This is a genomic window from Serratia sp. JSRIV002 (assembly GCF_019968725.1).
Classification (GTDB): domain Bacteria; phylum Pseudomonadota; class Gammaproteobacteria; order Enterobacterales; family Enterobacteriaceae; genus Chania; species Chania fonticola_B.
The window spans coordinates 5,001,043-5,116,385 of sequence record NZ_CP074143.1 but is presented as its reverse complement, the minus strand read 5'-3'; the positions used below and the strand labels follow the sequence as shown (position 1 = coordinate 5,116,385).

Here is a 115,343-nt window from a genome sequence, read left to right as displayed (position 1 = left end):
TCATCAGCGTGATGACCAGACGGCGGCAAGTCTTGGAGAGCCCCAGTCGTTTGAGTTGCAACACCGGATGGCTCCAGGCATCCAGGCGTATCAAATATCCGGTCCCCGAAAAGTGGATCCACTCACCATCACTGAACTCATCCTGACAGTGTGAGATCCTGTACAGCAGTGTATTGTCGTCCTCACTGATATGGGCCGAACTGCATTGCAGACCACGAAGTATCATGGGTGTGGTGACTAACATAGCAACCACCCTCGTTCGGCCAGTGAGATCAGATCTCCGTCCCCCACAATCAGGTGATCCAGCACGCGGACATCAACCATGTCGAGCGCATTGATCAGCCTATCGGTGAGCGTACGATCGGCCTCACTGGGAGTGGGATCTCCCGACGGATGATTATGGGCCAGTATCACCGCGGCAGCCTGGTGGTGTAATGCTCGGATCACTATTTCACGAGGATGGACGATGGTGGCATTGAACGTTCCGACCGAGACGGTTTCACTGGCCTTCAGCCTATGGCGATTGTCCAGGTACAGCACCATAAAGCATTCGCGACTTTGGGATTGAAGATGGAGTCGAAGCCAGGCCTTGACCGCCTCTGGTGAGCTAAAGGTATAGGGCCGGTGCTGCAACTGGGTTTCGAGTATTGCTAACGCCTGGCTGATAACCTGTTGTTGATCGGCGGTGAAGTGCGGCGGGGATGTGAGCATCTGGGGGGGGAGCATGATAAACCTCCGGAAGTTCAGTCGATTAGGACGAAGATGGCACGGCTTTCAGGATGGTGCAGCGCGTATTCTCGTAACCGGTAGAAGTGATCGGTCATGGCCTCGCTTTCGGTCCGGCAAGCATGGTAGCTGTAGGCCATTAGGCAGGCGGTAATACCCGCAGCCTCCTGGCCCACTGTAGCCCCGTTGCCGTTGAGGGCATTGAACAGCACATACTCCTTATCGGTATCTGGCATCAGGAAAGCACCGCCGTTACTGAGCATGTAGAAATCCCACAGTCCACCGTGGTAATTCACACAAAGTCTGTCCAGCCAGCCGAAAACGCGGGGCTCCAGAACGAGCCATTGCGGTATGCTGCCGAAGTGCTGCGGCCAGAAACGAGAGCGCTGGTCGCCTGGTACCCTAGTGGCGATCACCGAGCTTGCCGTAGACGGGGCAGAATGCGTATTCATGAAAAATATCCTTATTTATTATCGATAAATAATAAAACAGGCCTCGCCGGAAAACCGGGGCCTGTTCATGATGTGTGTGATAAAAGTCAGTGGGCGCTTACGGGGACGGCTCACCCGAGGTCTGGCATATGAAAATCTAAGCCAGTTATGATGCCTTACTCCCGGCAACCGATACCGGTAGTGGCTGGTAATATTGTGGATCGAATATAGACAGCGGCAGGTCAACCTGATAACCGTTACGCTCTTCTGTTGCCTTCATGACTTCGACTGAACTGACGTTTTCCACGCATTCGTTTTCCAGTGATGCTTCCTGAGAGCGCGTGGTATCACTGTCACCAAACGCGGCTACCTCCATGTTCCCCATCGCCAGTGTGTTGCCACTTTTGTCTTTCAGACGCAGGGAAAGGGTCAGCGGGCCGAAGCCCTCGCCGCTGCCGCCGTTATCCAGACGGAACTGGTAGACGCAAACATTGCCTGGCACCCAGACCGTATCCGTGTTGCGGATACTGATATAGCGTTGTTCATTGGCCTGCGCCTGTGCCAGCAAACTCAGAGTCAGGACTGTAACTGAGGTCATGCCTTTCAGCTTCTTATTCATGGATTTTTCTCCTGATTCTCCGGCAGATAGAGTTTTCCCATTTCCTTGCCATCATGCGAATACACTACCGATTTTTCGCCAGTGTAGCTGTCGGTCTCAATCCGGAAAGTCAGGGTGATATTATCTGCCAAGCACAAGGCAGCCATCAGAGGCTGCACCGTTTTCTGCTGCATATCAGCAATGTAGTAATAATTACCTGACTTACAGTCCTCCGGTGACTGACGGGTTTTCAACACTGTGTATTGCGGTGTGCCAAAGGCATCCTTTTTCACCCACTCCTGAGCAATATCGGATTGATGCGATACAACCTTGCTGAATGGTGGTGGAGTGAGGTCCTTAAATCTGGCTATCGCTTTCACTCCAGCATCTTCTTTACTGTCGCAGCCAGAGATACTCATGGCACCGATAACCGCCAGAATAGCAAGCATATGCGGGTACAATTTCTTCATGGTGCTCATTCCTTGTTTTCAGTCTTGTTTCCGTTGCGTCAGCAATTGCCAGTGCGGCGACACAGTTCAGCCAGACTCTGTTGGGTTACCCATTGCTGCAGTTTTTGCTCTGGTGCAGAACGCTTCGCAGCCAAAGCAGCCTGTTGCTTTTTGTTGACGCAGTTTTCTGGAATTGCGGCAAGCACCTGAGTGTTGTGCGGTTCATTCGCCAGTTCCAACTGATACTGAGTGTCGATGATGGTGAAATAGCACCCTTTCCCCTGATCCTCGCCCTGATAGACGGAGGTCAGATCCGAGTAGTAGCCGCTGGCAGGTTTTACATTCAGCTTGCGAACAGTATGCGTTTTCTTGTCGGCGAGAAAATAGGCACCGCCGCCACGTTGGCGAAGCAGGAATTGTTTTGTCCACGGATAGTTATCGATCACCGTGGCCTGATAGAGCATGTTATGCAGGGTGTTGTTGTCCATGCCATCGTCAGATTTCCAGCCATCCGCTTGCATATAAGACCAGGCTTTGACTGTACCCACGGTGTTTTCAGCGGCAGCCGAGAAGACAGCGCCGGTACAGAGACTTAGAGCAAATGCTGTTGTAGCCAGTAATTTCATCATCATGATTCCTTTTGAGGTAAAAGACTGTCGCCGGTGCTGGCGAGCAGTGAGTGAAAAACGCGAAAGTGAGGCAGAGCCCTGAGAAAACCCGGGTCAGCGAGTACGTTGCGAATCTGAATTTCCGGCACAAACAGTGCCGGATGGAAGGTAACAGCATGGATATCGTTTAACGGAAACACCGCCACGCGATGCTGATGCTCACCTGTCAGGTACCAGTACCCGTTACAGAGTACGAGGCGGTAAGGCGCAAGCCCTGAGCAACGACAACCCTCAGCTAGCAGCGTCACTCGACGGTGCTCTGATATAGCTCTGACAAGCCTCGTAAAGATACCTGGCCGGGATGGTGACAATGGCACCGACTCTGACCATATAAGGCATGGAGACTCACCAGGCCCACTCAACAGTGAGCTAACCATATGGTTATCCATATCAGGAAACAAAGCCTCCACTCCCGACTGGCGAGCAAAAGTCATTACCGCCAGTTCACGTTGATGACTGCCAGAGAGCAGGCGACAAGTACCGTCGCGATATTCCAGATCCAGATACATCAGCCGCTCACGAAAATCCCGGCGGAGGGTACGGACCGACACGCCAAACTCTGCTGCCAGAAGGCGCATATCCAGCGTTTCGCCTGCTACCAGACGACTGATAATGAGAGACAACCGGACCGCCAGCCGTTCATGGCGACGCTCAGTCTGGGACATGAGAGGTATTCTCCATCCTGTTAATAGGCTGAAAATTAAGTGATTAGTGTAACGAAGGGGGAGGACAGGGTATGGACACAGGAAGGCGTATTTTTTCAGTACAACGAATACAGTTGTGATGCGCCCTTAAGCGTTACCAGAGGATTATCCGCTTATTAATTGAGCGCCAATCGGACAGGGAGTGTCCGTCATGCGAGGTTTGTCAGAAGAAAATCCAGTCCCAGACGGTACGGGCGAGCGTCACCACTGCTTCCCGCACAGTGCGAATAACAGTTCGAACAGGAGCAGGCAGAAAAGACGACGACTCCACAGTACCAAACACCTCACTCACTGCACTCCCAAAGCCCTCACGTGCCTGCTTTTTTACCGATTCACTGCATAACTTCCCCTGCAGTTGCATCGCCAGTGGGCTGGTAGCACGGTCCGGCAGGCAACCCATCATGGTTTCGACCATTGACGGCAAATTCCATTCTGTCCTGGCGGAAACGGCGCACACCGGATGATGCGGTGAAAATAGCTGGCGAATGGACTCCAACCTTGCCTCAATATTCACCAACTGATGCGGTGATGGCGCATTGCCGGTGACATACCATTCATGGCTTGGCTCTATTTTGTCGGCCTGGTTAACGACAAACAGTATTCGCTGTTGGTAACCCGTCATCACTCGTCGGTAGAAGTGTTCATCCACTGAAAAAGCACGATCATCAGCTTTTATAACCCACAGGATGAGATCCAGCTCAGGGAGAATATTGCGATATAGAGATTCATATTCTTTATCCCGTTGCTTACTCTCGCCTACACCGGGTAGATCTACAAGTATCAGGCTGTGGTCACTGCTGCTCAAACGCAATCGCAGCATTTCACGTGTGCAGGCGTCGACATCGCTGACGGGCGTGACCTCCCCCTGGAACAGCGCATTGCAGAGCGACGATTTTCCCGCACCTGTTTTACCCATGATGCCGATGACCGGTTCGTAGTGAGTGAGCTTTTGAATATGGTCAAGAATATGTTTTCCAATGGCATAAGGGAGCGATGCCAGCGGCTTTTCGATGGCCTGAAAACCTTCTGATTTTTTCATGAAACGACCTCAGACAGAAAAACAAAACACCCAATACAATGACGTATTGGGTACGGTTCACAAAGGTAATATCTGTCTGAGATTTTTTTAAATCGAGGGGCGGGATAATCACATGGCGTTATATTTCTCCGTAATAAGCATTTCCAGCACGTCACTCAGTCTCAGGTTATATTCTTGGGCGATGTTATCGAGCATCTCCTTGACCTCTTTCCTGATGTAGGTGTTGATGGCTTTTTTATCGTCCTTCCGATATTTTTCTTTTTGTTTTTGCTGATGCCATGAGTGGTTTATTCGTGACTTGAACAGTTCCCGAGTGTCTTCCGGAGCCTGCCATAAATCCCAGGCAGCGAGGGCGGACAGATAATAGTCACGGGAGGAGGATGGGGTAAAAAACTGCGTGACAGGTAGGATTTTCCCAGGTGTCTCAGCCTGTTTTTCTTTTATTCTCGACCAGAACCAGCGGCACATGTCTTCATCATCGGCATTAAGCCAAGTAAAGCGCTGAGGCCTGCGGCAATTATCTAACCACTGTTGTTTCAGTATTTCCAGATGCGCCATTTTACCTCCCTGTTGATTCAGACTATGAGCACCATCGAAATAGTCTCTGAGGGTGCGAAGTCGTTCCTGATGTGTGGCCGGGGACTCCCCCAGTCCGAGAGCTTTATAGGTGTTTATCTTCGTGTTGCCATTATTCAAAGTCGGCTTCCTTACTAAAGTTTGATTTGGAGCGGGATGAAGGAAAGGGGCATAATTGTTAGTGTCAAGATAAATCACTGCCCAGAGATAGAAGGTTGCCTGTTCGTTGTTTTTCAGCCATGAAAATGCCTCATCAGGCAGAATGGCGTAGCCCGCCATAATTTCGATTTCATTGACTTCTTGATTATGTGAAACCTCAAATGTGTATTTTTTTTCCAGGAACGCATTCACGTTTCGCAGGCAATTCTCAGCATTGCCCGGATCGTATGTGGGAAACTCACCAGGGTACTTATTCGCTAGGTGCTGTGCGTAAAAACGACAGACCCGCCCGTCCTTGCTTCTGACTTTTGCCTTCTCTTCCGCCATCATTTTTCCCTCAGTGTTCGTATTCAGATTCCTTATCTTACACATAAAAAGGTGTGCTCTGCATAGTCACTAAGTGATTAATTGCTAATTGATTGATGAGAAATAGGTATTGATATCTTTGTTTATCGTGATTAACAACTGATTAGTTAATGATTTTTAGCTGTTTTTATCCTGTTGCCAATCGTCAAAAACCAGGCAGGGTAAGGGTTACGCCCTGATTATGTTATCGGAAGGGGGATTGTGACGTTGTTGTTCCGGGTAGGGGAAAGGAATGAGCTGAGCCTGCGCTTACCGTTGTGGGGTGTCCAGCGGCCTCTGTGGTCGGCATGCTGACCGGATGGGAAACAGGGAACGTCAGTGGTTTTTTTGCGATGGCAGAAACGACCGAGAACGGTTAGTGGCAAAGGTATGGAATTAAGGTTAATTAATATTATTAAAAGAAGTACATATACCTATCGCATCCCGTATACGTAAAAGATTATAAGCATGTACTGGATAAACCTATCGACTTATCCAAGTAAAAATTACAGGACTACCTCTTCCTTTGAACCAATACCAAGGAGGAAAAATGAAAAGACCCTATAACGCCAACCCAAAGTATGAAATGGATGGTCTATTGTTGACTGATATCAATACGCATATGGAGGCGATGTTCCAACGTTTTTCAAAACTACTACCTTTCAGGATCGACTTTGCATATAAAAAGAGTTCAGCAAGCTTTGGTCATGCTTGCAGACACTCAATGTATAACGAGGTCCTAATGTTGATTAAAGAGTTCGAAAAATCTCTTCCGATAGTGGGCTATTACTGGGTGATAGAGTACACGAAGAGAAAAGGACTTCATGTCCATTTTGTTTGCTATCTGAATGGGCAGTTTCAGAACTGTCATTATCCGATATCCCGAGCGATGGGCAGCATCTGGAAAAAAGTAACAGATAATGATGGATATCATCACCTTTGCGTCCCTAAAGATATTTACGAAGTCAAAATTGGCAAGGTGATCCGACATTTTGATACGGACGAGATCGATGATTTGTGTTATGTCATTAGCTATCTGGCTAAATGTGAGCAAAAGGAAAATGGTATCATCGCGGGTAAAAGCGTGATACCGGTAAAAAGCAAGCGAGGTAGACCACGCATACGCTGAACAACCTTCACTAACTTTTTACAGATTCACCGGTTGGTATGTCGGAGCAGGGGTAACAGTCATTCACAACCACTCCGACTTACCTTTTAAATCGGAGAACTCAACCATGACAATCAAACCCTCCCTGCTTGAAGACCAGTTTGTCGACATGGCATTTATCACAACCCTGACCGGACTCACCGATAAGTGGTTTTATAAACTGATTAAAGATGGTCTCTTCCCGAAGCCAATTAAGCTGGGTCGTAGTTCCCGCTGGTTAAAAAGTGAAGTGGAAGCCTGGCTTCAGGACCGCATTAACCAGTCCCGCAAATAAACCTCTCCCCTAACTAAACCCGCAGCATGAAAATAATTATCCGGCTACCCCGGAGGTTTTCTGCTGCCTGTCATTCCAGTCATGAAGGAATATGCACCATGAAAGACAATAAATCCCGTTACGAAGAACTCCACAGATATTACCAGACCTGGCTGACGGATTTTACGAAGCTGACAGTCAGGTCGGGCATGTGTCACCAGAATATATACCACCATCATACCCTGACGGTTGGCCGTCTAACGTTCCCGGGGAAAGCGCCAGCTATTGCGATTGTTCCGCAGTGCCTGCACCGAATCATTTACGGTAAAGCAGCGGTAGCACCACTATCCCTGGAGGATGATCTGAGTGTCAGTCTGTGTACACAGGAGCACCTGCTGGCTCATCACCCCATGCTGGAGGGGGTTCTGCTTTCTGAATGCGTGCGTTTAAAACAACGCTCGCTGGCAAATGAGCTTATCAGCCTATTCAGGCAATTTAGCGGAACAGAGTTGCGTCTGAAGCTTGTCTGGCTGTGCTGGTACGATTTGATGCTGGGGAATGGTTTTGCTGACTGGACTGAAAATTTGAAGATTAAAACTGAAGAAGAAGTGAATCACTGGATTAACGAACGGCAGTCTGAGCACTACGCGTTAACCGGCATCGTGGATGAGTACATCACTTTTGCCTACCGCACTGCCCTCGATCCGCTGACTTGAGTTTCATGCCTTGTTCTGCTCAGGGAGTTAAAATTAATATAATTAATAGTCACTCCCTTTTTACAACCATCTCAGTAACTCCTTGCAGATCATCCTGTCAATCGCACCTCCTCAAGGGGTTGGCTTCATCTCTCCTACTGGTATCAACCAGCTATCAAGAGTTAATCATATGAATACTAAACTAACCTGGACGCCAGACTGGTTTTTGTCGTCTGTCCTGAACTGGCATACAGACAGCATGATAAATCGGTATGCCTGCCTGCGGGCTATCCGCATAGATCTGTTCTATCAGAACGGAACAGCTAAATATTATCAACAATCTCACCGTCAACTGGAAAAGGATATCCACTTGCTGATGGACAAAATGATGAGCCTGCGAGCCGTAGTAGGATACTTCTGGGTCATCGAGTGGACTGAGGATCATCACTTCCATGGTCATGTGGTCTTCTGGCTGGATGGTAATCGAACCCAAACTCCCTACCCCTGGGCAGAGAAAGCGGGTGAGTTCTGGAGCGTTATTACCGATGGCGATGGCTGGCATCATCGCTGTGAATTTAAAGAGCATTACAGGGCCAATATCAATATCCCGGTGCACTACAACGATCCAGACAGCATCACTAACATCCGGCTTGTACTGGAATATCTGACTAAAACTCAGCAGAAAGAGGGATTGTTACTTCACGGCTGTAACGAGGTGCCTGAACGCCCGCTAACGGGTCGTCCACGGCTTCCGCCAGCGATCAGCTAAATATGCTAAAGGCCTGCAGTGGCGTGACTACGCCACTGATATCCGCTGTCAGCGTAGCTGCTTCAGGAAGCCTGGGGCATATCGACGTGCTCACGATTTAATTACGTAGCACTCCCTTCTTTTGACCCCGACCAGAGATATCCCATGGAACGACTTAATGAAAAACTGACAGATGTGCAGTTGATCCATCGTGAACTACAGTCAGCCATTGACCATTATCCACGACTGGCGGCTTTTCGGTTTAGCTTGCGACAACCCGAAGTTGACGCATTGCGACTTCCTGAAGAGGCTGTCGTGCAATTTATTCATGCGCTTCAGCAGATGACCCATCAATACATCGAGATACGGCAATCAGAAGGCAAAGCAGTACCACCCACTATGCTCAGGATATTATGGGGGGTGGGTTCCTCACGCGATATTCAGGTCATGCTGATGCTCAATCTCAGTACGTTCTGTTGCAGGCAACAGCAGGAAGGCGAGGAAACGGTCCTGGCTCTCATTCGCCAGGCATGGGCTGCTACCCACGGTGATACACCGTTTACAACGGAGCCGCAGGTTTTCTTTCCATCAGAACCGTGTTTTTTGGCCTGTCGCACAATACCGGCCAAATTTACTGCGCAACACGAAGTACTGAGAAGTATCGCCAGGCAACTTCCTGCGCCTGTTGCCTTCTACCGGAGCAACGTGTAACGCAGACCAACAGTAATCGGTTTATCTGAATTGTCATGATCAACGGTCGCAGACCCGGTAATGCAACAGAGGGTGAGGTGTACTGGCAATTGCGGACACTGTCATTTGTTCTTTTTTTAAGAATAAATTCGATAATCGTTCTTGGCGAAGTCTGACGGTGAGAGATTATCCTACCGGGAATAACGACGTGCGGGGAAGGTTATCTGCGTGAGTTGTGCTTATCCACGTTACACGCTCATTGCTCTACCGTGTCGTTAATATCTATGATGAGAGGTGTAGCGACCTGCAACGCTGTAGTGGAATGAAAGTAACGCTAAATGAAAAATGGGTATCTGGGGGCCGTGGGCGGTCAGGGTATTTCCCCTGACAAGGGGGGCGGTGTTGACACACAGGCCTAGTCGTTCTTCGAATTGAGCAGAAATGTTGTAACGATCAGACCATACCCGCCCCCGATTTTGATGCAATTGACGCCATAGACCCGTACCCATTGTTTTAAATCAGGCTATGATTTAACAACAACGGCACGAGAGCCGGTAAAATACAAGGGAGCATCATGCAACAAGCACCGACATCGCGACGGACATTCTGGCATTTCCTTTCACTTTATCAACCGCTGTCTTTGCGGTGCCTGCATATACTGATAGCCTTTTTGATCGTGGGTCAAATACTCAACAGTAATGGTATGGAATTGACAGCAACAGAGCAGCTGGCCAGCGCGACGATACCACGTTTCTTTACCCTGATGCATACCAGTATTGGCCTTACGTTACTTGCGCTCAGTGTCGTACTGATTGGGTATTGTTTGAGACGACGCGGTTTACGTTATTTTTATCCTTACCTGTGGGGCGATATTGCCCAGCTCCAGCAGGATATCCATACCTTGTTGAAACGCCAATTGCCCGAAGCCAACCCCAAGGGATTGGCGACCAGTGTACAAGGATTAGGTCTGGGCGCGCTCAGTCTGGTGGTGCTTTCCGGAGCAAGCTGGTTTGTACTGTGGCAAATGGGCTCCCCGTTAGCTTCCATCGTCAAGGATTGGCATCAGACATTAACCGGACTGATTGAGGTTTATTTGATTGCGCATGGTGGGATGGGGTTACTCCACTTTGCCGTGTGGTATTGGCAGCGTCGGCCACGCGAGCTCTTTTAATGCCCGGAATGGTGGTTCATTTGATGTATTTAAACGCCACCGAGAAGGCTGTATTAACTTGAGTCTCATCAGGAATCATATCAGCACAGACCAATACCTATTCTCCGGTGTTGGTCGCATGCCCTCAGCCTCATTGGTGACAGTGTTACGGGGGGAACCAAGTCGTAAGCTGAAGTAAACAGTAAGAATGCCATGTGTAATCCGTTTAATGGAGATTGCCATAGGCAACCGGCCCCATTACCCTTGACACCCATTTCACTCCACAGTGGAGAAACAAAGGATCCCGACAGAGTTCGGGATCCGAACTGTTACGTACGTAGTTTTACACAGTGTGTAAAAGATACGTACGTAGGGCCGTCAAGCAAGAGTGAGCCTCGTCTGCGTTGGCCGTCAGCGTTGGTTGCGGCGGACAGGGATAATGTGGAACCACAATTGCGCGCATTGCCGGAGCCATTGGGGCAGCAAGTTCTGGATGACGTGGCGGAGCGCGTTGGTACCGGTGAGATAAAAAATGTGATTGCCTACCTGCTAGCTACGTTGAAGCGAGCGAGAAACGGGCAATTTAATTCGACAGCAAGTGTGGCAAAGCGTGCGCAACAACCGCACTCACCACAGAGTCACACTGGTACAGAGCCTGCTCAGCGTGTTGTTCAGCAGGAGCGTAAACGAGCATCCGTGGAACAGATTGCACAAGTGATGGCGGAGATCCGGGCTGATTACAGGCAGTGATTGCGGGGCGTACTGTGTTTCGTATTTGTCGGTTAAAAAACATACACCGTTGCGGGGCGCAACACTTTTTGGAACAAGCTGTGATGGTTTCTAGTGAGCTCTCTATTTATCGAAGTTTCGGTAGCCGAAGCAATACGGATTGCTTATGACCGACGCTGAAAATAGGGTTTAAATCCTGTCCAACCCTATCGGTAATCCCCCATTTTTAACAGAGGCAATATCGAATCGTTGCATTTCGGTTAACTGGTGTCGGAGCACCTGTTTGGTGAGCGGCACAACCTGAAAGAAGACGAGGTTATCAACCAGGCGCAGCAGATGCTGGGCCTGGGCCGCGTGGTAGCCACCCGTCGAGATGAATCAGAACCACCGGAGAGTTGATGGCCTGGTAGCACGATGTAGCACTGTTGTTTTATCTACCCGAGCGGGAAACCTTTTGCCACACGGGATAGGTGTTTTTCCGCTCATTTTTATCTGATGAAGGAGAAGGCACCATCGTACCTCCTGGTTCCCGGAGGGCCTGGAGTTTGAAACCTGTGATTTTCTGGGTTCCATCTTTATGGGTAGGGTTCCAAACGGACTTACCAGTATTTTAGTTCTTGTGGGCTTTAGCCTGAAGAAAATTACCGGTCACGACTATGGCATTGACTTTTTCCTGGTGTAAGACCAGAAGATCCGCCGGTCAGAACAACTTTTACGGGTGTTTTACGGCTAATACGACTGAGGTTGTTAACATTCTGATCGGCAAGGAATACCTTTCCCCCCCTTCCTATCAAAAAATTAACATTCAATCATGGTTGAATATTAATGGCTATGTGTTTTATCATCACCGATTCTTGAACCATGAAAGTGAAAATTACACGAGAGATTTGGTAACCTGCTGAAATGGAGCTCCACAATGTCCCAATTGCAACTTAACGCTATATTAGAACAAAATGAAAAGAATCTTCCGCCGGAAAACGCCACACCCGACGAGTTGCGTAGTTGGTGGGAAACAGCGATGGCGCAGATACCTGTCGCAGATGTTGCTTCAATCGAGCGTCTGAGTTTGGCTGGTTTTAGCGCAGAGTTTCTACGGCCCCATGGGAAATATACCGATAACCTGATCATTTATGCGCATGGTGGCGGTTTTGTCATCGGTTCAAGCAGCACCCATCGTGTGATCACCAGCTATCTGGCCCAGATAAGCCACAGTGCGGTCTTGGTACCCGATTATCGTCTGGCACCTGAAAATGCTGCGCCGGCGGCGCATGACGATATCTTTACTGCATATTGCTGGGCATTAGAGCAAGGCTATCCAGCGCGAAAAATCGCCTTGGCCGGTGACTCTGCTGGTGGCAATTTAGCGCTGGCTGCAGCGGTTCGCGCGAAGGCTGAGGGCTTACCTATGCCCGGTGCCTTATTCCTGATCTCACCAGGGCTGGATTTAGCATGTGAAGGCATCTCCCACCAAGAGGTAACGGATGATCCGTTCTTGACTCCTCAACTGCTCGAATTCTTATTCCAATCCTATGTTGGGATTGGGGGCGATCTCAAATCATCACATGTAACTCCGTTCTATGCGGATTTCGCTGGCTTACCTCCAACGCTGGTTCACGTGGGGAGCTGGGAAATGCTAAGGGATGATTCGGTGACAGTCGTCGAACGGATGCGCGAAGCAGGTGTCGATGCAACTTTGCAAATATTCGATGGTATGCCTCATGTATGGCAACTGTTCGCTCCCATCCTGGAGGAGGGCATGGCTTCATTGGAGCAAGGTGCTTATTTTATCCAAAAACACTTACATGAATAAAAATACGTATTGATAAAGTAAAGGGTGATAACCAGGAAGTTACCACCCTTTACAGGCAGGGAAATTATAGGTATGGAAATAGCCTTTATAACCTCAAAATATCATAAGAAAAGGATTGCCTGCTAAATACCGAAACGATGAAAGCGCCTGTGTAGACATCTGCGGCTGCAAAGCTACCGGCAGCATTTGCAGAAAATACGTTTATTATAGTTTCTCTGTTGGTATGGGATGTGAGGGTTGTTGTATGATTGGCACTGGTAAGTGCAGAAGTCACTGCTCCTCCTGAGGTTCCTATTCTAAAGGGGAGAAGGCTTCCTGTAGTCGCCCCGAGCAGTTGATAATTATTACCGATGACGGGCTTGATAGTGATAGTACCAATGTAACCTGCACCAGTGGTAAGAATTTCGAGATTTCCGATCTGCGTACCCCTGGTTACCTTTTTTAAACCACTAAGTGGAGTGAAGGATGTGGTTAGCGTTGACAATGCAGCAATAGGTACAGAAATATCCAGGTTAGATGCCTTTCCTATTTAAGATGCGTTCACTGAACTTATGGGGAGTAAAAAAACGGCAATAAGTAATGCTATTTTATGCATGGACATCAAGTTTTCCTTTGATTGAGTATGGTATGAGGTAATATATATATGCATAAGAAAAATTGAAGCATATAAATTGCTCTTTTTTAATCAATTTATATAATTGACATTTTGTGTGGTGAGTTGTTGAATGATTATGGCGTTAGAGATGCGTTAGCTAAATACATGATTGCCATGCTGCGCTCTAGTATTATTAATGTTGGCGGTAGTGTTGGAATTAAAGTGAGCTATTGTGCGTACGGAGTTCTTCAGTGATTTTGATAATCTAAGGATATATAGTGGAAGAAAGATATAGCGTACTCCTTGTGGGGTGGAATCCGCGAGTTGTAGATTATAGCAAGTGGCCGGGCCTTACCGCTGAGAAACTATTCGCAGTTTTTGATGCGGATAAAGAAAGACTTGAATCTCTTGGCTATGAGGTCGAACTGGGCCTAATCGATAGTGCTCGGACTGCTGAAGCTACACTCTTAAGCCTTCTCATGGAAAGGCGTCGTCACTGTGTTCTGATTGGTGCTGGTGTTCGTACTGTTGAAGAATACCTTCCGCTCTTCGAACGACTTGTCAATGCAGTACATACACATGCCCCAGCAGCGAGAATATGTTTTAACGGCGGACCGTTCGATTCTGTCGATGCTGTTTTAAGACAGATACCAACTGCTCCGTTAACTCCGTTACCTTAGGGGGACTTAAATAACTTAAGCCAGCGGGTGTGTGATTATCGATTTGATATGAATGATTAACGTTAGCTTGTGGAGCTTGAAATGAAGGCCACTATTATCAGTTCATTCTCTCCATTATCTATACCGAGTGGTAGTGTTTATGCTAAAAGCCTGATAGCTCCTGGTACTGAACAGGTTATGTCGAGTACCAATTTGACTGTCTAATCATTAGTACAATTGGCTTATCTTGATGTAATAGAACAAAGGAAAGATGCAAGGTTCATATCTGAACTAAGATTTCTCGCTGGTTATTGAAAACTAAATCAATGTTGGCTGGTTATATCGGTAAAGGTTAAGTATCCCAAAACCCTCTAAAGGCTTTGGGATTTTTTTTGATTTAAGATACCAAGATTATCTTCAATGTTTTCGATGAGTGCACTTTTAATTGTTAAGGGGTGTTTCTTTAACTGCTATTCCTAAATAAATCTTTGGCAAAGTAAAAAATCACAAAACCATAACTTATCTTTACACTTCCAGTAAAAAAAATACTCATTTTCAGGTATAAATATCCCTCTTGGTATGCCGAAGATACCAAGACACCCCTTTTGGTTTTTATTTTTCCAGTGCAGGCAGTTATTGCCTGTTTTTTTACGTTAAACAAGCATATTCCTATTGCTAAATGCAATTATGGAGAAAGGGCAAGTTATGAGTTTTTGAAATTCAGGATAAGCATTGTGATACACAACAAACATAGCTGAAGGGCATATTCTAGTTTGGAGATCTCAAAATCTTGATCTCGCTGATATATGAGTATACCCTTCGATGTGATGTGCAACATTGTTATGCCGTTGAAAAATACGGTTTAGAAACGAAATATACTTTAGTTAAAAAATCAACACTCATGAAATGGAAAGGTTTTATGTCACGCACCGGTCGACTGTCTGTATTTTTCTCTGCCATATTTCCCCTGTTGACTCTGACTAATATGGCGGAGGCTGCGTCCCAACCCCCACAAGTAACAGTGGATAAATTGAAAAGGTTGGAAAATGATTTTGGAGGGCGAATTGGGGTTTATGCTATTGATACTGGCTCAAATAAAACTTTTGGTTATAGAGCTAACGAGCGTTTTCCTCTCTGTAGTTCATTTAAAGGCTTCCTTGCTGCGGCAGTATTATCGAAAAGCCAGCAGCAAGAGGGCTTACTGAACCAGCGAATTCGCTATGACAATCGAGTTATGGAGCCTCATTCTCCTGTGACTGAAAAACAGATTACGACCGGCATGACAGTTGCCGAGTTGTCTGCTGCCACTCTGCAGTACAGTGATAATGGAGCCGCCAACCTGTTGCTCGAAAAGCTTATTGGTGGCCCTGAAGGAATGACGTCGTTTATGCGTTCTATTGGCGACAATGTATTTCGTCTGGACCGATGGGAACTGGAGTTGAATTCCGCCATTCCTGGTGATGATAGAGATACATCAACACCCAAAGCTGTTGCAGAAAGTATGCAAAAGCTGGCATTTGGAAATGTGCTTGGATTAATGGAGCGCCACCAACTGATGGATTGGTTTAAAGGGAATACAACAGGAGGAGCAAGAATACGTGCAAGCGTACCTGCAAACTGGGTGGTTGGAGACAAAACGGGTACTTGTGGTGTCTATGGTACAGCCAACGATTATGCAGTGATCTGGCCTGTAGGGCATGCGCCAATTGTTCTGGCTGTCTATACATCAAAACCAGACAAAGAATCCAAACACAGCGATGCTGTTATAGCAGATGCATCGCGCATTGTTCTTGAAAGCTTTAATATTGACGCATTACGTATGGCTACAGGAAAGTCTATCGGCTTCTAAAAATCAGGTGCCGGGTCTTCTTTCGGCACCTGCAAGTGCTGTTTCAGCTGAGTTAAAGCCGCAGTCAAGTGGCTTTAACTCATTTGTTTGCAGTCACTAGAAATTTTAATCAGCGTTGCTTGATAAACTGAGCCGATTTAAACAATAAACATGGCGTTACTTTGAGGCTCACTAGATCATTACACCATCAAATTGTGCGGTGGGGGGCACAGCAACTCCAGCTCAATCGCGAAAGACAAATGACGCATAACTTCTGCTTCGGGAAAACCTGAGCTATCAAATGACAGTAAGCCGTCCAATCCACACACCAGCCCGATCAAACGCCAGGCGATATCATCAGCGTTGGCGCTAGAGCGAAAGATTTTCTCATTTCTGCCTTCAACAATTACGTTGGCTGTCGCCTGGTGCCAATCTGATATTGCAGTAGCATAAGCCTCACCCATCACCGGATCACGCTCAGCCAGCAGCATCATCTCATTCCACAGATGCGTTTCCCGCATACCTTCCTCATCCAACGGATATCCTAACACCCTTTGTAGCCGTTCAACGGCTGGGTAACTCTTACTGATCGCGGCAAATGAAGATAACGATTGCCGGGTTAATTGCAAAAAAGCCTCAGCGCGTAGGTGTGTTGCGGAGGAAAAATGATGATTCACCTGACCGACGGCTATTCCTGCTTCCGCTGCAATGCGCCTGACGGTGGTAGCCACAATCCCTTCCGCCAAAGTTACACGTATGGCCGCCTCCAAAATGGCAGCATGACGTTCTTCACGTTTGAGGTAGCTCATTTGGTTTCGCTTTTCTTTGACCGATGTTATTAGCAATACAGCATAGAATTAGTTGGACGTTTGTTCAATTTATTTGTATTCTAATTGAAATGAACGCGTGTTCAAGTTTTTGCTCTATTTGGTGTAACAATATGTCTCAGAAATGGTTAATACTTTACGTTATTATTTTAATGTACCTTCCAGTATCTATCGACGCGACTGTCCTGCATGTGGCCGCGCCGCGCCTCGGTGTCGCTCTGTCAGCAACCGGGGATCAGCTGCTATGGATCATTGATATCTATTCACTGGTGATGGCTGGTTTGCTACTCCCAATGGGAGCACTTGGCGATCGTATCGGCTTTAAACGCCTGGCACTGCTCGGTTCCAGCCTTTTTGCTCTCGCCTCGCTGGCTGCGGCACTAGCGTCTTCTGTTGCTGCGCTGGTTGCGGCTCGTGCTTTCCTCGCGGTTGGGGCCGCGATGATCCTGCCTGCCACGCTCTCAGCTTTGCGCCATACCTTTACCCTGGAGCGGGAGCGAAATTTCGCCTTGGGGATTTGGAGTGCGGTTGGGACCGCAGGAGCCGCAATGGGCCCACTGGTTGGTGGATGGTTGATGGAGTATTTCTATTGGGGATCCGTATTTTTGATCAATCTGCCAATTGTGGCGATCGTACTGGTTGCCACTATGTTTGTGATGCCCAAACAGCCTTTGCGGCCGGAAAAAACATGGCAGATCAAGCAGGCGTTGGTGCTTATCTCGGCCATTCTATTGCTTGTTTACGCGGCTAAAAGTGGCATTCGGGGTACATCCGCTGCGTATGTGACCCTGATGATCGCGATCATGGGCAGCAGCCTGCTCATTTTCTTCGTGCGCCACCAACTGCGTGCTGCGGCACCTATGATTGATGTTCGGTTGATCACCCAGCGTGTGATTGCTGTTGGCATTGTCATGGCATTGACAGCAATGATTGCTCTGGTCGGTTTCGAGCTATTACTGACGCAGGAATTACAGTTCGTGCTCGGTAAAACGCCTCTTGAAGCTGGATTATTCCTGTTGCCTCTGATGATCGCCAGTGGTGTTTGCGGCCCGATTGCTGGCAGGTTGGTCACTGCATTTGGTCTTCGAGTGGTCGCTACTTTGGGGATTTTCCTCAGTGCCGTGAGTTTTTTCATTCTTGCCGTTACCGATTTTACGCATCAAATCTATTTGGCGTGGACTGGCATGGTGCTATTGGGATTCAGCGTTGAAGCCTCAATGCTAGCTTCAACGGCGGCTATCATGACCTCTGTACCGAAGGAGAAGGCAGGGGCTGCCGGTGCACTGGAAGGTATGGCCTATGAATTAGGAGCAGGGCTCGGGGTGGCGGTCTTTGGTCTGCTGCTGTCAGGTACTTATGCTGCCACTATCATGTTGCCTGGCGAGTTACCAGTGGAACTGGCAGCACAAGCGCGAGCGTCGATCAGTGAAACCGTTCAGGTTGCACAAAATATGGATAATAATATTGGTGAGCAACTCATGAAGGCTGCGAAAGTTGCTTTCTCTAGCTCACACAGCCTGGTTCTTGGTTCTGCAGGCGCTATGTTGCTTCTGCTGTCCGGTATCATCTGGCGCATTATGCCCCGAAAGGTTTCTGCTGTTGAAACGGCGTAAGGCTGAGAGTCAGCATCAACAGGTTCACCCTCGTAACTGGCCATGGATGGCCCCCCTTTGAACGGCTTCTGCGCTCGAGGTTTATATTCAACGGCGCAAAAGTGGAAGCAGGCTGTCTTCGTGAGCATTAATCTGGCATTGGGTTCCACACGAGCAGCTATCAGCTTGTTAAAGCACCAGTAAACCTGAAGCGAACATTACCATATGATTTACAAGCTTTATAAGATGGGAGCCATAAAGTCATATGGCATGATTCCTATTGATTTCGACTGTTTTTTTCACCACACAACAAATAATCAGCCTTGACTGTTTGTTTGTTGTGTGGTGGAATGGGTGGGAATTTAATCAAACCTAATGGGGCACCTGTCTCAAAAAGTTTGAATCCTTATAACGCTTGCTTTGGAAAAGTTATGAAATTAATTAAAAATCTTCTTATGGCATCAGCATTGTCGCTGGTTTCTTTTGGCAGCTATGCGCAAAGTATTACTGCAACCGCTTCAACTTTGGATGAAGCTACAGCAAAAATCGCGGCCATGGCCAAAAAAGAAGGAGCCTCTTACAAAATTACTGGGGCTTTCAACGGCAACTTTGTGTACATGACTGCCAAACTTGTTAAGTAATTGAAGTACCAAAGATCGGGGTTGATATAAAGTCCTGGTTGTAAGGCTTGGACTTTTTTTAAGGATAGTGCTGAGAGGAATTAAAGAAATTGATGGGTAGGAATTGTTCCCATGTAATATGTTATCGGTTGGCGCTTTAAAATATTAGCTACCAAGTGTTGATGTGAAATTAGAATTACTTACCAGCACACCTGGTCATGATCCAAGGTGCGTTCGGTGGTAGAAGCCCCTCAGAGCATATTTATGAATGAGAGGAGTGGTGATAAAAAGATAGAGGTGGGTCGGAGTGGCAAGTGCAAGGCCGTGTGTTAGGTAGAGCTAAGAGTAGTTTGCCTGTTTAGTGCCGCGTCTACTATTCGTAATAAAGTCATCTGTTAATGATGGGAATAAACGAGTATGGAAAATAATGGAATTTGTCGAATGCTAAGCAGAGCGCTAAAAGGTAGATGGTGCACGAATTGCCATTTTATACATGAAAAAATATCTTCGAACACCTGGTGGCAACGAAAAGCGATTTACTTGGCGGGATTTTTTCTGTCATTGATGTATTCATTTCGACAAATGGTTGTAATGTTTCATCTCGTAACCTCAATGCAGACTTGGTTCTGTGCCACAAGATGTTAGGTTGTTTATTTGTCGCCCCAGCCGAATGAGGAGTATTAGTTATTTCCTTGGAATTGTGACTTGGAATAGTGTTAATAATGCATTTGATAATATAGTTACAGGCTCGCCTGCTTATAGGGTGGGCGTTCAGATGCTGGATGTTAATAATAATCCTATAGTGCCGAATAGAGATATTAATGTGGGTGATGTAGATGGAGCACCTGTTAATATTGGTCTCAAGGAAAACTATAAAATTATTCCTGGAAAGTCGGTTACTGCAGGCAGTGTTCAGTCTCTCATTGAAGTAAATTTCACTTACCAGTGAATATTTGACTCTAATGGAATGGACGGTGCGCTGGGCAAAGTTGCACTGGTCTTGAGGGTGAATCGGCTTTGTTGAATAAATCGAACTTCTGACTGCAATCAGGATCAGATCACCACACTCTTGATCCTGTAGCGGTATGGGTATGTGCACATCAAGATGTAAGTGCAGTGCATCAAGGAGTAAGGTGGTATTGAGACTATAATTTCATAGCGACAATGTCCATCATGAATGATCTGCGCCCCAGATCTTGGACAACCTTATGCAGCTTGCCTTAGTCGGTATTCTATCGGACTAAGACTTCCAAGTTTTTCCTTTATCCTCAATTTGTTATAATAAGCAATGTATCCGATGATGTCTCGCCTCAAGTCGTTCACATTTTTATATTCATTCAGGTAATAACATTCAGATTTCAATGTTCCAAAAAACTGTCTATAGCCGTATTTCTGCCATCCCTTCCTAGTTACGTAAACTCAGTGAGTAAGCCAGAGACTAGCGAACACATTGCGTGATAATACAATGGGATAATGCAGGCGACAGAAGGTGTTTCGAATCAGAGGTATGGGTAGGTAACATCACAAAAAATGGCATGTTACCTAACCATGCCTAAATGCAGCAGCGCCGTACTAATCGGAATTAGTACCGATATTTTTTAGAGAACTCACCCGTGGTATACTTTCCACGCGATATATTAACAGCACCAGAAACTCTTATCTCTGGCCGAAAGAAAGAGTTTATGATGTTGTTAAGCTGTTGAGTGTCACTAGTCGTGAGAATCAATGTTCTATCCTCATCAGAAAGAAGTCTGCTCGCACTGATTATATTATAGGCCAGGCCATAAATTGATGCGTCTCTACCATGGAACATAACATCGAAGATGCTAAGACTTTGCCTTCCACTCTGTAGTATTTGTTTTCCATTACTACTGATACCCTCAATGTGTACATTTACCCATTCCATGAGTAATTGATCTAATAACGTCATTGATGCATATTTCAAAGACTCGTGATTGAATTTTATTTTGTAATATAAATTTCCGAATCGACTACATGATTTCCAGATCGGCTCTCCAGCTTCTAAAGAAAAGAAAACGTAATCCTCATTTTTTAATGAATCAATATCAGACTCAGAGTTACTTAAGTATTTTACATTATCCTTTAAAAGTCGAGTTCGTGATTTTAAACATATATTTTCATGGCTATCCTCAATTCTAATTTTAGTCGCATGTACAAGATAAAAATCCTGCCGCATAAAAAAGTCCAAGAATGATTTTTCCCCTTTACTAAGTTGCTTTGTTTTCATGAAGCTGTCTGCAAAGTTGTATCGCGATATCATCTGAAAATCGAGCTGTTCATAATGCTTTATTCTTTCAGCATCTTTTTGGTATTTTTTGACAAAGTCAGAGATGGAGTCGGCCCAAAGAGGATCGCTATATCTATGAATTTTCTTTCGGTCATCTTGAAAATACTTGCCAGAACGCATGGTTGTGTAGGCTGATTTTGCAGACTGTAAACGTTTCTTTTCCAAAAAATTAATGAAAAAACGGGTTATTATTTCACTTGCTTGGTTCTCTGTCATTAATCAATCGTTAAATTTGTGGTGAAAAGTATGCATGAAGTTACATATTTCTCCGTGAGAAGTCAACAATCAGTCTTGAGTGATTATTACTGTGCGCGTTAACGGGCTATATCCTCGTAGTCAATGAAGAGGCTCCGTCGCATTAGTGACATGACGCTGGAAAAGTTGTATCGATAGTAACCACCTCGAGTTTGCCTCGATGGTCAATAGCCTTGCAAAAGAAGCGCCGCAATGCAGCTGCAGCGCCGCATTTGGTGGTCAGCAAAAAGTCGATGGTTTGAGCAGCAGCATGGAATGACCAACAACAATATCGCGCTCTACCATCATCTTTCCCTGGTTGCGTAAACTCAGTGAGTAAGCCAGATAACAGTGAGTATATTACGCGATGATATCGGTGTGGATAATGTTGGAGTGACCATATTCCAGTAGACAGTTTCTGTCCTCACGGCGAGGCCTTTTCGAAGTCCTCCGGACTTACGCCACCGAGATGACTGTGGCGCCGGGTACGGTTGTAGAACACTTCAATATAATCGAAGATATCCGCCCGGGCCATGTCCCGGGTTTTATATATTCGCTTTCTGACACGTTCTTTTTTTAGCGAACTGAAGAACGATTCTGCCACAGCATTGACGCTCCTATGTCAACGGCCGCAGTTGGGCTCGCCTCAAATCAGTTAAAATAAGCGGATAAAGCTCTCGTACGATGTAGCGTTTAAGGCAACGTAAAATTTCTTTTGTCGACAGTCCTTCTCCTGTTCGACGTTGCACATAGACCTTTGTTCGAGGATCGCTGCGCATGCGTACCAGGGCGATTGTACACAGCGCATTATTCGCCTCACGTGAACCACCGCGATTCAGGCGATGCCTGATGGTTTTACCTGAGGATGAACTCCCGCTGCACACGGTTAGGGGCTATCAGTGACGGCCGTCCTCTGGTTCCACGAGCTATCTTGTAACCATTTACGGCACGTATCCTGTTTTGTTTCATGATCTTGGCTACCCGGTTTCTACTACACGCCTCACCGACTTCACGCAGATCGCAGTGAACCCTGCGATAACCGTAAACACCGCCGCTCAGTGCATAAGAGTTTCGGATTAATTCCAATAATCGCTGGTTATCCTTTTCTCCAGCAGAGACAGGGCAATGAAGCCAGACGTAAAATCCGGCACGGGCAACTTTTAGAACTCGACACATAGCTGCGATCGACCAGACATCACGGTGATCGTTGATGAAGCGGTACTTTAGTCGGGCTCCCTTGCAAAGTACCGCGCTGCCTTTTTCAGAATATCTCGTTCTTCCTCAGTACGTTTAAGCTGCGCTTTCAGCTTGAGGATCTCCGTTCTGGCCTCCAGTAAATCCTGGGCCTGATGTCCGCTGTTATCAGGTTTTACGGAACGCAGCCATTTATAAAGACTGTGTGCTGACACGCCAAGGCGTTCTGAAACGTCGACAACGGAATAGTCCCGCTCAGTGATCTGGCGGACAGCTTCTTCCTTAAATTCAGGGGTAAATCGTGGTGTGCCTATAGACTCCTCCTATGCTCAAAATATAGGCCAGATTTGTCTACGGGTTCGGGGTCACTCCATTACTAAGTGAGCGTTGTATCTAATCCTGGGGGCAGGTCATCCTGATTGGCTGCTATAGGAACCAGCATAAGCAGTTCCGGTAAGTGAGTTCAGTAACTATATATAACATCTTAAAAAATAGCTGATTACTAAACTGCACTTTAACGTAACTCATCTGTGCAAAGGCTTGCTGCGGGATTACTTACACTTCTTTAAATTAATCAGTCTTGATTGATTTAAAATATATACTATAATGCACAAGCAAGTATGCCTACGCGTTCCGTCTTATGGCCACTCAATGTGAGAGTTTTGGTTGGATGTTAAATTCGGTATGTTCTTAATTTTATTGTTTTAATCAATGTTATGGTGAAAAAATGCAACTGAACAAAATCATGATGGCAGCTGTACTGAGTCTGTCTGCCGTTTCTGTCGCCCATGCCAACCAGGGGCAAGGTGACATCCTGTTCACTGGCTCCATTGTTGATGCGCCTTGCTCGATAGCAGCGGACTCCATCGACCAGACTGTTGAGCTAGGGGCTATTTCCAATGCTGCGTTGAGCGCTAACACTAACACCGGTGAATCAAAGCCGATGCCGTTTACCATTCAGCTGGAGAACTGCATCGTTACAACTGGCACTACCCCAGCCAGTGCCAGCAAGGTTCAGGTTAAGTTCCTGGGGACCACATCCAGCTATGACGCAGATAGCCTGGCACTGGTCGGTGGTAATGCGGCTGGCGCTTACATCCTCCTTAAGCAGGCCGACGGAAAAAAAGTAACGGTTGGTACGCCGACCACCTTGCAGCAGTTTACTGACGGCGCATCTCCGGCTCTGACCTTTACGGCGAGCCTGAAAGGCAATGGTGGTACTGCAGTCATTACGCCGGGTAGTTTTAGCGTCCCCGTCCAATTTCAACTTGCCTACCAGTAAATCTCAATATTTGTTTGACCCGTCCCGTGGCCTGCCGCCACGGGCTATTTCACCAATTGGAGTCAGCCGATGACGTGGATTCAGTGGGGACAGAATCGGGTGGCGCCTTTCCTGTTGATAAGTTTGACCGTCGGTTTCGCGAGTGAGGCCTTCGCCCGTGATGCCGGCCATGGGCGTGTCAGCATGAAAGGGGCTATCGTCGAGCGCCCCTGCGCCATTGATGTGGGGGATCGTGACCAGACGCTGGTAATGGACACAATTCCTGTTAGCCAGATTGTGCGTGACGGGCGAGGCCCTCAGAAGGCCTTTTCCATTCGTCTGGTGGATTGTGTGCTGTCACGGCTTGACCCACATAAACCCGACTGGCAGGGCTTTACCGTGACCTTTGACGGGGAAGGTGACCGGGGGCATTTTGCGGTGTCCGGTGAGGCGAAGGGGGTTGCGGTGGCAATAGCCGACGAGGTGGGCAACCAGGCCCAGCCGGGGCGGATGATGCCCCCGGCCGCTATCATCCCCAGCGAGATGCTCTTGCGTTATACCGTGAATCTGGTTGGCAATCGGGAAACGTTACGTGCTGGGGACTACCACTCGGCAATACGTTTCAGAATGGATTATTACTAAGAGTTTCTCTATGGTGCATTTTTTCCCCCGTACCCTTTCTGCCATGCTCTGTCAAGCGGGGCTCGGCTCCACCCTGTTGCTGGGGTCGGTGGTGTTCGCCCATGCCGATGATATTCAGTTCAACAGCGACATCCTGGATTTGAAGGACCGCAGCAATATTGACCTGAGCCAGTTCGCGCAAAAAGGCTTTATCCTGCCCGGAAGTTACAGTCTGGCGGTGAGTCTCAATACCCAGGTGTGGCCCGAGCAGTCCGTGGATTTCATTGCACCAGAGAATGACCCCAAAGGCAGTCAGGTTTGCCTGACTCCTGCACTGGTTGCCCAGATGGGGCTGACCGACAAGGCGTTGTCCGAACTGACGTGGTGGCACCAGGAGCAGTGCCTGAATGTGGAAAGTCTCAAGGGAATGGAAGTGCGTACTGACCTGGGCACCTCCACCCTGTATCTGAGTATGCCGCACGCCTACCTGGAGTACAGCAGCCCGGACTGGGACCCGCCAGCACGCTGGGAAGAGGGGATCCCGGGGATACTGCTCGACTACAACGTGAACATGCAAAATCAGCAACAGACCCGCGGGGGGGGTGGCAGCGGCACCCGCGTTAGCGGTAACGGGACCACCGGGGCCAACCTGGGGGTATGGCGTTTACGGGCCGACTGGCAGGCACGCTATGACAGTCGTTCGCAGGGCCGGGGTGAAAGCCGTTCGGGGGGGAATGGTGTCAACCTGGACTGGAGTCGTTATTACGCCTATCGCGCCTTGCCGGCGTGGGGCGCAAAACTGACCTTGGGGGAGGATTATCTCAATTCGTCCATTTTTGACAGCTTCCGCTTTACCGGCGCGAGCCTTGTCTCTGATGACAACATGCTGCCGCCGAATCTGCGGGGGTACGCACCGGAGGTGAGTGGTGTGGCACGTCGCAATGCCAAGGTCGTCATCAGTCAGCAGGGCCGCATCATCAAGGAAGTCCAGGTGGCAGCCGGGCCATTCCGTATCCAGGACCTGGACAGTGCCGTATCAGGGCGACTGGATGTGCGGGTTGAGGAGCAGGATGGCAGTGTACAGCGCTTCCAGGTGGATACAGCCACCATTCCTTACCTGACACGGCCTGGACAGGTGCGCTTCAAGACCACGGCGGGCCGGGCTTCCGACTGGAACCACCGTGTCAATGGGCCGACGTTTGCCAGCGGCGAGTTCTCCTGGGGCGTCAGTAACGGGTGGTCACTGTACGGCGGGGGGCTCGCCGGCGGGGATTACGCGGCCGCGTCACTGGGTATCGGGCGTGACCTCCTGGCGCTGGGGGCGCTGTCTGCCGATGTGACGCAGTCACGTGCGCGCCTGCCGGGGGAAGGCAATCAGACAGGGGGCTCTTATCGTCTGAGTTACTCCAAGCGCTTTGTCGAGATCGGCAGTCAGGTGACCTTTGCCGGTTATCGCTTCTCAGACAGTACGTTCATGTCGATGAGCGAGTACCTGCAGGCGCGTGACACAGGCATTAGACAGGGCCGCAACAAGGAAATGTACACCGTTTCCTTCAACCAGTCCTTTGAGTCTCTGGGGTTGAGCACGTACCTGAACTACAGTCATCAGTCCTATTGGGATAAATCGACGACGGAACGCTATGACCTGACGGCATCACGGAACTTTGATGTGGGTCGGTTCAGGAATGTCAGTCTGTCGCTGACGGCCTACCGCAACCGGTTCAATAAAACCGACGACGACGGGATGTACATGTCGCTGTCCCTGCCGTTCGGTGGGTCTGGCCGTGTCAGTTATAACGGCTCGTATTCCTCAGGGGATACGCGTAATTCTGTCGGTTATTACGACCGTCTGAAAAACGGCGATACGTACCAGGTGAGTGCGGGGACGGCGAGAACCGGGGCCGACCTCAGCGGTTATTACGCGCGTCGCGGCTCTCAGGTGGATATTAATGCTTCTGCCAGCTACCGTGAGGGGCAATACAGTGCCGTGGGCTTGTCCGCCAATGGCGGGGCAACGCTGACACGGGAAGGCGGGGCATTGCATCGCAGCGGTCTGATGGGCGGAACCCGCATGCTGATTGACACCGACGGAGTGGCCGGTGTACCGGTCGGTGCCAATGGCAATCCGGTCTACAGTAACCGGTTCGGCAAGGCCGTGGTCGCGGATGTAACCAGCTATTATCGCAACAGCGTGCGTATTGATATTGACAAGTTGGCGGACAATGCGGAGGTGCCGCGCTCGGTGGTACAAAGCACCCTGACGGAAGGGGCGATTGGCTATCGCAAGTTTGAGGTGATTTCCGGCGAGAAAGCCATGGCAGTGATACTGCTGGCTGATGGCAGCGTCCCTCCGTTTGGGGCTAGCGTGCTGAACCAGAAAAAACAGGACGCCGGTATCGTGAGCGACAGTGGTCACGTTTACCTCAGCGGGATACGTCCGAATGAGAAGATGGCGGTGAATTGGAACGGCAGTGTCCAATGTCACGTGACCCTGCCGGCGGTGATACCGACAGGTATGACGACGAATCTGATGCTACCTTGCGTAAAAGAGGCTGCATTACTGAATGATTGAGCCCGGGATACATGGGTCCCGGGGGTATCCCTTACTATTTTTGATGAGCAAGATGAAAATGAAACACAATTTACTAAGAGCCTCCCTTGCGGGTGCGCTGATGCTGGTGCTGATGCCGTCGGTCCATGCCGCGATTTCGCTGGACAGGACCCGCGTGGTGTTTCCGGGGAGCGAAAAGTCAGTGAGTCTGAACGTGAGCAACCAAAATCCGTCACTCCCTTATCTGGCTCAGGGCTGGATTGAGGATGCGAATGGCAACAAGCTGGAGGGGGGCGGACCGCTGACGCTGTTGCCGCCGGTACAGCGCATTGAACCGAAAGGTAAGGGACAGATAAAAATCCAGGCCATGCCGGGGCTGAGTCTGTTGCCACAGGATAAGGAAACGCTGTTTTATTTGAACCTGCGTGAAATTCCGCCAAAGAGCAACAAGCCGAACACATTGCAGATTGCGCTGCAAACGCGCATCAAGCTGTTCTACCGCCCGGCAGCGTTGGCGCAGGCGGCAGCTGAACAACAGACCTCGCCGTTCCAGAATAAATTGACGCTGAGTAAAAGCGGGGACACCTATACGGTGAACAATCCGACGCCCTACTACATCACCCTGATTGGTGCCAGTGCCAAGGCAGGCGGTGACCTGCTCAAGGGGTTTGAGGCCATGATGGTGCCACCAAAAGGCTCAGCACCGTTGGGGGGAAAGGCTTCAGACCTGGGGAACAGCCCGGCACTGGTGTATGTGAATGACTACGGCGGCCAGCCTACGCTGACCTTCCGCTGTGATGGCACTCAGTGCAAGGTTGATGAAAGTCGTCGAGACAAGAAATAGCCATCGGGTGGCCTGTCGCAGGGGAAGGGAAGGAGAAAAAATGAACAGAATGAAGAACCAGGCCTTGTCGCGCACAACGGGAGGCGTGATGTGTGGCCTGTCTGGACTGGTACTGATTGCCCTACTGGCTCCCGTGGCGCAGGCCGGCCTCACGGATGGATTGGTTGAGGGGGACCACGGGGTACTGCATGTGTTCGGTGTTATGACCGAAAGCGCCTGTCGGCTGGAGATGCCGTCGGCCGACCAGACGGTGGACATGGGTAATATCGCGACCGGTGACCTGCAACAGGCCGGTGACCGGGGAACTCCGGTAGCGGTCCAACTGCGCTTGCGTGACTGCATTCGCGGTGCTGCAAACAACCAGGATACGCAGGGCAATGTCAGTTGGAGTCCCAACCAGCCCGCCATGTCCCTGACCTTTGTCAGTGAGCAGGATGGCGCCAACCCGCAACTGGTGCGCGCGAAAGGGGTCAACGGGATGGGGCTGCGCCTCAGCGACAGTGCACAGCGCGACATGCTATTGGGTCAACTGGCGAAGCCGGTGTTTCTGACCCCGGGTAGTGACGTGCTGACGTATTACATCACGCCTGAGCGTACCGGAGCCCCGTTGCAATCGGGAGCCTATTTTGCCAACGTCAATTTCAGGTTGAGTTATGAGTAGAGCACGGCATGGACACAAACAGGGGCAGGAAGCGCGGCGCAGCCTGCTGATGGGGGCGCTGGTCCTTGCGGTCGCGATGCCGTCCGCCATGGCCGCCCCACTGGACGTGAATATCCGGGGTGTGGTCGTGAGTGTGCCGTGTCAGATTAACAATAATACCGATATCAGCGTCAATCTGGGCAATGACCTGCTGACCACCCGAATTCCGGCCAGCAACAGCATCTCAACCGGGAACACCTATGAAACGGAAATCCCCTACACCCTGGATTGCACTGTCGCGGCAGGGGCAGGCCAGCAGGTGAGGATGCAGTTGTACGGGACGTCAGCCGGTTTTGACAACGGGGTATTAATGACTAGCAACACCAATCTGGGGCTGGAATTACGCCAAAATGGCACCAGGGTCAGTCCGAACCAATGGTTTAACCTGACGTCTGCAGCGGCAACGCCCAAACTAACCGTGGTGCCGGTAAAGAACAGCGGGACTACGCTCTCCGGTGGTGCCTTTAGGGCCACGTTGACCTTGAAGGTGGATTTTCAATGAGGGCCAATAGCATGAAAAGACCGCTTGCCGTCGCCACCTGGTTGGCGGGCACCCTCTTCACCGGCGTGGCCGGTGCGGTTGACGTGAGTATTACCGGCAACCTGGTGGAGTCCCTCCCCTGTAAAATCAATAACGATGACCCTATCGATGTGGATTTCGGCGATGACCTCATCATCAACAAGATTGATGGGACGGCTTACAGTGTGACAATCTCGTATAACGTTGCCTGTGCTGACACCACCGGCAACGTCAGGCTCAGCTTCCAGGGGAGAGCGGCGGCCTTTGACGCGACGGCTGTGGAGACAAGCAGGGCGGGGCTGGGTATTCGCCTGCTGTTGGGGGGGCGTGTCCTGGCGATAAACAGCACGGCAGGTACGGTCATCAACCCAGCGGCGCTGCCAGTGTTGTCTGCCGTGCCGGTTGTCAATGGCGGAGCGGGCCAGGAGCCTACCGACGGGCCGTTCACTGCCACGGCGACGCTGCTGGCGAGTTATGACTAGGAGAAGCCGGTGAGAGAGAGAAAACACAGTCTGCTGTGTGTCGGTCTGGGGGCGCTGCCGTTGTTGAGTGCGTTGTGGATGGCACCGGCTCAGGCGACGGTCATGGGATTCAGAGGGACGCTGGTGTATGCACCGTGCAAAATCCAGGCGGGTGATGAAAACCTGAGTGTGGATTTTGGTGCGGTGGTGGACAAGTACCTGTACACGAACACGCGGACGTTGGGCAAGACGTTCTCGCTGAACCTGGTGGACTGTGATACGGCGGCATCGAGCTGGGTCAAGCTGACGTTCAACGGGATGGAGAACCTGAATTTGCCGGGTTTGCTGGCGGTGACGGGGGTGAGCGGGATTGGTGTGGGGATAGAGACGGCGGGGGCGAGTGCGGTGCAGTTGCCCCTCAATGAGCAGGGTCCTCAGAACCTGCTGTCGACAACGAGCACGACGACGACGCTGAGCTTTAAGGCCTATGTGCAGGGAGAGCCGTTTGCACTGGCGAACAAGACGATAACCCGTGGGGCATTCAGTGCGACGGCGACCTTTGTGCTTGAGTATGAGTAGGGCTGATTGAATCGGGATAGCCGCGAGACAATCCCGCAGCGTGGTTGTTCGCCCAACAGGGTATGGGTTAAGAGTGACAATGAGCCCTTGCCGAACGGCCTTGGTCAAGAAGATTAATTATCACCTGATAAAGACGATTATTGGGGGTGTGGTGGAACATGAAGAAGATTATTAGATTACTGATACTGAGTGCTGTGAGTCTGCACACGCTGTCGTCTTGGGCAACTGAATGTAGAGTAAATAGTGGCGCTTCATTTGGTGTACATGGAGCAGCCTATACGACGATAGCCGTCATACCTATTCCCAGTTTGGGGCAAGTATACACTTATGGTGATCTTAAGCTAGAGTGCAGGTTTGAGGGGTCTGGTAATACAAGTCGTCGTGATTTCATTAAGACTAGATATGATTCTTTATCTTTACCTTTTGGGGGGAACTTTACAGGAGGGTTGGTGTTGGCCAGCGGCATAAAAGATATGCCCATTCCTGCAGATTTAATTTTAGCGACGCTACCCGATGCTAACGGTGGTCCATGGACTAAAGTCGACTTAACACCATATATAACCGCAGTTAATAGTCCTCAGTCACTGAATGTTTCGTCTGGCGGCACTATTGCAGAATTACGCCTTTATCAGAGCAATGATTATAACGGTAGTCGTAGTGATCTTAATATAAAACTAGTAGCCCAAAATAGCGTGACGTTTTGGCCCAACACCTGCACCATCAATGGCGGTGGTTCTCTGGATGTTGATTTTGGTAATGTGGTTGACTCTAAAATATCCACCGATCCGACGGCCCCCGGTAGCTACTCTGTAACCAAAAATCTTACCTATAGCTGCTCGGATAAAACGGTGACACAGGGCATTGGTATTACCCTGCAGGCACCACGGACTGCATCGTTCGATAACCGTTTAATCGGTACCAGCAACTCTGGCCTGGGTGTCTCCCTGGTCAAGGGCAGCAGTGTTGTCGGCGTGAACGGCAGGTACACCGCCCAGATGGTGAATGGTGAAGGTACTGATGCAATCACCTTCAATCTGGTGAGAAAGCCATTAGCGTTGCCCGCGACAGGCAGTTTTGCAGGTACGGCAGTCCTGCAAATCGGACTGCCCTGATTGATTACAGGTCTTTGTGAGCGTAAGCGGCTCATATAGACCGTCTGTCGGTATCCCTCCGGTTCCGGGAAAATAATGTCCATCATCTATATAATGGACATTATCGCTATGAAATATCGGACCCAGCTCTTCGACGCACTGCGCTTACATTTTGATGAACACCTGTCCAGACTCGACGTTGGTCGGCGGCTTGGGATCCCCAAAAGCACCATCTGCGATCTCTTTGTTCGCTTCAAAAAGCTGGGAATTAGCTGGCCGCTGCCTGACAGCATGACTCCCGATAAACTTGAATCGCTGCTCTATCCTGCTCTATCCTGCTCGTATCGCGGCAGACATAATCGAGATACCTGATATCCCGGAGCCAGCTTTGGTGGAAGAGCGGCTCTGTCGCGTTAAGGCGGCGTCAGGTAATATGCTGTTTTTTTGTAATGTTGCCTATTAATGTCTCTGATCAGAAATGCCTTTAAACGCTTGCATTATCCCATCGATATCATCGCGCAATGTGTGCGTTGGTATCTGGCTTATGCCCTTAGCTTGCGCAATCTCGAGGAAATGATGGCTGAACGCGGCATTGCTGTTGACCATTCCACACTGCATCGCTGGGTTATCCGTCTGGTGCCGTTGTTGGACAAGGCATTCCGCCGGCATAAACGTTCGGTGGGTCGTCGATGGCGAATGGATGAAACTTACATCAAAATGAACGGGCAGTGGAAGTATCTGTACCGGGCTGTTGACACATCAGGCCAGACAATCGACTTTCTGCTCACTGCCAAACGTGATGCCGCCGCCGCATTGCGCTTCTTCCGCAAGGCCATACGTCATCATGGCGAATCTGAGGGGGTCACTATCGATAAAAGTGGGGCCAACACAGCGGCTTTGGCCACGCTCAACGCCGACAAACCCGATGAGGAAACGATTACAGTGAGGCAAAGTAAGTACCTAAACAATCTGGTTGAGCAAGATCACCGCAATATCAAACGCCGGATAAGACCGATGCTGGGATTCAAATCGTTTCGACGGGCACAGGGGCTTTTGGCGGGCATCGAATTGATCCACATGATACGCAAAGGACAATATCAGCATCCGGAAGTGAGGTATTGTCACCTGCGGAACAATTTTATCTGTTGGCTGCCTAAATAATCGGCAACACCCACTTTGGCTGGCCTGTGGCCGTTAATGCGACAGAGCCGGTTACCCCAGTCGCGGGGACAACCTGAAAGAAAACCAGAATGCGATTCTGCCTCAGCATCAAGACGCTGTGCCACCTGGCATAAATGATTCCTCACCGTTGAGGCATTCAGGCTATCCCCCATCGGCAGAACATCCTTCAGCAGACGGGTCGTCATTTCATACGAGATCATTGAGGCCCTGCGGGTTTCTATATATTTCAGGGCAGGATGAGTGTGATCGCCCGCCCAGTCACTGAGAAGGCTGACGGTCTTTGTTGTACTTTCTTCACAGCGGCATCGGTACACCCGGAGCCCCGATACGGGAATAATGCCAAACAGTGTCCGGTACTGCATTTTCTGCTGCCCTTTGATTCTGCGCGCTGCAAGGCAGTGAGGACACGGGATATGCTGGTGAGTGTATTCGTCCGCCTGCTGCTGAACCATTGACTGCTGGACGGTGTTCAGCAAGCTCTTCGACTCTGAAAGCGATAATCCGATATCATTTTGGGCATATCCTGACTTCTGTAATGTCATCAGTTCTTCTGTTCGACTCACGCCTGACTCATCGGTTATAACTATCTGGAGCGTCAATTTCATCGTTGCCTCCTGCGGTGGTGGGAATATCTCCTGGGTACTGGTTTTTCATATGGTTGCGAAGTTTATAATATATTGAAATGCCAAGGCTTACGTGGTCGCAGGCGATCCTGAGTCTGACACCTCTGGTCCTGGGCGCGCCAGTTTCCTGAATTAGAGAAGGATACCTTTATAGATATCCGTCAGCGGCGGCGACCCAACCAGATCACTTCAGGTTCCAGTGCTGGCGCCGCCAGGTCGAGTTTGCTCAATTGCTTGTTGATTTTATTGCGATTGAACCGAACAGCATCCAGGTCGTCAACAAAGATCCGGATTTCTCCGACCGTTGTTGCATCATCCGCATTAACGATGGCCTCCAGAAAAGCCAGCGTCTTATCCGCTTCATCCGCAGCCGTTGCTCCGGACATGCCATGGCCGCTCATACAAAATGGTGTTTTCAGCGTCGAATTTTCGTGAATGGTCTCGACACGAATGTCGTGAAGCCAGTGCTCAAAGAAATTGTATTCATAGGTAAAACGATCGCCAACATCAAAAGCAAAATCATCAATCACAACCCGAAACGGGTTATCCGGAAAACCAACGCCCCCTTCGTAGGAGATACCGTAATCTTTGCCATGAATATGAAACTGATGAAGGTGATCATCGCTCCAGCCCTGCACGATCTGGATTATGTAGTGAAGCGCGGCCAATGACGTATCAGCAGCGATTCTTAGCCGACGCCAACCATGGGACTTACGCCACGAACAGTAATTTTGATGACGTAGATCTTCATAGCCAGATAGCAGGTATTGTTATGAAATAATGTTGGATATTCTAGCCCCAGCAGACAATACATTCGGTGACTGCCCCACACTTTTTCATGCTCTCCAAGATTGCATCGCAACGGCTCGTTGCGATCTAAGCCACAGTGGAGTGTCTAGCTATGTCAAAAGCTTTGTCTAGCAGGATGGGGGAGGATCCTTCTTGATCCTTTCTAAATTAACTGGTCTGAGATCAGGGGGCAATAAAGCCAAATAGTAGTACTTTGTCAAACTAGCCAGGCTCATCGGAGAGCTTCTATCCACTCGTAACTGACCTGGAAAATACTTATTAGTTGTGCTGTTCTTTTATATGCATTAACATTTTTTATGTATACATACAAAATTTTTTTATTTAACGGAAACATATTCACGCCATAAATAAGGAAGCCGGATGGCAAGCTTGAGCAAGGAAGCCAGTGGGCTTCGCTTTACGCTGAGTGTGGGCAGTCTGGAACCAGAAACTTTCGTGGTATCAGGCTTTACGTTGCATGAACAGTTCTCTACGCCATTTATCCTTGAACTTGAGGCTGCCAGTGCCAATCCCAGCATCGAGTTCGCTGCTATTTTGGATAGAACCGCCACGCTGACTATCTGGCGCGATACCGAGGTACAGCGGATCGTCAATGGCATCGTGGTTGAAGTGGAACAGGGAGACACTGGACTCCATCAGACACATTACCGCCTGAGTATACGCCCCGCACTCTGGCGCGCGGGATTAGTCAGAAATTCACGCATCTTTCAACAGCGGAATGTTCAGGAGATCCTGGAAACGTTATTGAAAGAACATCATATCAGTCACTATGCTTTTGCTTTGCGTGATACCCATGCCAGGCGTGAATTCTGCGTCCAGTACCAGGAAAGTGACGCAGAATTTCTCGATCGCCTTGCCGCTGAGGAAGGGATTTTCTATTTCTTTGAGCATAAAGATCAGCAACACACGTTGGTCTTTGCCGATGATTGCGCCGCACTGGATACCGGGCCAACACTCCCTTACCATCCAGCCAAAAGGGCAGATTCGGACGAGTTGTGTATCAGTACTTTTCGTCGCAAAGAAAGTCTGCGCTCGTCTGAAGTCTTGCTGAAAGATTACACCTTCAAAAATCCAAGTTGGCAGGCAGAATCCCGTGAGTCTGCCAATGACCTTGAACACCAGGCTTTCGATTATCGCCATTATGACTATCCTGGTCGCTTCAAAGGCACTGGCCCAACAGGCGATCAATTTGCCCGCTGGCGCGTCCAGGCGTTGCGTAACGACGCGCATCAGGGAGAAGGCGCGGCCAACAGCCCGGCGCTCCAACCTGGTGTGTGGTTTAGATTGGAAAATCATCCGCTGGAAACCCATAACGCACGGTGGCAAATCACCGGGGCTACGCACACCGGCAGACAGCCGCAAGCATTGGAAGAGGCCACCGGGGAACAGGGCACCACGTTGGGATGCCAGTTTACCTTTATACCCGACAAGCAAACCTGGCGTCCCCTTTCGCTGCCAAAACCGCGCATCGATGGTGCACAGGTGGCGATCGTCACCGGAGCGGGGTCTGAGGAAATTTATTGCGATGAGTACGGCCGGGTCAAGGTGCGCTTTCCCTGGGATCTCTCTGGCAGAACGGATGATACCAGCTCCTGCTGGGTACGGGTTTCGCATCCTTGGGCGGGAGCAGGCTGGGGCATGTTAGCTATTCCGCGTGTTGGTCATGAGGTCATTGTGGAGTTTCTCAATGGTGATCCCGATCAGCCCGTGATTATTGGCCGTACCTATCATGCTAACAATCTGCCACCCGGTGACTTACCGGCGACCAAAACCCAGATGGCCCTACGCTCAAAAACCCATAAAGGCGACGGCTTCAATGAGCTGCGGTTTGAGGATCTTCGGGGCGGTGAAGAAATTTATATTCATGCGCAACAGGATATGAATACCGACGTACTGCGGGATCAGACGACTACCATCAACCGGGATATGACACTGACGGTCGATAATAACCGCACCTCGGTGATCAAAGTCGATGATGACGAGTCTATCGGCGGATATCAGACGCTCACGGTGGCGAAAGATCAAAACGTCACCCTCGAAGGCCAGCAGACCACGGTCGTGAAGAAAAGCCGCTTTCTTGACATTGCAGACAATGACTCCCTGAAGGTTGGCAAACATATCTCGATCCACTCTGCCAGCGGCCAGATTGAGATCGGCAATGCCGGGGGCCGCATTGTGATTGATCCCATGGGCCATATCCGCATTGAAGGGCTGAGTATTACGCTGGCCGAACACGCTTCCGGTGTCATGCCCACCACTCCGCTGTTTAATTACTCTGCCCGTTATACGTTGCTGCATGAACGCACGGGAGCGCCACTGATTAATACGCCCTACACCATCAAGGGGGCCAACGGTCAGGTGGTTTCAGGCAAAACCGATGCACTGGGCAGAACTCTGATGGTGCGTTCCGAAAAAGAAGACAATCTGGAACTCGGCCTACCGGAAACCCAAAAACCGGCGAAAGAAACCTATTACCAGGCCAGCGACAATGCACCGGTAGAACGTGTCATGGAATTCAAGGAGTAAGAAGATGAGCAATCCAGGCAATATTTGTCCGACAGTGACCTCGATTACCTGCACGATGGAACTCGGGAGATTTCCTGGCGATGAAGACCCCTGTTACCTGGCACAGAAAGCCGAAATTGCCATGCGCCTGCCACTACGTATTGTCACCAAAGCCGGTTTGGTGCGTTTTTTAAACCAGTTGATTATGAGCGGTCTTATCCAGAAGGAAGAGGAAAAAGAGGAATATCGCTGGCCCTATAAAGCCGAGGTCGTCTTTGCGATGGCGAAACCCGTCCCTCTGCCCATGCTGGCTACCAGTAAAAAATCAATAGAGAAATATAAAGACGATCTGCCACAATCCCGCAACCCGTTTGCTCGGCCTTCACGCGAAGATTGGATAAAACGTAATGTAAAGCGAATACGCCGCCCGGACATCATTCTGGTTAAAAAAACCGACAAGCGTTGGCCTGGACGCGAAGCCACCTATTTTGATGATAAGTTCCATGCCGATAACTTGAAGATGTTGATCGAGGTGAAGTTTCCAGGCGATACCTTATCCAAAGATCAGCGGAGAGATTATATTGCGATAGCGACAAACGCCCGTTTTGGTGTTCTGCGTATTGAGGATAACCGTACTGAGAAACAAAAGCAGTACGACAAACAATACAATGCCGCTTTCAGCCCCAGTGCAGAAAAATATGCCTTACTGCCGCCGTACCAGGGAGATCAGCCGCGTCCTGTCCCTGTTCCACCACCTGAAGGGGTGCCGGGAACCCTTCCGCAGCCATTACATAAAAATCTGCCGTTATTGAGCACGTCCCCCTGGGATTTTATGCCGTCGGTGGAAGACTGGGTGATGTTAGGTAATGAGGTTTCCAGCCTGGCAGAAGAGGGCTGGGAATATGTCAGCAAGAGCACTCGTCAGATGTTTCACCAGTTTGGTGCCTGGGTCTCCGAGAAAGGGGATTGGTTCTGCCAGCAAGTGCTCGACCCCCTCACTCAGCAAACCCACTATGTGTTCTCCTGGATGAGCAAGCAAACCGGTGAAATCATCACCTGGAGCGTTGCGCAGTGCCAGGACTTATGGCGAACCGTGCTGTTAGGGTCGGAGATAACCCTGGAGTATTTAAAACAGATCGAATGGGTACAGATATTGTCCGATATTGGCAATGGCACGGTACAACTGGTTATCCAAGCCGCAGTGACTGGGGCTGTCATTATCGTGACGCTCGCCGTGGCCGCCGCCGTGGTGGCGTTGGTTGCGATTGTCGCTGCGGCTGTCGCCGCAGGGGGAGCCGCAGCTGCCGGGCTGTTCGCCGCACTGGCGGCGGTGGGCGGCGGTACCTTGGTCGTCGCGCAATAATTTATCAGGAGTCACAATGCAACACACTGAATACACGGCATTACTGGAACAGCGGGTGCCTGAATTTACCTTTACCGACAATAACGATGTTGTTGTTAGCCGGTTGGGTCTGTCGATCACCCTGTTTTTTAAACAGGGTTACACCCTGGAAAAACGGGAGAAGATACTGGCCTGTTTTAGCCGCTTCCGTGCAGAATTCGGTACACATTTACGCTTTCACACGCATTCCTTTAAAGGAATGAAAAAATACAGTCCTGAAAATATCGCTAAGGTGGAAGACAGCATCCGCAATAAAGGCATTCATGACTACGGTGGCTGGGAAATTAGCGATGCGAAAAATATGTCTGAAGCCCCCAACTGCCTTATGGGGTATCTGGATTCGGGTGATGACGATGATAACGAAAACTCTTATCTGAGTTTGGTCTTGCCCTGGTTTTACCTTAAAGAAACACAGGGTATGGCGCGTTTTAATGACTGGCTGACTTACCTGTGCCAACAACTGGAACCCGATAGCGGGGACTGTGGGTATTGTCTGAGCATGCCATTTGATTTTGATGACTACTGTCCTCTTGAATATGAACTGGCTAAACGCTATCCCCCACTACAGGTGAATGCAAACGTCTTTGCCGACGCCATGCAGTACACGGATAGCAGTCGTGGCGTTAACTGGATCACCATTTTAGATAATCGTTATATCAAGCGGTTAGGCGGTGAGGACTGGGTACGTCAGGTGCTCTCCCATGACCCAGAGATCGGCGTTGAACATTATCCCGGCGGGCTGTTAATCCGCGCCGGACAATACCCGGACTTGACCCCGTTGACGGCAGGATTATCACCGCAATATCTGGCCGTCAACCAGTTGATCCGCCCGATACGTGTCCAGCCACAGGAAGGGCACTCCCTGCATTCTTACGGGGTCAATCAATTCGATGAACAATCGACTCTTGCCTGGTATTCCCGTTATGACCAGGGGCCATTATCACTGTCGCCATTAGAATCGGGCACTCCGGCGCTGGTGACCGGCAACTGGACGACTCCCTCATTCCCTCACACCATGCGCATTATTAAGCAAGGCGAAATGGCCCCGGCCGGAAAAGCGGGAGAGGTCATTTGGTGGGATCTGGCCAGTGAAGCGGAAGATGATGGTAATGTCCAGGCTCCACGGGCATGAGAACGGTCGTACAGGGGAAAAAGGTTATCCTGGTGGGGGATACCACTACCACCGGGGGTAAAGTGCTCAGTGGCTCCCCCTTGGCCAATCAAACTCAGGCGCTCGCCCGCAAGGGCGACCCGGTTTTCTGCCCGGTTTGTAAGGCACCAGGCGTGATCAGTGAAGGCAGCTCGCTGGCCAATATTGCAGGTGTGGAGATTGCCCTTGAAGGACACAAAGTGACCTGTGGTTGCCCTGGTGGCTGCAAGTTGGTGGCATCAGCATAGTACCGGGAAGGAGGGAGTGACCATCTCATTAAATATCCTACGCTAAGCCTGCTTTTTGGGCTCTGTCGCGTTAAGGCGGCGTCAGGTAATATGCTGTTTTTTTGTAATGTTGCCTATTAATGTCTCTGATCAGAAATGCCTTTAAACGCTTGCATTATCCCATCGATATCATCGCGCAATGTGTGCGTTGGTATCTGGCTTATGCCCTTAGCTTGCGCAATCTCGAGGAAATGATGGCTGAACGCGGCATTGCTGTTGACCATGCCACACTGCATTGCTGGGTTATCCGTCTGGTGCCGCTGTTGGACAAGGCATTCCGCCGGCATAAACGTTCGGTGGGTCGTCGATGGCGAATGGATGAAACTTACATCAAAATGAACGGGCAGTGGAAGTATCTGTACCGGGCTGTTGACACATCAGGCCAGACAATCGACTTTCTGCTCACTGCCAAACGTGATGCCGCCGCCGCATTGCGCTTCTTCCGCAAGGCCATACGTCATCACGGCGAACCCGAGGGGGTCACTATCGATAAAAGTGGGGCCAACACAGCGGCTTTGGCCACGCTCAACGCCGACAAACCCGATGAGGAAACGATTACAGTGAGGCAAAGTAAGTACCTAAACAATCTGGTTGAGCAAGATCACCGCAATATCAAACGCCGGATAAGACCGATGCTGGGATTCAAATCGTTTCGACGGGCACAGGGGCTTTTGGCGGGCATCGAATTGATCCACATGATACGCAAAGGACAATATCAGCATCCGGAAAGTGAGGTATTGTCACCTGCGGAACAATTTTATCTGTTGGCTGCCTAAATAATCGGCAACACCCACTTTGGCTGGCCTGTGCCCGTTAATGCGACAGAACCCTTCCGCCTCCGGCAAAGCTTTCCTGGATATGTTGGGCGTCTTTGCCGAGTTCGAGACACGCCTGCGCCAGGAACGCCAGCGGGAAGGCATTGCCCGGGCAAAAGCCAAGGGTGCATATAAAGGAAGAAAACCGACGGCCCAGGCGAAAACGCAGCAGGTCATTGAATTAACGATGGCCGGATTAACCCGCGAAGCAGTTGCCGAGCAATTGGGCATTGGCAAGGCCAGCGTCTACCGGATATTAAAAGCCTGGCGACTGCAACATCCTGGCGCCATCCTGCCCGGTGAGCGAGTGAAGCCTCTGCTCAGCCATAGTGAACCGGTGACCGAACGTGCTACGATAACCCCATGAAAAAAAATCCCACACCCCATGATGCGACATTCCGGCAATTCCTGACGCAGCCCGAGATTGCCCGCGACTTTATGGACATCCATCTGCCGACAGAGCTGCGGGCCATCTGCGACCTCAGCACGCTGAAACTGGAGTCAGGCTCCTTTGTCGAAGATGATCTGCGCCAGTATTTCAGCGACGTGCTCTACAGCCTGAAAACCACCGCCGGCGCTGACGGTTACGTGATGGTACTTATCGAACACCAATCGAGTCCTGATAAGCACATGGCGTTTCGCCTCATCCGATATGCCGTCGCCGCCATGCAACGCCACCTCGACGCCGGCCATAAAACGCTGCCGTTGGTCATTCCGGTACTTTTCTATACCGGCAAACGCAGCCCATATCCTTATTCGACCAACTGGCTGCAGGAATTTGATGATCCGGCGCTGGCGGAGAAACTGTATACCGGCGATTTCCCGCTTGTTGATGTAACGGTCATCCCCGACGAGGAAATCATGGGTCACCGCAGTATGGCCGCGTTGACCCTGCTGCAGAAACATATTCGCCAGCGTGACCTGGCGGAACTGACGGATAAACTGGCCACCATACTGCTGGCCGGCTATCTCTCTTCGCCACAGGTAATTTCACTGGTACACTATATTATCCAGGCCGGTGAATCGTCGGATGCCGAAGCTTTCATACGTGAACTGGCACTGCGGGTTCCGCAAAACGAGGATGAACTCATGACTATTGCACAACAGCTTGAACAAAAAGGCATCGAGAAGGGTATCCAGCTTGGTGAACAACGCGGTATAGAGAAGGGCATTGAGAAGGGCAGGCAGGAAGAGGCACTCAAAATTGCCCGCACCATGTTGCAGAACGGCCTCGACCACAACACCGTCATGAAAATGACCGGGCTGACCGCTGACGACCTGGCGCAGATCCGCCACTAATCCTTTGCGTCAACGGGCAGGGTAGCCATTGTTAGATAAAACCGAATCCGTTACCACAGAGAACACTACCTCAGCGCTCAGCCATCTGGCGTTCTGCGCCTTGGTGGCGTTGGGGCTGGCGCGCCAGGACGGCATCGCCGGCACGCCCTATGCCGAAAACCTGTTTCTGATCCGCTGGCTGGCCACCGCCCAAAAGCAAAAACGCTTCCCCAGGGGCTCTGTCGCGTTAAGGCGGCGTCAGGTAATATGCTGTTTTTTTTGTAATGTTGCCTATTAATGTCTCTGATCAGGAATGCCTTTAAACGCTTGCATTATCCCATCGATATCATCGCGCAATGTGTTCGTTGGTATCTGGCTTATGCCCTTAGCTTGCGCAATCTCGAGGAAATGATGGCTGAACGCGGCATTGCTGTTGACCATGCCACACTGCATCGCTGGGTTATCCGTCTGGTGCCGTTGTTGGACAAGGCATTCCGCCGGCATAAACGTTCGGTGGGTCGTCGATGGCGAATGGATGAAACTTACATCAAAATGAACGGGCAGTGGAAGTATCTGTACCGGGCTGTTGACACATCAGGCCAGACAATCGACTTTCTGCTCACTGCCAAACGTGATGCCGCCGCCGCATTGCGCTTCTTCCGCAAGGCCATACGTCATCACGGCGAACCCGAGGGGGTCACTATCGATAAAAGTGGGGCCAACACAGCGGCTTTGGCCACGCTCAACGCCGACAAACCCGATGAGGAAACGATTACAGTGAGGCAAAGTAAGTACCTAAACAATCTGGTTGAGCAAGATCACCGCAATATCAAACGCCGGATAAGACCGATGCTGGGATTCAAATCGTTTCGACGGGCACAGGGGCTTTTGGCGGGCATCGAATTGATCCACATGATACGCAAAGGACAATATCAGCATCCGGAAAGTGAGGTATTGTCACCTGCGGAACAATTTTATCTGTTGGCTGCCTAAATAATCGGCAACACCCACTTTGGCTGGCCTGTGCCCGTTAATGCGACAGAACCTTACGGATGGCCGACCTAAATGCAAACACACTAGCGCACTCACAATATTACATGGTTGAAAAAAATTATGCGTATACCAATTCTCGTAAAAACCCTGAGTGCTTTTGCCATCCTTGGCTGCGCTTATCCAGCACAAGCGTTCATTTGTAAAACACCTTCCATGCCAAATTGGCTGTTTCTTAACAGTGGTGGGACCATTGATCTTCTTGTGGATATTGTTCCTGGTAGTGATGGCAACTCGGTAACATACGGGCCTATCGAACTTTCTTGCAGGTATGGAGAGGATCTCCCGATTTCATCAAGGCGTTGCTCCAATAACAGTGACAACGATATGTATGTGGATCCTAATGGACTAACGATTCCTTTAGTGAATTCCGTTTCGGGTCTCACAGGGGGATTGTTGCTGAATGGTACAAAAATACCTATTCCAATACCATCGACCACCAAGATTTTAAGTGCTCCTTGTTATGCATCCGTCGGTGGCTCCGTGTCCGGGGGAGCTACAACAGGTCCGGCAGTGACCCCCAATATGACTTTCTACATCGAGAGGTCTGCGAGGCCTGTTTCGCTTCAGGTTAATAATGGGGATATTATTGGTACATTCAGAACAACGACATATAACGTCATTGGTGGAGCTTTATTAAGCCCCGCTCCCATGACTCTAAACCTTATTGCAAGAAGTTCGATAACCCTTTGGCCGAACACCTGCACCATCAATGGAGGTGCTTCTCTGGATGTTGATTTCGGTAACGTGGTTGACTCTAAAATATCCACCGTTCCGACGAACCCCGGTAGCTACTCTGTAACCAAAAATCTTTCCTATAGCTGCTCGGATAAAACGGTGACACAGGGCATTGGTATTACCCTGCAGGCACCACAGACTGCATCGTTCGATAACCGTTTAATCGGTACCAGCAACTCTGGCCTGGGTGTCTCCCTGGTCAAGGGCAGCAGTGTTGTCGGCGTGAACGGCAGGTACACCGCCCAGATGGTGAATGGTGACGGTACTGATGCAATCACCTTCAATCTGGTGAGAAACCCATCAGCGTTGCCCGCGGCAGGCGGTTTTGCAGGTACGGCAGTCCTGCAAATCGGACTGCCCTGATTAATGTCAGGCCTGAGCGAGCGGTTTCATCCATAGTATCAACGTAGTGAGGGTGTCTTTCCTCACTACGGCAGAGCGGCCAATGAGCCAGCAGGTAAAAGGCAGTGAAAAGACAAGGTTTTGTGCATATAGCCACGATGGCGGCAAAGGCCGAGAGGGCGATGTCCTGGCAAGAGGCTGCCAGTCTATGGGGCCAGGCAGCAGGGGGGGCTAAAAACAGCGACAATGGCCGATGGGCGGAGCTTCGTAGCGACCATTGTCGCGTCAGGGAAAGGGCCAAGTTGCCGATGACAGGGGATGCCGGTGATGTCGCCGTGGGTGAGTCAACGACGTAGTGTGAGCATGGCTTGCAGTGGCGCACTTCCTCTCTCTGTTGCGGAGCCTGGTAAACAGAGCGCTACAGGGAGAGTGCACCATAGCGGCCAACGGGCGGTATTTTCACGCCATGGTCGCCCAGGTGTTGTTTTTTGGCTATCTAACAGGCCACACGCTTATCGGAGAACAATGTCATGGCAACAGAAAACCTCGACCATACCCTCCTGCGCAGTCTGGTTGGTGCTGGTGCCGTCAGCGCCACGCGAGTGTTGTATGCTGGATACTGAGGGTCAGATACGGCGTCGTTGAGCGCACGCTGATATCACGCAGCCAGCAGGTTAGGCAGTTTAAAAAACTGGAAACCCTGGTGGGCTATCTGAAAAAGGTGGGTATTGTTCATTTTGAAGTGGATGCATCACGCTTCTCGGCAGAGAGCATGAGTCGCATTACTCGCCCGGATCGGTCTGCAGCGATGAAACGGATCCACGAGGCAGCGTATGAGGCGGGCCTCAAGGAGAAAGCCTCTCTGGATGACGAGAAAGTCGTTGGTCATGTCGACGAATGGAAAGCCGAGTCACCTGAGGAGTAGACGTGAGGTGTACTGGCAATAGCGGACACTGTCATTTCTTCTTTTTTATGCAGCTTTCTTACCGTTGTTAACGCGACAGAGTCCAATAAGTACGTCAAAGTCAGCACGGGTGTCGATAACCTGTTCAACAAGGATTACAGCGAACACCTGAACCTTGCTGGAAACAGCAGTTTCGGCTATTCCGCGAATACGTCTGTTAATGAACCGGGCCGCACCTTGTGGGCAAAAGTTAACGTGAAGTTCTGACGCAGTCTGAGACAATGGCAGTCGGCCCTGAGAGTTGCCAGGGCCATCACATTCAACATAAACAATAAATTATCTCCTTAGCGTGGTTTTTTACATCATTGGCCCTCAAACCCCTATCACTCCAGCTCGGCTGGCCTAGCGATGACTTCCTGGCGAATCACAGAGCCGTTTGGCGTCCGGTGTTTCCGGCGTAGCCCCCTTCCAGGTACCATCTTGCCTAAGGGGGAAGCCCCGCTCAGCCATAGTGCGCCAATCACTGAACGTGCTACGATAGCCCCATGAAAAAAAATCCTACCCCCCATGATGCCACATTCCGCCAATTTCTGACGCACCCCGAGATTGCGCGCGACTTCATGGACATCCATCTGCCGGCTGAACTGCGCGCCCTCTGCGACCTCAGCACGCTGAAACTGGAGTCCGGCTCCTTTGTCGAGGATGACCTACGCCAGTATTTCAGTGATGTGCTCTACAGCCTGAAAACCACCACCGGCGCTGACGGTTACGTGATGGTGCTGATCGAGCACCAATCAACACCGGATAAACACATGGCTTTCAGGCTGCTCAGATACGCAGTGGCCGCCATGCAGCGTCATCTTGAAGCAGGTCACAAAAAGCTGCCATTGGTCATCCCCGTCCTGTTCTATACCGGCAAACGCAGCCCGTATCCGTATTCCACCAACTGGCTGCAGGAGTTTGATGACCCCACACTGGCCGGGAAACTGTATAGCGGCGATTTTCCGCTGGTTGATGTAACGGTCATCCCCGACGAAGACATCATGAACCACCGCAGCATGGCCGCCCTGACCCTGCTGCAGAAACATATTCGCCAGCGCGACCTGGCTGAACTGACGGACAGACTGTCCGCCATTCTGCTGGCGGGCTATCTGTCTTCGCCACAGGTCATTTCGCTGATACACTATATTATCCAGGCAGGTGAATCGGCGGATGCACAAGCATTTGTTCGCGCACTGGCCCTGCGGGTACCGCAACATGAGGAGGAACTGATGACCATCGCACAACAGCTTGAACAAAAAGGCATAGAGAAGGGTATCGAGAAAGGTATCCAATTGGGTGAACAGCGCGGTATGGAAAAAGGGCGCCAAGAAGGTGAGCGTGAAGCATCACTGAAAATTGCCCGTGCCATGCTGGCCAGCGGTCTCGATCGCGATTCGGTAATGAAAATGACCGGTCTGACCGCTGACGACCTGGCGCAGATCCGCCACTAATCCTTTGCGTCAACGGGCAGGGTAGCCATTGTTAGATAAAACCGAATCCGTGACCACAGAGAACACTACCTCAGCACTCAGCCATCTGGCGTTCTGCGCCCTGGTGGCGTTGGGGCTGGCGCGCCAGGACGGCATCGCCGGCACGCCCTATGCCGAAAACCTGTTTCTGATCCGCTGGCTGGCCACCGCCCAAAAGCAAAAACGCTTCCCCAGGAGCGTCGCGATTGACATCCAGTGGTTACTCGAACGTGGCCGCAAACACGGCCCGGCTGGCAAACGGTTCTGTCGCATTAACGGGCACAGGCCAGCCAAAGTGGGTGTTGCCGATTATTTAGGCAGCCAACAGATAAAATTGTTCCGCAGGTGACAATACCTCACTTTCCGGATGCTGATATTGTCCTTTGCGTATCATGTGGATCAATTCGATGCCCGCCAAAAGCCCCTGTGCCCGTCGAAACGATTTGAATCCCAGCATCGGTCTTATCCGGCGTTTGATATTGCGGTGATCTTGCTCAACCAGATTGTTTAGGTACTTACTTTGCCTCACTGTAATCGTTTCCTCATCGGGTTTGTCGGCGTTGAGCGTGGCCAAAGCCGCTGTGTTGGCCCCACTTTTATCGATAGTGACCCCCTCGGGTTCGCCGTGATGACGTATGGCCTTGCGGAAGAAGCGCAATGCGGCGGCGGCATCACGTTTGGCAGTGAGCAGAAAGTCGATTGTCTGGCCTGATGTGTCAACAGCCCGGTACAGATACTTCCACTGCCCGTTCATTTTGATGTAAGTTTCATCCATTCGCCATCGACGACCCACCGAACGTTTATGCCGGCGGAATGCCTTGTCCAACAACGGCACCAGACGGATAACCCAGCGATGCAGTGTGGCATGGTCAACAGCAATGCCGCGTTCAGCCATCATTTCCTCGAGATTGCGCAAGCTAAGGGCATAAGCCAGATACCAACGAACACATTGCGCGATGATATCGATGGGATAATGCAAGCGTTTAAAGGCATCATTTCTGATCAGAGACATTAATAGGCAACATTACAAAAAAACAGCATATTACCTGACGCCGCCTTAACGCGACAGAGCCCTGTCATTGCGACACCGACTATTGAAGCAGGATTCTCTCCGGAAGGCAGCGCACTGCAGTTGGTTCTGAACACCTTAGATTCAGCAAAACAGAGCATCCGCATGATGGGCTACTCTTTCACCTCACCGGAGGTCGTAAAAGCACTGGTCAATGCACATCAGCGCGGAGTGGACGTAAAAATCGTGCTTGATGATAAAGGAAACCGGAATAAGGCTAATCAGGCCGCAATAAACATCGTGGTGAACGCAGGAATTCAGTTACGGACGAACGGTCACTACGCCATTATGCACGATAAGGTAATTATTCAGGATAATCATACTGTTGAAGTAGGAAGTTTTAACTACACGAGAGCTGCGGCCCGGGCCAACTCAGAAAGTGTCTTGGTCATACGCGAGATGCCTGCACTGGCTCAGTCGTACCTGGCACACTGGCAGTCACGCTGGGATGACGGTACAGACTGGCAGTCGTCATACTGAGCGTAAGGAAACCGCCCCAATATAGGGGCGGTCACCTGGCTTACTTGTCTGCTGCGTTGATGATCACCGAAATTGAGTTGTTGGAAATACTCCAACCCCCATTCCCAGATGACAACAATGCACCAGATACAACGATGACAATACAAATGTACCGTTTCATTGTGCGGTCCTTTGCGAAGACCGCTTCACGATGCCACCACCGGAGATGAAACCGCGAATACAAGCACTTGGATGCGCTTGCGTTTACGGCCGTTGGAAATCCCTCCCTGAATCCGATGCCCGTTGCTACACAGCGGGAAGGCCCCACCATATTGTACACTAACCTTTCGCGAACAGGCACTTGACAGTGCATGTAAAGCAGCCCAAAATATAGGCACTTGGATGCGCTTGCGTTACGTTGGTAACACAGCCCTGCTGGGAAGGCCGCTAACCTGAACAGCACAAAAAAACCACCTTTTTTGGTGGTTTTTTTGTTTCTGCCTCGCTAAGACCAACCACCTAATCATCAAGATGTTTCTTCCTGATCTGCAGTATTGGTAGCGTCATCGCGGCAAAGATCCCATAAATGAACATCAGAATGGTAAGCAAAAAACCGCCCATTGCTCAGTATGGACGCTGGTACCAACACCCCCTATCTATTATTGATAACCGTCAACTTCGCTGATATAGGCTTTTTGCGTTTTTTTATTGAAAAGGCAAAGTTCCCGCCCCTTTTGATTTTCCATATGTTGTTGAGGATAAAAACCCTGTAATAATAGTGCCGTATAACCAACTTCATCTGAAAACCCCATCAACCTGCTTACAACTGGCGTTATTTCCTTAAAGTTGCTTGCTTTAATACAGCTAGCTATAACCATTTTATTATGTTCGTCCCATACATCCGGAGTTGATGCGACAGCGTTAGATGTTAATATCGATAACCCGCCGACAACTAAAAAAGTAAATGAACGTAGTTTTGTACTTAGCTTCATAAGAACCACACCAAAATAGTTTAAAAATAACGGGATAAACAAATAAACGTCAGCTGTCGCCTATAGGGATTGGGATCACAACCGCAGGGAAAAACACGGCAATTTTTTTTGAAAGTTTTACCAGATTAGCTTCATAGATATATATAGGTTGTCTGGAAATAAAAATGTTGACACGCTAACGTACTTTTCTAATCAGTTGGGCTTCATCCCCCTATAGATCCACCAATCACTCTTCGTCCTGATTGACAGCATGGCGAGTCAACAAAGGATAAACCCCAACCTTATGCTGGAACTCTTTTCGCTCCTGGCACAGGACACAGGTCTTGACACCAGGTAACAGGTGACGACGTCGTTCCGGTATCGGCTCACCGCAATCTTGGCAGACAAGCGCACTGCTTGCTGTAAACTGTGACCGTATGGCCATCAAGCCACGTTCGATCATCTTTTCATGTTCATTCTGTGCTTCATCAGCAATATCTGCCATGATTTTATCAATCCCGGTAAATACACATTGAGCCAATGGGTGGCCCGCCTAACACGATTACAGCTTGTAAACGTAGCCCCTTGTCTCAACAACCGCCATTTTTTAGGTTGATGATGTTATCGTTAAAGCGCGTAACGACAGAAACATACCGCTGGCAGGCATCATAGTCGGGGAGAGACACTCATCACAGCAAAGGGGACATTCAGCTGTCCGCAAATTCAGAGAGTGGAGATCCCTAAACCAGAATGTCCCCTTTGCCTGTGTATCAAGCCATCTACCGTCTTCGCCACACCATCAGCCTGGACACAGAGCGAATAGCCAATATGCGATAATCGTAATTGGTGGCCCTTGCTGGACTCGAACCAGCGACCGAGCGATTATGAGTCGCGCGCTCTAACCGACTGAGCTAAAGGGCCTTCATCAAAAAATAGTAAAAAAAACGCAGGTATGCATTACCTGCGTGAGGAGATTTTCCAAATCTCAAAATAGTTGGGGTACCTGGTCATATGGGCATGTCAGGCATCGTTTTTATACCCCAAGACAGGTATTTTTTTGTCTTCAAATTGTAAAGATATGTTTATACTTCCAACAAATCACATGAGGAAAGCACAAAGGTCGGGGTTCCGTGCACATTTCCCCGAAAAGTGCCACCTAACGTCTAAAAAGTTATTTTTATCATTATCTTAACTTTAAAAAACAGGCTCTATTGTGTAAGATTATCGTCTTCCAGAATTTTATATATCGTAGAGCGGGCGATGCTTAGCTCCCTGGCTATAGCTGTAGCACCATTACCTTCCTGACGAAGCGCAAGCACTGCGTTACGGTCGATGGTGCGCCTGCGGCCAAACCTGACGCCTTTGGGCTCTGTCGCGTTAAGGCGGCGTCAGGTAATATGCTGTTTTTTTGTAATGTTGCCTATTAATGTCTCTGATCAGAAATGATGCCTTTAAACGCTTGCATTATCCCATCGATATCATCGCGCAATGTGTGCGTTGGTATCTGGCTTATGCCCTTAGCTTGCGCAATCTCGAGGAAATGATGGCTGAACGCGGCATTGCTGTTGACCATTCCACACTGCATCGCTGGGTTATCCGTCTGGTGCCGTTGTTGGACAAGGCATTCCGCCGGCATAAACGTTCGGTGGGTCGTCGATGGCGAATGGATGAAACTTACATCAAAATGAACGGGCAGTGGAAGTATCTGTACCGGGCTGTTGACACATCAGGCCAGACAATCGACTTTCTGCTCACTGCCAAACGTGATGCCGCCGCCGCATTGCGCTTCTTCCGCAAGGCCATACGTCATCACGGCGAACCCGAGGGGGTCACTATCGATAAAAGTGGGGCCAACACAGCGGCTTTGGCCACGCTCAACGCCGACAAACCCGATGAGGAAACGATTACAGTGAGGCAAAGTAAGTACCTAAACAATCTGGTTGAGCAAGATCACCGCAATATCAAACGCCGGATAAGACCGATGCTGGGATTCAAATCGTTTCGACGGGCACAGGGGCTTTTGGCGGGCATCGAATTGATCCACATGATACGCAAAGGACAATATCAGCATCCGGAAAGTGAGGTATTGTCACCTGCGGAACAATTTTATCTGTTGGCTGCCTAAATAATCGGCAACACCCACTTTGGCTGGCCTGTGCCCGTTAATGCGACAGAACCGTTTATACAGGCAACGATGACTTTGAAATGTGCTGGTTATGAATGATCGGAATCAGATACTCGTATTCCAAATGTAATATTTTATCGCTGTCGAATGAATAATGAAACTGCGTTAGATCGTATCCTTCACGGCGCACCAAGTTAAATAGGGGGAAGAGTTTAGTATAAATACTGACGATTTGTTCATGCAAATCGACGGGTTTGCCGGAATAACGGAATCGGCAAAACTTCCCACTTATTTTGGGGAGCTCACGTAGAATACGCCCATTTGCGTACTTTCTATCGACAGCGACAATATAGTCAACCTTGACTTGTTCACCGGCAGGTATAAAACGAGTCAATGCATAAGTTTTTTCAGGGCGCAGTTTAAATTGGTTATAAAATCGTTCTTTTATTTCATCACGAATCTTAGCATGTGAGCTATCTAGTTTCTCAACAGGTAAATGGTAAGAATAATATTGTCCCGATAGTGAGTACTCTTTTGGAGCGATATTAACATAATCAATCGAAATGTCTTTAGCAGGAACCAATGACAGAAGGGGTTCTAGGTGATTGAAGTGATGTTGCCGCGCCTTACGATAAGCACCGGGAGTTTCACCAAAGTGTTTTTTGAAGCAACGTGCGAATGTTTGTTGTGTATCAAACTGGTATTCTAACGCAATTTTCAGGATGCTTTTCTGTGTGTAGCGTAAGGAGAGGGCCGCAAGATAGAGACGGCGAGCTCGGATGTATGCGGCTATAGAGCGATGGGTTTGTTGGCGGAACATGCGTTGTAAATGCCACTTTGAATAGCCGGATCTTTCAGAAATGATATCCAAAGAAAGTGGGTTACAAAGGTTTTTGTCGATCCATACCAGTAACTCCGAAATATGTTTTTCCTGCGCCAGCATCATTTATTCTCAATTCATTACTCATTTATCTGGCAGGAAGTTACTCTGCCAGTACGTCTCTGTCGGTTTTTTTGCACAATAAATTAGATGTGAAAGGAGAACGGATTCACCATTTCTTAATTGAAACACTTATTAATATCAAATTTTTATCCATAATTATTAAACAAATGTATAGGCAGCAATACTATTAGCTCTGGGAGATAGTACAACAACACAAAAAAACAATCAACCACGCTTGATTGTTTTTTTGTGTTGTTGTAAAGTGGCTGACATATTCAGTGTTTCGTACCATTACAATCGACAAGATTTGCATGAGGTGTTTTTTGTCAACTAAATTTACAGCCATTCCCCCATATTTACATCGCTTGACAGTCTGTGGTGACCCAAGTACTGAAAAATTGATCTTCTCGTGAGTATTTTAATCAACTCAACCTTTTGATCTTTAATCGCTAATTGTAAACATAGAGGTCGTCAGCCGTTGAGGTTTGATGAAGTCATTGGCAATAGTGTCGACATTTCAACCTGTCACTTATTTGTAGAACCACATATGAGCAGCACACAGCACAAATTAAATAAAGATAAGTCCCCTAGGGTACAGATTACATACGACGTAGAAATAGGCGATGAACAAAAGATTAAAGAGTTACCTTTGGTGATCGGTGTACTTGGTGATTTTACACAGCCTGACAATACGTTGCGTGAACGTAAGTTCCTTAATATCAATAAGGATAATTTCAGCGAGATCATGTCGTCAATGAGGCCAGAGGGTGAGTTTCTTGTCGATAGCGTGTTGCCGGGCAAAGAGGGGAAACTGTCGGTTTCCCTGGTCTTTAACCATATTGACGATTTCTCGCCAGATCATATTGCTGGGCAAATTGAGCCACTACGAAAACTTGTCGAGCTGCGGGAGATTTTGTGCGATCTACGTAACCGTGCTGCCGGTAATGAAATGTTGAAAGAACATCTGCTCACGTTGCTACAGCAACCCAAGCTTATCTCATCAGTATCAAGTCAAACAAAGGATGGTGAGTGATGACTATCGAATCCGAATTGTTACGGAGCATGCCTGCTGTGGTTAACGAGGGTTATTTGAACCAAGTCATTGATAACACTCAGGCGATCCGGCGAGAATCTGATCGGCATCGTATGCAAACGCAGCTCCGTCATTTCCTGACGGAAGTCGTTTCTGGTGCAATTGTGGTTTCAAGTGATCTTATTGGGAGTATTGAAGGTCGCATTGCTGCAATTGATGAACTTCTGTCCAGACAAATCAGTCTCATCATTCATGCACCGGAATTTCAGCGTAAAGAGTCATCCTGGCGCGGGCTGCATAAACTCGTACAGGCAAGCGCTACCGAGAATACTCAGATTCGATTGTTGCAATGTACCAAGCGTGATTTAAGCAAAGATTTTAAGTCCGCTTCTGACTTTGACCAATCGACCTTGTTTAAATGTGTGTATGAAAGTGAATATGGCACATTTGGTGGCGTGCCTTTTGCTGCATTTATCGGCGATTTTCAATTCGATAATACCCCCCAGGATATTGAGCTGCTGGAGCACATTTCCCATGTTGCTGCTGCGGCGCATGCCCCTTTTCTGAGCGCTATTGCGCCCGGAATGCTGTCGATGAACAATTTTTCTGAAATGCAGGCACCACGCAATCTGGCAAAGCTTTTCGAAACCAGTGATTACGCCCGCTGGCGTTCTTTTCGGCAAAAAGAGGATAGCCGTTACATCGGCTTGACACTTCCCCAAGTCCTCGGGCGGATGCCTTACGGGGCAAGAACAGTGAGTGTCGACACCTTCAATTTTACTGAGTACCTGCGTGAAGATGCGGTGGGTTCTGACTACCTGTGGGTTAACTCTGCCTATGAATTGGCGGGGCGTATCGTACAATCCTTTGAAGAGTACGGCTGGTGTGCCTCGATCCGAGGCGTGGAGGGGGGAGGGCTGGTTGACGCGCTGCCGGCGTACCATTACATCGCGGAAAACGGCGAGCGTTTGATGCAGTGCCCAACACAAATCGCCATCTCTGACCGCAGAGAGAAAGAGTTATCTGACCTTGGTTTCATTCCTTTGGTGCATTGTAAAGGGACGGATTATGCCGCGTTCTTTGCGGTGCAATCGGTCAACAAACCGCGTGAATATAATTCTGAACAGGCAAATATCAACGCCCATCTTTCTACACAGCTACAATATATTCTGGCGACATCGCGTTTTGCTCATTACCTGAAATCTATCGTGCGGGACAAAGTAGGCAGTTTTATGTCGCGTAATGAATGTGAGGAGTATTTGCAGAAATGGCTCATGCAGTACGTTGTCGCTTCAGATAATGCAGGGCCGGAAACCAAAGCCCGACATCCGTTACGCGAGGCCAGTGTTGAAGTTGTTGAAGTACCGGGGTTTCCTGGTACTTACCGTGCCATTGCTTATCTAAAACCCCACTTCCAGCTTGAAGGTTTAAGTATGTCTTTGCGATTAGTCGCAAACTTACCTGCAACAGTCAGTATTTAACATCATTAATGTATTGGATATTCATAATGGCAAAGTTGAAAGACTGTCAGTTTATTGAAATTAAAATTGACAATAAAGTGGTCTCTGGTTCTTCTGAAGAAAAGAAATACAAAAACTGGATGGAGGCTTATTCTCCGGAGGGGCTTTCCACCTATTCGGGTAAAGATGGTGCCCACTTTGAATCTGTCCATGCTTCTATTCTGGTGACAAAGGATAGCAGCAACTTGTATGAAAAATACTTACAACGTGGCTATAAAAAAATCACAATAACCATTGTTCATCGTGGTTCAGATCATTTTGATCAGGATTATGAAATACAACGTACAGTTTATAATGACTGTAATATTAATTACATACGCTTTGAAATGCGTGAAAAACTCTTTATGAACATTGCTTTCGATTTTGAGGGGATGGTTGAGGTGACCTTTAACGTGCCTAATGCGATGGATACCAGTCTGGATAAAATCGGCCCAATTAAATATGACATTCCAGAAAAATCCCTTAAATAATAACGTGAATGCAGTGCAGATCCATTTTTTTTGAGAGTGTAAAATGCCGTCACTATTGCTGCGCCTGAGCGATAACAACCCGGATAGGGAGGAGGACTCGTTCCTTGAGGAAAATAACAATTGGTTGTTAAATGAACTGGGGATGCTTTTTTCTTCATGCTCACGCTTAGCGTTTCTTGAGGATATTTCTTTGGTTAACTGTTCTGTCTTAAATTATGGCATTAACGCCTCTGTGACGCAGTTGACTGAATTTGAACAACAGAAACGGGTTATTGAGCAGAGAATAAAAAATGCATTACATCGCTTTGAACCCAGGCTTACTCATGTTGCGGTCAAGGCAGGTTCTCGTCAGACGGCCAAGGTTATGTTTGACATACAGGCGCAGTATCGGGAAGAACCCATGTTGTTTCAACTGGTATGGGATGAGTGTGCCAGTAGGATTTCACTCGTATGAATAAGCTGCTCTTGTACTACCAGAAGGAGCTGGTTTTTTTGAAGCAGCATGGCAAAGTCTTTGCCCAGCGTTTCCCTAAAATTGCCAGACGGTTAGGCATGGTTGACGGAGGATCGGAAGATCCTCATGTTGAAAGGCTCATCGAATCTTTTGCCTTATTAACCGCGCGGATCCACCAACGATTAGATGACGATATGCCTGAAGTGGCTCAAGCGCTTCTCACTACACTGGCTCCTCAGTTTCTCAGGCCTATCCCGTCTACGTGTATTGTGGCTGTTGAGCCAGATCGGTTGAAAAGTGGCATAACTGAAAAGACGACGATTCCCGCTGGAACGTCGCTGTTTTCACGTCACATTAGCGAGGCAGTCTGCCAGTTTCAAACCGTTTACGCCGTAACGCTACAACCTCTTGCGATCAACAATGCACGGTTTTTTTTCGATAAAAACAGCTTGAATTGGTGTCTGCATCTGCGATTTGATGTTTGGTCTGGAGCCACTGTCAATGGGGACAATCTACGCGTATTTCTACATGGCCCCAGTAATGCCGTGAATATGATCTATACCCTGCTCTGTTCAGCCATAAAAACGCTGAGCCTGCATTATGGTGAGCAGCATTATTCTCTCAAACCCAATTCGGTGAATCCGGTGGGATTTCAGGCTCAAGAAGGCGTGTTGGCCAAAGACCCACGAATAGCATCTATTTACGCCTTGCTACAGGAGTATTTCTGTTTCCCACAAAAGTTTCATTTTTTGGATTTACAGCTACCCAAACAGTTCAGGGCTTCGGCCAATACGACGTTTGAACTGGACGTCGTGTTCAACCGCACTCATCTGGCGCCTCATCTGGAAAAGCTGGCTGGACTCATTGATGAGAACTTCTTCAGACTGCACTGTACGCCAGCGGTGAACCTGTTTGCACAATGTGCTGAGCCTATCATGCTTAATGAAGGTACGGCAGAATACCCGGTGATCCCGGATATTCGCAGGCAGGATCAGATTGATATCTGGGCCATCAACGATGTGATTGCTCAAACTAAGCAGCATGACAATATCGTCATGCGCCCAATACTTCCGTTGTTTGGTATCCAGCATACGCGCCAGGCGGAGGGCTCCGGTATTTACTGGCAAAGTTTTCAGCGTCAAACCGTGACAGCGAACGGAACGGATAACAAGGTGTTTATTGCTTTTGCCAATACCACCGCCGAAGTTGTTACATCAGATGCAGATATCGTTACGATCAGCCTTTCATGCACCAATCACTCACTCCCTAGCCAGATGAAAAATGGCCACCCAGAAGGCGATTTTGACGCAGATATGCCACTTGCCGGGATAAAAATCCTCGCGTTGAACCGGCCAACCCGTCCCATTATGCCGCCTGCTAGCAATGCGGTGCAGTGGCGCCTGATTTCACAACTCTCAATCAATCATATGTCACTTGGCAGCACGGATGGGGCGAATATTTTACGCGAAACTTTAATGCTCTATAACGTCCAGGAGCTTCCGCAGATCACCCGTATGATTGACATGCTGCTGCGCATTGAGGTACAGCCGGTGACTGCGCGCCTGAATGGCAATGATCCGCATTCGCTGGCTAGGGGCATCGAACTGACACTTGTTTTCCATCAGGACATGCTCCACGAGCCGGAATATTATCTACTGTGCTGTTTTCTAGACCATTTCCTCGGCCTCTACGCGCCCGTCAACAGCTTCAGTCGCGTGACCACTATCATCGAAAATGAGCCGTATACTCGCCACACTTATCCGATCCGGGTAGGGAGACTATCGTGGATTTAACGCGCATCACCAGCAAATTCAGTTTCTATCAGCAGATCAGAGTGTTGCTGCGCAAACTGCGTGATGGCAAAACGCCCATGCTTGAGATTCTGGACAGGAAGTTGTCGCTGACATCGACGCTTTCACTGAAAAAAACCGACGGCCAGGTGGCGAGTATCGCACGTCAATTATCGGAGGAGCGACTCTGCGTCACCTTGTGGCAACATGGACTGACGGGGGGGCAGGGGGCGTTACCAACGGCCTACACTGAGTGGATGATAGAGCGCCATTACCGCTATGGTGACGACAGTGCCAAAGCCTTTCTGAATATGTTTGATCATAGACTTTATTGTCTCGATTACCTGGCATGGCAAAAGAACCATTTCTATGCGCAGGCCGAATTTGAGGCCAGGCCCCTTGTGCAACAGATTGCACAGGCTTGTACGGGGCCACTGACGACAGCATCAGAACGATACACGCACCTTTTTTCCTCACCGGTAAGGACCGTCGTTAACCTGGAGGCTTGGCTCGGTCATTACTTCAACGTCCCTGTGCAAATTCGCCCATTTGCCGGCAAATGGTTACCGCTCAGTGAAATAGAGCGCTGTCGTTTAGGCCACGTGGATCAGAAACTGGAAAACGCTCCAATGATTGGTTCTGTGCGTTGGGATATCCAGTCTCATTTCAACGTGATATTAGGGCCAATAGAGCAGACTGCGGCGCAACATTTCGTTCCACAAGGAAAATACTATCAGGAAATCTGGCAACGTATCCGTGAATACGTTGGCCCGGTGCTGGACTTCTCTATTTATCTCGAAATAAGTCATAGCAAAGCGGTTCCTCTTGGCACAGGTCAACTCGGATTCAGTGCCTCCATTAGCCAGAGTGAGGCAATGTCGGTACGTCAGGTTTGTCTGCCGGTTTGTCACTCTTTAATAGGAAACTGAAAGATGAGTGTAAAAACACAATTTAGAGAAATGCAACACTGCCACTTTCTGCACTGGAAAGGTGCCGTTGCTGATGACTTGCTCCTGCTCTCTTTAACGGGTAAGGAGTCAATTTCTGCCCCTTTTCACTACCAGTTGCGCTCTTTGACCGAACTGGATGAAAAAGAAATAGCGGCTCTGCACGGGAAATCCGTGTCCTGCCAAATTGGCACAGAGGGAAATCAATGGCCTCGACGACATGTGCACGGTGTTATCACGCAGATCAATTGTCATCGAGACAGAGATAATCAGAGGCTGTGTACGTTAACGTTGGAACCTGCTTTCGCGCTGTTGCGCCTGGGCAGGTCGATGCGTATCTGGCAGAATATTTCAGTGCCGGATATCGTCAGCTCACTGCTCAGCGAGCATCACATCACCGCAGTAGATATACAATTGCGGAGCATGTACTCGAAGCGCGAATACTGTATGCAGTATCGGGAATCCGACTTCGATTTTATCTGCCGCCTTTTGGAAGAGGAGGGTATTTATTACTTTTTCACACATAGTGAAGCACAACATCAATTGGTTCTAGCTGACCATCCGTCTGGGCACCCCACAAGCTCCTCCACGCTGTGTTGGCATCACCATGGCAAAATACTGACAGCGGGGAATATTGACCGCTGGTCCTCGTGTTCCTCACTTATTCCCGATGCCGTAATGCTGACGGGGTATAACGCGCAACAAGCCGCCCGTATTTCACACAAGTTAACATCCAGGAGCGAATACCCTCGCGCTCATCACGTGACCCGCACAGACATTACGCCGCAGGGTGAACGCGACCAGGTTATTGGCATGACAAAAAAAATTATCGAGGCCTATGAAACCAACACCCGTTTTTTCGAGGCACAGGTAAATGCACATTGGCTCAGTTGCGGAGAAGTCTTCGAATTTACGGAGCACCCGACGGATAATGGCCGTTTTCGTATTCACGAACTGACTATCGATGCTACCAATAATTTTGAGCAAAAGACCAGTCACTGCAACAGCACGATCCACGCATTGCATGACAGTGTCGTTTGGCGGCCGATTTGCACCCATCAGTCAAGAGAGATTGCAGGCGTTTTGACAGCCAGAGTGGTGGGCCCTACCTCCGAAGAGATACACACCGACGAATATGGCCGTATCAAAATCCAATTCCCATGGGATAACGAAAACCAGCATAACCACACCAGCTCTTGTTGGGTCCGCGTCTCCCAGCCTTGGACAGGTAATCGATTTGGTGGGCAATTTTTACCGCGCATTGGCAGTGAGGTACTCGTCAGCTTTATTCAGGGTAATCCTGATTTTCCACTGGTCATTGGCACCGTTTACAACGGTGAGAATAACCCCCCCTTCCCCCTTCCGGGAGAAAAAAATGAGTCTGGGTTCGTATCGCGAAGCTCCAGCAAGGGCGGTATGGAGGAAGGGCATCGTCTGAGCTTTAACGATACGAAAGGCGAAGAGAAACTGACTATGACTGCCCAAAAAGACTTACAGCTGACGGTAAAAAATGACTGGACTAGCCTGGTGAGCCGTAAAGTGATTTGCAAAATCGGCGCCGATCGTGACACCGAGATTGTGGAAGGTAATGAGACTTTAATACTGAAAAAAGGTCATTTGCAGCAGCAGGTGTACGGTAATTACGCCCTCACAACCACGGGCTGCAGCATCAACACCAAAAAAGCCTGTGTTATCGAATCAAATCAATCGATTACGCTGAAAGTGGGTTCTTCCCAGATCGCCCTGACGCCAGTAGGCATCACTCTCAGTGGCAATATCATCAAAATCGACGGGGCTGCAATAACGGAGCTAAAAGGTGCGATGGCCCAGATTATGGGCAAAGGTATGGTGCGGATCCAAGGTGGGATCATCAACATTGGTTAAAGAATGACAATGTCAGAACATCTTATTTACCCCTCTGCCTGGGGCTCTGAAGCGTTACAGCTTGTCAACACTGGGCGGTGGGAACAGGCCCTTCAACTGTGGACAGAGCAGGTTGCCCCAGCCAGGTTATGTGTCTGGTTAGCCGAGATAGTTGCGCTAGAACAAGCGAGTGATGGCCAGTTGCTTGATCAAATACGCCGTTGGCCTGTCCAGAAAAGTGATGCGCTGCGATGGCGGATCTTTCATCTGGCGGAGGCTCAGGGTTTTGATACACCGGCAGGTGCACTTGGTCTTTCGTTGTTTTGGAGCGAGGGGAGTATGAGTCCGGAAGGACTTGAGCCGATTTTTCCCGTCCCTCAGCTTAGTCGGCAGATGTGCCATTGCATGTTACTTATGTGGGTTATTCAAAGCATAGATAACCCAGATGAAGGTGCACGTAATTTGTTAACACAATGGATTAATCAGGAAAATAAATAATGGCACAGCCCGCAGCCCGTATTTCAGATATGCATGTATGTCCCAAGGTATCCCCCGGTTTGCCTCCGATCCCACACATTGGTGGGCCCATCATCGCACCTGGTGTATCAACGGTACTGATTGAGGGACAGCCTGCTGCGACAGTCGGTAGCCTGGCTGTTTGTACCGGCCCTCAAGACAGCATCGTGGCGGGGAGCACAAAGGTGCTCATTGGTAACAAGCCAGCAGCTCGTCTGGGAGATGCTTGTGCCCATGGCGGCATAATTACCACCGGTTCAACTCATGTGCTACTGGGATAAACGATGTTATCAATTGAACTCGACATGACCGCGTTACTCTTGCCAATCACCCCGGAAAACCCTAAGGGTAACTGCCTTGAATATGAACCGATCTATGACGACATCCGTCAAGCGCGGGAAAGTGACCCAGACTATTTATACGACGGCGAATGGACGGCTTCAGTGCCACGCCGTGCTGACTGGGAAAAGGTGCATAAGCTTTGTTCACTGGCTCTGGTGCGTGAGAGCAAAGATCTCCAACTGGGCTGCTGGTTGGTTGAAGCGCAGACCCATTTACAAGGCATTGAGGGTATTGCGGTCGGACTGCGTTTTCTTAGCGAGTTTATGACACGTTTCTGGTTGCACTGTTGGCCAGAACTCGATGAGGAGGGCGCATCCATCCGTTACGCAAAGCTCAGCAGGCTTGACCGCGACATTAGTCAGTTTCTGTATACCTTTCCGCTTCTGCAGCATGAGTCATCTTCGCTGGCACACTGGCGCAAAGTGCTGGCATTTGAACAAAAGGTGTCTTTCAAGCCACACTCGCAAGATGAGTTGATCATGGCGGAAGGGGATTTCACGCTCGCGAGCTTTGAACTGCAAAGTGGCTCATTTTCAGTGAGCAACCTCAGGCCGCAGACAGAGCGATTGACAGGGATACTTGGACAACTCAACGAATTGGATGAGTGCTATGTATCACTCACCCAAGAGGAAAACCATACCCTCTTTAGTCAAACCCGTCAGACCTTAATCGATATGCTGAATTTTCTGCATCGTATGATGCAACAGTACATGCCTGTCGGCAGCGATGTGAGCCACGTGGATGCTATAGCGCCGAGCGAAAGCCCGAGCATTGATGTCATTACCCAATATAGGTTGCCCACTGACAAGCAAGGAATGTCGCGGAATATTGCCATCAGCCAGATGTTGGATATTGCAAACTTCTTCCGACAAACCGAACCCTCAAGCCCTGTCCCCTTCCTGATGGAGCGTGCTGCCCGTTGGGCAAATATGACACTGACGGAATGGTTGGATGAAATGCTCACCGACAGTAACAGCCTGCGTGATATTAACTATGTATTAAAAGGACAAGAGAATTCATGACTGTCCTAACTTCTTTATTGATGGTTACTCTGGTTTTTTTCCTGAGCGCTTGTGCTGATCCGCGTTCAGGACCGACGGAGCCTCAAACGATAACGCAAGCTGCAGCACCTTTTTCGGCAGGAGCAATCACACTGAATGTGACAGCTGAACCTGGGCTTAATACCTGGAACTGGATGGCCAACAGTTGCACATTACTAGTGATCCAGGCTCAGAACGCAAGTTCACTCAACTCGTTGCTCTCAAACCCGACACAGCTTAAAAACCTATTTGGTGGTGCTGTTGCTATGGACGATCTGTTAAAGGTTGACCGCTATGTCGCGATGCCAGGCCAGCAGACGACGTTGCATATTGACCGCAGTGCGAATACCCGCCAAGTTGCGATCGTGGCGGGTTATTACCCCTTCCCCAGAAAACAACACACGGCATTGTTGGCAATTCCTATCACCGCAGCCCGTCAGGGATGGTGGATGCCAGCGAGAGAGCCAACGCTTGCACCGCTGACAATAGGCATCACGCTGGGTAGCCACAGTATCACCCGCCTCAACGGCGCTGAATATAGCCCTGCAGTTCTGACATCGGTGGCTGACCTGTACAAATTGAACCACGCTGCAGCTCTCACTGAGTCAGCAAAGTAACAGAGGTAACATGTATTCTGAAGAGCAACAGGTTTATTGGTATTCAGGGCTTTACCTTCAGCCTCAGCATTTCCAGTCTATCGATTTACACCACAGCCATATGCTGGCGCGGCAGCGACAGCTTTCTCAGCCATGGAACACAGGGATTGTCAGTGTGGATATCCACCATGAAACTCTGGCAGATTTTGTACTGAAAATCGATAATCTACGTGCCATTCTGCCCTCGGGGCATTACCTGGAATACCCAGGTAACTGCCGGGTTGAACCCTACTCGTTTCGTGATACCTGGAAGGTGCGTGAAAAACCTTTCATGCTATGGCTAGCTCTGCGCCGTTTTGATCCCACGCAAGCTAATGTAGCTAATGATATGGCCTCTCATGCCCACAGCCGTTGGATAATCAGTAATAACGATGAGGTGATGAAAGATGTTTATCACCACGGGCCTGACAGCAAGATATCGCGGCTTGTTTACCATGTTCGCATTCTCTGCGAAGATGAAAAAACTAATGCGGGGGATTGTGAGTTTCTACCTCTGTTGCGCTTATGCCAAGACAATGACCGCGTGATACTGGATCCTGCATTCAGTCCGCCGGTTGTCACGCTGGGTGGCTTCCCAACACTCAAAAGAATGCTTGAGGGACTGTTCGCGGAGTTGGCCAGCAGAGCACACCGGCTCGAGGAGTACAAACAGGCGGAAAGACGAAGTGCAGGGGGACGTTCGGACAATCTGGTGCCGTTGTTGGTGATGCATTCATTAAACCGGGTACTCCCCCTGTACAACCACTATTGTAAAACACCAGCCTTACATCCATGGCACATGTATGGTTTGTTGACGCAATTAGTCGGTGAGCTTTCTTCTTTTAATGATATCTGTTCTTTTACGGGGGAGCCGACATTGCTGCCTTATGATCACTCCCGCTTAATGGACTGTTTCAACAGTGCGAAGAAGACGTTGATCACCCAGTTGAACGGTTTGGTACTGGAAAATAATACTTACATTTCCTTACACCCCGATGTTCAAGGTATTTTTCATGCCGATATTACAGCGCTGCTTACCCGTCCTTCTCAGTCGGTGCTACTGCTGTTGAATTCAAACACGCAGGGAACCTCTTCTTCATGGATCACTGATACCTCGGCCTTCAAAATTGCTCCCCGCCATAATATCGGCGGATTGATCCAGCATGCGTTGCCAGGGATCACGGTCACTATGATGACTACGCCACCTCGTGGCGTTCCGAACCCAAAAAATGTGATTTATTTTCAGCTTAATCAGAATGAATTGCTGTGGAACAGCGTCGAGCAATATCAGAATATTGCCTTTTACTGGGCTGAGGCACCGGATGATTTGCAGGTACAACTCGTGTTTATGGCACCGTCATCATGAGAGTACTGGATTGTTATCTCCCCGTTTTCACCTTGGTTACACGGTTTGAACATCAGACAGAAGACTTCTCTGATTATGACGATTTCCATCAGCAATGCATCAGGGTACTCGAGCAGGCCGTACAAGATGCAGGGCAGTTGAAACTTTCGGGCAGAGAAAGGGATGACGCGCTGTTTGCTGTGGTGGTTTGGCTCGATGAACGTATTTTATGTTCTGCACACCCCGAAAGCTCACGTTGGCGTACCAGCTTAATGCAACTCCGATACTTCCAGACTACCGTCGGCGGCAATGAATTCTTCAACCGATTGAATAAATTGGAAGACGTGCACCAACAGGTAAGGAATGTCTATCTGTTTTGTCTGCAACGAGGTTTTCACGGGAAATATGGTACACAGGATGCAGACGAACTTGCTACCGTGATTGAACAGCAAAGACAACGTTGTCTGCCCAAAAGCTGGCAGGCATGGCCTAACAATGAAGCGATCACACCAATCACTATCCCCCAACGTCGATCCCCCCTATTGGAAAGACATCGCATGGCGTGGGCGTTACTGACTATTACGTTGTTTTATGGCTTCCTTTTACTCGTTCAGACCCTTTATTTTTTATAAGATCACATGTTTAAAAAATTATTTGCTTTCGCAGGCTGGCTGCTGCTTTTATGCTTGATCCTGCTATTTTGTTTCATTGCGGGAATAGCGTTCAATTGGAAAACCACGACGATTTTTATCGTCTGGCTCAGTGTTCTCTTGGTTGCATTGATCTCATGGTCGTCTCTACTGTGGGTATCGTTAGTGATTAAAGAGAAAAAAATTCACCGTTACTTCCAGGCGTTCCGCCTGACGCACAGAGAAAAGGTCCTGTTCAAAAACTGGCGGTCCGGTGCGAGGACGGTCAGGCTCCTTCAGCGTAAAAACCGGTCGATCCCTTGGTATATCATGATGGGCGATCGGTGTGGTAAATCGTCACTCTTGACAGGAGCCAGCCTGCCGATGCTTTCAAGTCGCATGGAGGATCATGGTGTGGCCCCCACACAGACTTTTCGGTGGTGGTTTTTCCAACGCGTCTGTTTTCTTGACCTTTCCAGTCGTTTTTTAAGCGGCAAGGGCGAACTTGACCGGAGCTGGCTCCAGTTGGTCCGCTGGATCTCCAGGTTTTCTCCGCCGGCAGGGGTGGTGATCGGTATTTCTATCAGCGACCTGATGAATAACGACGCTAACGCGTTACAGTTTAAAGCACGCCAAATCCGTATTCAACTTGAGCCGCTAATCAGCAGGTTCAAGTATCAGCTTCCACTCTATATCACGATCAACCAGTGCGATAAGTATCCCGCCTTCAGCCACTGGGCCGGGCTTCTTTCCAAGAGCCAGCAACAGCAGGCTCTCGGGTATTACTGGCCTTTGCCACCTGACATAGACAGTAAAGATCTCACTACCTTACACCCCTTGTTTACTGCACTGAAAGAAGGGCTTGATCTTGCCCGTATTAGTATGGGAGGTGCACAGATGACGGTAGATAATCCGTGTGCACTGCTTGAGTTCCCTGAAAATTTTGCTCAATTACAGGCTCCATTATGGGGATTTCTGACATCCCTCTGTGAGCCTGACGCCTACTTTACCCAGGCAACGCTCGCAGGAGTGTGGTTCACCATCAGCGAAGAGCAGACTCAGAATCAACGTCAGCGCCCGTCGTATTTCGTTCAGGAACTGATTACCCATCATTTCGCCGCTTTTAGCCTTTCTCGCGAAGTTGTCTGGCAGCAAAGTAAAATGCGCAGAATGGCATTCACCTGCCTGCTGCTGTCGGGATGTGCAGGCGCATTGTGCTACAGTGCGATTAAAAGTGCTGCGCTTATGCACCATGATAGCTCGTTACTCGCACCACCCACCCTGATGGAACTGCTGCTGCGCAATGAAAGCCGCCATGATTCACCGTTAATCTATTGGCCATTCTCTCTGGTGCTTAATGAGCAGCATCAACAGGTTGAACAACAATGGGTGACAAAAGTATCGCCCCGCCTGTCAAACATACCGCAAATGATGGCCCGTTATCATCAGAGGTTCATGACAGCTTCAGCTGTGACCCAGCGCCAGATGGCTTTGGAGCTGGCACAAACTATCATCACCTTGCAAAGTATGGCAGAGGGCGCAACGCTTGAGGAGTTAGGGAAAAGGAACACCACAATAAGTGAATTGCAGTTAGTCTCAACGGATCACTCTTTATCGCAGCAGGAAAAATGGGCACTCCAGCGCTGGATGATACAGCAGCCTTCGGGTGCAGAACATATCGCCATGCTACGGCGCTTGCTGTCGACATTGCTCAGCCATGAACCCACCTTGAATTGGCTACTAGCACCGGAAACCTCGTTACCGGCTGTTCAGACCACAGATTTTTGGCCGCTACATATTCCATCCGGGAACTGGACACCAGAAGATGGTGTACGCATCAAGCATACGCCACGCCTATTGGCACCCGAAGCATCATTACCTGCTCTCCAGCTCAAGGATATTTGGCAACAAAATACTATGCTCTCGTCACTGTCCGGGGTCTGGACTCGTGAAGGCGACGTGCGTATCAGGCAGTGGGTAGCACTGCTCGATCGTGCGAGCCATTTAAAACAGCCCGATCCCCTTTTACTGCGTTTTGTTGAAACGCTTCCGGCCAAGCGTCAGGATGCTTGGAGGCAACTGTTGTTAGGCGCCTCACAGACGTTGCAAAACATCAAACCCCACTATCAATCTCAGAGTCAACTTATCGCCTTTAGCCAAGGGGAGAGTCCTGCTATGCGGTTTGCACAGCGTATTCGCGATGAATTGGCCGATATTCCGACAGAAGAGGCTCAACCTTGGCTGAACGAGCTGCGTCGGTTGGGGAGGCTACAATGGCTGAACGAGCTGCGTCGGTTGGGGAGGCTACAATCCATGACATCTGGGGGAGAGTCTCTTCTGAAACTACAAGAGACGGATACAAGGATGAGAAATGCTTTGGCGAGGTGGTTTCATGGCACAAAAAACCTTATACCAGCCCCCTCCTTGAACGAGCAGGCCCATGCTTGGGAGATGTGGCAGGTGGCGCTGAGTGCGGCGGCTCATAAGGCTCTTGGCACCGCCTCGTTGAGTTCAGATCTCACCAACGGCCTGTTTACGCCTGAGTCTGAGTTTAAAAACAGCAATCCATTGATTACGCTCTTCACAAACTACGAAAGCTTACGCCAAACTTTGAATCCGCAACGTCAACAGCTTGGTATCGATGCGGTCTGGGCGCTGTATAAAAGCGATGCCAGCATGCTGCTCGCTAACGCGGTAGCCCGTTCCAGTTGTTGGTTAAATACTGCATGGCAAAGCAACGTTGTCTGGCCGATGCGAAAGATCGCCAGTTCGCAAGACTACGCTTCTCGACGCAAACTTGCTTGGCAATATATCACCGACTTTATGCAAGGGCCGGCAAAAGGGGTGTTCATTGTTACAGACAAAGGGCCTCAACTGGGTGAGTTTAAGGGGCAAACACTGAGTGTTACGCCTGAATTCTTGAATTTGGTGCGTCATATACTCAGCACTGACGACATACTGAACCGTCAAGATCGCCAGAGCACGCACAATGATGACCGTTTGGCTACGCTCACCGAAGAGATTATGCAGCTCAAACAACAGCAAGCCGCGTTAGAGAATGAAGTACATAGTATTGATATTGTGAGTGAACCTGTAACCGTACCCGAGGGAACCAGGGTGTTTCCAACAGGCACACGGCTAACTCTGTGGTGCAAAGAGGGGGCAACCAGGTTTGACAGCATGAACTTTGCTGAGCAGATGCAGTTTACCTGGCAGCCAGGTCAATGCAACAGGGTCGATCTAGATGTCCGATTCCCGGATTTTGGCGTGCAATATCGTTATGATGGTGCTAGTGCCTGGCCTGATTTTCTTGAACAATTTAAACAGGGGGAAGTCCTGTTTGCTACTCAGGATTTTGATAAAAACGCTCATATGCTGGCTGAACAGGGTATCAAACATGTGTTGGTCCGTTTCAAGCTTTCTGAGCAGCAACCCTTGCAGCAATCATGGAAACAGTGGCTGGAGATAGAACATTTGATTGACGAGCTGATGCAGCAAAAACAGAAAGTTAGCGAACAGGTTCAGAGACAAAAATCTGGGGATGCCTTCTTGGGCAAACTCTCCCTACTTCCAGATAATGCGGCAATTTGCCGATGACTTGTTTATAAGGGGGAATTAAGACCGTTAAATTTTAATATGAACAATGAATGATTGCAGGCATCCAAGCTTGTTGCTTTGAAGAAGGACAGCATGTAGTAGCAGAATTTTGTTAACAATATGAATTCGCCGTTTGGTTACGTTGATACTGATTCCAAAAATTGTTTCTGTATCCGAGTGTAACGCTCATTCAATCAATGAGAAGCCTAGCTTACTAAAGCTACTTCAAGATGCGGACCGGTGGCAACTGAGCCCCTAATCTAAAACGGATCGTTCATTGAGGTGGGTCAATATGCGTTATAAGGGAGAATAACCAATGATTTATCACAAATTGCTTGTAATCTTGCGCGTTGCTACCGTGGTGTGATGTTGCTTGCTTAAAGGCTTCTGAGTTAGCCCAGTAACCCACCAGATCACAAATGAGCGTGATTTGGTCATTTTTACACATTATTTTTACTTTAGTGTTACAAAGTAGAGTGCTAATGTATCTATCAGTAACTGAGCAGCTATCTAGTGTAACCTGGAGAAAAAATTAAGGAACACCAAGTAATCAATCAGAGAATCCAATACTAGTAAGAGCTTCTAAAGGATGGCGAGAAACTTTCCTGCTCCGGGCTTATTTTAACCTTAAACTTGGTTAACAATTCATTATTAAGTAAAGACACTTAGCGAGAGGTTCGTCACGTGAGATTTACACAACCTAGTTTGTTCTCTACGACTTTACTATCATTATTTGCCATTTCAAATGTGGCAATTTCCGCAAGCCAGACGTATTCAGTGACGCTAAATAGTTCAAGAGTGATATATAAAGAAAGTCAGAAAGGTGGTTCGACCATCACTGTAAAGAATGAGCATGATTTCCCTATATTGATCCAACCGACTGTGATAGCGGAAGATAAAAAGGCTTCGGCACCGTTTGCGGTCACTCCGCCATTATTCCGGTTAAATGGCAAACAGGATAATACTCTCAGGATAGTCTACATCGGTAAAACACAAGCTGCCGAACGCGAGCATTTATACTGGTTGTGTGTTAAAGCGATTCCTCCTGTAGAAGAAGATGATGACAATACAGCTAAGAATGATGCTGTGAGTTCCAATATTCAGATTTCAGTTAATAATTGTATTAAATTACTGTATAGACCTAAAAACTTAGGTGGCCAAAACCAAGATAGTTTGGCTAAAGGGCTTGATTGGGAGTGGCGAGAAGGAAAACTTCAGCTTAAAAACACTTCGCCATACTATGTTAATTTTTCGTCAATAAAGATTGATGGTGTAATTGTGCCAGATGTGAGTTACGTTGCTCCTTTTGCTTCAGCACAATTTTCATTACCAGAAGGCGCAAAGGTAGGTGGAAAAGTAACATGGCAATCGATAAATGATTTTGGCGGGCAGAGTGTTCCTGCTGATGCTGTAATACGTTAACAGAGCGAGTTAAGAGGAAAGATATATATGGCTAAAATAATGGGTAGGCACTGTGAAAAAACACTTCAAATGAATACTGGCCTAGAACTGAGAGTAAAGGGTTACCTGTGTTGCAAACTTACGCGCTCTAACCGTCTGCAAAATCATTTATCCACGGGGCCACCTTAAAAGGAACTCCTGTTCTAACTGTCATTCTACAAGCTGATTTAGAACCTGGTTCACCATTGCAGTGGTGAACCAAGGAAGAAAATTAGCAGTTGAATGGATGTTTTGGCGAAATCAAGTCTATTGACTCTATTCGCTGTAATCTGAGCTTGATATTATATCAAAGGACATCTAATGTTTAAATCAAAAGTTGCATTACTTATTGCTGGTCTTTCATTTTCTGTTGCTTCAATGGCTGCTACCCAGATTGGCACGAACAGCACCCTGAATATCGAGGTGCCAATTGCTGCTCCTTCTACGCTGACTTCTGTATTTGAACCAGCAGCTGACTTGATTGCAGGGGCTGTATCTCCTGGTACTGTGCTTGGTAACATCCACTTAGTGACTACTGGCGCAGGGAATATCAACACGGTTAAAATTGTCCCGAACAATCCCGCTGCGACTTTCTCGTTGAGTGGTTCAACTTCCGGTACATCTTTACCTATCACTATTGGCGCCATGACTGAAGTTACATCGAGCATTGCCGATGGTAACACTACGTCGACAGTCGTGAGCCCGGCACAAGAGCAGTATCTAACGGTTTATGCCCATGGTACGCCAGTTGCAGATGTGTTTAGCGGTACCTTTACTGTGTCTGTATTTAGCGCTTAATTTTTAAGTAAATTAAGAGCGGACTGCTATTGCAGTCCGCTCTTGAGGTAAATTGTATGAAAAAAAACTGCGCCTCGCTACTCGCGATTTTGGCGTTCCCACAGTTCAGTTTTGCTGAGCCTATTGGAGCATCACCATTAAAAATCGAAGTTCCTGTTGCAATGGCAACGTATATGGTTGCTCAATATATTCCTGGCCCTGCGCATTCGAGTACGACGTTGTCAATTGGGGATGTGTTAGGTACGTTGCAAGTTTCTACAAGTGTGAGTACACCAATACAGAAGATTACCATTACACAACCTGGTAATCGCAGTAACTATTACCTTAAAAACCCGACCAGTCCAAATAAAAAGCTGCTGTTCACAATAGGAGCTACACCATCACTTAACCACTTACTCACTGGTTTAGTGACGTCAGCGAATGTTTCTTCTGTTAGTGAATTAGATCTCCCATTGAAAGTTGCTCAAAATATGACTGCACCGCCAGGAGTATATAAAGGTACATTTGTTATTTCCATATATGGCGATTAACGCTCTGTATCAGCTTAGGACGCATTAATCCTCTTAGTATTTATTGAGGTATATTACATCAGGGAATTAAGTGTATACAATTACTTACCTGGCCAGTTTTATGTGTTCTCTCTGTTCACTTTCACATAATTGTTGATGTGCTAATTAAAAAATAGGTCGATGATATTTAAATGAAATTGTTCTAGGTATATTACTCAATAATAGCATTTTGAAAAGGTCTTATGCTAAATGTCCATAATCATGAACATTGTTTTTTCTATGGATTGGAGGAGATGTGAGTAAACGCCGGTTGGATCAACTCTGTCCCTCGTCCAATCTTACCCTATTAGTGTTACTCACCGGTATCTACAGTGGGCCGGTGTTGTCCGAAAAAACCTACCGTTTCGACCCTGCTTTGCTTGGTAATCATCAAGCTGATAGCGTAGACATTGCGTTATTCAGTGAGGATGGCGCCCAGTTACCCGGCCCCTATCGGGTTGATATCTTTCTTAACCGCAAACGGGTGGACTCACGTGAAATAGTGTTTGTAGCCAAGAAAGGAAAGAAAGAACTATCCCCCTGCTTTAGCAGGGAAATATTGCTAAGGTACGGTGTGCTGGTTGACGACTACCCAGAAATGTTGACAAAAGAAGACGAAACTTCTCAGTGCATAGACCTCAGTGCCATTACAGGTGTAACCACTCAGTTTGATTTTGCACGCCAGCAATTGAAACTCAGCATCCCTCAAGTAGCATTACGGAAATCGACCTCAGGTCAGGTGCCTAAAGAGCTCTGGGATGAGGGGATTACTGCCTTTCGAATGAATTACTTGCTTAATGGTCGGCGCATGATGCCGCGTGATAGGCCGCAAAGCACAAATCACTACGCTAATTTACAGTCCGTGCTGAATTTAGGAGGCTGGCGAGTACACAATTTTTCCACTTGGCAACAAAGCAGTAATCAATCAGGTGCATGGAAAATTGGTCAAACCAACGCCAAGAAGGGGCTGTATCATCTCGATAGCCAACTCGCGCTGGGGGAATTCTATACTTCGCCTAACCTGTTTGACAGCGTTCCCATTTTGGGGGGGCAGATCATATCGGATGATAATATGCGGCCCTACAGTGAGCGAGGATATGCCCCGGTTATTCGTGGGATAGCTCGCACTAATGCGCGGGTTCAGGTAGAACAGAATGGAACTATCATATATACCGGCACTGTATCGCCAGGGGCTTTCGCTTTGAATGACCTGACCGCAGTAAGTAGTGGTGGTGTTCTCAATGTCACCGTGTATGAAGAAGACGGCAGTGTACAAAACATAGTAGTGCCTTTCGCCTCGTTACCGATATTCTTACGCCAGAGTGCATTTCAATACGCAATTACCGCAGGACGATACTGGCCCATGCCCACTAATGATGATGAAACTCCAGGATTTGGGCAAGTGACTGCGATCTATGGTTTGCCATGGAACATAACCGCTTATGGAGGAGTACAAAGTAGCCGAGATTATTTGGCAACAACTTTTGGCGTTGGTTCACTGTTGTGGCATTTGGGAGCCCTATCTGTGGATATGACCGAGTCTCAGGTGAATTGGCAGGACGGGGAGAATGAACGGGGGAAATACTGGCGGTTACGCTACAGTAATTCGCTGGCAGCTACGGGAACCACTTTTTCACTCAGCCGGCTACAGTACGACTCTATGGGTTTTTGGTCATTGGCTGAAGTAGTGAGCGTTGGGGATAGCGATAGTGTCAAAGTGAATGAACGCCAACGGGATCAATTCAGTATTCAGGCTAGTCAGCAACTGGCTAGGTGGGGGAGCGTCTCGCTCACCTGGCTTAGAGAGGGATATTGGCAGCAGGAGCTGAACCGGGAGTCGTTCGGTCTTTATTATGGTTCATCATGGCAGGATATATCCTGGGGGGTAAGTGGTACATTGAATCGCTACCCAAACGATAGCATCAAGGATAAGACAGAGCGTTTGGTCAGCCTGAATATAAGTATTTCATTATCGCGTTGGTTGAGTAATGCCTCACTCAGTTACAGTCTGAATCACTCATCATTCGGCCCTGCTAATCATTATATGAGTCTCAGTGGTTTAGCCCTTGATCGACAACTGAATTGGGGGGTACAACAAAATATCACTGAAAACCGTCAACAGAGTAACAACAGTAGTGCAAATCTGCGATACCGGGGAGGATATGGCGAGGTGAACGGACGTTATGGTTACAGTTCCGACAACAGAAGCTTGGATTATGGTGTAGCGGGGAGTGTATTGGCACATGGCGCTGGAGTGACATTGGCACAGCGTCTGGGGACGACAGTAGCATTGGTAGAAGCGCCAGGCGCAGCTGGGGTTGCTGCCCAATCCAGAGCCGGGGTGAGGACTGACTTTCGCGGATACACTGTTTTTCCTTCCTTGCAGCCGTATAGTGAAAACCGGATCGCACTGGATCCGACGACGGTGTCTGACGACGCGGCATTGGAGTCGTTCGATATGCGGGTGGTGCCAACCGAAGGTGCTGTGGTACGGGCCAAATTCGCTACCCGAAGCGGTGCTCGCGCGTTACTGACACTAAAGCGCCCAAATGGCAAAGCAATCCCTTTGGGAGCGATTGCTAGCTTGGACTCGGATAAGGCTGAGGGAAACGCCGGCATGGTTGGGGCTGAAGGACAGGTGTATCTTACTGGTATCCCAGAGCAAGGTAGCCTGCGTGTGCAGTGGGGGAAAGGTGATCACCAGCGTTGTTTGGTGGATTATGAGTTATCTATGGAAAAGAACCTGGCAGGTATGTATGAGATACAAGGCATTTGCAAGTAGGGAAGGGTAATGCCGAGACAATATATTTTTTCTCTGTTGAAAGATGTTAATAAACTTGAGTTCCCTCGTTGGCTCATGAATGATAGTTTTTATCAGACTGCACATTTTTTTAGTAAAAAAATTGAAAATACTAGTAATATCCAGAATAAAAATGAAAAAAAGAAAGTATATGCCATTGCATATCTAGTAAAATTTTTTATGACATGATGTGCTTTACCACTTTTGTGTGTATTCATACTCGGCATACTTTAAGTAATAATGTAAAGAAATGGAAGCTAATGGATTGTTCTTTTTTAATCATTTGGCATCATTGACATTTAGGCAGGCGTTGGCTTTAATTGAAGGGTGATAGACAAATTCAAATGAGTATTTGAAAGGTGAGAAAATGAAAAAATTAAAAGTATCAGGCTTGTTATGTATTCTATTATCATCTGGCCAGGCCGCTTTTGCGGTTGATGGTACAATACAGTTCACCGGTTCTGTAGTACAAAGTACTTGCCAATTAGCTTTAAATGGCGCTGGTATGTCAAATACAAACGCAACGACAATATCGTTTGACCCGATAGGTACCGAGTCCTTCTCAACTGCAGGAACGTTAGCTGGAGATTCAAAAGTATTGACGTTCACAGTCAGTTCTTGCGGTACTACTAAACCTAATAACCTTGAGGTGATTTATCTGACCGCCGCTGGTGGTGCTGCTCCATCAACCGCAAACACTGTACCTAATACAACAGCGGCAGCATCAGCAACAAATGCCGGTATTGCGATTACCCGTAGTGATGGTACAACGTTTGTCAAATCCGGTGATTTGTTGCCGCTAACCCCTACCGTGCCCCTCAGTTTAGTTGCACAATATGTTTCAACAGCTATCCCTGTTACTCCCGGTAGCTATACAGGAACTGTACAGTTAACAATGACCTATTGAGAAATGGATATGCACTCACATATTCCTTTGGCATTTTTGGGTCTTGCTTTTTTAGCCTCACTTGCATTGCCAAGTGAGGCTGAAGCAACAGTGATTATCAATGGAACACGGGTTGTTATGGATGGTAACAAAAATGAGGCAGTGATTACCGTTCATAACCCTGATGAGGCGGTATATCTAGTGCAATCATGGGTTGAAAAAAAACCCGGTGATACTCAGAAGACGCCTTTCTTTGTAACACCACCGCTTTCACGCATTGACCCTGGTAAAATAAATACATTGCGTATTATTCTCACTGAAAAGTCGCTCCCTGATAGTAAGGAGTCATTGTTCTGGTTGAATATCAAAGCTATTCCGTCGCTGCCTTCTTCTGGGGGGGAAGAACCAGACCAATTGATATTTATAGTGAAGAATGTTCTTAAGGTAATATATCGACCGGCATCGCTTTGGGGGAAAGATACAGAACGGAATCCTGAAAAGCTAGAATGGATTTATAAAAATGAGTTTATAGAGGTTAAAAACCCTACGCCTTTTGTTGTGAGCTTCAATAAGATTGCTGTTGATGGACAGGAGGTGGATGACATTAGCTATATCCTGCCTTTTTCATCCTCAAGAATAAAACTGAGAAAAAATAAAAGGCCTAATATGCTTACTTTTTCAACTGTAAATGATTATGGTGGCGAGAGTGCTACTTATACTCAAAAAATAATTCAACTCCCTTAGGTTGCATAGCGTGCTGAATAATGAAAAGATTAACCTGTAGTGTTTCTCTTGTGCTTTATTTTGTTCCTGTTTGTTATGCTGGATATTCGTTCAAACCTTCAATGCTGGGCAACGTGAACAATGCAGCCAATATAGATCTTTCCTTATTCAGTGATAACATTCTTTTACCCGGTGAGTACAAAGTGGACTTGTACGTTAATGGTAATTACTTAGGCAAAGAGATATTCAATTTTGTTCTGAATGAAAAAAAATTAACTCCGTGCATAACCAAACGGCATCTTGTTAATTTTGGTATTAAAGAGAAAGGGATTAATACGGTAACAATGTTGAATCAATCCTGCATTGATATTCGTTCCCTTCAAGGGGCTGGGGTAACGTTTGATCAGAACAGGTTACAGCTGATGGTCTCTCTCCCTCAGAAATACCTTTCTCGCACCGGCAGAGATGTTTCACCTGCGTCTTACAATCAGGGAGTCAACGCCCTGCTGTTAAATTATAACATCAGTGGGGTAGAAAATATTTCTCATCAGTTGAACAATGCCGGAGGGAATACTTTATTTGCCAATCTCCGTCCCGGTATTAATGCAGGTCCCTGGCGGCTGCGAAACTACACGACATGGCGTCAGGATGATAAGGGTGACGAATGGAATACTGTCTATAACTATGTTCAGCGCGACATTATACCGCTTAAATCACGCCTGTTGTTTGGGGATGGGGTGTCAGGATCAGACGTTTTTGATGGTATTTCGTTTCGAGGCGTGCAGATGAGCTCTGATGAGGGGATGCAGCCAGCAGGGTTGCAAGGGTATGCCCCCGTTGTGCGCGGAATAGCACGAAGCAATGCCGAAGTAGTGATCCGTCAAAACGGTTTTATTATTTATCAGGACGTCGTCCCGCCAGGTGCTTTCGAGATCAACGATCTTCATTCAACAGGATCCGGTGGTGATCTTAATGTCACCGTTAAAGAAAGTGATGGTAGTGAACAGCATTTCATTGTCCCCTTTGCCTCATTACCGGTGCTGATGCGTGAAGGCATGTTTAAATACAACCTGACCTCCGGCCGATTCCGTTCCTATGATTCTTCCGCTGAAAACTTTTATTTTAGCGAAGTATCAGGTAGTTATGGTGCGCCCGGCGGTCTGACTGTTTATGGTGGTATTCAGACCTCTTCCCCTTACACTGCAATCTCAGCAGGAGTTGGCAGCAATCTGGGGGGCGCTGGCGCTGTTTCGGCAGATGTGACTATAGCAAGATCAAAAACAGGCTATGGCGACACAGTAAATGGCCAGTCATTGAGGCTGAGGTACAGTAAAAGTATACCAGAGAGCGGGACATCGTTTTCTGCGGCTAGCTATCGCTACTCAAGTAGCGATTACTATAATATGTCAGAGCTTTTTGATACTTATACAAATGACATGGATTGGGTCAGTCGTCAAAAACGCCGCAACCGGACAGACCTGACGCTGAGTCAGCAACTGTGGAAAAATGCCGGATCCTTAAATCTGAGTGTTGTGAATGAAGATTACTGGAACAGTAATGATGTGTTTCGTGGTTTTCAGGTCGGGTATTATAATAGCTTTAAGACGGCTAATTTTTCTCTGAATTACAGCCGTACATTAAATCAACACCGAGCTAAGGATGACTCATTATCGTTTAACATTTTTATACCGCTAAAACTTACTTCAGGATCTATCGGGTATAATATGATCCGCAACGGTAAAACGCTTGCTCAAAGCGTTGCATTAAATGGTACAACATTAGAGGAGAGGAATCTTAACTGGAGCATACAGCACGATCTGCGTCGCGCCTATACGACCAGCGCAAATTACGATGGCCCTTATGCCATGATGAATTTGGGTTTTTCTGATAATGATTATCAAAGGCGTGTGAATTATTCCATGTCCGGTGGTGTAGTGGCCCATGCTGGCGGTATAACAGCAGGCAAGGTTTTGGGGGAAACGGTAGCACTTGTTGATACCAATGGAGTCAGTGGTATAAGAGTGAGTAACTTCACGGCAATTAAAACGGACCTAAATGGTTATGCTATTGTTCCCTATGTAACACCCTATCGTGAGAATGATATCTACCTTGATGTCCTTTCTGCTAATCAATATGATTTTATTGACTCCGTAAAAAAGGTGATTCCAGCTCGTGCTGCAGTTGTAAAAGCCAATTACAAAGTACAAGGGGGACAACGGGCGCTTTTCACTCTTTCGACTAAAGATGGGTTTGTACCGTTTGGTGCACAAGTTTCTCGGGTAGTGGAAAGTACACCGATAATAGACACGGTTGGGGAGCAGGGGCAGGTATATCTGGCCGGTCTTGATGAGTCTGGTAAGTTGCAGGTGAAGTGGGGCGCTGAGGTGAAAAAAATCTGCTATGTTGATTATTTACTCTCTGAAGATCACCTCAATGCTGGAATTTATTTCCTATCATCAGAATGTCGAAGTTAACATCTGGCTATTGTCACATTAATTATTTTAAGATATAAGGTGATATGGTGATTACATTTTTCAGACTCATCTCTTTATTGTCTCTGTTGGCAATGCCCTGCTTTTCTTATGCCATACAGTGTTCTTGGAATGGCGGGCAGTATAATACTGTTCCAAATAGATATTCGTTTAATCTGTCTGTAAATGTTAATAGCCCGCAAGCTTATAATACAAGTGGTAATAATTTATTGAATCTATCAAATTTTAATAATGTTATTTCCTGCAAGGCAAGCTCAGGGACCGATGCTTTGACTCTCGTTGGTGTCGGGAGTATGGTTGGTAGTACTTGCACAGGGAGCCCAGCAAGCTGTGGCATCAGTGGGTGGGTGATTGGTAGTAGTGGTTCTCCTGTTACTGTCACAGGAGCACTGGGTATGAATACACCTGTTTATACATATAATACTAGTGCGCAAGGAATTCCTTTATATTTTGGCCTATATATGACGCAAGGGAAGTCATTAAATATTGCATCAGGACAATCACTAGGCCAATTTAATTTTGGGGTGACAAATTCTGGGGGAGGTACATCAGTTTTTACTATTAATGCAGTAGCAGGGAATTCGGTAAACTTGAACCTAAATACATGCTCTGTGCCTGTAGTAACAACGGTGACATTGCCTACTGCGATGATAAGTCAGAGTGTTGGGGCCTTTGGAACGCCTGTATCTGTCAATCTCCCTATTGATTGCTCGAACGTAGTAGGAAAACTTTCCCTTAAATTATCTTGGGCAGGAGGGACTAATATTATACCCAATACTGCTACCACTAGCCCGGCAGGAGGTGTGGGTATAATATTAACCACAAACACGAATGTCCAGATAAATAATGGCCTGGTTTTCCCTCTGCAAAATTCCAGTTCAAATAATATCTCTTTCAATGCTGGCTATTATTCATCCGGTGCACAGGCAACGAGTGGGGCTGTACAAGGGACAGCAAATGTTGATATTATTTATAGATGATGCTTCCCAGTGGTAATCAATCATCTAACATTCCTGGGTTTAAAAATCCGCTTTACCCTAGAAGATAGAACTTAAATTGAAAGTGTGTTGGATGATTATTATTCCTTGTCGCAATGACGGATACTCCCATTCCTTACGTTGGTAACGGTTAAATGAGAGCATCCAATCTACTTATGATCACAAATGCTCAAAAATATATCGAGCAAGCTGGTATCTCTACTTAGCGAGCTGTTACATTATTAAACTCATTAATGAGTATTATTAACTTTCCATTTAGTTCACGATCACTTAATGACTGTCTTGCCTGATCGAAGTTTTGATGAAAGCTCGGAATGGCCAGGGAACCTACAAGCTCAGCGCCAAAAAAAGGTGCTGAGCGGGAAGCGATTTCTAATACACTAGCTCCACCACGTGTGCCAGGTGATGTCGAAAGAAAAACAACCGGCTTTTGTTGGAATACCTTGGTTTCAATGCGAGAACACCAATCAAATAAATTCTTATATGCTGCACTATATGAACCATTATGTTCTGCAAAAGAAATTATTACCCCGGTTGAGGATTTTATTTTGTCAATAAATGCTCTGGCGATTGCCGGTTGGCCCAGCTCTCTCTCAATATCCTCGCTAAATAGAGGTAAAGCGAAATCGTTCAGATCCACAATCTCAACGTCTTGCTCAAGAAAAGTTGCTGCATAAATCACAAGTTTTCTATTGATAGACTTGGAACTAGTGCTGGCAGCAAAAGCAAGTATAGTCATTTGTAATGTCCTTAATTAAAAAAGATTTCAATTATCACCTTTGAATATAGGTGTCCTTAAACACATCATATTTAATATAATGTGTTGGCTGTGCTGAATTAATCAGCACATTCTGAGTGTCGGCCTGCGGATCTACATAGTTAGCTATCCTCCTAACGACTTTCTGTATGTATGTTATGTAGCCTGAATTATTTTACACATAGATAATTTTTTCACTGCGCTTAATGTGATTTTAAGCAGGATCTTAACTGACAATAAAGACAACGCGTTATTTTATATCAGCGGCTGCACACACACAGAATATGCCACTTGCTCAACCGCTGGAGTGCTTCGTCAAGCACCTCTTCGGACTGTACCAACGCAATACGTACTTGGCCTGAACCTCCAGGCCCGAAGCCACTACCGGGAGCGACCAGCACACCAGTGGCATTCAGTAAGGCCTCTACAAATTCCATGTCATTTCCTACGAAACCTGGTGGTAATGGAGCCCAAAGAAAGAAAGTGCTTTGCGACGGTGGTATCTGCCAACCTAGTGATGCTGCAGTATCTACAAATCTACGCATGCGTGATGCATAGATGGCGCTGTTACGTGCAGCGATATTTTCCAATTCATCAAGCATCTCTGCCGCTACGCATTGCAGTGGCAAGAAGGTGCCAAAGTCGATGTTAAATTTGGCTGTACGGATTTTTTCTATCAATTTTGGTGCCCCGGCGGCGAAACCGATGCGCCAACCCGCAAGGCCACAGGATTTACTCAGGCTATGAAGCTCCAGCACGCGCGACAGCGCTCCTGAAGCCGGTAATGCCGCACCACTGAGTAAGCTGTTAGGTGTTTGATCGAATCTAATCTCCGCATAGGCTCGATCGATGACAACCCAAAGTCCATGGCGCTCAGCGAAATCCAAGACGCTTTTCAGTTTGCTCGATGATAATTCCACTCCAGTGGGATTGTTCGGCGAACAGATCACTATCACACGTGCATCCTGTAACTGCTCTGAACGAATCGACTCCAGCGCTGGTTGGCCTAATTCGTCGCAGGTAAATAATTCCACGTGTGCGCCTATCAGGCGGGCACAACTTTGATAGACGGTATATGACGGCTCTGGCATAAGCACAGTCTCTCCTGGCTTTAAACAGGCAAGCAGGCTGTAAAATATCCCTTCTTTTGAACCGAGAAGATTGACTACATTGCGGTCTGGATCGAGTAAAACTGGTGCATCAGTTGGTAAAAACCTACGCTGGTAGTAGGCTGTGAAGCGCTCGCGCAAATAGCGGCATATATCGTAACGGAACTCGCCATAGCCGTGCAGATCGTTACGGCTGACAAAGTGTTGCAGGCGCTCGCGCCATTGTAATTCCGGTGCAATGTCGGGGTTGCCAATCGACAGGTCCAATAGTGGAACTCCGACGAAGTCAGATGCATTCTGTTTCGAACGGTAGCCTTCTACCATGGCTTTGAGTAGGGTGAAAGCGTCGGGGGGCATAGTATTGTTCAAGGGAGGCATGGTTACTGTTCTCATATCAGCGGATCGGTTTTTCGAACGATGTTCTGGCAACGTTGCGAGGCTGTGCGCGTAAACGAGTCTGGAAGTCATGGAATTGCGCGGCAATCAATGCCACGGTTTCGTCCCATACTTGATCACTATGTTGTTGCATCGGATAAAGAAGAAAGCCGCAGATAATAGTTTTAGGATCATTGTTAACGGGATAACCCGGTACGATACTAAAGTGCGGTAGGTCGTAACCCGCATTGACACGATCCCAGCATTCCTGCATAAAAAGCATTGCAAGATCTTGGTAGGAAGAAGCCAAAGCGATTAGCTCTGAATCAAATGGAGCCTCAAAAACTACTTCCCATCCTAGGCTCGAATGGTTAAGTACACGGAACAGACCGTGGCGTTCGAGAGCATCTGCCAGTGAGTTACGAGCCTCGTGCAGACTGGCAAGATAAGTGGCGTAGCCATGACGGCCAAGCTGATTAAGATTGACCCATGCTGCCAGAATACCTTGGTTTGGCCGCGAATTTTCAAAGGTGTAGCGGTAGGCTCGAAACTGACCATAATGAAAATCTTTGTTGCTATAGTGATAGTTTCCGTCGCCGAGCTCGTCCATGAAGCGGTGGTCTCGGGCCACAAAGAAGCTACTCGCGTAGGGACACAGGCCATTCTTGTGGAAATCCACACCGAGTGAATCAAAATTACTTAGACTGTGCATACGTTGTAGCACTTCGGTAATACGTGCTCTGGTTCGTATATCAGGAACTAATTTACACAATAGCTCATGATTGGCATCAAGGAGGCTCAGATATAGCCAGCCAATAACACTGTCCAGATGCAGATAGGGACGTTCCTGCAAATTATGTTTTCGTGCGAACGCCTCGACGATTTCGTGTACTTCACGAGTGTCTTCACAGTTGAAGTTGATTGTGGTTCCACCAGAACACACGATCGCTGCGACCCTGCGCCCGTTAGCATGCTGCTCGTGAAGTAGGTGTTGTAAGGCATGGCCGCACATGCGTCCATTAGCGTTACTGGGGATACGCAGGCAGTTGTTTGAACCTAGCCCGAGTAGGCTGGCAGCATGCTCTACACAGTAATGTGCTCCTTCACTGCATAGAATAATCAGGTCATGTGGCAAACCACTAAGTAGCGATTCTGGCGCAATACGACTCAGTGCTGACTTAATTGCGTACATAATAGTGAATTTACCACCGTTGCAGGCTATTCCCATAGCCTGTGTCCAGCCAGCCCAGCGTCCTATACGCCGCGCTATTTGTTGTTCGATCAATAATGCTTCGCCACAAAATGCGTCCATCAGGCTGTTTGTATTGTAGGCTGTAGCGAGCCAAGCAGCTGCGGTAGCTTCCACACTGGGGGCTGGAAGCATGTTAAATAAAGCGTGTTTTGACTGCGGGCGGATAGCACCTCGAAAGTAGCGTGCTACTTCGTTAAGTAATTTGGCGTCGTCAAGAGGGACCTCATTTTCTTCATGCGCGAGTACATCAAAATAAGAGAAGGGTCGTGCGGGGTACTTTGGACCAAGATTGATGAGTGCATTGGGGGCAAAATTTAGTTCGGGTAGCATTATTTGGTCTGAACGAGCAAATTGCTGCACATGCAGGTCTAATTTCCGTGTATAGTCAATCAGAGACTGCAAGCGCTTTGGTTCATCTGGTGTAGACTGCTGGCTTAGATTTTTTAGCATATTCAGAGTAATTTCATTTTTTATTATGGAGTTAATGTGTTTCTGTCGCATTAAGGTTTCTTCGGTAACAAGGCAATTAAAATAGAGTTAGAATAATTAGGTGAATACATGTGCGCTGAAATCTGATTTACTTAATACGCTTTTCCAGGCTAAATTTATTTTGACATACTTAATTTTCATGGTTCCTGAAGTTGCCGCAATCGTAATAATCTATGAGTTTTCCGGTGTCTTTAACACTGATTAAAAATCTCTCTAGGTTTAGAAGGTCATGTAATACTGATGGGTCATTTGTGGAGTTAATTAACTTTCCGCATGTTTTTATCTGGTAATGTATACCGAAGGAATGATGAAGCAATGCATTCTCAACCATTCTAAGCCTTCTTATTTCAATCAAAAGCTCATCAATCTCGTTATATCTCATGGTTTTCATATTCCTTAAAAGAGTGCGTATCATTAGAATTTTTTTGGCAGTTTATTCAAACTTAATAGTTTTCCTCTTTTAGTCTTTATATACCCACCTCTTTCTAGCTCTCTAATAACTTTAGATATCGAGCTTCTGGATATTTTATTCCTTTCTTTTATATAACCGAATATAGAAATATTGTATTTTTCATTTCCCTCAAGAGAGTTAATGTCCTCTAGACATTTTTTTATGCAATCGTAAACTGAACTACATATAACGCTTTCATCTCTAATTTGGTATATGTCAATTAATTTTGCACAAATATTTGTCATAACTTCCGGTGGAACGTTTTGGTAAAAAAGATCGAAATCAACAGTTTTTAATACACTTTCAGATAGTGGCTTTATATACAAGTTTGTTTTGTTAAAGATAGCCTCATGAATACCAAAAACAAAAGGGGCTTTTATCTCACTGATGATTATGTCATCAGTCATTCTTTTCAAAAGGACGCTACCGCTTAAGAGCAGTATTGCACTTTTCTTTCCATCTCTAATATAATGAGTGGGTATTTTACCCTGAATTATATGGAGCTCATTCACTAAGAGTTTTTGGAAAACCATCGCCAAGTTTTTTGATAACATTTTCCAAGTCTGCCCGCAATTTGTACTCAAAAAAATGTAAATCTATTATCACCTACAAAAATCAATCAGTCAAGGGTGATTGATTGATTTTTTGCTGCTGTAAAACTGCAAGCATTGGTTGAAAAGCTCTACTAAGGGTCATGTTGTTTTTATTTAAGGTGATGAAAACAAAGAGTTGTAGTTTGAAATCCTAATTTTAATAGCTGATTATTGGAAGGGGTATTGTATTTGCAACGCAATTTCAGGATGTAAGCGATGCTGGGAATTTTAATCGGACAATCTCATTTCAGGCTTCAGTTCGTACGTAGGTTTGCTGGCGTTACCGGTTGCGTTGATTGTATTTAATTCATTGTTTTTATTGTATTAAAAGTGCTTTTTTTGATGTTCTTGAAGAATGAGAAGTGGTTATGATTTGCAAAAGTATGTTGACATTTAGTATTATTATAGTTTATAATCAGTCTTGATTGATTGATTGATTTAGGGTTTTGAATAGTGGTGCTTTACTACTCAGCCTGATTTGATTTCATTATTTATTTTATATTATAATTGAATATTCACGCGATTGAGGCTTGTTTATTTTTTTGGGAATATAAATCTATATAGTGGACACATGGGTGAAATATCCTGCTGTTGTGAGAGGGAGTAAAAGTGATACTAATTATTTATGCGCATCCTTACCCTCGGTATTCTCGAGCCAATGAGAATCTTCTAGAGGCTGTCAAAGATATTGATGATGTGGAAATTCGTAGTTTATATGACATTTATCCAGACTTCAATATTGATATCAAAGCTGAGCAGCATGCTTTGGCGTCAGCCGATATTATCGTATTACAACATCCTATGCAGTGGTATAGTTTACCACCGCTGCTTAAGCTTTGGATCGATAAAGTATTAGAGTACGGTTGGGCTTATGGCCATGGTGGCAACGCACTGTTAAATAAGTGGTTGCTTTGGGCTGTCACTAGTGGTGGTGCTCGAGAGCATTTCGCCATCGGCGAATATCCACATTTTGATGCGTTGGCACAACCGCTTCAGGCTACGGCTATTTATTGCGGCATGAAATGGCTTCCACCTTTTTCAGTACATAATACATATTGTTCTGATGATAATGCCCTTGCTAAGAATAGCGAAGCCTACAGGAATTTATTGTTGAATTACCAGTCATCTTATACTGGGGATGCTCATCGGGAAGAAAATTATGGATAATCACACGATGATGACCGAGGGCTTGATCTACTTGGGGGCTGCGGTACTTTTTGTGCCTATTGCGGTTCGTTTCGGATTAGGTTCTGTTTTGGGCTATCTGATAGCAGGATGTATTATTGGCCCATGGGGGTTCGGGTTTGTTTCGCATGCTGAGTCCATCCTTACCTTCGCCGAAATTGGCGTTGTGCTTATGCTGTTTATTATCGGTCTGGAATTAGACCCACAGCGTTTATGGAAATTACGAGCATCCGTTTTTGGTGGTGGTAGCCTGCAGATGCTTTGCTGTGGTGCTTCACTTAGTGTTTTCTGTTATTTGCTTGGTCTTGACTGGAATGTTGCGCTTCTGATCGGTCTTACCTTAGGCCTGTCTTCTACAGCTATTGCGATGCAAGCAATGGGGGAACGTAATTTGACACCTTTGCCGGTTGGTCGTAGTGCTTTTTCGGTACTTTTATTCCAGGATATCGCAGCTATTCCACTGGTTGCCATGATCCCTCTTTTGGTGAGTAGTCCTGGGGAAACAACGCTGAGTGCTTTTATTTTGTCTGCGGCAAAGGTGTTCGGGGCTCTGACTCTTGCATTGTTACTTGGGCGTTATGTCACTCGTCCGTTGCTGCGATTTGTCGCACGTTCAGGTATGCGTGAGGTTTTCAGCGCCGTCGCACTGTTTTTGGTTTTCGGTTTTGGCATTCTTCTGGAAATGTCCGGCTTGTCGATGGCAATGGGAGCATTCCTGGCTGGTGTGCTGTTGGCTAGCTCAGAATATCGCCATGCACTTGAAAGTGATATCCAGCCGTTCAAAGGTCTTTTGTTGGGGCTTTTCTTTATCGGTGTCGGGATGTCGATCGATTTTGGGATTTTGTTTCAAGATCCTTCATTGATCGCTTTGTTGCTTATTGGCTTTATGCTGTTGAAAGCGATGATGCTTTTGCTGATATCGCCTGTGCTTAAGGTGGCTAAGCGTCAGCGCGGACTCTTTACCATTTTACTGGGACAGGGGAGTGAATTTGCGTTTGTGATATTTGGTACAGCGCAATTGGCGGGGGTATTATCTCTAGAATGGGGAAAATCATTGACTCTCGTGATTGCTCTATCTATGGTTATCACTCCACTATTATTAATTCTATATACACGGCTAGAGAGTCGCGTCAAAAAAGACGATCGACCTGATGATGTGATCGATGAAGAAAATGCCAGTGTGATTATTGCAGGATTTGGCCGCTTTGGTCAGATCGCGGGGCGTTTTTTGTTAGCTAATGGTGTACGTGCAATCATACTGGATCACGATCCTGACCACATTGAAACCTTGCGTAAGTTTGATATTAAAGTCTTTTATGGTGACACAACACGTCTTGAACTGTTAGAAGCAGCAGGTGCTGTACAAGCCAAAATATTGATCAATGCGATTGATGATGTCGGTGCGAACTTACAATTGACAGAGTTGGTTAAAGATAATTACCCACATATGAAAGTTATCGCTCGGGCACGTGATGCTGACCATTGGTATCAGTTACGCAAGTTGGGGGTAGAAAATCCAGAGCGTGAAACTTTTGAAAGTTCGATGCTTCTTGGTAGAAAAGCGCTAGAGCTCATGGGCCTAGATCCTTATGAAGCCCGAGAGAGGGCAGATATATTCCGTCGTTATAATCTTAAAATGTTAGAAGAAACACTTGATAACTATGAAGATAATGAACTGCGAATAACAACGTTTAAAAGAACAAAGGACTTACTTTCTGCAGCGCTAGAACAGGATCACGCTGGCCTCGTCAGCGCACAACGAACTGGTTGGAAAGGAACGGTAGAAAGTAAGTCATCATAGTCTGACTCTTTAGTATTTAGTCATCACTGATTATAGAAGGATGAAATAATGAAGTTATATTACTCTCCTGGAGCTTGTTCACTTGCTGTTCATATTATGCTCGAGTGGATGAATAAGCCTTACGAGCTTATTTTGGCTAATAAAAATGATCCTGCCTTTAAAGCTGCTAACCCGATGCTTGCGGTACCTACTTTGGCAGAAACTTCCATCGGGACTTTAAATCAATGCGGAGCTATTTTACGCTACTTGGCAAGCTTTCCAGAGGGCCAGGTTTTTGCCGCCAATCCTAATGATCCTGCAGATATCTATGAGTTCGATCGTTGGGAGTGTTTTTTTACAGGAGATGTGCACCCCAGTTTCTATCCATTTTTTTCACCCCAGCGTTATATCATGGATAGTGATGATGATGCATATGAAAAAGTTATATCAGCCTCAGTGCTTTTAGTCGAACGTACATTTCAGATCCTGAATACACATCTGGAAAATCATGAGTTTATCGTAGGTGGGCACCTGAGTATCATAGATGCTTATGCAACGCCAATGCTTCGATGGGCTAAGCATGGAATGCCAGAAAAATTTAAAACATACTCTAGTATCGAGAGACACTATAATATGATGTGCTCGGACAGAAAGATCATTATGGCAATGCAACAGCAGGGTATTGAAGCATAAGTTAATTACACAACAATTAAGCTATGGTAAACCCCATTCTTTAATTTTAATAAGGGAAGTGACCTTGTTTTTACAGCATATAACACTTCCTTATTTTATATAAATTGAAATATAATCTGTTTTTTCGGAAATGTAATTATCTATCATGCGAGGTTTTATAATACTATTATTCACTAAATACACATTAAGTCATGCGTTGCTATATTCTTTTTCAATTTGGTTGTTATTTCTGATTTTTATTTCAAATGTAAATTTATCAACCTTACTATATTAAGGAGTGGAAGGTGTATACTTTATTGGTTAGTGACGATTATTATTACGCATATGGCTTTAAAAAGAAACGTAACATGAAGAATTTGAAACATGTAAGCTTCCAAAATTACAAACTTAATGAGTCTAATACTAAAGATTTATCTAACTTGATTTTACACGTCACCTCTGTAGAACAATTAACTTATTTAAAGAGCATGCGTTGTGGCATAACTACCGTTTTATATAATGATAAATTTAAGAATATTATTAATTTAATTCCAGTTCTAGGGAGCTTCATTATTATTAGTGATAGATATTATTCGGGGGTAAATGATCCTGAAGATAAGCATAACGCAATTTTTTATAGTAATAAATTAACGTGGCGAGAGGTTTCAATAATGCAACTTTACTGCAATGGTTTCAGCACGAATGATATTTCTATGGTTACACGGAGAAATGCTAAAACGATCAGTTCTATGAAGTATTCGATATGTAAAAAGCTTGGTATTGATAGAAGTAAAAAATTCAAAGACTTTATCTCAAAACTATCCTGGTAATAGAGTTTTTTGGGAGTAATACTCTGAGATGCATTTGAAAAAATGGAAAACCATGATTTCTATCATGGGCTTGTATTTTTGTTAATTCAATAGGCTCCTAATGATTGGATAAAGACTTTAGAATGAGGTGAAGCAATCTATAATGCCAACACCTCATCCTTCACTGTAGCACAATAAACGCCTTTGTCATATATCAACAGGATTGCGTTTGCAGCACCGATCGTCGTGATGCGTTTTCAGAAAGCCATTTTCTCGATTGTGCTTATATTTCATCCTCGATTGACATTCAATATTATATTGTTAAGGTTAACTGGCTTTATTTCTTAAGAATACCATTACAATTTGATTCCTTTAAATTAAAAATTGCAAATCGTAAAATTCTTTCTAGACTATTAATAATTTCATCACTTACATCTTCATACGACCACTTACAAGTATCATAAATTCCTTCAAAAAGAGCACTGAGATAAAAACTACATAGAACCAAGTCAAGATCTTCTGGTAGTTCTCCCGATGCTACTGCTCTCTTTAAACTTATTTTTATTTTGTTTAAAATAAATCTGTCGATAAACTTTTTCCAGCGTAATATCGGTGCGTTTTCATCTGTATTTTCAGTTTTAAAATATATTATTTCAATGATATTTTTAATGGAACCAGGTTGTGTTATTTTTTTTAGGTAAATCACTGCTGAGGATAATAAGTATTCCAGTACATCTGATTTTATGTCATGTTTTAATGGTTGTTCATCTTTAATTGCTCTTTTTATAACAGATAGACATATTTCAACTTTGTTTGTATAGTGCCCATAAATAGCTCCTCGTGAAAATCCGGAATCTAAGGAAATATGATTTATCGTACTCTCACCTACACCAAACGTAATAAAAACACGTTCTGCAGAGTTTAAAATTGCATCTCTGGTTTTTTGGGATTCTTCTGGGGTTTTTCTGGCCAATATCATTTCCTCGTATAGAGTTTAATATTATGCTGTTAGGTGCAGCTAATCACCAATATGATAATGATTTAGCTGTAGATACTCAAGGCCATCTCTATGTTGTTAACAACATGTTTCATTTTAACAAAAATATGAATATTTGTCAGTAAACGACTCTGGCTACATGAAGCACGGAATTTTGAACTGCTGTAGCAGTTGGCAAGTAGAGCTTTTCTTACCATGTCAAGGGAAAAGGGTCCATCGAGTGTGTAACTTCTTGCGGATGTGTGGTCTGACTATGATTATCTTTTACGCCATATCATGCCTGCTATGGTACGAAGCTTCATCTGGCAGTTTTCGCAAGGCTGCTAAGAGCATCAAGTTGTTGGACTCATTTCGTGATAGTGAGGCATGCATCTCGATTTTATTTTTTAATCAGTCGTGATTGACTAATTATGACTGTTGCTTTAGAGTGGGTGAGCATGAGTTACATACAAGCCTGTTATGGCTGTGGGGATTCACGTTACGCTTTTTAAATGTAAATGCTTTAAAGATTGTAGTATTCATTCTTGGGGGAGTGTTTATACCTAAATATTGTATGGTAAACGCGCCTAAAAAATTATAATGGATTGAGATATATGATGAATATTGAAAGGTTTGATGCTGAAAACTCTGCTCTTCTGCTCATCGATCACCAGATTGGCACTATGGGTTGGGCCAAATCGATGCCTTTTGAAATTCTGAAGCGTAACGCGTTGATGCTGGCTAAAACTGCTCATATATTGAAGCTGCCGGTAGTGCTCACTTCAAGTATGGAGGAACATGCACAAGGCCGATTGCTTAAAGAATTGGAAAGCATTTTGCCTATCGAATTTGAAAACAGGATCAAAAGATTAGGTGTCGTTAACGCTATGGAAGAAGCTAGCTTCGCTGCGGCAGTTAAGGCCACTGGACGTAAGAAGATCATTATTGCTGGGGTTACCAACGATGTTTGTACTGTCTACCCGGCCATTAGCCTAGTTAGAAATGGCTTCGACGTACAGGTAGTTGCTGATGCTGGTGCTTCACCAACAAAATCAGCAGATGATATCGCTCTACGTAGGATGGAGAAAAATGGCGTTACCTTGACAACAACTAATCAGTTAATCGCAGAGCTCGCTGGCAGTTGGAGCACCCAAGAAGGTGGCCAACTCGTCAAGTTGATCATGGAAGCATTAGAAGGGCAAATATACTATCATTACTAAATAGCATTGATGCTCTTATATGGCAGAGTTAATAAGGCTTATAAGAACTAATAACTATGTACAGGACTAATTTAACAATGAACTTTTATAGTCGGGCACTAAGTGATTAGCACGATATTATTACAATGAATTATAATTTAGTCGTTTTCTACTAAATGATGTTTTGAACCAAAAAATGTTTCATCAGTACTAAGGATTATTTGATGACTAATATAACCACAATAAAGTTGCGACCGCTCGAACGTGAGGACTTGATTTTTGTGCACCAGATGGACAACAACGCAAGTGTGATGCGCTATTGGTTTGAGGAGCCTTACGAGGCGTTTGTTGAGCTTTCAGATTTGTATGATAAGCATATTCATGACCAAACTGAGCGCCGTTTTATTATTGAAAACGACAGCGTAAAAGTGGGGCTTGTTGAACTGGTTGAGATTAATCATATTCATCGCAGAGCAGAATTTCAGATTATCATAGATCCTGTTCATCAAGGTAATGGCTATGCTAAGAATGCAGCTATTTTGGCAATGGACTATGGCTTTTCTGTGCTTAATTTGAATAAATTACATCTGATCGTGGACAGTGAAAACCAGAAAGCTATTCATATTTATACTAAGCTAGGTTTTGAGGTCGAAGGTAAATTAATTGATGAGTATTTCGCCAATGGTAAATATCGCAGTGTATTGAGAATGTGTATTTTTCAAAATAGATATTTTGATGTTTTCAAGTCAAAATGAATGCCTTTTGAGCCTATCCCAAAAGGAATTATCGTATAATGCGTTACGATAATTTCTGAGGGCGAAGTATGGCAGGTAACAAGTGGCAGATTAGCGATGAACTCTGGGAAAAGATGGCTCCACTGCTCCCGGAGGACAAAACCAGCCATCCGCAGGGGACGCATCGCAAGCGCGTCGATAATCGTGCCGCAATGAACGCCATTTTCTTTGTGCTCAGAACAGGTTGTCAGTGAAATGCGCTGAATGCGACAGGGATTTGCTCGTCAAGCTCAGCCCATAGTCGCTTCCAGGAGTGGCGCGATGCCGGAGTTTTCGAGCGGTTCTGGCAGAACGGATTACTTGCCTGCGAGAAACTAGATGCCATTGACTGGTCTTGGTTGTCGATGGATGGCTGCATGACAAAATCGCCACTTGCAGGCTCAAAAAAACAGGTCGCAACCCCACAGACAGGGGAACACAGGGCGTAAAACGGAGTCTGATGACCGATGCGAACGGGTTACCTCTCTCACTGGTTGTCTCAGGGGCAAATACCCACGACATAAAGCTGGTTGAAGATACGCTTGACGCGTTACAGACGGGCAGACCGGGGCACAGGCTCCCTCTGTGCATGGACAAAGGCTATGAAGCCGAATGGCTGGTAAATTGTATGAAAGCGAGTCGTTATGAACCTCACATCCAGTCGAGGAAAGAGGAATCAGAGGCGCTTAAAAACACGGACTTCAAGGCTCATCGCTGGGTAGTTGAAAGAACACATAGCTGGATGAATCGCTTCCGTCGCGTCTTGACACGCTGGGAGAAGAAGGTCGAGAACTACGAAGCGATGCTGCATTTTGCATGCAGCATTATTGTATGGAATAAAATCCTATTGGGATAGGATCTAAGGGTTATGGCGTGAGAATTATTAACTTCGCTTACCTTTTTATTGCATTGTTATGTGCTATGGTTTCTAACCAAGCTTTTGCTAATACTTTTTATAGCTACAATTGTACTAATACTCAATTGACAACCTCTCTACCCGCCAAGCTCGTCTATCAACCGGTATTAAATGTATTATTTGGTCAGGCTTTATCACGTTCGCGGAATTATGTACCGCGACTACAGGGGGGGAACACATATCATCAAGCAACTCTGAATACCTGCTCTTTAAATGGGTTAAGTGGAGTCTCTGTTAGTGTAACGGGCCCTCCAACAGTGACGGCAACAAGTACAGGAAATATCTGTTCACGACAAGCTGACGAAGGCAGTGCAAATAAAATGGTTGTCAATATATTAATTACTCGGGGCGCTGCATGTAACGTTTCAGTCACATTCTCAGTTGCTTTTACTATGACATCCACTAGCGGAAACAGTGGCACTCTTTCGAGTACCTTGGTTAGTGGACAACCCACTGGCTGGGTCTATTACAATACAGACACAAACAAAATAGGTATATCACCCTCTGCTACATATAATGTAACGCCATACACTTGCACATTGACCACATCAAATATTGCTGTTGCACTGCCTAGTACATCACTTTCATCTTAGACTACACCGGGTCTGTCATCAACGCTAACACCTTTTGCGATAACCTTAACAGGTTGTTCTGCGACAACAAGTGGTGCGGTGGCAAACGCAAGCTGGGTGTTTAATACGGTTACAGGATACCCAAACGTGATAGCCAATACGGGAGCCGCAAATAATGTTGGTGTGCAAATTTTAGATTCCACACAAACCCCCATTACTAACGGTGGAAAAAGTGTTATTGCAACGTTGACCTCAGCTTCAGTTTATAATGCTAACTATTATGCGAGTTATTACTCACTGGGTAACCCAACAACTGGAACAGTTGTTGGTAATGCGAAATTTAGCATAACATATAATTAATTTTCGTTTTTATTATTGCTGGTAACTGAGTTTTGATGCGTGCTGGATATAATTTTAGTTTTTGCAATCATATTTTTTTTGAGTCTGAAAAGTAGTTTAAAAATAGCTTTAATACAATATTTTTCACAAGGTAAAAAGATGTTTTTTATGAATATACCTATCAATTTTGTTGTTGGATATTATTTTTTGCACCCGGTTATGGATTGAATAAATAACTCTAGTGCACTTAAGTTAATTAAGGAAATGTCATGAAAAGAAACCTGTTTATAATGAGCCCATCGGCTCTGTTACTTATAGCTGTAACAAGGGTTCTGTCGCATTAACGGGCACAGGCCAGCCAAAGTGGGTGTTGCCGATTATTTAGGCAGCCAACAGATAAAATTGTTCCGCAGGTGACAATACCTCACTTTCCGGATGCTGATATTGTCCTTTGCGTATCATGTGGATCAATTCGATGCCCGCCAAAAGCCCCTGTGCCCGTCGAAACGATTTGAATCCCAGCATCGGTCTTATCCGGCGTTTGATATTGCGGTGATCTTGCTCAACCAGATTGTTTAGGTACTTACTTTGCCTCACTGTAATCGTTTCCTCATCGGGTTTGTCGGCGTTGAGCGTGGCCAAAGCCGCTGTGTTGGCCCCACTTTTATCGATAGCGGCGTTTTTCAAGGTAGTTGTCGCTTAATGTAATAAAATTACGTTATGCCGTCTCTTTTTCCGGGTTAAGGTAAACTTCCGGAATATAGTCCCAGTTGCGTAGCTGCTTACTCCAGCGTTCTGGATGTTGTTGGTGGGCTAGCCGGTAAACAGACTTTCTGGCTGCCAGTATTTTCATATCGAGACCCCGATGGCGTTCATCCGGCGTAACGTATTTGATCCCGCTGTGCTTATGCTCAAGGTTGTACCAGTTTACGAAACGACTTACCCAGGCCCGTGCGTCATCTATTGTGTGAAAGCCGTTCTCTGGCCACCAGGGGCAATATTTGAGTGTGCGGAACAATGATTCTGAATACGGATTATCATTGCTGACCCGGGGGCGAGAGTAAGAACTCAGTACGCCAAGGGCATACATTTTTGCCAGCAACGTAAAGCTGCGCATTGGGCTTCCGTTGTCGGAATGCAGCACCAGGTTACGGGATGAACATTTTTCATTCCACACCGCTCGTTGTAGCAGTTCTGCTGCATGTTCCCCGGTTTCACTGCTGAATACCTCTGCGGCAATAATTTTACGGCTATAAATATCCATGATCATATAGAGATAAAAGTGCTGACCTCTGACCCAGGACGGTAAATGACTGATATCCCAACTCCAGACCTGGTTCGGTGCAACCGCCTTAAGCACATCAGGCCGTTTATACTGGCATTCCCGGGACCTCCTCGTCAGTTGACTGGCTGATTTTAATACGCGATAAAAGGTTGATTCAGAAGCAATATAAACACCTTTATCCGCCAGCATCGGTACGATCACATTTGGAGGCAAAGAGGCAAATTCCGGAGAGTTGCATAACTCCAGAATTTGCAACCTTTCTGTTTCCGATAATTTATTTCGGGGGACACGGTCTGTTACACCGGGCCTTCTGTCTGCACTGATCACTCCACCATCACCATCAATCCAGCGCTGCAGCGTTCGGATCGAAATCCCGATACACTGACAGGCCTGGATCTTACGGGCGCCGTGATCGACAGCTTCACGGACAAGAGAAATAATTTTCTGCCGCTCCGGAAGAGGTGTCAGCCTTCCTCGCTGTTGTCCCAGAGGGCATTGAACTTTTCCCGCAGCATCAGGAGCGCAGCCGCTTCTGCCAGCGCTTTATCTTTGCGGGTCAGCTCCTTCTCAAGTTCACGCAACCGGCTTCTGATATCGCGTAACTCTTTATCTGCGCGGCGATTTTCCGTCAGTTTCATTTCATGAGCTTTGATCGAAATAACCCGCCACTCTTTTACCTGCTCAACAAAAAGCCCCTGACGGCGACAATAATCGGCAAGTTCCATTTCAGACAATGAAGCTGTTTCAAGAACAACCGAAAAGCGACGCTCAGGAGTCCATTCATCACCATCCACAGAGGAAATCCTTTCATTTTTTGGCAATAAGCCTTGTGCCACCAGTTCAAGTCGCCATTTTGCAACAACGGAAGAACTCAGAGCCAGTTTTTGTGCAATGTGTCTGACTGACCAGCTATAAGGAGGCTGGAGCCACATCACTCCCTTTTCTTTCACATCAATCGGTACTGCATGCGCAGGCATAGTCATTCTCCTTCAGAAAGTAAGCGACAACTATGCTGACACAGGGGGGGAATCAGCGTTCACTTTCACCGGAATACGCAGGTGGCGGCTTCCCAGCTCCGACATTACCGCGGCGGCAGCGTGGTCTATCAGTATTACGATCACCGTACGCAGCAATATAAACGCCAAAAAATCAGCCAGGAAGAAATGCTGCAGCGCTATATCAGCCATATTCCGGCACGGCATTTTAAGATGGTGCGGTACTACGGCTTTTTGGCCAACCGCAAACGGGGCCAACTGCTGCCGAAGGTTTACGAAGCGCTGTCGATGACGGTGCGGGATAAGCCCAAACGGCCCGGGTTCGCAGTGCTGATGAAAGGCTTCCTGGGCACAGATCCGTACCAATGCATCCTGTGCGGCGATCGGATGCGATTTGCCGGCGCCGAGGCTGGCAGGCATGCGACAGAATTACTGTCGGCCAGGCTGCAGCGGATGGAGAAAAAACGATGGCTTCAGGCACCGGCCCTGGATAAGTGCGCCTAAAAAACAGGTTTGGGATTAAAGATACAGCAAAACAGGCATTTTTACGCATAACCCTTTGTGATACCGCACCATCACGGGAGCTGCGCGCTACGGTTCATGGTCAGGGATCCTCAAAAAACGTGATCCAGATTCCTAACCATCAAGATCAGTCGATTGATATCCCTAACCATGGAGATATTTCTCTTTTAAATATAATTATGCACTCAATGACATTAATGGCCTGCAGTTTTAGAAAAAACCTGCACAACGATGACACCAAGAATTATTAAACCCATTCCTATTAGAGCCGAAAAATCAAGGCGCTGGCCATAAATATAGAATGATGCAATACTGACAAAGACAATACCCAAACCTGCCCACGTCGCATAAGCAATACCAACAGGGATAGTTTGCACTACAATGCTCAACATCCAAAAAGCTATCGAATAGCCAACAATAACCAACATTAATGGTATGGGTTTACTGAGGCCTGACATTGCTTTCATTGACGTTGTTGCAACGACTTCTGCACCTATTGCAATAGCGAGTAACAAATAAGCTTTCATATTAAAATACCATAGTTTATATGTCTATTACACACTTCAACACTCTTAATACTCATACCACTTTAGGATAACCAATATGATATTTTACAATAGAGTCCGAGTGCGTTGTTTTGTGACTTTTAAATTAAAAAATAAATACCTAGCAATAAAAATAATTAATTTTTATTGTCATGTGTTATTCATACCATTTCAAAGAACACCTCCTGAAAATATGTGCATTCTTAGAGCATATCCCAATAGAATTTTGTTCCAGACAATAATGCCGCAGGAAAGATGGGTGACGCCTCCAATTGGTTGAGTCTGATGTATAATGCGGGCTTTTGAGATTCTCTCATGGCCAGCGTTAAGGTTCATTGTCCCCATTGTCAGTTCACTCAGGTTTACCGCCATGGTCAGAACCCTAAAGGCTATGACAGATTTCGCTGTCGTGACTGCCACCGCGCGTTTCAGCTCACTTACATTTATGAAGCCAGTAAGCCGAGCGTTAAAGAGTAGATCACTGACATGGCCTTCAACAGTACCGGCGTTCACGATACCACTAGGACGTTGAAAATTGGCATTAACACCGTCATCCGGACTTTAAAAAACTCGCGCCAAAGCTAATAACACCACGCTGTCTGTTTTTCTGCTCTGGTGGCAAGACCTTACAATTGTCATGGCCACACCATGGAAGCCGCCCATTATGATTTGACGACCAAATAGCCTGTGATGCTCGATGACGGCATTGGACTGCCATTGGCCCGCACTTATCTTGAAATGCATTATACATTGATCGGTTTAACATATCAATCAGTCTTGATTGATTTACCCCATAGGTGGTGGCAATTGATTTTGCATTATCGATCGCCGCAAGCTATTTATGGTTAGAAAAAAGTAAGCGGCTCACCTGAGCCGTATTGACGTTTATTCAGCAGTAAGCTCGACTTTCCATGGCAGCAGATCACGAACCCGATTAGCTGGCCAGTCCTGGATATGGCCGGGGACGTAACGCAGCCATACCTCTGGATCCACACCTTTCAGCCGGCAGGTGCAGATCAGCGAGTACAGTATCGCTGCACGCTCTCCACCTTCGTCTGAGCCTGCGAGTCGAGTCAACCGAGGGGAATTTCCCCCCTCAGTTGCTCACAGAACCGGACGTGACAGTCTCCCGTCATACGGCTCCTGATCACTCATTCGTTGCACGAAGTAAATACCAGTGGGCAAACAGCTTGGGATGCTGCTTTCTTACCAAAGCCAACTTGTGCTGTGCTCTACGGTTCGAGAGCCTGAACTTCGACTACATCCACTTAAGTGTGTGATTCATAGACATAGTTTCACTATAATGCCTCACTATGAACAGGGAAATTCAACAGCGACTGCAGTGGGTAAAACTCTATGAAACGTCCGGTGATGCGGGGTTCGTATGCCGTCGCTGTGGCATTTCTCGGCCCACATTGCGTAAATGGTGGCGCAGATATCTTGCTCAGGGCATCGCAGGTCTGGAAAGCCATAGCTGTCGCCCTAAGCGCTCACCATCAACGAAAACTGGCGCAAGCGAAGTTGCTCTGATCCTGGAGTTACGTTCTCTGCGAAATCTGGGGGCAAGGCGGATTCAGAGCGAGTTAAAACGACTTCATTCAATCTCACTGGCAATGGCAACGATTCACAAAGTTCTTTGCCAGAATCAGGTTACACCTGTTGTTAAATTTCGGCGTAAAGCTGATTTTATTCGCTACGAACGCCCTGTTCCCGGTGACAGGGTCCAGATGGATACCTGTAAAATTGGCCCCGGCTTATATCAGTACACATCCGTTGATGATTGCACTCGCTACAGAGTCCTTAGGCTCTACTCTCATCGCACAGCTGCAAACACACTGGATTTTATTGAATGTGTTATTGAAGAAATGCCTTTCCCGATACAGCGCTTTCAGACCGACCGGGGAAGAGAGTTTTTTGCCGTTAAGGTGCAAGAAAAATTGAAAGAATACGGCATCAAATTTCGTCCAAATAAACCAGCTTCGCCTCATCTTAATGGCAAAGTTGAACGTTCCCAAAAGACAGACAAAGCTGAGTTTTACGCTACCGTAGATCTCTCCGTAGATGACCAGAAGGAGCAACTGGCAGAATGGCAGCATTACTATAACTGGGAACGTCCTCATAGCGCTCACAACGGTAAAACTCCGATGGAGCATTACTTCGAACTTGCTGAGCAAACACCATACTCTGATGCCGTTCAAGCAAACTATCAGCACAGCGACGAACACATACAAGAGCAGAATTACAGGCTTGAACTTGAGCTGAGAAAATTGAAACGATGTCTATGAATCACACAACTTAAGTAGCCGTGATTGTAAGGCACTCCACAGACGGTAGCTAAAATTGCTGTACCAGAACTTACCGTAGTACTCAATCCAGCCTCTGATCACCACATTGTATCGTTTCGCAAAATCCGTCAGACTTTCTGCTGTCGAGCGGTGTATTCGCCACTCTTTGATTGTCTTCGTGATCTTTTGCATCGCTTTCATTGACGCGCCCGGCATGCACTTCCGGTACAGCTCACCTTTATAGTTCTTCAGTGTCCGCACTTTGAAGTCATACCCCAGAAAGGTAAAACTCTTCGCGACATTTTGCCTTTCAAACGTATCAATATAGGCGATATTCGATTTCTCTTCATTGATCGTCAGCCCCACTTCGGCAAACCGTTTCGCTAGTCTGTCTTTCAGACTCATAGCTTCGCTCATCCTTGAAAAATGGACCACAATATCATCAGCATACCTTTCAAACGGTACACCTCGATATTCTCTCCCCATCCATTGGTCAAACGCATAGTGCAGAAACAGATTAGCCAACAGGGGCGAGACTACTGCGTATTCCGCTCTGTTCGATCACGGATTGGCATCGAAGTTCGATCACATATTGGCACCGAAGTTCGATCACATATTGGCACCGCAGTTCGAGCAGGATTTCGTCTCCGTTCGGTCAACCGGGATGAGTTAACTTTTTCTACTGCTTTTTAACCTGTTTTTTCCTCGCTTTCCACTGCCGTTTTGCTTTTCCTCATCGATTCTCCTTGTAGTACCAGTCTGTGGCCGTTATGCACCAGTCTGTCCAGGATCGCATCTGCCGTTGTCGGGCTCTCCATCAGCCCGTGCCACTTATCTACTGGGAACTGGCTCACCACCAGGGTACTGCTTTGTCCGTACCGGTCTTCCACTATTTCCAGCAGGTCGTTACATTGCGCGTTGCTCAGGGGTTCCAGACCCAGATCGTCCAGGATGAGCACCTGCGTTTTTTGCAGTTGTTTCAGGTGCTTCAGCCAGCTACCGTCTACCCGCCCCTGCGCCAGCATTTCCAGTAACCGACCGGTACGCCAGTACTGAACGCTGTGTTTCTGGCGACAGGCCTGCTCACCCAGGGCATTGGCGATCCAGCTTTTCCCACACCCCGTCGGGCCGGTGATCATGATGTTTTTCCGATGCGTGATGTAATGACCGTTCAGCAGCTCCCGCATCTGTTCGGCTCTCAACCCACTTGAGACGGGGTAGTGCAGCCCCTCCGGCGCTGCCTGGTATTTCAGGTTCGCACTCTTCCTCAGACGGGCCACCCGACCGTTTTCCCTGTTCAGCAGTTCGTTATCTGCCAGCAGGATCAGCCGTTCCTCGAACGACAACTCGCCGTAGGTCTGCGGTGTTTCTCGCTGGCGGATCAGGCTCCCTGCCATGGCCGGGAGCTTCAGTTGGGTCAGTTTGTTTAACAGGTTATCGCTCATGCCGTTTGTTCCTCTGTTTGTCAGTTAGTGGTAGTAGCCTGGACCGCGCAGGTTTTCATGCTCCAGCGAGGCCGGAGAGTGTTGTTCGCTCTGACTCGATAACGGGAGATCTTGGTTCTCGCGATTGTGACGCAGCAGGTTGTCGATGAAGCGCCTGTCCGGTGTTTTGTAATGCCAGGCGACGCAACTGGCTTTTTCCAGCCGCTCTTTTCCGTATTTTTTCTGCAGTGCGGTCAGACCGAGTACCGCACGGTAGGCCAGTTCCGGATAGGCTTTGGCTTTCAGCATGGCGTCAACCACTCTGCCGGTGAACGGGCCGATGCGACATCCCATCTCGACCAGACGTTCTGGCGTCCATGTCCCGTGCCCCAGGTGCCGAGCCGGCATGTGCAGCGGATTGGTAGAGTGCTTATATTCATGGAGGCTGCGCGGATGCTGCGCCACGCACTGTCCCTTGTGCCTGACCTGGACCACCGACTGACCTGGACCACCGACTGACCCGCCTTGAGCGACAGGCGCTGACCAACCAGCTCATGCGGGACCGAGTACCAGTGATGCGCATACTCAACGTGGTAGTCTGGGGCGACCTTCACCGCTTTGTATTCGGTGTACTCGTACGCTGCCAGAGGCCGCGACGAGAGCACTGGCGTATCCAGTTCGCGGAAGCGCTCTGCGCGGCTCTGGTTGCCGTACCCTTTCATTGGCCGGTTATTCATGTACGTCAGCAGCTCCCGAAGGCGGGTATTCAGCGCCCTGAGCGTGTAGAAGGTTTCATTGCGGATGCGGGCAAGCAGCCATCTTTCGACGATGAGAACGCCGTTTTCTGCTTTCGATTTATCTTTCGGCTTATAGGGGCGAGCCGGGATGATAACGGTGCCGTAGTGCTCCGCCAACGCCTGGTAACTGTCATTGATGACGGGTTCATAGCGATCGGCCTTTTTCACCGCGCTTTTGAGGTTATCGGGGACCAGCAGCTTCGGTACACCGCCCAGGAAGGTCAGACAGCGGCTGTTGGCGTTCAGCCAGGACATCATATCTTGACCTTCACAGGCCTCCACGTAGGTGTAGTTAGACGTCCCCAAGACGGCCACGAAGATGGCCACACGGCGAACCTCGCCGGTATCCGGGTTGATGACGGGAACCGTCGGGCCGCAGAAGTCGATAAAGAGTTTTTCACCGGCACGGTGCTCCTGGCGCATTGAGAGGCGGCGTGTTTTTTTCCACTCCCGATAGCAGCGGCAGAAGTGGGAGTACCCCATCGCCAGTTCCCCGGCCTGAGCCTTGTACTCCATCCATAGCAGTTGCCGCGTCACGCCGGATTTTCTCATCTCGGTATCGAAGTGAAGCAGATCCGGCATGACCCGCTCTGATGCAGGTATGCCTTTGGCCGGGAAGATGAGTTTTTCAAGGCCATCGTGGGATATCGCTTCAGGAAGAGGCCATGGCAGAGACGTGGCTTTAAAGCGGGCGAGAACCTCAAAAACCGTCGAGGCACTGATTTTCATCGTCAGCCCGATACAACGGTTGGTCAGCTTCTGGTCGAACTTGAGCTGAAGGATCTTGAAACAGGTTTCCATGGAACTCCTGGCTTTTCTCTAATGAGATGGTCACCCCCTCCTTGTGTGCGGTACGCTGGCTGGGTGTTTTATTTCAGAGGAAACCAACATGAAAAACGTTACGCTTATTGGTATCGATCTCGGTAAACACTCCTTCCACGTACACTGTCAGGACGAAATGGGTAATGCCCTTCTGCGCAAAAAGTTTACCCGAACCAGACTGATGGAGTTTTTAGCCAGTTGCCAATCAGCGACTGTTGTGATGGAAGCCTGTGCGGGAGCCCATTTTATGGCGCGTCGGATTGCTGATTTAGGTCATGAGGCAAAGCTGATTTCTCCACAATTCGTCCGCCCTTTCGTTAAGAGCAACAAAAACGATTTTGTCGATGCTGAGGCTATCTGCGAGGCGGCTTCCCGCCCCTCAATGCGCTTTGTTTCACCCAGAACTGAAGACCAGCAGGCAATGTCTGCACTGCATCGGGTCAGAGATTCACTGATACGCCAACGCGTTAAAACCACCAATCAGATGCACGCATTTTTGCTGGAGTTCGGCATCAGCATGCCGCGCGGTATTGCCGTAATTCGGCGTCTGGCCGCCGTGCTGGAAGAAAATGACTTCCCGCCTTACCTGGTAAGGGTTCTGAACAGGCTCCACAGCCAGTATATTTACCTTTGCGGGGAAATTGATGAAATCGATATGGAACTGAAAACCCACCTTGCGGAGGATGAAACCGCACAGCGGCTGCTGACCATTCCCGGCGTCGGGCCGGTAACAGCAAGCCTGTTAGCCGCACGACTGGGTGACGGGAAAAACTATGCCAGCAGCCGTGACTTTGCGGCGTCAACCGGGCTGGTTCCACGCCAGTACAGTACAGGTGGAAAAACGACACTGATGGGCATCAGCAAGCGAGGTGATAAGAATCTGCGACGGCTGCTGGTGCAGTGTGCACGCGTGTTTATGCTGCGGCTGGAGAACAACCCAGGGCGTCTTGCAGAGTGGGTTAAAAAGCAGCTTGCCAGCCATCACTCTAACGTGGTGGCGTGCGCGCTGGCAAACAAACTGGCACGTATAGCCTGGTCGGTTACGGCACATCAGGCGGCGTTCAGCAAATAAAATAAAAGAGCCAACGAAAAACTCGTCAACTCAGTGAGTTAACACGTTACTTTCTGGTTTTGCGACGACAGATAATTGATGACATGAACGGCATATCGGCCTGCTGATGAACCTGATCCAAAAAGTGGCTCTATGAAGCCGACTCTCTTTTAAGGTTCGGCAGGCGCGAAACTCATCGTGGCGCGAGCATGAATACTCACTAGACGCCGAATAGATTTACAGCAAGCCCGTCATAAATCAAAATCTGTGTTGCAAAAACGGGGGGTGACCATAGATTTTTGGACATCGATGCCTCCATTGGCGTAAAAATCAGCCATGGAGACCGTGTAAGAAAGAGTTAATTCCCGGAGTGACCGGCAGGATGCCAAACCGTGATCGATTCAGACGCCATTTTGCAATCTACCGCCTCTACTGTGAGCAAGGGCTGTCGCTACGCCTCAAACGACCACGTCGCAATAAATCTGCCCAGCTGCGGCAGCCGCAGCTTCAGGGCTTATATCCAAACCACTTCTGGGGCATGGATTTTGTTTCTGATGCGTTGTTTGACGGGCGACGACTGCGCCTGTTGACGGTTATCGACCTTTACACCCGCGAATGCCTGGGGATCTGTGTGGGACAGAATCTGCGTTCGACAGAAGTGGCAGAGATGCTGAACAGCATAGCGCTCAGGCGTCCTTTACCGCAGTTGCTGAAAACCGATAATGGTTCTGAATTTGCAGGGAAAATGCTGGACAAGTGGGTGTATGAAAGAGGGATCAGGATCGACTTCTCACGCCCGGGAACACCGACGGACAACGCTACGGTGGTGTCCTTTAATGGCAGATTGCGGCAGGAATGTTTGAACGAGAACTGGTTCATGTCTGTGGAGGATGCACGGTGCAAAATCGAGGGCTGGCGCATACACTATAACCAGAGCCGTCCCCATTCTGCCCTGGGCTGGATGACACCTTCTGAATTTGCCGAGAAATCTGCCGGTTGCCAGAATATGCAGCCAGAATGAAGCCGGTTATTCCTGATTATGAATGGATCACATACGGGGAGCGGGTCAGGTGGATTGCAATAGCAATCCACCCTTTATTTAGTTTAATAAAAAATTACAAGCTGTATACTGAAACGGTAAAGTTTCCACTAAACACATCTGCCACTGGAGTTCCAGTTGCATAAACCGTTAAAAACTGCTCTTGTGATGGCTTGAGTAACGTTGTTGTCGTGTTACCATTACCAATAGCCGCCGTAACTTCATCTGCCATTGAACCGATATTGATAGGTAAAGGAGTTTTGGTTACTGCGCCAGTCAAGGTGAAGGTAGAATCCGGGGTGTTCGGACTGATGGTCACCGAGTTGATATTACCTGCACCGGTGGTCAACAACTGGATGTTACCTATAATAGTACCAAAAGCAACATCACCAGAAACCAAACCACTGACTGGTTCAAATGTAGAGGTCAGTGTCGATGGAGAGGCCACAGGAACTTCGATAGTCAACGAGTTGCTCGTGCCAATCTGGTTAGCCATTGAAGCAATAGAAAATGAAAGACCAGCAATAAATAATGCAACTTTTGATTTAAACATTAGCTTTCCTTTGATATTCTGAAATAAAAAATTGATGGTAAATATAAATCTATAGATATATTTAACTTTACCATGGTGAAGTTCTAGCTAGCATTTACCACCTGTCTTACCACTATAATGGGTGAGTGGGTTTTAAAAGCAGTAGAAATAACATTCGTGGACGTACCTTAGAAAAGATTAAGGTGGTCCAGTAGGTGCCCAACCAAAAAGATGCGTATGTTTAATAAATGGCATGCCGTATTTGCAGGTATTTATGTTTGGTTTAATGACTCTGAAAGTTTTTTGTTTTCTGTGCACTTCCATTATTCGGCTCATTTTGAACATTTCTCTTTCCTCATGATAAATTATCTGTGCATATTTTTAGTTAAAGGAGGTTGATTTATCATTATCGATAGTACCCAGGACTCTCCAGAGAGTTCCGTAGCATATTCTATCTGTTATCGCTAGGTATTAACGCTTGTACAGGGGCGCTTTGGCCGCCGAAATCATTTATCGATTGCCATGTGACTTTCCCGCCAACTTTTACGCCCTTTGGTACGGAAAATTGCGCAGAGGCAAAAGGAGAGACGTAGCTCACATCAGGCACAGCAAACCCGTCAATAATAATTGACGATAAGTTAATATAGTAGGGTGAGGTATTTTTAAGCTGCAATTTTCCCTGTCGCCATTCCCAATTAAGCCCTTTAGCTAAGTTCCCTTGGTCTTGAGTTCCTAAGGCTTTGGGTCGATACAACAATTTAATACAATTATTGACAGAGATCTGAATATTGGAGCCTACGGCATTATTATTGCCTGTGCCACTATCGTCCTCCGCAACAGGTGGGATTGCTTTGACACATAACCAATATAAATGTTCTCGATCTGCTGCATGTGCCTTTCCTGTATAGACAATCCGCAGAGTATTATCCTGTTTGCCATCAAGTCGGAACAATGGCGGAGTGATGATAAATGGTGCCGACATCTGCTTGTCTTCTGTGACTACCGATGGTTGTATCAGGACTGGAAAATCATGCTCATTCTTTACAGTAATTGTTGTTCCACTACTCTGGGTTTCTTTATATATCACTCGGGAGCTATTTAGGGTGACAGGATAAGTCTGGCTTGCAGCACTTACTCCGTTGGACACGAAAAAAAGTGACAATAAAATAGTAGATAACAAACTGGGCTGTATAAACCGCATGTTAATACCTTCTCTCTGAGTTTAGTTATTCATAATGGATTGTCAACCAACCTCGCTTTGGTAGTAGGCCCCGAACAGAACTTTGTCCAATTTTTTTTAGCCCTAAAAACATTAATTTAATTAATGCGTAACCTGAGGGGTAAGACTAAATTTTAGTATAAGATATCACTCATTGTTGTAACATTAAACATAAAAAAATGTGTAAAAATAAATAATAATGGCATTGGTTCATGGTTAGGAATTTGGAAAGGCGTTTTAAAAACTTCCTGACCATAAATTGCAGCGTGATACATGCCCGTTTAGCGTGGCATAACAAGATGTTATTGATAAAAATACCGGTTTTGATGTGTTTTAATCTAAAAACCATTTTTCAGGCGCACTTATCCAACACCGTGGTCTGAAGCCAGCGTTTTTTTGCCATCTTCTGCAGCCTGTCAGAGAGTATTTTGGTGGCGTGATCGCCCGCCACGGCGCCGGCAAAACGCAGTCGGCCCTTGCACAGGATGCACTGGTACGGGTCGGTACCCAGAAAGGCTTTCATCAGCACCGCGAACCCTGGCTTCTGTGGTTTCTCGCGCGGCGTCATCTCCAACGCGTCGTAAACCTTTGGCAACAGCGTGCCGCGTTTACGGTTGGCCAGAAAGCCGTAGTAACGCACCATTTTAAAGTGTCGGGACGGGATGTGGCTGACATAACGCCACAGCATCTCCTCCTGGCTCAGTTTCTGGCGTTTGTGCTGCTGCGTGTTGTGGTCGTAGTACTGGTGAACGACCGAGCCGCCACGGTAATGACGGAGCTGCGACGCCGCCACCGGCGGGCGTTTCAGATAGCGGCCCAGGTATTTCACGCTGCGCCAGGCACCGCGGGTCTTTTTGGCGAAGTGAACCTTCCAGTGGCGCTGATATTGCGCCTGCAGGTAGCGCTGCCACTGTTTCTCATCGCGGATATGGCCGAGACCTGGCAGCGCGGCGGGGCTAACGCGGTCATGGCTGGCGCGCAGCAAACGGATGACGGCGCCGCGCCAGATTTCTTCGACCTGCTGTTTTTTGAAGAACAGGTCACGCCAGACCCCGTGGTTGACATCGAGGCCGCCACGGGTAATTGAGACGTGGATATGCGGATGCTGATTGAGCTGGCGTCCGTAGGTGTGTAGCGCACAGAAGATGCCGACTTCGACGCCCAGCTTGCGCGCGTGTCTGAGCATGGCGCGGGTGGCGCAGCGAAAAAGGTCGTTGAGCAGCGGCCAGTTGTTATTGAAGAACGGCCACAGCAAGTGCGGCATGGTGAAGGTGATATGTTGCCAGTCGCAGTCGGGGAGAACATGTTGCTGCTCAGCAATCCACTGCTCGGTGCCTTTGAGGGCGCAACTGCTGCAGGCCTTGGACTTGCAGCTCTTGCAGCTCTTGCAGAAGAAGCGGGCATGGGTACAGTCGGATGAGGCGCAACAGTAACGACGAACGCCCATGAGGCAGGTACCGCAGGCGAGCATGCGCTCGACGGCGAGTTTGGTCCAGTCGCTGAGGGTGTCGCCATGTTTATCCAGGTACTTGCTCCAGCCGTGGTCATGCTGAACAGCAGCTTTGCGGGTCGCGGAATATACATTGTGCAGAGTATAGAGGGCAGACGTGCTCATTTTATGCGGGTATCAGCGCGGGGGGCGATCTGCCGACACTGACGTTGATGTGAGGCTAGGTCTTAAAAACGGTTGAGGCAGCAACGCTGCCGTGCTCGCACCGAAGGTGCGCTACGTTCACCCGCCATCTCCAGACAGCTTTTGTATCTTAAGTTAACGATGCCCGCAGGCGCCGGTATTCCATCGGGCTCTGTCGCATTAAAGCGACAGAGCCTTGCTATTAATTTAGTTGGTAATGCCTCTAATTAGTTGAATCTGATGTATAATGCGGGCTTTTGAGATTCTCTCATGGCCAGCGTTAAGGTTCATTGTCCCCATTGTCAGTTCACTCAGGTTTACCGCCATGGTCAGAACCCTAAAGGCTATGACAGATTTCGCTGTCGTGACTGCCACCGCGCGTTTCAGCTCACTTACATTTATGAAGCCAGTAAGCCGAGCGTTAAAGAGTAGATCACTGACATGGCCTTCAACGGTACCGGCGTTCACGATACCACTAGGACGTTGAAAATTGGCATTAACACCGTCATCCGGACTTTAAAAAACTCGCGCCAAAGCGAATAACGTCTTCGCCTGTTGCCCATGCCGATGTGGCGCTTATCTGCGAACTTGATGAGCAATGGAGCTTCGTTGGCAGTAAAGCCCGGCCGCACTGGCTCTGGTACGCGTACAACACCAAAACAGGCGGTGTACTGGCCTACACTTTCGGTCCTCGAACCGATGAAACCTGCCGGGAGCTACTGGCACTGCTTACACCATTCAACATCGGCATGATCACCAGCGACGACTGGGGCAGCTATGGCCTGGAGGTGCCGAAGGATAAGCATCTGACCGGCAAAATATTCACCCAACGCATTGAGCGTAATAACCTGACGCTCCGCACCCGCATTAAGCGATTGGCCCGTAAAACAATCTGCTTCTCACGCTCAGTTGAGATCCACGAAAAAGTGATCGGAGCGTTTATCGAAAAATACATGTTCTACTAATTGGATGCACTACCGAGTTTTACCCATTGTAGCCGCTGCTGAATTTCCCTGTTCATAGTGAGTCATTATAGTGAAATGATGTCTATGAATCACACATTTTAGATTAAAAACACAGCAAAACCGGAATTTTTACGTATAACCCTTCGCGATGCTGCACCATCAGGGGATACGGCGCGCTACCGTTCATGGTCAGTCGCTCTCAAAAGAAACGATCCAAACTCCTGACCATGAACCTCTTCGTTTACTTAGGCGCCTTCTCAAGCAGTGTAAGGTAGTGATCGATCAGGCCTACGTCATGTATCGGAGTATCATGCCCTGCAATGATCGAGTCGACTTTAAGCTCCCCCTGCTCGATAAGTCCTTTAAGTTTTTCCAAGGTTTTTGGGTACTCAGTTCTGTTGGCAAAACTCATATTACCCAGATTTTCTTTGAGAATGCAGTTCCCATACAAAACGCGCTCTGCTGGGAAGTACACAAAGATACCATCCTTAGTATGTGCTTCGCCTAAATACATGGCGCGGATGCTGCCATTTTGCAAGTTAAAGTCTCCAGGAAAAACAGTATCCGGCAGACTTTTCTCCAGATTTGGGTATTTATTATTACCTTGTCGAGTGAAGTTTACAATACTTCCCCACTGGCTTTTCTGCAGGTCGTAGGTCATCTGTGTGGCCACGATCTTTGCCCCAAGCGTTTTCCAATAAGCATTTCCACCAGCTCGATCAGTATGGTAATTGGTATTAATGACTTCGTTTATGGGGAGGGGGCTGACCTTCCGTATTTCTTTATAAAGAGTTTCAGCAGTCTCAGGAGTCCATGTCGCACCAATGATGGTTATACCATCGGTGCCGATGTAAACCATTGAGTTTTCCTGTACATACTCCTTATCTTCTACAATATAGAGCGGACCTTTGAAATGGGTAAGCGTTAAGTTTTTTTCAGAAGCCATACTTTCGCAAGCAATCAAGAGAAAAGTTACAGCCGTAAATAAATATTTAATATTCAAGATGATTTTCCTTTGTCATTACAGTGCTCCCATCATCAGCAGTGTTAACGATGGGGGATTAGATCTCTGCTTATTCTAGGCCTAGGCCAAACAGAGCAGCAATAAATTGTTAATTAATACTATCAATGAGGAGTCCACAGAGCTCGAAAAACGGTTACAAGAGAGCCCAAAAATCTGAAGTGACAAAACTTTTGAGAACTCCAATGTGAGCTTTAAAGGTGCCCTCATGGCTACATCTGAGAAGATAAAGAACTCTGGAGTTCTAGCCCCCCTAAAAAAGAGTTATCAAAGAAACTTTAGGTTTTAAATTTTCATAAACTGACATGATTTTACCTATACTTTCAAAACTGGATGTATTTCTTAGGAATATAGTTGAACGTATGCATCTTCCTATCCAGAGAAACATCTTGATTATAGTTTTTCGCTTAATAACGTCAATCAATAAAAAATTGACTGAGCCACAATTAAAACTTTCAGGAAGTCACATGGGGTGTTGGTGGGTTCATGGGTGGCGCGACCCCGGTAAGTGTCAATGAAGTTGTCACCCCAGGTTGATTTATGCAGCCTGTTTTTCCCGCTCTGGATTGAGGGTGATACTCCCTTGCCATTCCCAGTTCCGCGTCGACCCTGACCAACGTGTCGGGTTCGTTGCTATTGCTGCTTGATAGACCTTATCTCGTTGGGACAACAACACCTTGTCCTCACCCGTATGCCTCTGTAACGGTCGCGGTAGGACGAAGGTTACCCCTCGCCCCCCGCACAGATCCGGACGTGCGCTGCTAACGCATCCGGCTCTTACCTCGGGTGTTTGGCGTAAAAGCGTTGTAGAGGCCGGCGCGTGTCAAGGTAGTTGTCGCCTCAGTTAATTCATGCGGCCAACGTTTCACGTGCAAAATGGCGTTTGCTCAGCAAGTTCGAAGTAATGCTCCATCGGAGTTTTACCGTTGTGAGCGCTATGAGGACGTTCCCAGTTATAGTAATGCTGCCATTCTGCCAGTTGCTCCTTCTGGTCATCTACGGAGAGATCTACGGCGTAAAACTCAGCTTTGTCTGTCTTTTGGGAACGTTCAACTTTGCCATTAAGATGAGGCGAAGCTGGTTTATTTGGACGAAATTTGATGCCGTATTCTTTCAATTTTTCTTGCACCTTAACGGCAAAAAACTCTCTTCCCCGGTCGGTCTGAAAGCACTGTATCGGGAAAGGCATTTCTTCAATAACACATTCAATAAAATCCAGTGTGTTTGCAGCTGTGCGATGAGAGTAGAGCCTAAGGACTCTGTAGCGAGTGCAATCATCAACGGATGTGTACTGATATAAGCCGGGGCCAATTTTACAGGTATCCATCTGGACCCTGTCACCGGGAACAGGGCGTTCGTAGCGAATAAAATCAGCTTTACGCCGAAATTTAACAACAGGTGTAACCTGATTCTGGCAAAGAACTTTGTGAATCGTTGCCATTGCCAGTGAGATTGAATGAAGTCGTTTTAACTCGCTCTGAATCCGTCTTGCCCCCAGATTTCGCAGAGAACGTAACTCCAGGATCAGAGCAACTTCGCTTGCGCCAGTTTTCGTTGATGGTGAGCGCTTAGGGCGACAGCTATGGCTTTCCAGACCTGCGATGCCCTGAGCAAGATATCTGCGCCACCATTTACGCAATGTGGGCCGAGAAATGCCACAGCGACGGCATACGAACCCCGCATCACCGGACGTTTCATAGAGTTTTACCCACTGCAGTCGCTGTTGAATTTCCCTGTTCATAGTGAGGCATTATAGTGAAACTATGTCTATGAATCACACATGTTACTTATGGGAAGGCATGGCCCACTTGTTTGCATCTTCCCTAGCTGTGTCTCAATCCAGGCCGAGTTAGAGTCTGATAGTACTCCTCACGCAGACGAAATCATGACCAATCACTGCCCAAGCTTAGCAAAATCAAACGGACTCACTCCCTTCTCTCTGTTAGCATCCAGATAATCTGCCCACCATTGCAACATCAGTTTGCGTTCATCCAGATGTTCAGCTTTGTGGATGTAGGCTGCACGAACGCCGTTACGTTCCTGGTGACTCATTTGGCGCTCTACTGCATCCCTCGACCATAAGCCAGACTCAATCAGTGAACTACACGCCATGGTTCTGAAGCCGTGACCGCAAACATCCACTTTCGTATCGTACCCCATAAGTCGTAGTGCATTATTCACGGTATTTTCACTCATGGGCTTCCAGGGATTGTGATCGCCAGTAAAGATCAACTCGTATCCCCTGCTGATATCGTGTATCTGACGCAGAAGCTCCAGCGCCTGTTTTGACAATGGCACAAGGTGCTCGGTACCCATTTTTGAGCCACGGTGCGAAAATTTGACACCTGCAATCGGTTTGCGCTCTGGTGGGATTGTCCACATAGATTTTTCAAAGTCGATCTCTGACCAGCGAGCAAAACGCAATTCGCTGGAGCGTATAAAGATCAGAAGAGTGAGCGTTGTTGCCAGCCGTGTCAGAGGCTGTCCTTTGTACGCATCCAGACGAGCCAATAACTCAGGTGTACGGTTAAGTGCCAGGGCAGGGCGGTGCTGACGTTTAACCGTGGTCAGTGCGCCAGCCATATCTACTGCAGGGTTGTAATCAATTATCCCGGATTGTGCTGCATATCGCATAACGGCAGAAATACGTTGTTGCAATCGGGCGGCGATTTCGTAGATCTCTTTCGCTTCAGCGGCTTTGACCGGGATCAGCAGGTCTGGCGTTTTAAGCGTGGTAATATCCCGTGATCCAATATAGGGGAACACATGGGACTCGAAACTCTTCAGAATTTTAGCGCTGTGCGACTCAGACCATTTTTTGTTGCTCTTGTGCCATTGTAGCGTCACCGCTTCGAAGGTTGATGCAGTATCAGGTACTGATTTCTTAACCCGCTTTTGTTCGCAGGGATCAATGCCATCCGCTATCAATTTTTTGGCCACATCACGTCTATCTCGTGCCTCAGATAATGACACGTTAGGGTAGACGCCAAGTGCCAGCGTTTTTTCTTTAGCCAGAAATCGATAACGTAGCCGCCAGTATCTGGAGCCGTTGGGGTGAACGAGCAAAAACATATTACCGCTGTCAGCAAGCTTATAGGGCTTATCTTGCGGTTTAGCTGCGCGGATTTTTGCGTCAGTGAGTGCCATAGACAGGTCTCCTGATGGAGGGGGAAGGGTATAAACATTATCGAATCAGACTATACCCTCGATTGTACCCGCACAAGGGACTTGATACCGGGTAAGTTAGGTGGAGTCTGGTTGAATGAAAGTATGAAGGAAGTACTGATTCTGGCGGGGTATATAAACAAAAACGGACCTCCGTGGAGGTCCGTTGATATGAATTTGGTGCCCGGACTCGGAATCGAACCAAGGACACGGGGATTTTCAATCCCCTGCTCTACCGACTGAGCTATCCGGGCAACGGGGCGCATTAAACCGTATTTGGCCCTGTGTCGTCAATGGGTTTCTGTCACAAAGCCGAGCGATTGCTCTAATTTCAAGCAAGGGCAGGGTTACCTTCCTGCGCCAGCATTCTCCCTTCTCCCCCCAAGCGCCGAAGCCAGCGATCAAAAAACTCCCCCCAGCAATGTTCATCTCTGTCTATTCCATAACCGATTCAATGTTAGTGATAAGTACAACATGTTACATATATGTATTTTAAGGCTATTGTGATTTTCAAATGTGATCTGTGTAACTTTAATAACATATTGTCTGTGTTATGTTTCGATAATAACATCATCAGTTCCCGGCATCTGCCAGGGTACAAGGCTGGTCAACAGAACGTAAAGGTTCGCAGATAATTTTGGGGAAAAGATGAAATATATCATAGGGATAGCGTGTATCGTTACTATCTGTATTTTGGCACTTTTAGTGAGCAACGATCGCAAAAACATCCGCTATCGTCCGATTTTCGTCATGCTGGCCTGCCAGTTTTTGATGACCGCACTGCTGCTTAAGACCGACGTAGGCAATAAAGTGATTGGCGTGATCGCCGAGGTATTTGGCAATTTACTCTCCTATGCCAACGAAGGGGTGAACTTCGTCTTTGGTGGTTTGGTGAACCATGGCGAGATCTCTTTCTTTCTGTCCGTTTTGCTGCCTATCGTGTTTATCTCCGCGCTGATCGGCATCCTGCAACACTGGCGCATTCTGGGCTTTATCATCAAGTACATCGGCCTGGCGCTGAGCAAGGTCAACGGCATGGGACGCTTAGAGTCCTATAACGCGGTGGCTTCGGCGATCCTCGGCCAGTCTGAAGTGTTCATCTCGGTAAAAAAACAGCTCGGCCTGCTGCCGGAGCACCGCCTGTATACGCTGTGTACCTCGGCCATGTCGACGGTATCAATGGCGATTGTGGGCGCTTACATGGTGATGCTTGATCCGCGCTACGTGGTGACTGCCTTGGTGCTGAACCTGTTTGGTGGCTTTATCATGGCGTCGCTGATCAACCCTTACCAGGTCAAGCCTGAGGAAGACATTCTGGATGTCATTGAAGGGGAGAAGCAGAGTTTCTTCGAAGTCCTGAGTGAATACATCCTCGATGGTTTCAAGGTCGCGATTATCGTTGGCGCGATGCTGATCGGCTTTATTGCGCTGATCACCATGGCTAACGCGTTATTCACCGCTGCATTTGGCATTTCCTTCCAAGGCGTGTTGGGTTACGTGTTCTCTCCACTGGCTTTCCTGGTGGGCGTACCGTGGCACGAAGCGGTGCAGGCCGGTGGCCTGATGGCAACCAAGATCGTCAGCAACGAATTTGTTGCCATGCTCAACCTGTCGCAGGGTGACTACAACTTCTCTGAACGTACCATGGCGATTATCTCGGTGTTCCTGGTGTCGTTCGCCAACTTCTCCTCTATCGGCATTATCGTCGGTGCCATCAAGGCGTTGGATTCCAAGCAAGGTAACGCCGCAGCCCGCTTTGGCCTGAAGCTGCTTTACGGCTCCACGCTGGTCAGCTTCCTGAACGCCGCCGTCGTAGGTTTCTTCTTTTAATTAGCTCAAGGCCACATCGAGAGGTTGTGGTCTGCTATCGCTATAACAATAAGGAATATGTGATGAAAATGACTTCTCCCCTCAAGCTATCGTTATTGGCCCTGTTGGTTGCAGGCGCTGCGCATGCCGCAACGGTGGATCTCCGTATCATGGAAACCACCGACGTTCACGGCAACATGATGGATTATGACTATTACAAAGATAAAGCCACCGCTCAGTACGGCTTGGTGAGAGCGGCCACGTTGATTGATGCTGCCCGTGCGGAAGCGACCAACAGCGTGCTGGTCGATAACGGCGATATCATCCAGGGCAGCCCGATGGCGGACTATGCTGCCGCCAACCTGAAAAAGGGCGATGTGCATCCGGTTTATCAGGCGATGAACACTCTGGATTATGCGGTCGGCAGCCTGGGCAACCACGAGTTCAATTACGGGCTGGATTACCTGAAAATGGCGATTAGCGGGGCCAAATTCCCGTACATCAACGCCAACGTCTATGACGCCAAGACCAACAAGCCGTATTTCAAACAGTACCTGATCGTAGACACGCCGGTAAAAGATACCGAGGGTAAAGAGCATAAGCTGCGCATCGGTTATATCGGCTTTGTACCGCCGCAGATAGTGCTGTGGGACAAGGACAAGCTGTCGGGCAAGGTGATTGCCAAAGATATTACCGAAACCGCCAAGGAGCTAGTGCCACAGATGCGTAAGGAAGGGGCGGATATCGTGATTGCTATCGCCCACTCTGGCATCTCTGCCGATCCTTACAAGGCGCTGGCAGAAAATTCGGTCTACTACCTCACGCAGGTTCCAGGCATCGATGCCATTACCTTTGGCCACTCTCACGGTATTTTCCCAAGCAAGGATTTCGCCGCTATTCCTGGGGTAGATCTTGAAAAGGGGACGGTCAACGGCGTACCTGCCGTGATGCCGGGCCACTGGGCGGATAACCTGGGGGTGATCGATCTGGTGCTGGAAGGGGAAACCAATAAGTGGAAGGTGGTCTCCAGCCGTGCAGAGGCTCGCCCAATCTTTGATAAGAAGAATGACAAATCGCTGGTCGATGCCAAGGCCTCGTTGGTGAAAACGCTTGAGCAGGCACATAACGACACCCGTGAGTTCGTTAACAAGCCGATTGGCACCATTGCCGAAGATACCAATACCTATCTGTCGTTAGTGCAGGACTCCTCGGCCATCCAGATCATCCGTGCGGCGCAGAAAGCCTACGTTGAGCACTTTATTCAGGGCGATCCAGATCTGGCTGATATCCCGGTACTGTCTGCTGCGGCACCGTTCAAGGCGGGTGGCAGGAAGAACGACCCGGCGGCCTTCGTTGATATGCGTAAAGGGCCTCTGAGTTTCCGTAACGCGGCCGATCTTTACCAGTATTCCAACACGCTGGCGGCAGTGAAAGTGAAAGGCAGCGATCTGAAAGAGTGGCTGGAGTGCTCTGCGGGCATGTACAACCAGATCGACGTGAAAAGCGATAAGCCACAGTCACTGCTTAACTGGAA

General features: G+C 47.7%; 101 protein-coding genes, 2 tRNA genes and 19 pseudogenes (2 of these 122 only partly in view). 78 read left to right on the top strand and 44 right to left on the bottom strand.

What is annotated here, in order from left to right:
- From KGP26_RS24060 to KGP26_RS24020, 9 genes are all read right to left on the bottom strand, one after another.
- Positions 1 to 244: the 5' portion of a DUF5983 family protein gene (locus KGP26_RS24060; protein WP_223498451.1), read on the bottom strand. Its footprint begins 77 nt before the window's first position; the window shows 244 of its 321 coding nt (coding positions 1-244); the start codon lies at positions 242 to 244; the stop codon falls past the left edge of the window.
- Positions 238 to 726 (bottom strand): DNA repair protein RadC, encoded by a 489-nt coding sequence (radC, locus tag KGP26_RS24055; RefSeq protein ID WP_223498450.1) that lies wholly within the window; start codon positions 724 to 726, stop codon positions 238 to 240. The genes KGP26_RS24060 and radC overlap by 7 nt, the downstream gene beginning before the upstream one ends.
- Positions 727 to 743: 17 nt before the next feature.
- Entirely contained in the window at positions 744 to 1,178 is a 435-nt protein-coding gene (locus KGP26_RS24050; protein WP_223498449.1) for an antirestriction protein, read from the bottom strand.
- A 145-nt stretch (positions 1,179 to 1,323) separates the two neighbouring features.
- Entirely contained in the window at positions 1,324 to 1,776 is a 453-nt protein-coding gene (locus KGP26_RS24045; RefSeq protein ID WP_223498448.1) for an IrmA family protein, read from the bottom strand.
- Positions 1,773 to 2,225: a YfjS/YafY family lipoprotein gene (locus KGP26_RS24040; protein ID WP_223498447.1), complete on the bottom strand. Its 453-nt coding sequence runs from the start codon at positions 2,223 to 2,225 to the stop codon at positions 1,773 to 1,775. Before KGP26_RS24040 ends, KGP26_RS24045 begins: the two co-directional genes overlap by 4 nt.
- A gap of 38 nt (positions 2,226 to 2,263) precedes the next feature.
- Positions 2,264 to 2,833, bottom strand: a complete 570-nt coding sequence (locus KGP26_RS24035) for a hypothetical protein (RefSeq protein WP_223499718.1) — start codon at positions 2,831 to 2,833, stop codon at positions 2,264 to 2,266.
- Complete coding sequence (locus KGP26_RS24030) at positions 2,833 to 3,537, bottom strand: transcriptional regulator (protein ID WP_223498446.1); 705 nt, start codon at positions 3,535 to 3,537, stop codon at positions 2,833 to 2,835. The genes KGP26_RS24035 and KGP26_RS24030 overlap by 1 nt, the downstream gene beginning before the upstream one ends.
- A gap of 202 nt (positions 3,538 to 3,739) precedes the next feature.
- Positions 3,740 to 4,615, bottom strand: a complete 876-nt coding sequence (locus KGP26_RS24025) for a GTPase family protein (protein WP_223498445.1) — start codon at positions 4,613 to 4,615, stop codon at positions 3,740 to 3,742.
- Positions 4,616 to 4,723: 108 nt separating this feature from the next.
- The gene (locus KGP26_RS24020; RefSeq protein ID WP_223498444.1) at positions 4,724 to 5,680 is read right to left on the bottom strand and encodes a transcriptional regulator; all 957 of its coding nucleotides are present in this window, start codon (positions 5,678 to 5,680) and stop codon (positions 4,724 to 4,726) included.
- A gap of 565 nt (positions 5,681 to 6,245) precedes the next feature.
- Here KGP26_RS24020 and KGP26_RS24015 point away from each other — a divergent pair.
- The 10 genes from KGP26_RS24015 to KGP26_RS23975 all read left to right on the top strand — a co-directional run bounded on the left by KGP26_RS24015 (position 6,246) and on the right by KGP26_RS23975 (position 16,041).
- Positions 6,246 to 6,824, top strand: a complete 579-nt coding sequence (locus tag KGP26_RS24015; RefSeq protein WP_223498443.1) for an inovirus-type Gp2 protein — start codon at positions 6,246 to 6,248, stop codon at positions 6,822 to 6,824.
- A 106-nt stretch (positions 6,825 to 6,930) separates the two neighbouring features.
- The gene (locus tag KGP26_RS24010; RefSeq protein ID WP_223498442.1) at positions 6,931 to 7,137 is read left to right on the top strand and encodes an AlpA family transcriptional regulator; all 207 of its coding nucleotides are present in this window, start codon (positions 6,931 to 6,933) and stop codon (positions 7,135 to 7,137) included.
- 98 nt (positions 7,138 to 7,235) lie between these two features.
- Positions 7,236 to 7,832 carry a hypothetical protein gene (locus KGP26_RS24005; protein WP_223498441.1) on the top strand — a complete coding sequence of 199 codons (597 nt, stop codon included), beginning with the start codon at positions 7,236 to 7,238 and terminating at the stop codon, positions 7,830 to 7,832.
- A 169-nt stretch (positions 7,833 to 8,001) separates the two neighbouring features.
- Positions 8,002 to 8,580 carry an inovirus-type Gp2 protein gene (locus tag KGP26_RS24000; RefSeq protein ID WP_223498440.1) on the top strand — a complete coding sequence of 193 codons (579 nt, stop codon included), beginning with the start codon at positions 8,002 to 8,004 and terminating at the stop codon, positions 8,578 to 8,580.
- A gap of 144 nt (positions 8,581 to 8,724) precedes the next feature.
- Positions 8,725 to 9,270: an inovirus-type Gp2 protein gene (locus KGP26_RS23995; RefSeq protein WP_223498439.1), complete on the top strand. Its 546-nt coding sequence runs from the start codon at positions 8,725 to 8,727 to the stop codon at positions 9,268 to 9,270.
- 553 nt (positions 9,271 to 9,823) lie between these two features.
- Positions 9,824 to 10,420 carry a cytochrome b/b6 domain-containing protein gene (locus KGP26_RS23990; protein ID WP_223498438.1) on the top strand — a complete coding sequence of 199 codons (597 nt, stop codon included), beginning with the start codon at positions 9,824 to 9,826 and terminating at the stop codon, positions 10,418 to 10,420.
- Positions 10,421 to 10,840: 420 nt separating this feature from the next.
- A complete protein-coding gene (locus KGP26_RS23985) occupies positions 10,841 to 11,149 on the top strand; it encodes a hypothetical protein (RefSeq protein WP_152529993.1) in 309 nt (102 codons plus the stop codon).
- 246 nt (positions 11,150 to 11,395) lie between these two features.
- Positions 11,396 to 11,527: a hypothetical protein gene (locus KGP26_RS30340; RefSeq protein ID WP_256444949.1), complete on the top strand. Its 132-nt coding sequence runs from the start codon at positions 11,396 to 11,398 to the stop codon at positions 11,525 to 11,527.
- Between the two features lie 517 nt (positions 11,528 to 12,044).
- Positions 12,045 to 12,938, top strand: coding sequence for an alpha/beta hydrolase (locus KGP26_RS23980; RefSeq protein WP_024531319.1), 894 nt, complete (start codon positions 12,045 to 12,047; stop codon positions 12,936 to 12,938).
- Positions 12,939 to 15,111: 2,173 nt separating this feature from the next.
- A complete protein-coding gene (locus KGP26_RS23975; RefSeq protein ID WP_223174986.1) occupies positions 15,112 to 16,041 on the top strand; it encodes a carbapenem-hydrolyzing class A beta-lactamase SFC-2 in 930 nt (309 codons plus the stop codon).
- A gap of 179 nt (positions 16,042 to 16,220) precedes the next feature.
- Here KGP26_RS23975 and KGP26_RS23970 read toward each other — a convergent pair whose 3' ends face one another.
- Positions 16,221 to 16,829 carry a TetR family transcriptional regulator gene (locus tag KGP26_RS23970; protein ID WP_223498437.1) on the bottom strand — a complete coding sequence of 203 codons (609 nt, stop codon included), beginning with the start codon at positions 16,827 to 16,829 and terminating at the stop codon, positions 16,221 to 16,223.
- Between the two features lie 131 nt (positions 16,830 to 16,960).
- On the opposite strand from KGP26_RS23970, the gene KGP26_RS23965 reads away from it, so the two are divergent.
- From KGP26_RS23965 to KGP26_RS23955, 3 genes are all read left to right on the top strand, one after another.
- Entirely contained in the window at positions 16,961 to 18,460 is a 1,500-nt protein-coding gene (locus KGP26_RS23965; RefSeq protein WP_223498436.1) for a SmvA family efflux MFS transporter, read from the top strand.
- Between the two features lie 410 nt (positions 18,461 to 18,870).
- Entirely contained in the window at positions 18,871 to 19,080 is a 210-nt protein-coding gene (locus tag KGP26_RS23960) for a DUF1471 domain-containing protein (RefSeq protein WP_223498435.1), read from the top strand.
- A 679-nt stretch (positions 19,081 to 19,759) separates the two neighbouring features.
- On the top strand, positions 19,760 to 20,008 hold the full coding sequence (locus tag KGP26_RS23955; RefSeq protein ID WP_223664668.1) for a fimbrial protein: 249 nt from the start codon (positions 19,760 to 19,762) through the stop codon (positions 20,006 to 20,008).
- A 257-nt stretch (positions 20,009 to 20,265) separates the two neighbouring features.
- Here KGP26_RS23955 and KGP26_RS23950 read toward each other — a convergent pair.
- From KGP26_RS23950 to KGP26_RS23925, 6 genes and pseudogenes are all read right to left on the bottom strand, one after another.
- A pseudogene (locus KGP26_RS23950) lies at positions 20,266 to 20,433 on the bottom strand (IS3 family transposase); the annotation flags it as partial.
- Between the two features lie 208 nt (positions 20,434 to 20,641).
- Entirely contained in the window at positions 20,642 to 21,583 is a 942-nt protein-coding gene (locus KGP26_RS23945; RefSeq protein WP_223498433.1) for a hypothetical protein, read from the bottom strand.
- A gap of 172 nt (positions 21,584 to 21,755) precedes the next feature.
- Positions 21,756 to 21,949: pseudogene (locus KGP26_RS23940) on the bottom strand (hypothetical protein); the annotation flags it as partial.
- 76 nt (positions 21,950 to 22,025) lie between these two features.
- A pseudogene (locus KGP26_RS23935) lies at positions 22,026 to 22,214 on the bottom strand (IS3 family transposase); the annotation flags it as partial.
- 4 nt (positions 22,215 to 22,218) lie between these two features.
- Positions 22,219 to 22,470, bottom strand: a pseudogene (locus KGP26_RS23930) (transposase); the annotation flags it as partial.
- A pseudogene (locus KGP26_RS23925) lies at positions 22,469 to 23,109 on the bottom strand (transposase); the annotation flags it as partial. The pseudogenes KGP26_RS23925 and KGP26_RS23930, both read right to left, overlap by 2 nt.
- Positions 23,110 to 23,522: 413 nt before the next feature.
- Here KGP26_RS23925 and KGP26_RS23920 point away from each other — a divergent pair.
- The 11 genes from KGP26_RS23920 (at position 23,523) to KGP26_RS23870 (ending at position 32,580) form a co-directional block, all read left to right on the top strand.
- A complete protein-coding gene (locus tag KGP26_RS23920) occupies positions 23,523 to 24,077 on the top strand; it encodes a fimbrial protein (RefSeq protein WP_223498432.1) in 555 nt (184 codons plus the stop codon).
- Positions 24,078 to 24,146: 69 nt separating this feature from the next.
- Positions 24,147 to 24,698, top strand: coding sequence for a fimbrial protein (locus KGP26_RS23915; protein ID WP_223498431.1), 552 nt, complete (start codon positions 24,147 to 24,149; stop codon positions 24,696 to 24,698).
- A gap of 10 nt (positions 24,699 to 24,708) precedes the next feature.
- A complete protein-coding gene (locus tag KGP26_RS23910; protein WP_371822071.1) occupies positions 24,709 to 27,249 on the top strand; it encodes an outer membrane usher protein in 2,541 nt (846 codons plus the stop codon).
- Between the two features lie 58 nt (positions 27,250 to 27,307).
- Positions 27,308 to 28,072: a fimbria/pilus periplasmic chaperone gene (locus KGP26_RS23905; protein ID WP_223498430.1), complete on the top strand. Its 765-nt coding sequence runs from the start codon at positions 27,308 to 27,310 to the stop codon at positions 28,070 to 28,072.
- Positions 28,073 to 28,112: 40 nt separating this feature from the next.
- Complete coding sequence (locus KGP26_RS23900) at positions 28,113 to 28,733, top strand: fimbrial protein (RefSeq protein ID WP_223498429.1); 621 nt, start codon at positions 28,113 to 28,115, stop codon at positions 28,731 to 28,733.
- Complete coding sequence (locus KGP26_RS23895) at positions 28,726 to 29,274, top strand: fimbrial protein (RefSeq protein WP_223498428.1); 549 nt, start codon at positions 28,726 to 28,728, stop codon at positions 29,272 to 29,274. Before KGP26_RS23900 ends, KGP26_RS23895 begins: the two co-directional genes overlap by 8 nt.
- 11 nt (positions 29,275 to 29,285) lie before the next feature.
- Positions 29,286 to 29,774 carry a fimbrial protein gene (locus tag KGP26_RS23890; RefSeq protein WP_223498427.1) on the top strand — a complete coding sequence of 163 codons (489 nt, stop codon included), beginning with the start codon at positions 29,286 to 29,288 and terminating at the stop codon, positions 29,772 to 29,774.
- A gap of 9 nt (positions 29,775 to 29,783) precedes the next feature.
- Positions 29,784 to 30,332, top strand: a complete 549-nt coding sequence (locus KGP26_RS23885) for a fimbrial protein (protein ID WP_223498426.1) — start codon at positions 29,784 to 29,786, stop codon at positions 30,330 to 30,332.
- Between the two features lie 158 nt (positions 30,333 to 30,490).
- A complete protein-coding gene (locus tag KGP26_RS23880; protein WP_223498425.1) occupies positions 30,491 to 31,444 on the top strand; it encodes a fimbrial protein in 954 nt (317 codons plus the stop codon).
- 75 nt (positions 31,445 to 31,519) lie between these two features.
- On the top strand, positions 31,520 to 31,795 hold the full coding sequence (locus KGP26_RS23875) for a hypothetical protein (RefSeq protein WP_223498424.1): 276 nt from the start codon (positions 31,520 to 31,522) through the stop codon (positions 31,793 to 31,795).
- A gap of 90 nt (positions 31,796 to 31,885) precedes the next feature.
- A protein-coding gene (locus KGP26_RS23870) for an IS6 family transposase (RefSeq protein WP_223498423.1) occupies positions 31,886 to 32,580 on the top strand; the annotation gives its coding sequence in 2 pieces (ribosomal slippage) (positions 31,886 to 32,531 and positions 32,531 to 32,580; 696 coding nt in all).
- A 54-nt stretch (positions 32,581 to 32,634) separates the two neighbouring features.
- On the opposite strand, the pseudogene KGP26_RS23865 reads toward KGP26_RS23870, so the two are convergent.
- A pseudogene (locus tag KGP26_RS23865) lies at positions 32,635 to 33,210 on the bottom strand (ISKra4 family transposase); the annotation flags it as partial.
- A 179-nt stretch (positions 33,211 to 33,389) separates the two neighbouring features.
- Positions 33,390 to 33,979 (bottom strand): annotated as a pseudogene (locus KGP26_RS23860) (plasmid pRiA4b ORF-3 family protein).
- A gap of 419 nt (positions 33,980 to 34,398) precedes the next feature.
- Here KGP26_RS23860 and KGP26_RS23855 point away from each other — a divergent pair.
- The 14 genes and pseudogenes from KGP26_RS23855 (at position 34,399) to KGP26_RS23785 (ending at position 46,369) form a co-directional block, all read left to right on the top strand.
- A complete protein-coding gene (locus tag KGP26_RS23855; protein ID WP_223498422.1) occupies positions 34,399 to 36,564 on the top strand; it encodes a type VI secretion system Vgr family protein in 2,166 nt (721 codons plus the stop codon).
- A 4-nt stretch (positions 36,565 to 36,568) separates the two neighbouring features.
- Positions 36,569 to 37,906: a VRR-NUC domain-containing protein gene (locus KGP26_RS23850; protein ID WP_223498421.1), complete on the top strand. Its 1,338-nt coding sequence runs from the start codon at positions 36,569 to 36,571 to the stop codon at positions 37,904 to 37,906.
- Between the two features lie 16 nt (positions 37,907 to 37,922).
- Positions 37,923 to 39,077 carry a type VI immunity family protein gene (locus KGP26_RS23845; protein WP_223498420.1) on the top strand — a complete coding sequence of 385 codons (1,155 nt, stop codon included), beginning with the start codon at positions 37,923 to 37,925 and terminating at the stop codon, positions 39,075 to 39,077.
- On the top strand, positions 39,074 to 39,343 hold the full coding sequence (locus KGP26_RS23840) for a PAAR domain-containing protein (protein ID WP_223498419.1): 270 nt from the start codon (positions 39,074 to 39,076) through the stop codon (positions 39,341 to 39,343). The genes KGP26_RS23845 and KGP26_RS23840 overlap by 4 nt, the downstream gene beginning before the upstream one ends.
- A 119-nt stretch (positions 39,344 to 39,462) precedes the next feature.
- On the top strand, positions 39,463 to 40,158 hold the full coding sequence (locus KGP26_RS23835) for an IS6 family transposase (RefSeq protein WP_223498418.1): 696 nt from the start codon (positions 39,463 to 39,465) through the stop codon (positions 40,156 to 40,158).
- A gap of 40 nt (positions 40,159 to 40,198) precedes the next feature.
- The gene (locus KGP26_RS23830) at positions 40,199 to 40,564 is read left to right on the top strand and encodes a helix-turn-helix domain-containing protein (protein ID WP_371822070.1); all 366 of its coding nucleotides are present in this window, start codon (positions 40,199 to 40,201) and stop codon (positions 40,562 to 40,564) included.
- Positions 40,561 to 41,496, top strand: a complete 936-nt coding sequence (locus tag KGP26_RS23825; protein ID WP_223498417.1) for an Rpn family recombination-promoting nuclease/putative transposase — start codon at positions 40,561 to 40,563, stop codon at positions 41,494 to 41,496. The genes KGP26_RS23830 and KGP26_RS23825 overlap by 4 nt, the downstream gene beginning before the upstream one ends.
- A gap of 28 nt (positions 41,497 to 41,524) precedes the next feature.
- Positions 41,525 to 41,710 (top strand): annotated as a pseudogene (locus KGP26_RS23820) (hypothetical protein); the annotation flags it as partial.
- Positions 41,711 to 41,772: 62 nt separating this feature from the next.
- Positions 41,773 to 42,468: an IS6 family transposase gene (locus KGP26_RS23815; RefSeq protein ID WP_223498400.1), complete on the top strand. Its 696-nt coding sequence runs from the start codon at positions 41,773 to 41,775 to the stop codon at positions 42,466 to 42,468.
- A 120-nt stretch (positions 42,469 to 42,588) separates the two neighbouring features.
- The gene (locus KGP26_RS23810) at positions 42,589 to 43,626 is read left to right on the top strand and encodes a fimbrial protein (protein WP_223499793.1); all 1,038 of its coding nucleotides are present in this window, start codon (positions 42,589 to 42,591) and stop codon (positions 43,624 to 43,626) included.
- 104 nt (positions 43,627 to 43,730) lie between these two features.
- A complete protein-coding gene (locus KGP26_RS23805; protein ID WP_223499794.1) occupies positions 43,731 to 43,961 on the top strand; it encodes an ANR family transcriptional regulator in 231 nt (76 codons plus the stop codon).
- Positions 43,962 to 44,308: 347 nt separating this feature from the next.
- Positions 44,309 to 44,530 carry a hypothetical protein gene (locus KGP26_RS23800; RefSeq protein ID WP_223499795.1) on the top strand — a complete coding sequence of 74 codons (222 nt, stop codon included), beginning with the start codon at positions 44,309 to 44,311 and terminating at the stop codon, positions 44,528 to 44,530.
- 524 nt (positions 44,531 to 45,054) lie between these two features.
- Positions 45,055 to 46,002: an Rpn family recombination-promoting nuclease/putative transposase gene (locus KGP26_RS23790; protein WP_223499796.1), complete on the top strand. Its 948-nt coding sequence runs from the start codon at positions 45,055 to 45,057 to the stop codon at positions 46,000 to 46,002.
- A 28-nt stretch (positions 46,003 to 46,030) separates the two neighbouring features.
- Entirely contained in the window at positions 46,031 to 46,369 is a 339-nt protein-coding gene (locus KGP26_RS23785) for a DUF2913 family protein (RefSeq protein ID WP_371822219.1), read from the top strand.
- Here KGP26_RS23785 and KGP26_RS23780 read toward each other — a convergent pair.
- Positions 46,334 to 47,032, bottom strand: a complete 699-nt coding sequence (locus KGP26_RS23780; protein ID WP_223498388.1) for an IS6 family transposase — start codon at positions 47,030 to 47,032, stop codon at positions 46,334 to 46,336. The two genes, KGP26_RS23785 and KGP26_RS23780, sit on opposite strands and share 36 nt — an antisense overlap.
- Before the next feature lie 27 nt (positions 47,033 to 47,059).
- Between KGP26_RS23780 and KGP26_RS23775 the strand changes: the two genes are divergently transcribed.
- Positions 47,060 to 47,569 (top strand): phospholipase D family protein, encoded by a 510-nt coding sequence (locus KGP26_RS23775; RefSeq protein ID WP_223499710.1) that lies wholly within the window; start codon positions 47,060 to 47,062, stop codon positions 47,567 to 47,569.
- A 638-nt stretch (positions 47,570 to 48,207) separates the two neighbouring features.
- Here KGP26_RS23775 and KGP26_RS23770 read toward each other — a convergent pair.
- The 4 genes and pseudogenes from KGP26_RS23770 to KGP26_RS23755 all read right to left on the bottom strand — a co-directional run.
- Positions 48,208 to 48,540 (bottom strand): hypothetical protein, encoded by a 333-nt coding sequence (locus KGP26_RS23770; protein WP_223498387.1) that lies wholly within the window; start codon positions 48,538 to 48,540, stop codon positions 48,208 to 48,210.
- 226 nt (positions 48,541 to 48,766) lie between these two features.
- Positions 48,767 to 49,024: a TraR/DksA family transcriptional regulator gene (locus KGP26_RS23765; RefSeq protein WP_223498386.1), complete on the bottom strand. Its 258-nt coding sequence runs from the start codon at positions 49,022 to 49,024 to the stop codon at positions 48,767 to 48,769.
- Between the two features lie 339 nt (positions 49,025 to 49,363).
- Positions 49,364 to 49,440 (bottom strand) — tRNA-Ile (locus KGP26_RS23760).
- Between the two features lie 287 nt (positions 49,441 to 49,727).
- Positions 49,728 to 49,883: pseudogene (locus tag KGP26_RS23755) on the bottom strand (helix-turn-helix domain-containing protein); the annotation flags it as partial.
- Positions 49,884 to 49,945: 62 nt separating this feature from the next.
- Here KGP26_RS23755 and KGP26_RS23750 point away from each other — a divergent pair.
- Positions 49,946 to 50,644 (top strand): IS6 family transposase, encoded by a 699-nt coding sequence (locus KGP26_RS23750; protein WP_223498385.1) that lies wholly within the window; start codon positions 49,946 to 49,948, stop codon positions 50,642 to 50,644.
- A gap of 55 nt (positions 50,645 to 50,699) precedes the next feature.
- On the opposite strand, the gene KGP26_RS23745 is transcribed toward KGP26_RS23750, so the two are convergent.
- Entirely contained in the window at positions 50,700 to 51,590 is an 891-nt protein-coding gene (locus tag KGP26_RS23745; RefSeq protein ID WP_223498384.1) for a helix-turn-helix domain-containing protein, read from the bottom strand.
- Positions 51,591 to 52,134: 544 nt separating this feature from the next.
- Here KGP26_RS23745 and tssB point away from each other — a divergent pair.
- The 22 genes from tssB (at position 52,135) to KGP26_RS23635 (ending at position 78,435) form a co-directional block, all read left to right on the top strand.
- Complete coding sequence (tssB, locus tag KGP26_RS23740; protein WP_021806331.1) at positions 52,135 to 52,620, top strand: type VI secretion system contractile sheath small subunit; 486 nt, start codon at positions 52,135 to 52,137, stop codon at positions 52,618 to 52,620.
- Entirely contained in the window at positions 52,620 to 54,101 is a 1,482-nt protein-coding gene (tssC, locus tag KGP26_RS23735; protein ID WP_021806330.1) for a type VI secretion system contractile sheath large subunit, read from the top strand. The genes tssB and tssC overlap by 1 nt, the downstream gene beginning before the upstream one ends.
- Positions 54,102 to 54,127: 26 nt before the next feature.
- Positions 54,128 to 54,610 carry a hypothetical protein gene (locus tag KGP26_RS23730; protein ID WP_021806329.1) on the top strand — a complete coding sequence of 161 codons (483 nt, stop codon included), beginning with the start codon at positions 54,128 to 54,130 and terminating at the stop codon, positions 54,608 to 54,610.
- 43 nt (positions 54,611 to 54,653) lie between these two features.
- Entirely contained in the window at positions 54,654 to 55,064 is a 411-nt protein-coding gene (locus KGP26_RS23725; RefSeq protein WP_223498383.1) for a GPW/gp25 family protein, read from the top strand.
- Positions 55,061 to 56,857 (top strand): type VI secretion system baseplate subunit TssF, encoded by a 1,797-nt coding sequence (tssF, locus tag KGP26_RS23720; protein WP_223498382.1) that lies wholly within the window; start codon positions 55,061 to 55,063, stop codon positions 56,855 to 56,857. Before KGP26_RS23725 ends, tssF begins: the two co-directional genes overlap by 4 nt.
- On the top strand, positions 56,848 to 57,783 hold the full coding sequence (gene tssG, locus KGP26_RS23715) for a type VI secretion system baseplate subunit TssG (RefSeq protein ID WP_223498381.1): 936 nt from the start codon (positions 56,848 to 56,850) through the stop codon (positions 57,781 to 57,783). The genes tssF and tssG overlap by 10 nt, the downstream gene beginning before the upstream one ends.
- Positions 57,784 to 57,786: 3 nt before the next feature.
- Positions 57,787 to 59,685: a type VI secretion system Vgr family protein gene (locus tag KGP26_RS23710; protein WP_223498380.1), complete on the top strand. Its 1,899-nt coding sequence runs from the start codon at positions 57,787 to 57,789 to the stop codon at positions 59,683 to 59,685.
- 9 nt (positions 59,686 to 59,694) lie between these two features.
- A complete protein-coding gene (locus KGP26_RS23705; RefSeq protein WP_223498379.1) occupies positions 59,695 to 60,162 on the top strand; it encodes a hypothetical protein in 468 nt (155 codons plus the stop codon).
- Positions 60,162 to 60,461, top strand: coding sequence for a PAAR domain-containing protein (locus KGP26_RS23700; RefSeq protein ID WP_200863884.1), 300 nt, complete (start codon positions 60,162 to 60,164; stop codon positions 60,459 to 60,461). The genes KGP26_RS23705 and KGP26_RS23700 overlap by 1 nt, the downstream gene beginning before the upstream one ends.
- 3 nt (positions 60,462 to 60,464) lie before the next feature.
- Positions 60,465 to 61,544, top strand: coding sequence for a type VI secretion system protein TssA (gene tssA / locus KGP26_RS23695; protein WP_223498378.1), 1,080 nt, complete (start codon positions 60,465 to 60,467; stop codon positions 61,542 to 61,544).
- On the top strand, positions 61,541 to 62,179 hold the full coding sequence (locus KGP26_RS23690; RefSeq protein WP_223498377.1) for a type VI secretion lipoprotein TssJ: 639 nt from the start codon (positions 61,541 to 61,543) through the stop codon (positions 62,177 to 62,179). Before tssA ends, KGP26_RS23690 begins: the two co-directional genes overlap by 4 nt.
- Positions 62,180 to 62,189: 10 nt before the next feature.
- Positions 62,190 to 63,563, top strand: coding sequence for a type VI secretion system baseplate subunit TssK (tssK, locus tag KGP26_RS23685; RefSeq protein WP_223498376.1), 1,374 nt, complete (start codon positions 62,190 to 62,192; stop codon positions 63,561 to 63,563).
- The gene (locus KGP26_RS23680; protein WP_024530838.1) at positions 63,560 to 64,174 is read left to right on the top strand and encodes a DotU family type IV/VI secretion system protein; all 615 of its coding nucleotides are present in this window, start codon (positions 63,560 to 63,562) and stop codon (positions 64,172 to 64,174) included. Before tssK ends, KGP26_RS23680 begins: the two co-directional genes overlap by 4 nt.
- Positions 64,175 to 64,180: 6 nt before the next feature.
- Positions 64,181 to 67,768, top strand: coding sequence for a type VI secretion protein IcmF/TssM N-terminal domain-containing protein (locus KGP26_RS23675; RefSeq protein WP_223498375.1), 3,588 nt, complete (start codon positions 64,181 to 64,183; stop codon positions 67,766 to 67,768).
- Positions 67,769 to 68,452: 684 nt separating this feature from the next.
- Positions 68,453 to 69,190, top strand: a complete 738-nt coding sequence (locus KGP26_RS23670; protein ID WP_223498374.1) for a molecular chaperone — start codon at positions 68,453 to 68,455, stop codon at positions 69,188 to 69,190.
- Between the two features lie 339 nt (positions 69,191 to 69,529).
- Positions 69,530 to 70,006 carry a hypothetical protein gene (locus KGP26_RS23665; protein WP_223498373.1) on the top strand — a complete coding sequence of 159 codons (477 nt, stop codon included), beginning with the start codon at positions 69,530 to 69,532 and terminating at the stop codon, positions 70,004 to 70,006.
- A 56-nt stretch (positions 70,007 to 70,062) separates the two neighbouring features.
- The gene (locus KGP26_RS23660; RefSeq protein ID WP_223498372.1) at positions 70,063 to 70,536 is read left to right on the top strand and encodes a hypothetical protein; all 474 of its coding nucleotides are present in this window, start codon (positions 70,063 to 70,065) and stop codon (positions 70,534 to 70,536) included.
- A 361-nt stretch (positions 70,537 to 70,897) separates the two neighbouring features.
- Positions 70,898 to 73,336 carry a fimbria/pilus outer membrane usher protein gene (locus KGP26_RS23655; RefSeq protein ID WP_223498371.1) on the top strand — a complete coding sequence of 813 codons (2,439 nt, stop codon included), beginning with the start codon at positions 70,898 to 70,900 and terminating at the stop codon, positions 73,334 to 73,336.
- A gap of 385 nt (positions 73,337 to 73,721) precedes the next feature.
- Positions 73,722 to 74,261, top strand: coding sequence for a fimbrial protein (locus KGP26_RS23650; RefSeq protein ID WP_223498370.1), 540 nt, complete (start codon positions 73,722 to 73,724; stop codon positions 74,259 to 74,261).
- Positions 74,262 to 74,270: 9 nt separating this feature from the next.
- Positions 74,271 to 74,984 carry a molecular chaperone gene (locus KGP26_RS23645; RefSeq protein ID WP_223498369.1) on the top strand — a complete coding sequence of 238 codons (714 nt, stop codon included), beginning with the start codon at positions 74,271 to 74,273 and terminating at the stop codon, positions 74,982 to 74,984.
- A gap of 20 nt (positions 74,985 to 75,004) precedes the next feature.
- Positions 75,005 to 77,437, top strand: a complete 2,433-nt coding sequence (locus KGP26_RS23640) for a fimbria/pilus outer membrane usher protein (RefSeq protein ID WP_223498368.1) — start codon at positions 75,005 to 75,007, stop codon at positions 77,435 to 77,437.
- A gap of 44 nt (positions 77,438 to 77,481) precedes the next feature.
- Positions 77,482 to 78,435, top strand: a complete 954-nt coding sequence (locus KGP26_RS23635) for a fimbrial protein (protein WP_223498367.1) — start codon at positions 77,482 to 77,484, stop codon at positions 78,433 to 78,435.
- Between the two features lie 220 nt (positions 78,436 to 78,655).
- Here KGP26_RS23635 and KGP26_RS23630 read toward each other — a convergent pair whose 3' ends face one another.
- The 5 genes from KGP26_RS23630 to KGP26_RS23610 all read right to left on the bottom strand — a co-directional run bounded on the left by KGP26_RS23630 (position 78,656) and on the right by KGP26_RS23610 (position 83,440).
- On the bottom strand, positions 78,656 to 79,192 hold the full coding sequence (locus KGP26_RS23630) for an NADPH-dependent FMN reductase (RefSeq protein ID WP_223498366.1): 537 nt from the start codon (positions 79,190 to 79,192) through the stop codon (positions 78,656 to 78,658).
- Between the two features lie 278 nt (positions 79,193 to 79,470).
- Complete coding sequence (locus tag KGP26_RS23625) at positions 79,471 to 80,712, bottom strand: pyridoxal phosphate-dependent aminotransferase (RefSeq protein WP_223498365.1); 1,242 nt, start codon at positions 80,710 to 80,712, stop codon at positions 79,471 to 79,473.
- Between the two features lies 1 nt (position 80,713).
- Positions 80,714 to 82,447: a pyridoxal-dependent decarboxylase gene (locus KGP26_RS23620; protein WP_223498364.1), complete on the bottom strand. Its 1,734-nt coding sequence runs from the start codon at positions 82,445 to 82,447 to the stop codon at positions 80,714 to 80,716.
- A 118-nt stretch (positions 82,448 to 82,565) separates the two neighbouring features.
- Complete coding sequence (locus KGP26_RS23615) at positions 82,566 to 82,817, bottom strand: hypothetical protein (protein WP_024530851.1); 252 nt, start codon at positions 82,815 to 82,817, stop codon at positions 82,566 to 82,568.
- A gap of 32 nt (positions 82,818 to 82,849) precedes the next feature.
- Complete coding sequence (locus KGP26_RS23610; RefSeq protein WP_223498363.1) at positions 82,850 to 83,440, bottom strand: helix-turn-helix domain-containing protein; 591 nt, start codon at positions 83,438 to 83,440, stop codon at positions 82,850 to 82,852.
- A 648-nt stretch (positions 83,441 to 84,088) separates the two neighbouring features.
- Between KGP26_RS23610 and kefF the strand changes: the two genes are divergently transcribed.
- The 4 genes from kefF (at position 84,089) to KGP26_RS23590 (ending at position 87,946) form a co-directional block, all read left to right on the top strand.
- Positions 84,089 to 84,646: a glutathione-regulated potassium-efflux system oxidoreductase KefF gene (gene kefF / locus KGP26_RS23605; RefSeq protein WP_024530853.1), complete on the top strand. Its 558-nt coding sequence runs from the start codon at positions 84,089 to 84,091 to the stop codon at positions 84,644 to 84,646.
- Positions 84,639 to 86,465, top strand: coding sequence for a glutathione-regulated potassium-efflux system protein KefC (gene kefC / locus KGP26_RS23600; protein WP_223498362.1), 1,827 nt, complete (start codon positions 84,639 to 84,641; stop codon positions 86,463 to 86,465). The genes kefF and kefC overlap by 8 nt, the downstream gene beginning before the upstream one ends.
- A 48-nt stretch (positions 86,466 to 86,513) precedes the next feature.
- The gene (locus KGP26_RS23595) at positions 86,514 to 87,137 is read left to right on the top strand and encodes a glutathione S-transferase family protein (protein ID WP_024530854.1); all 624 of its coding nucleotides are present in this window, start codon (positions 86,514 to 86,516) and stop codon (positions 87,135 to 87,137) included.
- Positions 87,138 to 87,421: 284 nt separating this feature from the next.
- Positions 87,422 to 87,946 carry a LuxR C-terminal-related transcriptional regulator gene (locus tag KGP26_RS23590; RefSeq protein WP_223498361.1) on the top strand — a complete coding sequence of 175 codons (525 nt, stop codon included), beginning with the start codon at positions 87,422 to 87,424 and terminating at the stop codon, positions 87,944 to 87,946.
- A 316-nt stretch (positions 87,947 to 88,262) separates the two neighbouring features.
- Here KGP26_RS23590 and KGP26_RS23585 read toward each other — a convergent pair whose 3' ends face one another.
- Positions 88,263 to 88,898, bottom strand: a complete 636-nt coding sequence (locus KGP26_RS23585) for a TetR family transcriptional regulator (protein WP_024530856.1) — start codon at positions 88,896 to 88,898, stop codon at positions 88,263 to 88,265.
- Positions 88,899 to 89,515: 617 nt separating this feature from the next.
- On the opposite strand from KGP26_RS23585, the gene KGP26_RS23580 reads away from it, so the two are divergent.
- From KGP26_RS23580 to KGP26_RS23565, 4 genes and pseudogenes are all read left to right on the top strand, one after another.
- Entirely contained in the window at positions 89,516 to 90,121 is a 606-nt protein-coding gene (locus KGP26_RS23580; RefSeq protein ID WP_223498360.1) for an isochorismatase family protein, read from the top strand.
- Between the two features lie 203 nt (positions 90,122 to 90,324).
- Complete coding sequence (gene speG, locus KGP26_RS23575; protein WP_223498359.1) at positions 90,325 to 90,855, top strand: spermidine N1-acetyltransferase; 531 nt, start codon at positions 90,325 to 90,327, stop codon at positions 90,853 to 90,855.
- Positions 90,856 to 90,923: 68 nt separating this feature from the next.
- Positions 90,924 to 91,729 (top strand): annotated as a pseudogene (locus tag KGP26_RS23570) (IS5 family transposase).
- Positions 91,730 to 92,460: 731 nt separating this feature from the next.
- Positions 92,461 to 92,721, top strand: a complete 261-nt coding sequence (locus tag KGP26_RS23565; protein ID WP_071784475.1) for a fimbrial protein — start codon at positions 92,461 to 92,463, stop codon at positions 92,719 to 92,721.
- Positions 92,722 to 93,081: 360 nt separating this feature from the next.
- Here the strand turns inward: KGP26_RS23565 and KGP26_RS23560 are convergent.
- A pseudogene (locus tag KGP26_RS23560) lies at positions 93,082 to 93,372 on the bottom strand (DDE-type integrase/transposase/recombinase); the annotation flags it as partial.
- A 46-nt stretch (positions 93,373 to 93,418) separates the two neighbouring features.
- Positions 93,419 to 94,917, bottom strand: a protein-coding gene (locus tag KGP26_RS23555) for an IS3 family transposase (RefSeq protein ID WP_371822214.1) whose coding sequence is annotated in 2 segments (ribosomal slippage) — positions 93,419 to 94,485 and positions 94,485 to 94,917 — 1,500 coding nt in all. Because the reading frame shifts where the segments join, the coding sequence is not laid out codon by codon here.
- 126 nt (positions 94,918 to 95,043) lie between these two features.
- Here KGP26_RS23555 and KGP26_RS23550 point away from each other — a divergent pair.
- Positions 95,044 to 95,484: a transposase gene (locus KGP26_RS23550; RefSeq protein WP_223498357.1), complete on the top strand. Its 441-nt coding sequence runs from the start codon at positions 95,044 to 95,046 to the stop codon at positions 95,482 to 95,484.
- A 212-nt stretch (positions 95,485 to 95,696) separates the two neighbouring features.
- On the opposite strand, the gene KGP26_RS23545 is transcribed toward KGP26_RS23550, so the two are convergent.
- Positions 95,697 to 96,029 carry a multidrug efflux SMR transporter gene (locus tag KGP26_RS23545; RefSeq protein ID WP_024530863.1) on the bottom strand — a complete coding sequence of 111 codons (333 nt, stop codon included), beginning with the start codon at positions 96,027 to 96,029 and terminating at the stop codon, positions 95,697 to 95,699.
- Between the two features lie 333 nt (positions 96,030 to 96,362).
- On the opposite strand from KGP26_RS23545, the pseudogene KGP26_RS23540 reads away from it, so the two are divergent.
- Positions 96,363 to 96,706: pseudogene (locus KGP26_RS23540) on the top strand (IS1-like element transposase); the annotation flags it as partial.
- 226 nt (positions 96,707 to 96,932) lie between these two features.
- Here KGP26_RS23540 and KGP26_RS23535 read toward each other — a convergent pair.
- A pseudogene (locus KGP26_RS23535) lies at positions 96,933 to 97,112 on the bottom strand (transposase domain-containing protein); the annotation flags it as partial.
- A gap of 248 nt (positions 97,113 to 97,360) precedes the next feature.
- Here KGP26_RS23535 and KGP26_RS23530 point away from each other — a divergent pair.
- Entirely contained in the window at positions 97,361 to 98,332 is a 972-nt protein-coding gene (locus KGP26_RS23530) for an IS481 family transposase (protein WP_223498356.1), read from the top strand.
- Here KGP26_RS23530 and KGP26_RS23525 read toward each other — a convergent pair.
- From KGP26_RS23525 to istA, 3 genes and pseudogenes are all read right to left on the bottom strand, one after another.
- Positions 98,327 to 98,872: pseudogene (locus KGP26_RS23525) on the bottom strand (reverse transcriptase domain-containing protein); the annotation flags it as partial. The gene KGP26_RS23530 and the pseudogene KGP26_RS23525 sit on opposite strands and share 6 nt — an antisense overlap.
- Positions 98,873 to 99,021: 149 nt before the next feature.
- Positions 99,022 to 99,777 carry an IS21-like element helper ATPase IstB gene (gene istB / locus KGP26_RS23520; protein ID WP_223498355.1) on the bottom strand — a complete coding sequence of 252 codons (756 nt, stop codon included), beginning with the start codon at positions 99,775 to 99,777 and terminating at the stop codon, positions 99,022 to 99,024.
- Between the two features lie 24 nt (positions 99,778 to 99,801).
- Positions 99,802 to 101,354: pseudogene (gene istA / locus KGP26_RS23515) on the bottom strand (IS21 family transposase).
- An 88-nt stretch (positions 101,355 to 101,442) separates the two neighbouring features.
- On the opposite strand from istA, the gene KGP26_RS23510 reads away from it, so the two are divergent.
- Together KGP26_RS23510 and KGP26_RS23505 are read left to right on the top strand one after the other, a co-directional pair.
- On the top strand, positions 101,443 to 102,447 hold the full coding sequence (locus KGP26_RS23510; RefSeq protein WP_223498354.1) for an IS110 family transposase: 1,005 nt from the start codon (positions 101,443 to 101,445) through the stop codon (positions 102,445 to 102,447).
- Positions 102,448 to 102,808: 361 nt separating this feature from the next.
- Positions 102,809 to 103,447, top strand: a pseudogene (locus KGP26_RS23505) (IS3 family transposase); the annotation flags it as partial.
- A 94-nt stretch (positions 103,448 to 103,541) separates the two neighbouring features.
- On the opposite strand, the gene KGP26_RS23500 reads toward KGP26_RS23505, so the two are convergent.
- The 3 genes and pseudogenes from KGP26_RS23500 to KGP26_RS23490 all read right to left on the bottom strand — a co-directional run bounded on the left by KGP26_RS23500 (position 103,542) and on the right by KGP26_RS23490 (position 106,800).
- Positions 103,542 to 104,018, bottom strand: a complete 477-nt coding sequence (locus KGP26_RS23500) for a hypothetical protein (RefSeq protein WP_223498353.1) — start codon at positions 104,016 to 104,018, stop codon at positions 103,542 to 103,544.
- Between the two features lie 430 nt (positions 104,019 to 104,448).
- Entirely contained in the window at positions 104,449 to 105,198 is a 750-nt protein-coding gene (locus tag KGP26_RS23495) for a molecular chaperone (RefSeq protein WP_024531408.1), read from the bottom strand.
- Positions 105,199 to 105,568: 370 nt separating this feature from the next.
- A pseudogene (locus tag KGP26_RS23490) lies at positions 105,569 to 106,800 on the bottom strand (IS91 family transposase).
- A 319-nt stretch (positions 106,801 to 107,119) separates the two neighbouring features.
- On the opposite strand from KGP26_RS23490, the pseudogene KGP26_RS23485 reads away from it, so the two are divergent.
- Positions 107,120 to 107,814: pseudogene (locus tag KGP26_RS23485) on the top strand (IS1 family transposase).
- Between the two features lie 241 nt (positions 107,815 to 108,055).
- On the opposite strand, the gene KGP26_RS23480 reads toward KGP26_RS23485, so the two are convergent.
- The 4 genes and pseudogenes from KGP26_RS23480 to KGP26_RS23460 form a co-directional block, all read right to left on the bottom strand.
- The gene (locus tag KGP26_RS23480) at positions 108,056 to 108,817 is read right to left on the bottom strand and encodes a subclass B2 metallo-beta-lactamase SFH-1 (protein ID WP_071766619.1); all 762 of its coding nucleotides are present in this window, start codon (positions 108,815 to 108,817) and stop codon (positions 108,056 to 108,058) included.
- An 892-nt stretch (positions 108,818 to 109,709) separates the two neighbouring features.
- Positions 109,710 to 110,576: pseudogene (locus KGP26_RS23470) on the bottom strand (IS481 family transposase); the annotation flags it as partial.
- A gap of 152 nt (positions 110,577 to 110,728) precedes the next feature.
- Positions 110,729 to 111,982, bottom strand: coding sequence for an integrase arm-type DNA-binding domain-containing protein (locus KGP26_RS23465; protein WP_024531366.1), 1,254 nt, complete (start codon positions 111,980 to 111,982; stop codon positions 110,729 to 110,731).
- Between the two features lie 196 nt (positions 111,983 to 112,178).
- Positions 112,179 to 112,254 (bottom strand) — tRNA-Phe (locus tag KGP26_RS23460).
- Between the two features lie 394 nt (positions 112,255 to 112,648).
- Here KGP26_RS23460 and KGP26_RS23455 point away from each other — a divergent pair.
- Positions 112,649 to 113,830 carry a NupC/NupG family nucleoside CNT transporter gene (locus KGP26_RS23455; protein ID WP_218520312.1) on the top strand — a complete coding sequence of 394 codons (1,182 nt, stop codon included), beginning with the start codon at positions 112,649 to 112,651 and terminating at the stop codon, positions 113,828 to 113,830.
- A 68-nt stretch (positions 113,831 to 113,898) separates the two neighbouring features.
- On the top strand, positions 113,899 to 115,343 hold the 5' portion of the coding sequence (locus tag KGP26_RS23450; RefSeq protein WP_037375840.1) for a bifunctional 2',3'-cyclic-nucleotide 2'-phosphodiesterase/3'-nucleotidase. The gene runs 499 nt beyond the window's last position; the window shows 1,445 of its 1,944 coding nt (coding positions 1-1,445); its start codon is at positions 113,899 to 113,901; the stop codon falls past the right edge of the window.

What these genes read in the sequence shown, in the direction of transcription:
- KGP26_RS23965 (WP_223498436.1), top strand. Translation starts at nt 16,961, where the DNA reads ATGTCTCAGAAATGGTTAATACTTTACGTTATTATTTTAATGTACCTT.
- KGP26_RS23975 (WP_223174986.1), top strand. Translation starts at nt 15,112, where the DNA reads ATGTCACGCACCGGTCGACTGTCTGTATTTTTCTCTGCCATATTTCCC.
- KGP26_RS23970 (WP_223498437.1), bottom strand. Translation starts at nt 16,829, where the DNA reads ATGAGCTACCTCAAACGTGAAGAACGTCATGCTGCCATTTTGGAGGCG.
- KGP26_RS24040 (WP_223498447.1), bottom strand. Translation starts at nt 2,225, where the DNA reads ATGAAGAAATTGTACCCGCATATGCTTGCTATTCTGGCGGTTATCGGT.
- KGP26_RS24000 (WP_223498440.1), top strand. Translation starts at nt 8,002, where the DNA reads ATGAATACTAAACTAACCTGGACGCCAGACTGGTTTTTGTCGTCTGTC.
- KGP26_RS24005 (WP_223498441.1), top strand. Translation starts at nt 7,236, where the DNA reads ATGAAAGACAATAAATCCCGTTACGAAGAACTCCACAGATATTACCAG.
- KGP26_RS23680 (WP_024530838.1), top strand. Translation starts at nt 63,560, where the DNA reads ATGAGAGTACTGGATTGTTATCTCCCCGTTTTCACCTTGGTTACACGG.
- KGP26_RS23845 (WP_223498420.1), top strand. Translation starts at nt 37,923, where the DNA reads ATGCAACACACTGAATACACGGCATTACTGGAACAGCGGGTGCCTGAA.
- KGP26_RS23650 (WP_223498370.1), top strand. Translation starts at nt 73,722, where the DNA reads ATGAAAAAATTAAAAGTATCAGGCTTGTTATGTATTCTATTATCATCT.
- KGP26_RS23995 (WP_223498439.1), top strand. Translation starts at nt 8,725, where the DNA reads ATGGAACGACTTAATGAAAAACTGACAGATGTGCAGTTGATCCATCGT.
- KGP26_RS23945 (WP_223498433.1), bottom strand. Translation starts at nt 21,583, where the DNA reads ATGACAGAGAACCAAGCAAGTGAAATAATAACCCGTTTTTTCATTAAT.
- KGP26_RS23815 (WP_223498400.1), top strand. Translation starts at nt 41,773, where the DNA reads ATGTCTCTGATCAGGAATGCCTTTAAACGCTTGCATTATCCCATCGAT.
- KGP26_RS23905 (WP_223498430.1), top strand. Translation starts at nt 27,308, where the DNA reads ATGAAACACAATTTACTAAGAGCCTCCCTTGCGGGTGCGCTGATGCTG.
- speG (WP_223498359.1), top strand. Translation starts at nt 90,325, where the DNA reads ATGACTAATATAACCACAATAAAGTTGCGACCGCTCGAACGTGAGGAC.
- KGP26_RS23875 (WP_223498424.1), top strand. Translation starts at nt 31,520, where the DNA reads ATGTCCATCATCTATATAATGGACATTATCGCTATGAAATATCGGACC.
- KGP26_RS23745 (WP_223498384.1), bottom strand. Translation starts at nt 51,590, where the DNA reads ATGATGCTGGCGCAGGAAAAACATATTTCGGAGTTACTGGTATGGATC.
- KGP26_RS23855 (WP_223498422.1), top strand. Translation starts at nt 34,399, where the DNA reads ATGGCAAGCTTGAGCAAGGAAGCCAGTGGGCTTCGCTTTACGCTGAGT.
- KGP26_RS23705 (WP_223498379.1), top strand. Translation starts at nt 59,695, where the DNA reads ATGTCAGAACATCTTATTTACCCCTCTGCCTGGGGCTCTGAAGCGTTA.
- tssF (WP_223498382.1), top strand. Translation starts at nt 55,061, where the DNA reads ATGAATAAGCTGCTCTTGTACTACCAGAAGGAGCTGGTTTTTTTGAAG.
- KGP26_RS23500 (WP_223498353.1), bottom strand. Translation starts at nt 104,018, where the DNA reads ATGTTTAAATCAAAAGTTGCATTATTTATTGCTGGTCTTTCATTTTCT.
- KGP26_RS24045 (WP_223498448.1), bottom strand. Translation starts at nt 1,776, where the DNA reads ATGAATAAGAAGCTGAAAGGCATGACCTCAGTTACAGTCCTGACTCTG.
- KGP26_RS23810 (WP_223499793.1), top strand. Translation starts at nt 42,589, where the DNA reads ATGCGTATACCAATTCTCGTAAAAACCCTGAGTGCTTTTGCCATCCTT.
- KGP26_RS23960 (WP_223498435.1), top strand. Translation starts at nt 18,871, where the DNA reads ATGAAATTAATTAAAAATCTTCTTATGGCATCAGCATTGTCGCTGGTT.
- KGP26_RS23645 (WP_223498369.1), top strand. Translation starts at nt 74,271, where the DNA reads ATGCACTCACATATTCCTTTGGCATTTTTGGGTCTTGCTTTTTTAGCC.
- KGP26_RS23510 (WP_223498354.1), top strand. Translation starts at nt 101,443, where the DNA reads ATGAAAAACGTTACGCTTATTGGTATCGATCTCGGTAAACACTCCTTC.
- KGP26_RS23640 (WP_223498368.1), top strand. Translation starts at nt 75,005, where the DNA reads ATGAAAAGATTAACCTGTAGTGTTTCTCTTGTGCTTTATTTTGTTCCT.
- KGP26_RS23530 (WP_223498356.1), top strand. Translation starts at nt 97,361, where the DNA reads ATGAACAGGGAAATTCAACAGCGACTGCAGTGGGTAAAACTCTATGAA.
- KGP26_RS23790 (WP_223499796.1), top strand. Translation starts at nt 45,055, where the DNA reads ATGAAAAAAAATCCTACCCCCCATGATGCCACATTCCGCCAATTTCTG.
- tssB (WP_021806331.1), top strand. Translation starts at nt 52,135, where the DNA reads ATGAGCAGCACACAGCACAAATTAAATAAAGATAAGTCCCCTAGGGTA.
- KGP26_RS23700 (WP_200863884.1), top strand. Translation starts at nt 60,162, where the DNA reads ATGGCACAGCCCGCAGCCCGTATTTCAGATATGCATGTATGTCCCAAG.
- kefC (WP_223498362.1), top strand. Translation starts at nt 84,639, where the DNA reads ATGGATAATCACACGATGATGACCGAGGGCTTGATCTACTTGGGGGCT.
- KGP26_RS23920 (WP_223498432.1), top strand. Translation starts at nt 23,523, where the DNA reads ATGCAACTGAACAAAATCATGATGGCAGCTGTACTGAGTCTGTCTGCC.
- KGP26_RS23675 (WP_223498375.1), top strand. Translation starts at nt 64,181, where the DNA reads ATGTTTAAAAAATTATTTGCTTTCGCAGGCTGGCTGCTGCTTTTATGC.
- KGP26_RS23710 (WP_223498380.1), top strand. Translation starts at nt 57,787, where the DNA reads ATGAGTGTAAAAACACAATTTAGAGAAATGCAACACTGCCACTTTCTG.
- KGP26_RS23690 (WP_223498377.1), top strand. Translation starts at nt 61,541, where the DNA reads ATGACTGTCCTAACTTCTTTATTGATGGTTACTCTGGTTTTTTTCCTG.
- KGP26_RS23730 (WP_021806329.1), top strand. Translation starts at nt 54,128, where the DNA reads ATGGCAAAGTTGAAAGACTGTCAGTTTATTGAAATTAAAATTGACAAT.
- KGP26_RS23610 (WP_223498363.1), bottom strand. Translation starts at nt 83,440, where the DNA reads ATGTTATCAAAAAACTTGGCGATGGTTTTCCAAAAACTCTTAGTGAAT.
- KGP26_RS24025 (WP_223498445.1), bottom strand. Translation starts at nt 4,615, where the DNA reads ATGAAAAAATCAGAAGGTTTTCAGGCCATCGAAAAGCCGCTGGCATCG.
- KGP26_RS23880 (WP_223498425.1), top strand. Translation starts at nt 30,491, where the DNA reads ATGAAGAAGATTATTAGATTACTGATACTGAGTGCTGTGAGTCTGCAC.
- KGP26_RS23750 (WP_223498385.1), top strand. Translation starts at nt 49,946, where the DNA reads ATGTCTCTGATCAGAAATGATGCCTTTAAACGCTTGCATTATCCCATC.
- KGP26_RS23465 (WP_024531366.1), bottom strand. Translation starts at nt 111,982, where the DNA reads ATGGCACTCACTGACGCAAAAATCCGCGCAGCTAAACCGCAAGATAAG.
- istB (WP_223498355.1), bottom strand. Translation starts at nt 99,777, where the DNA reads ATGAGCGATAACCTGTTAAACAAACTGACCCAACTGAAGCTCCCGGCC.
- KGP26_RS23900 (WP_223498429.1), top strand. Translation starts at nt 28,113, where the DNA reads ATGAACAGAATGAAGAACCAGGCCTTGTCGCGCACAACGGGAGGCGTG.
- KGP26_RS23615 (WP_024530851.1), bottom strand. Translation starts at nt 82,817, where the DNA reads ATGAGATATAACGAGATTGATGAGCTTTTGATTGAAATAAGAAGGCTT.
- KGP26_RS23630 (WP_223498366.1), bottom strand. Translation starts at nt 79,192, where the DNA reads ATGACTATACTTGCTTTTGCTGCCAGCACTAGTTCCAAGTCTATCAAT.
- KGP26_RS23595 (WP_024530854.1), top strand. Translation starts at nt 86,514, where the DNA reads ATGAAGTTATATTACTCTCCTGGAGCTTGTTCACTTGCTGTTCATATT.
- radC (WP_223498450.1), bottom strand. Translation starts at nt 726, where the DNA reads ATGCTCCCCCCCCAGATGCTCACATCCCCGCCGCACTTCACCGCCGAT.
- KGP26_RS23895 (WP_223498428.1), top strand. Translation starts at nt 28,726, where the DNA reads ATGAGTAGAGCACGGCATGGACACAAACAGGGGCAGGAAGCGCGGCGC.
- KGP26_RS23625 (WP_223498365.1), bottom strand. Translation starts at nt 80,712, where the DNA reads ATGAGAACAGTAACCATGCCTCCCTTGAACAATACTATGCCCCCCGAC.
- KGP26_RS24015 (WP_223498443.1), top strand. Translation starts at nt 6,246, where the DNA reads ATGAAAAGACCCTATAACGCCAACCCAAAGTATGAAATGGATGGTCTA.
- KGP26_RS24050 (WP_223498449.1), bottom strand. Translation starts at nt 1,178, where the DNA reads ATGAATACGCATTCTGCCCCGTCTACGGCAAGCTCGGTGATCGCCACT.
- tssA (WP_223498378.1), top strand. Translation starts at nt 60,465, where the DNA reads ATGTTATCAATTGAACTCGACATGACCGCGTTACTCTTGCCAATCACC.
- KGP26_RS24030 (WP_223498446.1), bottom strand. Translation starts at nt 3,537, where the DNA reads ATGTCCCAGACTGAGCGTCGCCATGAACGGCTGGCGGTCCGGTTGTCT.
- tssC (WP_021806330.1), top strand. Translation starts at nt 52,620, where the DNA reads ATGACTATCGAATCCGAATTGTTACGGAGCATGCCTGCTGTGGTTAAC.
- KGP26_RS24010 (WP_223498442.1), top strand. Translation starts at nt 6,931, where the DNA reads ATGACAATCAAACCCTCCCTGCTTGAAGACCAGTTTGTCGACATGGCA.
- KGP26_RS23990 (WP_223498438.1), top strand. Translation starts at nt 9,824, where the DNA reads ATGCAACAAGCACCGACATCGCGACGGACATTCTGGCATTTCCTTTCA.
- KGP26_RS23580 (WP_223498360.1), top strand. Translation starts at nt 89,516, where the DNA reads ATGATGAATATTGAAAGGTTTGATGCTGAAAACTCTGCTCTTCTGCTC.
- KGP26_RS23635 (WP_223498367.1), top strand. Translation starts at nt 77,482, where the DNA reads ATGGTGATTACATTTTTCAGACTCATCTCTTTATTGTCTCTGTTGGCA.
- KGP26_RS23780 (WP_223498388.1), bottom strand. Translation starts at nt 47,032, where the DNA reads ATGTCTCTGATCAGAAATGATGCCTTTAAACGCTTGCATTATCCCATC.
- KGP26_RS23840 (WP_223498419.1), top strand. Translation starts at nt 39,074, where the DNA reads ATGAGAACGGTCGTACAGGGGAAAAAGGTTATCCTGGTGGGGGATACC.
- KGP26_RS23770 (WP_223498387.1), bottom strand. Translation starts at nt 48,540, where the DNA reads ATGAAGCTAAGTACAAAACTACGTTCATTTACTTTTTTAGTTGTCGGC.
- KGP26_RS23765 (WP_223498386.1), bottom strand. Translation starts at nt 49,024, where the DNA reads ATGGCAGATATTGCTGATGAAGCACAGAATGAACATGAAAAGATGATC.
- KGP26_RS23850 (WP_223498421.1), top strand. Translation starts at nt 36,569, where the DNA reads ATGAGCAATCCAGGCAATATTTGTCCGACAGTGACCTCGATTACCTGC.
- KGP26_RS23660 (WP_223498372.1), top strand. Translation starts at nt 70,063, where the DNA reads ATGAAAAAAAACTGCGCCTCGCTACTCGCGATTTTGGCGTTCCCACAG.
- KGP26_RS23835 (WP_223498418.1), top strand. Translation starts at nt 39,463, where the DNA reads ATGTCTCTGATCAGAAATGCCTTTAAACGCTTGCATTATCCCATCGAT.
- KGP26_RS23830 (WP_371822070.1), top strand. Translation starts at nt 40,199, where the DNA reads ATGCGACAGAACCCTTCCGCCTCCGGCAAAGCTTTCCTGGATATGTTG.
- KGP26_RS24035 (WP_223499718.1), bottom strand. Translation starts at nt 2,833, where the DNA reads ATGATGAAATTACTGGCTACAACAGCATTTGCTCTAAGTCTCTGTACC.
- KGP26_RS23665 (WP_223498373.1), top strand. Translation starts at nt 69,530, where the DNA reads ATGTTTAAATCAAAAGTTGCATTACTTATTGCTGGTCTTTCATTTTCT.
- KGP26_RS23980 (WP_024531319.1), top strand. Translation starts at nt 12,045, where the DNA reads ATGTCCCAATTGCAACTTAACGCTATATTAGAACAAAATGAAAAGAAT.
- tssK (WP_223498376.1), top strand. Translation starts at nt 62,190, where the DNA reads ATGTATTCTGAAGAGCAACAGGTTTATTGGTATTCAGGGCTTTACCTT.
- KGP26_RS23915 (WP_223498431.1), top strand. Translation starts at nt 24,147, where the DNA reads ATGACGTGGATTCAGTGGGGACAGAATCGGGTGGCGCCTTTCCTGTTG.
- KGP26_RS24020 (WP_223498444.1), bottom strand. Translation starts at nt 5,680, where the DNA reads ATGATGGCGGAAGAGAAGGCAAAAGTCAGAAGCAAGGACGGGCGGGTC.
- KGP26_RS23455 (WP_218520312.1), top strand. Translation starts at nt 112,649, where the DNA reads ATGAAATATATCATAGGGATAGCGTGTATCGTTACTATCTGTATTTTG.
- KGP26_RS23910 (WP_371822071.1), top strand. Translation starts at nt 24,709, where the DNA reads ATGGTGCATTTTTTCCCCCGTACCCTTTCTGCCATGCTCTGTCAAGCG.
- KGP26_RS23545 (WP_024530863.1), bottom strand. Translation starts at nt 96,029, where the DNA reads ATGAAAGCTTATTTGTTACTCGCTATTGCAATAGGTGCAGAAGTCGTT.
- KGP26_RS23725 (WP_223498383.1), top strand. Translation starts at nt 54,654, where the DNA reads ATGCCGTCACTATTGCTGCGCCTGAGCGATAACAACCCGGATAGGGAG.
- KGP26_RS23825 (WP_223498417.1), top strand. Translation starts at nt 40,561, where the DNA reads ATGAAAAAAAATCCCACACCCCATGATGCGACATTCCGGCAATTCCTG.
- KGP26_RS23495 (WP_024531408.1), bottom strand. Translation starts at nt 105,198, where the DNA reads ATGCGGTTTATACAGCCCAGTTTGTTATCTACTATTTTATTGTCACTT.
- KGP26_RS23620 (WP_223498364.1), bottom strand. Translation starts at nt 82,447, where the DNA reads ATGCGACAGAAACACATTAACTCCATAATAAAAAATGAAATTACTCTG.
- KGP26_RS23890 (WP_223498427.1), top strand. Translation starts at nt 29,286, where the DNA reads ATGAAAAGACCGCTTGCCGTCGCCACCTGGTTGGCGGGCACCCTCTTC.